The following is a 113,460-nucleotide window of genomic DNA, read 5'->3' as shown; positions in this document are numbered from 1 at the left end:
GGGCGGACAGTTCGGGTGTCTCCTCGGTGAGGGAGAGCAGGGCGAGCAGGCGCGGGGTGGCCGGCGTCTCGGCCTCGGCCTCCTCACCGGCGCGTGCGGCAGCGCCGGTGGCGGCGGACTCCTGCCCCCACGCCACCGGCGCCACGTCCCGGGCGCCCGCCGTCGCGACCTGCTCCGCGTGGACCTCGCCGAGGTGCCTGGAGGGGCCCCCGACCGGGGTGAAACCCTCGACCGGAACCAGATAGGGGCTCACGGGACGGGCCGTGAACTCCATCGCGCCCGCAGGGGACTTGCGCAGATCGAGGTGGTGGAACCAGGAGGCGTCGTCGCGCTGCGGATGGTCGATGCGGTCGTGGTAGAGACCCCAACGCGACTCCGTGCGGGCCAGCGAGGACCGCGCGGCCATCTCCGCGCAGTCCCGGATGAAGGTCACCTCGGCGCAGCGCATCAGCTCGTGCGGGGTGCGGGCACCCATCGCGGCGACGTCGGCGCGCATCCGCTCGAAGGCGTCCAGCGCCAGCGAGAGGCGGGCCCCGGACTTGGGCGGGGCCACGTAGTCGTTCACGAATCGCCGCAGCTTGTACTCGACCTGGGGCTGGGGCGGCCCGTCGGGGTTGCGCAGCGGGCGGTAGATCAGCTCGTGCGCCTCCTGGAGCTGGTCCGGGGGCAACTCGCCCTCGTAGGGCCGGTGCTGGGCGGCGTCGGCGCCCGCGAGGTCGCCGAAGACGAAGGCGCCGATCATGTAGTTGTGGGGGACGCAGGCCAGGTCCCCGGCGGCGTACAACCGCGGGACGGTCGTGCGGGCGTGGTCGTCGACGCGGACGCCGGAGGCCGAGTGGCCGCCGCACAGGCCGATCTCGGAAATGTGCATCTCGACGTCGTGGGTGCGGTAGTCGTGACCGCGGCCGGCGTGGAAGGTGCCGCGCGTCGGGCGCTCGGTGGAGTGCAGGATCGACTCCAGCGCCGAGATCGACTCCTCGGGAAGGTGGCTCAGTTTCAGGTAGACCGGTCCGCGGTCTCCGGCCACCTCCTCGGCGAACTCGGCCATCATCTGGCCCGACCAGTAGTCGGAGTCGACGAAGCGTTCGCCGTGCCGGTTGACCTGGTAGCCGCCGAAGGGGTTGGCGACGTACGCGCACGCCGGGCCGTTGTAGTCCTTGATCAGGGGGTTGATCTGGAAGCACTCGATGCCGGTGAGCTCGGCGCCCGCGTGGTACGCCATCGCATAGCCGTCACCGGCGTTGGTCGGGTTCTCGTACGTGCCGTACAGATAGCCGGAGGCGGGCAGGCCCAGGCGGCCGCAGGCGCCGGTCGCGAGGATCACCGCGCCCGCGCGGACCGTGACGAAGCCGCCCGTGCGGGTGTTGAAGCCGACCGCCCCCACGGCCCGGCCCTCGGCGGTGAGCACCCGTACCGGCATCACCCGGTTCTCGATCCGGATCAGCTCGCGCATCTCGCGGCGCCGCAACTGCCGGTACAGGACCTTCTTGACGTCCTTGCCCTCCGGCATCGGCAGCACATAGGAGCCGGAGCGGTGGACCTGGCGGACCGCGTACTCGCCGTGCTCGTCCTTCTCGAACTTCACGCCGTACGACTCCAGGCGCTGCACCATGGCGAAGCCGCGGGTGGCGGTCTGGCGGACGGTGGACTGGTCGACGATGCCGTCGTTGGCGCGGGTGATCTCCGCGACGTAGTCGTCGGGTTCGGCGCGGCCCGGGATGACGGCGTTGTTGACGCCGTCCATGCCCATGGCGAGCGCGCCGGAGTGGCGGACGTGGGCCTTCTCCAGCAGCAGCACCCGCGCGCCGTGCTCGGCGGCGGTCAGCGCCGCCATGGTGCCCGCGGTGCCGCCGCCGACGACGAGGACGTCGCAGGTCAGTTCCTCGGCGTCGGTGAGGGCGGGGATCTCCAGGGGGGTGTTCACGGGGCTGGTCACAGGGGGCCTTTCAGGTACCGAGCGAGGTGAGGATGTCGCGCCGCAGGGCCACGCGGGCCGGGTCGTCGCGCGCCGTGCGCTCCCGCGGGCGCGGCACGTCGCGTACGGCGATCAGCCGGCCGGAGCCGAGGAGGGCCACGCGGTCGCCGAGGAACAGGGCCTCGTCGACGTCGTGGGTGACGAAGACGACGGTCGCGCCCGTGCCGTGCAACACCTCCACCAGAAGGTCCTGCATCCCGGCGCGGGTCTGCGCGTCGAGCGCGCCGAAGGGTTCGTCCATCAGGACCGCGCGGGGCCGGCCGGCGAGGGCGCGGGCGAGCTGGGCGCGCTGGCGCTGCCCGCCGGAGACCCGGTGGGGCAACTGCCGTGCCCGGTCGGCGAGTCCGACCCGCTCCAGCCAGGCGTCGGCCTGCTCCCTGCGTCGCGCGCGGGGCAGTCGCTGGATGGCGAGGGGCAGCTCCACGTTGGCCCGCAGGGTGCGCCAGGGCAGCAGGGCGTCCTCCTGGAAGACCAGCGCGCGGTCCGCGCCGGGGCCGGTCACCGGCCGGCCGTCCTGCTCCACCGTCCCGTCCAGCGGGGGCAGCAGTCCCGCGAAGGTGCGCAGCACGGTGGACTTGCCGCAGCCGGAGGGACCGACGACGGTGAGGATCTCGCCGGCGGCGACATCGAGGTCCACGTCGGTCACGGCCGGGGCGTCCGGCCGGCCGAGCGTGGCCCCGCGGAAGGTGAGGCGGGTGCCGCGCGGGGACACCGGCGCGGTCCTCGCCGTGGTCGGCCTGGTCTCAGACGAGGTGCTCATCGCGTGCCTCCTCGGCCTTGGCGGGCGGGACGGTGGACGGCGCCACCCGGGTCCGGGCGGGGCGGGGCCGGGCGTCCGCGGCGTACGACGTGCGCGGCAGCCAGCGGGTCAGGCGGCGGCCGACCAGCTCCACCGCGGTGGACGTCAGCCAGCCGAGCAGGCCGATGGTGACCATGCCGACGAACACGCCCGGATAGTTGACGATCGTGTAGTCCTGCCAGGTGCGGTAGCCGACGCCGTACTGGCCGGAGATCATCTCGGCGGAGATCACACAGATCCACGACACGCCGATGCCGACCGACAGGCCGCCGAAGATGCCGGGCAGCGCGCCCGGCAGGACGACCGAGCCGAGCACCCGCCACCCTCCGCCGCCCATGGTGCGCACCGCCTCCTCCCACACCGGGGTCAGCGCGCGCACCGCGTGCCGGGTGGAGACCAGTACCGGGAAGAACGCGGCGGTGAAGGTGATGAAGACGATGCCCTGTTCGTTGGAGGGGAACAGCAGGATCGCGACGGGCACCATGGCGATGGCCGGGATGGGCCGTACGACCTCCAGGACCGGTCCGAGCAGGTCCTCGGCGAGCCGCGAGCGTGCCACGAGCACGCCGGTGGCCAAGCCCAGGACGGCGGCGAGCAGGAATCCGGTGACGATCCGGGTGAGGCTGTCGGTGAGGTCGGTCCAGTAGTCGGGCCCGGCGAGCCGGTCGGCGAAGGTCCGGGCGACGTCGGTGACCGTCGGGAACTGCCCGAAGCGCAGCCAGACGTTCACGTCGCAGGTGGTCAGCAGCTGCCACAGCCCGAGTGCGGCGGCGAGCGAGCCGGCCCGCAGCGCGAGCCGGCCGGTCCGCCGGGGATAGCGGCTCACGAGGCCCGTCCCAGGGCCTCCGCGTACGTGATCACCTGGGCGCCGTTGTGCGCGCTGACGTAGGCGCGGGCGGTCTCCGGGGCGACGAAGGGCAGCAGCTGTTCGCCGTCCGCCACCCAGACGGCCTTGTCGGCGAACCAGAGGGTGCCGGTGGTGGCGTCGGGGACGTACGCGGCGCGGAGGGTGTCCTTGTGCTCGGCGACGTAGGCGAGGAGCCGGGCGGGGGAGGGGAAACTCCGCGTCCTCGTCGCGCCCTTGGGCCAGACCTCGCTCGCGGCGGCGGGCGGGGCGGCGGCGAGCCGCTCGGCGTAGTCGGCGCCGAGGGCCTTCTTGACGTACTGGTCGTCGACGAAGGCGTCCACGTCGATGTCGCCGGTCAGCTTGGCCGCCTTCAGTACCGACACGTCCTGTTCGAGCGCGGCGACGAGCTGCGGTTTGACGGCCGGGTCGAAGGTGGAGATGCCGTGGGCGCCGTTGTAGAGGTAGACGACCTCGGCGGGCAGGCCGGTGGCCTTGGCGACCTTCTCGGCGGCCGCCACGGGATGGGCGGTGAGGTAGTCGGTCGCCTCTGCCTGGGCCTTCAGGAAGGCCTCCAGCACGGCGGGGCGTTCCTCGGCGAAGTCCTCGCGGGCGGTGACGCCGTGGAAGGTGGGCAGGTTCAGCTGGGCGCCGTCGTACAGCGCCTTGGCCTTGCCCTGGTAGGCGAGCAGGCCCGGCCAGGCCACGAACTGGGACAGGGCGTCGGCGCTGCCCGCCGTGAGGGCCGAGGCGCCCACCGCGGGCTGCTGGTTGAGCTTCTCGATGCCCCGGTTGGGGTCGATGCCGGCGCGCTGTAGGGCTCGTACGAGGGTGCCGTCGGCGGCGGAACCGACGCTGGTGGAGACCTTCTTGCCCTTGAGGTCCTTCAGCGACTCGAGCTTCGACGTCGGCGGGACGACGACGGTGTTCAGGCCGCCCTTGAGGTTGTAGCCGGTGACCGAGACCAGGTGGGTGGGCTTGCCCAGCTGCCTGCCGCGGGCCGCGTTGATGAGGAGCGGGAAGTCACCCATCGAACCGATGTCGATCTTCCCGGCGGTCATCTGTGCGGTGATGGGGGCGCCGGTCGCGTAGTCCTGCCAGTCGACCTTGTACGTCTTGCCGTCATCGAGGGCGTTGAGCTGTTTCTCGAAGGAGCCGAGGGAGCGCAGGAGGGTGCCGGCCGTGACCGTGTTGATGGTCTTGGACTGGTATCCGACGGTGACCGTGACCGTGGAGCCGCTGCCCGCCTCGGCGCTGCCCCCGCAGGCGGACAGCGGGAGCAGCAGGACGGGTGCGGTGAGTGCGACTGCGGTGCGTCTCATGGCGGTTGGGGCCTCTCAGCGGAGCAGATAGGGCATGTTGACCGTGACGGCTCCGGTGGGACAGCGGGCCGCGCACGGGCCGCAGTACCAGCACTCGTCGACGTGCATGTACGCCTTGCCGTTGGTCTCGTCGATGGCGAGGGAGTCCAGCGGGCACATGTCCACGCAGAGCGTGCATCCGTCGATGCACTTCGACTCGTCGATGGTCACGGGCACGTCGGCACGCTGGGGCACCAAGGGCATGGCTGTCTCCGGGAAGGTCGTGCTGAGGGGAACGGGTGGTGTCTACAGGGCGCGGTGCAGCAGACCGCTCATCGTGATGCGGTCGCCGCGGAAGCGGATGAACTCCAGGTCGACCGGGCGTCCGTCGGCGAGGTGGGTGAGCCGCTCCAGCATCAGGACGGCCGCGCCGCGTGGCGCCTCCAGGACGGTCGCGGAGTGGGCGTCGGCGTTCACCGCCTCCAGGGTGATCTCGGCGTGGCCGAGTCGCCGGCCGGTGAGGGACTCCAGGAGGCGGAAGACGTCGGTGTTCTCCAGATCGGCGCCGAGCAGGGCGGTGCCGATGTCGAGCGGGATGTAGGTGAGGTCGAGCGAGAGCGGGAGGCCGTTGAGGCGGCGCAGGCGTTCGATGTAGAGGACGTCGGCGCCGGGTGGGACGCGCAGGCGCTCGGCCACCGGGGCGGGTGCGGGCGCGGGGCCCATGGTGCGGACCTCGTTGGTGACCTGGCCGTGCTCGCGCAGGGTCTCCGCGAGGCCCATCAGGCGATCGAGCCCGTGCGGGTACTTCTGGGCGACGACCACCGTGCCGACGCCGGGGAGGCGCTCCACCAGGCCCTCGGCGCGCAGCAGGTCGAGGGCTTGGCGGACGGTGTTGCGGGAGGCCCGGTAGTCGGTGGCCAGGGTCGACTCGTGCGGCAGGGTACCGGCGGGGAAGCCTCCGGTGAGGATCTGGTGGCGCAGGAGGTCGGCCAGCTGGCGTGCCTGGTCCGCGCGCAGCCGGCGCCGCGTGCGCTGGGCGGCGACGGTGGGCGCGCCCTGGCCGGCGTGGTCCCGGATGCGGTCGGTGGATGGCATGGCCCGAACCATACTTATCCGGTAGGGATAGTGGTGTTGCTGGAGTGTTGCGCCACCTGACGCACCGGCGGATGCGGGCTTGACCTGGCGTTTTGCCGGGGTGAGGGGGAGATCTGCCAGCGGCACCCCCTTCCCGAGGGACTGCGGCGCCCTCGCGCGGGCCCGCGCGTCGGACGGGTACGCCGGGGCCCACGGACAACACACACGGCGGCGGACGGCACCCTCGCGCTGGGTGCCGTCCCCGTCGGGTCTCTTCGGCGCCGGCGGTCGCTGCTGCGGCCCGCAGTGGTCAGGCCACCGTGTTCAACAGATCCGCCAGCAGGTCGGGCCGTTCCAGGGCGATGAAGTGGCCGGCCTTCGGTACCTGCGTGAACTCGGCGGTGGGCAGCAGGTGCCTGTTGGCCTCCCGGTCCGAGGGGCGGGACCAGTCCTTCTCGCCGTAGACGAGGTGGACGGGGGCCTTGACCTCGGGGTAGCGGGAGCGGGCCGCGATGAGGCTGGGCAGGTTCTGGTAGACGCCCCGGGCCACGGTCGGGTACCCGGGACGGCCGCCCACCTGGAGGAGCTCGTCCACGTAGTCCTCGTGCAGCGCGGTCTTGTCGACCAGCCCGCCCTGAAGGATCCTGCGGAGGGCCGGCTTGGGCTCCACGCCGGCGATCACCGGGCCCACCCCGGGCGCGAGAACACCGCTGACCACCACACGGGCGAGGAGGCTGGAGCGGGCGATGCCGCCGCGGAAGTCGTAGGTGTTCACCGCGACGACGCGCCGGACGCGCTCCGGCAGGTCGGCCGCGGCGGTCAGGGCGAGCACCGCGCCCATGGACTCCCCGACCAACGTCACGTCGTGCAGGTCGAGTTCGGTGAACAGCCGCTCGACGCCCGCGCGCATCGCCGGCTCGTCGTAGGACGCCCCGGGGACGATCTCGGAATAGCCCATCCCCGGCAGGTCGAGGGCGTACACCGTGTACCGCTCGGCGATCAGGGGGATGAGGAGGCGGAAGTGCTCGGCCTGGGTGCGCACGGTGTGCAGCAGGACCAGCGGGGCGCCGGTGCCCGCCCTGAGGTAGCGCAGTGTTCCCTCGCGGCTGTCACGTCCGGTGCGCGGGGCGAGGGTGTGGGTGGTGGTCCCCGGGATGTGCATCGTGGGACGTGTCTCGTGGCTGGGCATCTCGCCGTCTTCCTGTTCTGTCGCCGCAGTCCTACTTGGCCAACTGCTCGTACAGCCCGGCGAGGTCGCCGGCGAGGCCCGCCTTGACCTGGCGTGAGATGTCGTCGGCGAGCACCTCGTAGGCACCGCTCTCGACGCCGTCGAGGGCGAGGGCGGCGACGTCACGGGGGCTGGACTTGGGTGCCTCGACGCCCGCCGCCAGGTCGGTGTCGACGTATCCGACGTGCAGTCCGGTGACGGAGATGCCGCGCGGCTTCAGCTCCAGGCGCAGGGAGTTGGTCTGCGACCACAGGGCGGCCTTGGAGGCGCTGTAGGAGCCGCCGAGGGCCAGCCAGGAGAGCACGGAGTGCACGTTGAGGATGTGGCCGCCGCCGTTGCGTTCGATGATCGGTACGAAGGCGCGGGTGAGCAGCAGCGGGCCGTAGAAGTTGGTCTCGAACTCCCTGCGCACGTCGTCGACGGGGGAGTCGAGGTAGGAGGCGCCGACCGAGGCACCGGCGTTGTTGATCAGCACGGTGACGTCCTGCGCCTGTGCGGCGGCCGCCGCCACGGCGGCCGGGTCGGTGACCTCCAGCGCCACCGGGACCGCGTCGGGGTGCGTCACGGTGCGCGGGTCGCGGGCCGTGGCGTAGACCTTGGCGGCGCCGCGGGCGTACAGCTCCTCCACCAGCGCCTTGCCGATGCCACGGCTGCCGCCGGTGACGAAGACGTTGGCGTTCTTCAGAGCGGTCATGACTGCCTCCACGAGAGATGGGAAACCGATCGGTGTCCAACACAGTAAACCGATCGGTTTCCGTGCGCAAGGTGGGTCGGCGGGGCGGAGGGGAGTCGCTGCTGGAGCCCCCCGGCCCCTTGGGGTGCCCCTGACCTCCTGGGGGCCGCCGACGCCGCCCCGTGGCTCGGGCTTGCATGGGAAAACCGATCAGTTTACGGTGGTGAAACTGATCGGTTTCCGGCCGTGCGGGCGGGCGCGTCTCGTCGCCGCGCAGGCGGCACGTCCCGTCGCTGTGCGGGCGGACGTCCGCACCCGAGTCTCTAGGAGCACGATGACTGTCGCGCACGACGCCGAGGGGCGCCTGCCCGGTCCCAGACTGCCGGCGAAACTGGCCGCCCATCCGTCGGTCCAGGCCGTCCTCGCCCGGCGCGGAGCCGGAGACGCGGTACGCCCGCCGGCGGTGATCGACGCCGGCTGGCTGCGCGAACTGTGCCTGGCGGCCGGCGCCGACGACGCCGCGGCGGTCAGCCTGGACCACCCCGACCTGGCCGGCGAGCGCGAGCACGCGCAGTCGGCGCTGCCCGGCACCCGCAGCCTCATCGCGATGGCGGTGCGGATGAACCGCGACAACTGCCGCTCCCCGGCTCGCAGCGTGGCCAACCAGGAGTTCCACCAGACCGACGAACAGGCCAACCACGCCGCCCGCACCGTCACCCAGGCGCTCCAGGACGCCGGTCACCGCGCGCTCAATCCGTCCGTGGGCTTCCCCCAGGAGATGGACCGCTTCCCCAGTGAACGGATCTGGGTGGTGGCGCACAAGACGGTCGCCGTGGCCGCCGGGCTCGGCGTGATGGGCCTGCACCGCAACGTCATCCACCCGAAGTTCGGCAGCTTCGTCCTGCTGGTCACCGTCCTGGTGGACGCGGAGGTGAGCGAGTACGGGCAAGCGCTCGACTACAACCCCTGCATCGACTGCAAGTTGTGCGTCGCGGCCTGCCCGGTCGGCGCGATCGCCAAGGACGGCGCCTTCGACGCGCTGGCCTGCACCACGCACAACTACCGCGAGTTCATGAGCGGGTTCACCGACTGGGCGCAGACCGTGGCCGACAGCGAGGACGCCGCCGACTACCGCTCGCGGGTCACCGACTCCGAGAGCGCCTCCATGTGGCAGAGCCTCAGCTCGCCCCCCGGCTACAAGTCCGGCTACTGCGTCGCCGTCTGTCCCGCCGGCGAGGACGTTTTGGGTCCGTACCTGGACGACCGCAAGTCGTTCATGGACACCGTGCTGCGCCCGCTCCAGGACAAGAAGGAAACCCTGTACGTGATGCCGGGTTCCGCCGCGCAGGAGTACGCCCGGCGCCGATTCCCCCACAAGCCCGTCAAGGAAGTCTCCGGCGGCTGGCAGCCCCCGGCGAGGCGTTCCGCGTCCACCGAGCGAGAGAAACGTACGTCATGAGTGGCAGTCACCCTTCCCGCGTCCTGCGCGCCAAGCCCCTGTGGATCGTTAATGGCGTCATCACGGGCGTGCTGGCGCTGCTGTTCGCCGTCTTCTATGTCGGCGCCAACATCGACCCCGTCGATCACATGACCAAGCTGCCCGTCGGGCTGGTCAATGCGGACGAAGGCGCGGGGCAGGTCAACCTGGGGACGCGCATCACCGAATCGATCGAGAGGTCCACCGCGAGCGGGGACAAGATCGACTGGAGGGTGATGGGTGAGAAGGAGATGAAGGAGGAACTCGGCGAGGGCAAGCTGTACGGCGCGCTCGTCGTCCCCGCCCACTTCACCTCGTCCGTCACCGCGCTGACGAGCACCACGACCACCGGGACCCCGACCCGCCCGACACTGACGGTGCTGACCAACCAGTCCGCCGGCAGCGTGGGCTCCAGCCTGGCCCGGGCGGCGACCACCCAGGCGGCCGAGAACGCCTCGGCGCAGGTGGGCAGGGAACTGACCGCGCGGACCGGCGCCCAGCGGCAGACGCTGCCCGCCGCGGCACGCGTCCTGCTCGCCGACCCGGCCGCCGTCCGGGTCGAGGACGGGCACCCGCTGGGCTCGCACAGTGGCCTGGGCCTGACGGCGTTCTACTACGCCCTCGCCCTGGTGGTGTGCGGCATGCTCTCCGCCAACGTCATCAGCGGCCAGGTGGACCACGCCCTCGGCTACACCCACAACGACATGGGCCCGGTGCGCCTGCACCGCCCCCTGATCCGGGCCACCCGGGTGCAGACCCTCGCCATCAGCGCCACCCTCATGACCGCCCTGTCCCTGCTGATGGGCACTCTGGTCATGGTCGGCGCGGTCGGCGTCATGGGCATGGACGCCTCCCACCTGCCGCTGCTGTGGCTGTTCTCGGTGTGCGCCATCGCGGTCAGCGGGATCGGCGCCCTGACCCTCCTCGCGGTCTTCGGCACCCCCGGCATGCTGGTGGTCACGCTGGTCTTCATCGGGATGGCGGTGCCGACGTCCGGGGCCACCACTCCCCTCGAGGCGCTGCCCGGCTTCTACCGCTTCCTCGCGGAGTTCGAGCCACTGCGGCAGATCACCGGTGGCGTGCGCTCGATCCTCTACTACGACGCCCAGGGCGACGCGGGTCTGACCCGCGCGTGGCTCATGATGGCCGCCGGCCTCGCCGCAGCCGTCCTGTTCGGCTTCGGCGTCCTCGGGTGGTACGACCGCAAGGGCCTGCACCGCGTCCCCGCCGAGGCGGCGCCCGAGAAGACGGCGGTGTCGGTCCAGCCGAGGTGAGGGCGGGCGTCCGCACGCAAACCATCCGGAAACCGATCGGTTTCACCTTGCCTCGCCATGGGTTAACCTCGCGGTATGACCACCGAAGTGAAGCAAAGCCCCAGGGACCGGCTGCTGGAGGCGGCGGCGACGCTCACCTATCGGGACGGCGTCGGCATCGGCGTCGAGGCGCTGTGCAAGGCGGCGGGAGTGTCGAAGCGCTCCATGTACCAGCTGTTCGAGAGCAAGGACGCACTGCTCGCGGCGAGCCTGGAGCGGCGCACGTCCGCCTATGTGGCGGCGCTCCTGCCCACGGCGGACGACGATCGTTCACCCCGGGAGCGGATCCTCCATGTCTTTCGGGAGGTGGAGACGCAGTCGGGCGCCCCCGAGTTCTACGGCTGCCCCTTCCTGGCGGCGCAGATCGAGCTCAAGGACCAGAACCACCCCGCGAGCCGGGTCGCCCACGCGGTGAAGGAGAACCTGACCGCCTTCTTCCGTGCCGAGGCCGAGCGGGGCGGGGCGAGCGACGCTGATCTGCTGGCCCGACAGCTCAGCCTGGTCTTCGACGGTGCCAGCGCCCGCGCGGGCATCGGGGCGGACAAGCTGACGGGTCTCGTCGCACCCACGGTGACCACCCTGCTGGACGCGGCAGGCATGCGCTGACGCTTCGCTCCTCGGGATCGGCCGCCTGCGCTGACGTCTCGCTCCTCGGGGTCACCCGCCTGAGCCCGGCGGCGTGACGGAACCCCAAGGCCGAGCGCGAGCCGCCATCCCGCAGGCGAAGGGGCTCCCGGTCCGTCCGACGTCGGCACCCGGTCCGTCGCCCGCATGCCGGCCGAGGCGATCAGGGACAGTGACGCCCCCGCAGACCCACCAACCCGACTGCCCGGGCCCTCACAGCAGACCGAGGTCCCGCGCGCGCAGAGCCGCCTGGGTGCGGTCGCGCAGGGCGAGGCGGGTCAGGATGCGGGAGATGTGGTTCTTGACGGTGCCTTCGCTGAGGTAGAGGCGGCTGGCGATCTCCCGGTTGGTGTGGCCCTGGGCGACGAGTCGCAGGATGTCCGTCTCGCGGGGGCTCAGCGGGACGGCCGGGGCTGCGGGTGCGGTGGGGGAGGGCAGGGCGGCGGTGAGGTGACGGGCGACGGACGAGTCGAGCTGGGTGACGCCCGCGTGGGCGAGGCGGACCGCGTGGGCGAGTTCCTCGGCCGGCAGGTCCTTGAGGAGATAGCCGTGGGCGCCGGCCCGCAGCGCCTGCACCACGTACTCCTCGTCGTCGAACGTCGTCAACATCACCACCCTGCACCGCGGGGCCCGGCTGCGCAGGACCGCCACCGCCTCGACGCCGTCCATCCGCGGCATGCGGACGTCCATGAGGACCACGTCCGGGCCCAGTTCCAGGGTCTTCGCCACGGCGTCCCGCCCGTCCACGGCGGTGCCGACGACCGTGAGACCCGGCCGGATGGACAGCAGCGAGGCGATGCCGTCCCGGATGAGCGTCTGGTCGTCCACCACGAGCACGCGTACGGCCGTCCTGGGCTGCGGGTCGTCCATGTCAGGCCTCCCGGGCCTTCCCGCGCGGAACGGTCACCGTCAGCCGGGTCCCACCGCCGGGATCACTGTCGATGGCGACGCTGCCCGCCACGAGGTGCACCCGCTCCCTCATCCCGAGCAGCCCGACCCCGCCGGTGGCCTCGACAGGTGTGAAGCCCCGGCCGTCGTCGCTGACCACGAGCCGCGCGGCGTCCCCGGCCAGACGGAGCGTCACCGACACCCGAGTGGCCTCGGCATGCCGGCGCGCGTTGGTCACGCCCTCCTGCGCGGCCCGGTACAGGGCGGTCAGCTCAGGCGTGCCGTAGCCGTCCTCGTCACCGCTGACCTCCACCGTCACCCGCGGCGGCGCCTCACCGCCGTGCGCGAGGTCGGCGAGCGCCGCCGCGAGGGCGGGCAGCGGTGGCGGGGTCCGCAGCGCACGAACCGACTGCCGTACGTCGCCCAGCGCGAGCCTGACCGACCGCCGCGCCTCCTCCAGTGCCCGCTGGGCGGCCTCCGGGTCCCGCGCGCGGAAGTCCGAGGCCATCTCCAACTGCACGGACATCGCCGTGAGATGGTGCCCGAGGCTGTCATGGATGTCCCGGGCCAGCCGGTTGCGTTCGGTGGCGGCGGACAGCTCCGCGACCTGGGCCGCCTGCCCCTCCAGGGCGAGCCGGGCGTGCTGTTCGCCGAGGGCCACGGCGGCCATGGACAGCGCCAGCACCAGGCCGACGCAGAGCATCAGCAGATCGGAGACGTGCTCGGGATCGCGGTACCAGCCCGGATCCGTCAGCACGTACGCCATGAGCGGCCCGACCAGACAGAGCGCGCCCAGCACGAGAGCCGGCGTGCGGCCGAAGGCGAAGTAGGCGGTGAACGGCACCAGCACCAGCAGTACGGGCGCAAGGCCCGAGGCGTCGAGGAGCACCACCACGCCGATCAGCGCGCAGCGCGCCAGCAGGATCGGCACCCGCGCCGCGGCACGGCGAAGGACACCGGCCTCCAGGGCGAACAGCGCCCCGATCGCGGCGACGAATCCGGCCGTACGCCAGAACGCCGGTCCGGGACGGCCGTCCGGAACGACCGCCGCGTAGTACACACCGCCGAGCAGCACCGCCCCGTACAACAGCGACGGCACCCATCGCACCGGCACATGGCTCGTCATGCACACCCCCCTCGCCCACTGCCGTCAGGCTAGGCCGAACACCGCGTCCGCGGGGACGCCGGCGCCCGACTCCGGCCGAACGGCACATGCCGAACGGCCGTCCGCCGCAACGACGACGGTGACCTGTGGCCCGCGATCTCCCCGTTGCGCACCTGCCCCCGCCGGGCGACGGCCTCCTACGGTGACGGCCCTGACCCACCGTCCGAGCAACCGGAGTGTCCTCATGTCCTCACCCGTCGCCTCGTCGGCGTTCCGCCTCGACGCCCTGTGCGGGATCCTGTCCGGCCTGCTGATCGCGCTGCCCGCGCTGGTGGAGACGTTCACCGGCGAGACCTCCGCGACCAGCGTCGCCTTCGCCCTCGCGCCCGCCTTCGCCGTGCCGCTCCTGACCGGACTGCACCGGCGCCAAGGGCCGGTCGGCGGCCGCTTCGGCGAGATCGCGCGCACCGTCAACCTGATCGGCCTCGGCCTGTTCGGCGGCGCCGCCTACGCCGCGAACCTCGTGCTGTTCCACTTCGACGACAAGGTCGTCGAGGAGACCCTGACCGGCCCCACCGTGCCCGTGCTCCTCGGCTCCGCGGCCGTCTTCGCCGTGGGATGCGCCCTGTTCGGGACGGCGATGATCCGCGCACGGGTGTTCCCGAGGGTGCCGTCGTGGGGGTACGCCGTCGTCCTGCCCCTGTTCGCGTTCCTGACCGGCCTCGCGGACTCCGTGTTCACCAGCGCCCTGCACCTCGTGGTCGGCGTCGTCCTGCTGTGGCTGTCCGGCGCGCTGTGGCGGACGACCCAGGACGCCGGCTCCCGTACGGTCCCGCGACGGGCTGCCGTCTGAGGCGGTCCTGGTCCGGCCCCTTGCTCCCGGGTGGCGTACGCCACCCGGGAGTTCGCCGTGTCGAGGTGGTCGCACCCCGTCACCCGGCCCGTGCAACCCGGGCCGGGTGCGCGTGGTGTTACTGACAGGAACTCATGTGCGCCACGACCAGCGCACGCAGGGAAAGGAAACGGGGTGATCCGGGGTGTGTGTGATGACCGGCCCGCTGTCCGTCGCCGCACGAAGAGACGCGGCAGGGCACCCGGCAGGAGAACCGGGCGCCGGCCGGAAGGGGGACGACGCCGAGACCGCACCGCACGGTCCACCCGTGCCGCCACGACGGCGTACGAACACGGGGGAGACGTGCCGCTCATGAGGACCGAGGCAGCGCCGCAGCAGCCACCCCCCGAACTCTGGCTGGTGCTGGAGGAGGCCGCACGGGACTGCGCCCCCACGGTGTTCCCGCGTGACCGGATCAGGCGCCGCGCCACGCTCGTCAAGCGGCGCCGCAGACTGCTGACCGGCACCCTGGCCGTCGCCCTGCTGGCCCCGCTGACCGGAAGACTGGTCCTGCCATCAGGACCGGACCACTCGCACACCGGTACCCAGCCGCCGACATCCGCCTCCCCCGAGTCCGCTCACGGCCGCTCACCGGTACGCGTCGTGCGCCCCGGGGAGCGAGTCGAGGCGGGACTGGGCGTCTGGTACACGCTGGAGGAGCGCGCGTACTGCGACGCGAACCCGGACGAACAGAAGCCCACCTGTGAACGGGAGTTGGACGTCGAGCAGTCGGCCGCCGCACCGATGACCTTCCACGCGCACCGCCGCCCGCGGGGGGTGGTGTACGTCCTCGCGTACACCGGCCGGACGCCCGCCGCCCGGATCACCAAGACGGAGCACGACCGCACCACCGATCTGCCCATCGTGCGGCTGGCCGGCCGGCCCACCTACGTGAGCACCCACGCCGTCGGCGCACCACGGCCCGACGACACCGACGAGAACCCGCTCGGCGACTGCGTCTTTCGCGTGTACGACGCCGACGGCAAGGAACTGGCCAGGACGGGGGGACGATGAGCGGCGTACTGATCCATCTGCCGCAGGAACCGGCAACGACGGTACGGCTGGGCGCGGGTGAGGCGGCCCGCTTCGGCCGGGGCTCCGACACGGTGCCCGTGGAACTGCGGCTGACCGACCCGGCGGTGTCCCGGCTGGCCGGGGAGATCCGGGTGAGCGGCGACCACTGGCTGCTCAGCAACTTCAGCTCCACGCAGAGCTATCTGGTGGAGAACCCGGAGGGCGCCGGGGAGTACCTGAGGGTGCCGCCCCGCCGGGTCGGGGTGCCCATCCCGTTCGAGTTCGCGCGGGTCGTGCTGCCCACACGGGGTTCCGGGGTGAGTTTCCAGGTCTTCGCCCCCGACCACGTCTACCTCGATCCGGAGGGCGCGGACGAGGGCCGGCGGGGCACGCGGACCCTGACCGCCTACTCGCTGGACGAGACCGCCACGTACTTCCTCGTGCTGGTCGCCCTGTGCGAGCCCCGGCTGCGCGACGAGTCGGCGCTCGCGGTGCCGACCACGCCCGAGATCGTCGAACGGCTCCGCGCGCACCCGCAGTGCGCGCAGCTGACGACGCGTGCGGTGAGCGCCCAGATCGACTACCTCGCCGAGGAGAAACTCCGCATCCAGGCGCCTGCCGCCGCGGGCGAGGCCGTCCGGGGCGGCCGCCGCAACGGCAAGCGGGAGGCGCTCGTCGCCGTCGCGCTGCGCTTCGGTCTGGTCGGCGAGGGGCATCTGCGGTACCTGCCGGCGCGCCCGGCGGCCGGGCCCGGCGGGGTACGGACAGGGGTGGTGTGCCGATGAGCGGGGCGGGGGAGCGGATCCCGCGCGGGTACCGGGTCGGTGACTGGGAGGTCGTCGAGCCCATCGCGGACGGCGGCTGGGGTTGGGTCTACGCGGGCCGGAGCATGCGCGAGGCGGACGCCGACACCGCCGTCGCGCTGAAGTTCCTGCCCACGGCGGGCCTTTCGCCCTGGCAGGCCCGGGGGCTGGTGGACAGCGCCCGACGAGAGCGCGAGTTCGGGCGTCGGACCAGCCATCCCCGGCTGATCCGGCTGATCGACTCCGTCGTGCTGGAGGACGCGGACCACCCCGAACTCGACGGTGCCGTGGTGCTCGTGATGGAGCGCGCCGAGCGCAACCTGCGGCAACTCCTGGAGGAGGAAGGAGAGGTGCCGACGGCTACGGGGGAGCGGATTCTGACGGAGATCTGCGAGGGGCTGGCGCATCTGCACAGCGAGGGGTGGGTGCACGGCGACCTCAAGCCCGACAACGTCCTGCTGATGGCGGACGGTTCGGTCCGTCTGTCGGACTTCGGCCTGTCCGGGCAACTGGACGACGCGCGCGGTACGCACGCGTGGATCCCGCCCCTGGGCACCCCGGACTACCTGCCGCCCGAACGCTGGAAGGCCCCGCTCGGCGAGCGAGGCGTCCAGGCCCGCCCGAGCGGTGACATCTGGGCCCTGGGCATCATGATCCACCAGGTGTTCACCGGCGGCGCCTCGCCCTTTCCGGGGGGCACGGCCGGGGGACGGGGCGCGGCGGCGCAGGAGTACGCCGCCGGACGGGCACCGCTGCGCCTGCATGTCTCCGTACCGGCGTCATGGCGCGACCTGGTCGGCGACTGCCTGGCGCCCACCCACGACCTGCGCGTCGCGCACACCGCCGACAGCCTGCTGACCCGCATGCGGGCGGCTGCCCAAGCCGGTGGCGGCGCGAGCGCGACCTCGGGCGTCCGGCGCTCCCTGCGGCGCCTGGGGCTCGTGGCGGCGGCCGCCGCGACCGTGGGCACGGCAGCCGCCCTGTGGTCCTACGTCGGGTCGGACGAGGAGGTGGACGGCGCGGTCGGCGGCACCACGGCACACTCGGAGAAGCTCCCCGACCCCACCCCGGCCGCCGCGCACGTCACGGTGTTCAACGTGGAGAAATTCTGCCGCGACCGGACGGCCGCACGCGACCCCATGTGCAGTCTGGGTCTGGCCGTCGATCCGCTCGAGCCGTACACCATCGGCAACGTGGTACCCACCCGCGTGTGGCACGGAGACGTGCTCCCCGTGGAGTGCCGACTGCGCCAGGGGGTCCCGGTCACCGACGAGGTGGGGACCCGGTCCGGCGAGTGGTACCGGGTCCGCCTGCCGGACGGTGCCACGCAGCCCACCGCGTGGCTTCCGGTCATCCGCACCAAGGACCGTCCCACGGTGCCCGAGTGCGGATGAACTCCCCTGATCCGGCCGGGAGTTGATCCTCCGGCCGGATCAGCAGAGGCGGATGTCCCGGCCGTCGTTGTCCCTGGCCTCGTCGTTGCCCCACCTCTCCAGGTAGTAGGCGGAGACCCAGGCCCGGGCCTTGCCGCCCGGTGCCACCACATCGAGGTCGGTCAGCAGCCACCAGTGGTTGTGCGAGGTGCTGTTGCCCACCGTGGAGCCCTTCTTCTTGCACAGGACGTAGTTGGTGCCCTTGAGCAGCGTGCCCTGGGGTGCGCACCGCGGGGTGGTGTCGCCCACGCAGTCCACGTCGGGATAGCCGGTGGCGTCGGCGAAGGTGTCCACCCAGAACCGCTCCGGCTCACCGCTCCCGCAGGCGTTGGTGCTGGTGACCTGGGGGAAGGGGCCGTTGGGGCTCAGCCGGTACTCGGTCCCCTGGATGACGGGGTGGACCATCTCGTCCGTCTCGCCGTCGTTGTCGCCGTTGGTGTCGTAGAGCTGCTCGTAGTGCAGATGGGCCGAGTCCGTGCCGACCAGGCCGAGCCGCCCGAGCCGGTCACCGGCGGCGACGCGCTGCCCGAGCTGGACGTCGATGCCCTCCATGTGCAGATACACGGTGAACCAGCCGTTGCCGTGGTTGATCTCGACACCGCCAGGCGCGAAGCGCTCGGTGACCGTGCCGGCGGCGGAGGCGACGACCGTCGAACCGAGGGTGGTGCCCCCGACCCGGTACATGTCGAGCTTCTTGTCGTCGGGCGCGTGGCCCAGATACGTCTGCAACTGCCAGGTCTGTCCGCACGCGAACGGCAGTCTGAAGTCCGGCCGTGCCGCGGGCGCCGCCGACGCGGCCGACGCGCTCACGCACAGTCCCGCCGTCATCAGCAGCGCCGCCAGCACTGCCATCCAGCCCGGTCTTCCGCCAAGCCACAACCTCACGGGCCCTCGCCCTCCTTGTCGACGGTGTTCCGGAGCGACACTGCCGCATCGGGGCCGGGAAGGGACCCCGGGACGTTACGGGGGCGGGGAGGTGTCAGACCACGCCGAGGTCGAGCGTGGTGTCGGCCACCTTGACGAATCCGGCGATGTTCGCGCCGACGACGTAGTTGCCCGGCACCCCGTAGGTCTCCGCGGTCTCGCGGCACGTGGTGTGGATGTCGGCCATGATGGCCGCGAGCCGCCGGTCGGTGTCCTCGAAGGTCCACGCGTCGCGGGTGGCGTTCTGCCGCATCTCCAGTGCCGAGGTGGCCACACCGCCCGCGTTGACCGCCTTGCCCGGGCCGAACGCGACCCCGGCCTCCTGTAACAGCCGTACGGCCTGCGGCGTGGTGGGCATGTTGGCTCCCTCGGCGACCGCGACGACGCCGCCCGCCACCAGGGTGCGTGCCGCGTTCTCGTCGAGCTCGTTCTGCGTGGCGCACGGCAGCGCGACCGAGCACGGAACGTCCCAGACGGACCCGCCCTCGACATACCGGGCCCGGGTCACGGTCCGGGCGTACTCCTTGATCCGGGCCCGGCGAACTCCCTTGATCTCCCTGACCAGTTCGACGTCGATGCCGGCCGTGTCGACCACGTAGCCGTCGGAGTCGGACATCGCGACGACCGTCGCGCCGAGTTCCCGCGCCTTCCGGGCGGCGTGAACGGCCACGTTGCCGGAGCCGGAGACGACGACCCGCCTGCCCTCCAGGTCCTGGCCACGCGCGGCGAGCATCTCGGCGACGAAGTACACCGTGCCGTACCCGGTGGCCTCGGTGCGGACGTGGGAGCCGCCCCAGTTCAGGCCCTTGCCGGTGAGGACGCCGGACTCGTAGCGGTTGGTGATGCGCTTGTACTGGCCGAACAGATAGCCGATCTCCCGGGTGCCCACGCCGATGTCACCGGCCGGGACGTCGGTGTGTTCGCCGAGGTGGCGGTGGAGTTCGGTCATGAACGACTGGCAGAACCGCATGATCTCGCCGTCGGAGCGGCCCTTGGGGTCGAAGTCGGCGCCGCCCTTGCCGCCGCCGAGGCCCAGTCCGGTGAGCGCGTTCTTGAAGATCTGCTCGAAGCCGAGGAACTTCACGATGCCCAGGTTCACCGACGGGTGGAAGCGCAGACCGCCCTTGTACGGTCCGAGCGCGGAGTTGAACTCCACCCGGAAGCCCCGGTTGACCTGCACGTGCCCGGCGTCGTCCACCCACGGCACGCGGAAGAGCAGCTGCCGCTCCGGCTCGCACAGTCGCTCAAGGACCCGGTGGCGCAGGTACTCCGGGCGCCGAGTGAGCACGGGTTCGAGGGACTCCAGGACCTCACGCGCCGCCTGATGGAACTCGGACTGCGCCGGATCCCGGGCCAGGACGTCCGCGTAGACGGCGGCGGTCAGACGCAGCTCGGTGGACGGCGTGCGCTGGACGGTCATGACGTACCTCCTTGTACGACGTTGCAGGCGGAGGTACGGAAGATCGCCGACCGGACACTCAGCGGGCCGTCGAGTCCCTGGGGGAAGGGACGAAGGTCACAGAAGCGTATCGGGCATATGACCCTTCAATCTTCACGGAAGGCACACAAGTTGGCTAAGTTGACTGTCACCTGCACGACTTCCTCCGATCAACAGGTTGTCTCGTGCGCTTTCGTACGGAAGGAGTCTGTTCCATGTCGCCGGAACCCCTGCTCTCGCAGTCCGCGGATGCCGCGCCGACACGTGAGGGCGAGGCGCCTAGCCGTGAAGAGGTCCTCCGGCGGATCAACAGCCTCTACGACCGGGCCGAGAGCGACACGGGAACCTTCAACGCGACCCGCGCGGCCTCCATCCCCCGCCGGCGGGGCACCTCCGGCGATGTCCGGGCCCAGAGTGTGGCCGACTCCGAGCTCTCGGCCCTGACCCGGCGCTGGTTCGACATGGCCCGCGCCAAGCTGGGCCCGACCGTGGCGGTGCCTCAGCCGTCCGGGCGGATGCCGTCCCGTGCGCCGCAGTTGGCGCGCCCCGCGCGGGCCGAGGTCCGTCCCGCACGCGTTGAGGAGCGCCCCGGGCAGGCCCTTGCCCTCGAAGCGTCCACGTCGGCGTCGGCTCCGGCAGCATGGGACACCGGCGCGTCAACTCCCGCGGTACCCACCGCATCTGCGCCTGAGCTGACCAGCTGGCCTGTCCCGGAGTCGGCCACCGGGACCCTGCCGCAGCAGGCCACCGGACCTGATTCGCCGCTCGCGGCACCCGACGCCGGGCTGGACGAGGGTGCTTGGCGCACTGGTGAGCAGCCGGTTGTCGGTGAGGGTGCGTGGCGTACCGGTGAACTGCCAGTCGTCGACGAGAGTGTGCGGCGTACCGGTGAACTGCCGGTGGTCGACCAGAACATGTGGCGTACCGGCGAACTGCCGGTCATCGCAGAGAACCCGGCCCCGTGGGAGCGACCCGAGACCGCCGCGACTCAGGCGCCGTCCGAGCCGTCGGCCGTGACACCGCGGACCGGCGGCTACGAGCCCGGGATCGCCGCGGACGGAGCGGCGACGTACGGCGTGGGGAGGGTGATGAGCCCGCCGGCCGCGTACGCCGCCGGCCAGTGGGCGGAGCCGATGCCTCCCCACGCCGCCGGCCTGCCCTCGGATGCGGCCACGACGACGTACGGAGCCGGCCTGCCCGCGATTCCCGCCCCCTCCGGCATCACCCCCGAGTTCACCGAATTCGTCCCGGCGGCCCCGGCGTTCACTAATCCGGCTCCCTCCGGCACCACCCCCGAGTTCACCGAATTCGTCCCCACGGCCCCGGCGTTCACCGCTCCGGCCCCCGCCTTCACCGCCCCGCCGGCCCTCCCTGAACCGGCCGTCGCGACGGCCTTCGCTCCCGCCGCGTCGACATGGGCTGCCGCTCCGGCGGCACCGGTCGCGGGGGCGGAGTCCCTCGGCGTCGTCCCGATGCCCGCCTCGTTCGTCGCGGGCGGGGCAGCGACGGACGCCGGTCGCAGCACCAAGGCCGAGCGGGTGATCGCCTTCGCCCGGGACCAGATCGGCCGACCGTGTGTGAAGGGAGCGGTCGGACCGGGTTCTTACGACGCCCCCGGTCTCGCCCAGGCCGCGTGGAGGACCGCCGGGGTCACCCTCCCGCGAACCGTCCAGGCCCAGGCGGAATGCGGGATGCCGGTCGCCCTCGCCGACGTCCAGATAGGTGACCTGGTCTTCTTCCACGACGATCTCGACCATGTGGGCATCTGGGCCGGGAACGGCATGATGATCCACGCCCCCGGCCCGGGAGCACAGATCCGCGAGGAGTCGGTGTTCTTCGCCGGGCAGGCGGCCATCAAGGGCGCGGTCCGCCCGGCCTGAACTCCGCTGCCGGGCGCACCCGTTGCCGGACGCGCCCGCTGCCATGCGCACCCGCAGCCGGGCGCACCCGTTGCCGGGCGCACCCGCAGCCGGGCGCACCCGTTGCCGGGCGCGCTCCCCTCGCACGGGCCGACGGCGCCGCCGGTACACCGGTCGGCCGCCCCCGGGGTCGCCTCAGACGAGCGCCGGAGTCGCGGCGGGCAGGTACGGGGAGATGTTGCGCCACGCCCGCTCGACGTACTCCTCCTTCTCGCCGACCGGCGCGACATAGTGCAGGGCGTCCTCGGCGGCGTCGTGGTCCTTGAGGCGGGCGATGATCCAGGCGGCGAGGTAGTGCGAGGCCAGGCAGCCGCCGGCGGTGGCGATGGTGCCCTTGGCGTGGAAGGGCTGGTTGAGCACCTCGACGCCGGCGGCGACGACCCAGGGCTTGGTGGTCAGGTCGGTGCAGGCGGGGATGCCGTCGAGCAGGCCGAGCCGCGCCAGTACGAGCGCGCCGGAGCACTGCGCGGCGATGAGCTGGCGCGAGGGGTCCAGACCGCGCAGCACATTCATGATCGCCGCGTCCTCGACGACCTCGCGTGTGGCGATGCCGCTGCCGACGACGACCGCGTCGGCGGCGCACGCCTCCTCCAGCGTCGACATCTGTTCGATGACCACCCCGTTCATCGAGGTCACCCTGGGGGTGGGGGTGGCGATGGTGACGCGCCAGTCGTCGGACCTGACGCGGTTGAGCACGCCGAGCGCGATCAGGGAGTCGAGCTCGTTGTAGCCCTCGAAGGTGAGGATCGCGATGTGCATGGCGGCTGTCCTTCCGGGTCGGTGGAGGGTGACGCTAGGGACCCGAGAACAGGACAGTCAAAGAATTGTCATGGATACAATCCGCGCATGGCTGCCCCACGGTACAAAGCCCTGGTCGACGCGCTCGCCTCCGACATCCGGACCGGCCGCCTGGCCGCGGGCGAGCGACTGCCGACCCACCGCGGCCTCGCGGCCCGTGAGGGCATCGCCGTGGTGACCGCGACCCGGGTGTACGCCGAGCTGGCGGCGATGGGCCTGGTGAGCCGGGAGCAGGGCCGCGGCACGTTCGTGCGTGACCTCGCGGTGCCCGCCGGCCACGGCATCGATCTCCAGGTCGTGGCCACGGACGCGGTCGACCTCAACTTCAACTACCCGTCGCTGCCCGGCCAGGCCGACCTGCTGCGCCAGGCGCTGCGTGAGGTGGCCACCTCCGGTGAGCTGGAGACACTGCTGCGCTACCAGCCGCATCGCGGGCGGGCCCAGGACAGAGCCACCGCCGCACGCCACCTGAGGCGCCGGGGGATCACCGCTGACCCGGACCAGGTCCTCATCGTCAACGGCGCGCAACACGGCCTGGCCGTCACCGTCATGGCGGCGCTCGACGCCGGCGACGTCGTCGCGGTCGACGCGCTCACCTATCCGGGTTTCAAGGTGCTCGCGCAGGCGTTCCACCTCGACCTACAGCCCTTGCCCAGCACCGCCGACGGACCGGATCTCGACGCCTTGGAGCGGCTGTGCGCGACCCGCCCGGTGCGCGCGATCTACGTCATGCCGACCTTGCACAACCCGCTGGGATGGGTCATGCCGTCATCCCACCGCGCGCGTCTGATCGAGATCGCCCGACGGCACGGCCCGCTCGTCATCGAGGACGGCGCCTACGCCTACCTGGTCGAGGACCCGCCCGCCCCACTGGCCGCGAGCGCGCCGGACGTCACCGTCCATGTCTCGGGGCTGTCCAAGAGCGTCGCCACCGGCCTGCGGGTGGGTTTCGTCGTCGCCCCGCCGTCCCTCGTGCCCGCGCTGGAACGCGCGATCAGGGCGACCACCTGGAACACCCCCGCGCTCACCACCGCGATCGCCTGCCGCTGGCTGGACGACGGCACGGTGGACCAACTGGAAGCGCGGAAACGGCAGGACGCCCGGGCCCGCCAGGCGGTGGCCAGGCAGGAGCTGGCGGGGCTGCCCCTGGTCGGTCACCCCTCCTCGTACTTCACCTGGCTGACGCTGCCCGAGGACGCCCGCGCCGACCGTCTGACCGCCACCCTCGCGCGCCGCCACATCTCGGTGAGCACGGCCGAGCCGTTCACCACGACCCCTCACACCCCTCAGGCGCTGCGCCTGGCCCTGGGCTCGACCGATCTGACCACTCTCCGGTCGACACTGCGCACCGTGCGGCAGGTCGCCGTCGAGGACGCCTACACCTGAGGCCCGGGCCCTGGGGGAGTCGTCCCGTCGCCGACGGGTTCGAGCCGGACCACGATCCCCTTCGACGTGGGCTGGTTGCTGATGTCGGCGACGCTGTGCAGGGGCACCAGGACGTTGGTCTCCGGGTAGTAGGCGGCGGCGGAGCCCCGGGCGGTCGGGTAGGGGACGACCGTGAAGCCCTCGGCCCGGCGTTCGGTGCCGTCCGCCCAGACGCTCACGAGGTCGACACGGTCGCCCTCGGCGAGGCCGAGGCCCGGGAGATCGGCGGGGTTGGCGAGGACTACGTGGCGGCTGCCGTGGATGCCGCGATAGCGGTCGTCGAGGGTGTAGGGGACGGTGTTCCACTGGTCGTGCGAGCGCAGCGTCTGCAACAACAGATGGCCTTCGGGTGCCGTGGGCACCACCGGCTCGTTGCAGGTGAACCGCGCCCTGCCGACCGCGGTGCGGAACACGCCCTCGTTGACGGGGTTCGGCAGCTGGAAGCCGCCGGGACGTGACACCCGCGCGGTGAAGTCGTGGAAGCCCGGCACGATACGGGAGATGCGCTCGCGAATGGTGTCGTAGTCGCCCTCGAAGTCGGCCCAGGGGATGTCCGCGCGGCCGTCTAGGGTGCGGCGCGCGAGCCGGCACAGGATGGCGACCTCGCTGAGCAGCAGCGGGGAGGCGGGTTCCAGGCGCCCTTGGGAGGTGTGGACCTCGCTCATGGAGTTCTCCACCGTGACGAACTGCTCGCCCGAGGACTGCACGTCCCGTTCGGTGCGGCCGAGGGTCGGCAGGATCAGTGCCGTGTCACCGCACACGGTGTGCGAGCGGTTGAGCTTGGTGGAGATGTGGGCGGTCAGCCGGCACGAGCGCATGGCCTCCTCGGTGACCGCGCTGTCGGGAGCGGCCCGTACGAAGTTGCCGGCCAGGGCGAGGAACACTTTGACGCGCCCTTCGCGCATCGCCTTGATCGAGTTCACCGAGTCGAGTCCGTGCGGGCGCGGCGGGTCGAAGCCGAACTCCTTCTGGAGCGCGTCCAGGAACGCGTCCGGCATCTGCTCCCAGATGCCCATGGTGCGGTCGCCCTGGACGTTGCTGTGCCCGCGCACGGGGCAGGCGCCTGCGCCGGCCCGCCCGAGGTTGCCGCGCAGCAGCAGGAAGTTGACGATCTCGCGGACGGTGGGCACGCCGTGCTTGTGCTGGGTGATGCCCATCGCCCAGCAGACGATGACCCGTTGACTGGCCAGGACGTCCTCGTGGACCTTCTCGATCTCCTCGCGGGTCAGGCCGGTCGCCGCGCGCACGTCGTCCCAGTCGACCGTGCGGGCGTGCTGGGCGAACTCCTCGAAGCCGGCCGTGTGGGCGTCGATGAAGTCGTGGTCCAGGACGGTGCCGGGGCGGGCGTCCTCGGCCTCCAGCAGCAGGAGGTTGAGGGCCTGGAACAGGGCGAGGTCGCCGCCGGGCTTGATGTGCAGGAAGCGGTCGGCGATCTGGGTGCCGCGTCCGAGGACACCTTGCGGCTTCTGCGGGTTCTTGAACCGCCGCAGCCCGGCCTCCGGCAGCGGGTTGACCGCGACGATCCGGGCGCCGTTGCGCTTGGCCTCCTCCAGCGCGGAGAGCTGGCGCGGGTGGTTCGACCCGGGGTTCTGCCCGACAAGGAAGATCAGGTCGGCGTGGTGGAGGTCGTCGAGGCTGACGGTGCCCTTGCCGGTGCCGAGCGTCTCGCTCAGCGCGAATCCGCTCGACTCGTGGCACATGTTGCTGCAGTCGGGCAGGTTGTTGGTGCCGAAGGCGCGGGCGAAGAGCTGGAGGACGAACGCGGCCTCGTTGCCGGCCCGGCCCGAGGTGTAGAAGACGGCCTCGTCGGGGGAGGCGAGCGTGGTGAGCTCGTCGGCGAGCACGCCCAGGGCGTCGTTCCAGCCGATGGGTTCGTAGTGGTCGGAGCCCGGCCGCTTGATCATCGGTTCGGTGAGCCGGCCCTGCTGGTTGAGCCACATGTCGGAGCGCCCGGCCAGGTCCGAGACGCTGTGCTCGCGGAAGAAGTCGGCGGTGATCCGGCGGGTCGTGGCCTCGTCGTTGATGTGCTTGGCGCCGTTCTCGCAGTACTCGTTGCGATGGCGCTGCCCGGGGGCCGGGTCCGCCCAGGCGCAGCCGGGGCAGTCGATCCCGCCCACCTGGTTCATGGTCAGCAGGTCCACCCCGGCCCTGCGCGGCGAGGTCTGCTGGAGGGAGTACTCCAGGGCGTGCGCGACCGCGGGGAGTCCCGCTGCCCACTTCTTCGGCGGTGTCACGGAGAGGGCCGTCTCCGGCTCCTCGCCGGGCGGGTTCTGCATCGCTTCGCCTTTCTCTCGCCGTGCCGGTACGCGGGTCAGCCGACGGGCCACTGGGCCACGCGGCTCCGGGGCGGTTCCGGATGGTCGTGCTGCACTCGCCCGTTGCGGATGGTGCCGCGCCAGGCCCCGCTCTCCCGCCCCAGTCCCTCGATGAAGATCTTGAAGTTCGTCAGCTCCCGGTGCACCAGCCGCGCGGTCACGCGGGTGACCTTGGAGGAGCGGGCGAGTGCCTTCGCCGCACCGTGCGGTTCGAGCAGCATCCGGACCGTGAGGGCGGTGCCACCCGTCCCGGTCGGCCGGAACTCCACCTCGCCCTGGTGGGAGGGGTGCCGTTCCAGGGCGCGCCAGGCCAGGTAGGCGTCGGGGTCCTGCTCCACGATCTCCATCTCGAAGCGGTGCCGCAGCGGCCCGTAGCCGAGGGTCCAGGCGACCACGGTGGGCCTGACCTGTTCGACGCGGCGCACCGCGCTCATGAACCGGGGAAAGCTCTGGAACTGCGTCCACTGGTTGTACGCCGTACGGACCGGCACCGCGATCTCGACGGTCTCCTCGACGTGCTGCTCGCGCAGGGGCCGCCGGCGCGTGACGCCGCCGCTGCCGGGACGCGTCCCCGGTGCGTCGGGGGCGGCCTGCCGCAAGTCGTCTTCGCGCGCCATGGTGGCCTCTCCTCCGGTGGGGGAACCGGGCGGCCCGGGCTTCGGGGGCCGGGCTGCCCACGTCCGTCAGGGCTTCCTTCCCGGTTCCCCCGATCGCGCGCTTCGAGTCACCCGGTGGACGGCTCATCGTCAGCGGTGCCGGTTGGACCCGTCCCGTGCGGGCACTCGGGGCGCGGTCGACGGGCCGCCCGGGCCGGACCACTCCTTGGAGGCATCGTGGCCGTACGTCATCGTCTGATCCGAGTCGCCCCGAGCGCCGTCTGGGATGTCCTCGCCGACGGCCACCGCTACGCCGAATGGGTGGTCGGGACCGCGCGATCCGAGCCGGTCCGCGGGAAGTGGCCGCAGACGGACGCGGCGATCCGCTTCGAGGTCCGCCTGGGCCCGGCCCGGCTAGTCAACGAGACGGTCGTGCGTCGCTGCGAGGAGGGCGCCGCCCTGGAGCTGGAGGCCCATGCCGGCGCCCTGGGCACGGCACGCATCGCGATCGAACTGCGCCCCTGGGGCGAGCAGTGCCTGGTGATCGTGGACGAGCACCCGCTCCAGGGCGCGGGCGGACGCCTGCACAACGTCGGCTTCGAGGCACTGATCCAGCTGCGGCACCGCACCATGCTCGCCAGGCTGGCCCGGCTGTGCGAGACCGAGGCGGGGGTCACCGACCAGAAGCCGCGCCCCACCGGGGTGGCGACCGGTGCGGAGGCGCCCGGCCATGCCTGACGCCGTGGTCATCGGAGCGGGCCCCAACGGCCTGGTGGCCGCCAACATGCTCGCCGACGCCGGCTGGAGCGTGGAGGTGCTGGAGGAACAGCCGGAGCCGGGCGGCGCGGTGCGCCACGACCGCGGCGTCGATCCCGCCTTCGTCAGCGACCTCTTCAGCGCCTTCTACCCGCTCGCCGCGGCCTCCCCGGCCCTGACCGCACTCGGCCTCGACGCGTACGGGCTGCGGTGGACCCACGCCCCCAGCGTGCTCGCCCACCCCCTCAGCGACGGCAGCTGCGCCGTCCTCGACCGCGACATCGACACCACCGCCGCCTCCCTGGACGCCTTCGCGCCGGGGGACGGGGACGCCTGGCGACGGCTGCACGACATGTGGGAGCACCTGCGGCCGGATCTGCTGGACGCGCTGTTCACCCCCTTCCCGCCCGTCAGAGCGGCGGCCCGGATGGCCTTGCGGCTGCGGGCGGCGGGCGGGCTGCGCACCGCCCGCACCCTGGTGCTGCCGGTACGCCGGCTGGGGCAGGAGGAGTTCCGCGGCCAGGGCGGCGGGCTGCTGCTGGCCGGAAACGCCCTGCACGCCGACCTCGCCCCCGAGGCGGCGGGCAGCGGCGGCTTCGGCTGGCTGATGTCCATGCTGGGACAGACGTACGGCTTTCCCGTCCCCGTCGGTGGCTCCGGCGCCCTGACCGAGGCTCTGACCCGCCGCCTGGAGGCCCACGGCGGGCGAGTGCGCTGCGGGCAGCGCGTCACGGAGGTCGTCGTCCGGGGCGGGCGTGCCGTCGGGGTGCGCACGGCAGGCGGCGACGCGGTGCGGGCGCGCCGCGCGGTGCTGGCCGACGTGTCGGTACCCGCCCTGTACGGCGGCCTCGTCGACCCCGAGCATCTGCCCGCCCAGCTCCAGGACGACCTGCGCAGGTTCCAGTGGGACTTCGCCACCGTCAAGGTCGACTGGGCCCTCGACGGGCCGGTGCCCTGGCAGGCGGAACAAGCGTCCCGCGCCGGTACCGTGCACCTCGCCGACGGGATCGACGAACTCACTCGGTTCGCGGCGCAGATCTCCATGCGGCAGATCCCGGACCGGCCCTTCCTGCTGTTCGGCCAGATGACCACCGCCGACGCCACGCGCTCCCCGGACGGCACCGAATCCGCCTGGGCCTACACCCACGTCCCCCATGAGGTCGTCGCCGACGCGGGGGACGAGGGCATCACCGGGAGCTGGGACACCAAGGACCAGGAACGCATGGCCGACCGGGTGGAACAGCAGGTGGAACGTTTCGCGCCCGGGTTCCGCTCCCTGATCCGGGCGCGGCGCGTCCTGGCACCCCCGACCTTGCAGTCCCTCGACGCCAACCTGCACGGAGGCGCGATCAACGGCGGTACGACCGCCCTGCACCAGCAGCTCGTCTTCCGTCCCCTGCCGGGCACCGGACGCCCGGAGACGCCCGTCCCCGGGCTCTTCCTGGCCTCGTCCGGCGCTCACCCCGGTGGCGGCGTGCACGGCGCGCCCGGGGCCAACGCCGCACGGGCCGCCCTGCACCGCCATCGGCCACCCGGTCTGGCCCGCGCCCAGCGCGCGCTGACCCGCCGCGACCGCACGGGCACCCGACGTTGAACGGCACCACCGCGACGAGGCCCGGGCGGGCGTCCCCGCGAAGGAGGAGACATGGATGACCACCAGGAGACCCCCGACGGACCCGACCCGCGCCACCAGCGCCCGGCCGACGTCGACGGCAGGCTGGTGGAAGCCCTCGGCGCACTGTCCAAGGCGCTGGAGACGACCGAACGTGCCAGAGGCCGGTTGTACGACTTCCATCAGCTGACCGGGACCGCGGACCTGGAGCTGGACCGCGCTGTCCGGCTGCTGCACGACGCCGGCCACCCCGAGTGGGCCGAGAAGGTCCGCTCGGAGATCCTCGGGCGCAACGTCATCCCCGGCCACTGGACGTTCCAGATCATCGAGGCCTACAACGCCACCTACTACGAACCCTTCCACCACCTGGAGGCCAGCGCGGTGCGGGAGCTCGCCCAGGGCCGCGACCACCTGTACGAGGCGGAGATGAAGGAGGCGCGCCGCACCCGCGGCCACCCCGACCACTCCGCGCGCCCGCCGTCCCGCGGGACGTAAGACGCATCCGAGCGCCACTTCCGCGCCGAAGTGGTGGTCAGGACGCGCAGCCCACGGAAGGGAGGTCATCCCGTGCACAGCAGCCCGCTCGCCGGCCGCACGGTCGCCGTCACCGGGGCCGCTCGCGGTCTCGGGGCGGCGATGGCCCGGGACCTCGCCCGTCGCGGCGCCCGGGTCGCGTTGCTCGGCCACGAGAAGACCGCCCTGGAGGAACTGGCCGCCGGCCTGCCGTCACCGGCCCTGGCCATCGAGGTCGACGTCACGGATCCCGCCGCGCTCGCGGCGGCCGCCCGCACGGTACGGACCGGTCTCGGCCGGCCCTCGGCGGTGGTGGCCAACGCGGGCATCGCGGAGGGCGGCCCGTTCCTCGACTCGGATCCGGCCACCTGGCGCCGCGTCATCGACGTCAACCTCACCGGCAGCGCCCAGACGGCCCGCGCCTTCCTGCCCGACCTCATCGACACGGCGGGCTACTTCCTCCAGGTCGCCTCCCTGGCGTCCATCGGAGCAGCCCCCTTGATGAGCGCCTACTGCGCCTCCAAAGCCGGAGCGGAGGCCTTCGCGCACTCCCTGCGGGCGGAGGTGGCACACCGGGGCGTCGCCGTGGGCATCGCCTATCTCAACTGGACCGACACCGACATGATCCGCGACGCCGACCGGTACGCCGTCCTGCGCGAACTACGCACCCACATGCCCGCCCCGGCCCGCACGGTGTACCCGGTGCACACGGTCGCCGCCCGCCTGGTCGACGGCATGGAGCGGCGCCGCACGACCGTGTACGCGCCGGGTTGGCTGCGGCTGACCCAGCCGGTGCGCGCGGCCCTGCCGCCCGTCGTGCTGCGGGTGGCGCGTCGGGCACTGCCCCGCATGGAGGCCGAGCAGTCCCTCGAGCACACCGGACCGCTGGGCGCGGGTGGCCTGGCCGACCGCGCGGTGGGCGAGCCGTACGCCTGACGCCCCACACGAGAAGGACACAGGTACCGCGATGACGAACAAGGCGAGGAACACGACCGTCGACGCCCTGCCCGGTGATCGGCAGCACGAGGTGCGCGGCGCGCGGTCCGGCGGCACGGCCGTCCACAGACCGTCCGCGCCGCGCGGGAAGTGAGCCGGCCACCCATGCAGACCTTCCTGCCCCACCCCGACTTCCGGCAGACGGCCCTGCTGCTGGACCGGCGACGGCTCGGCAAGCAGCGGGTCGAGGCACTCCAGGTCCTGCGCGGCCTGACGGTGCCCGGCTACGGCTGGCGTCGGCATCCGGCGGTACGGATGTGGGCGGGGTACGAGGAGGCACTCGTCCGGTACGGCCTGGAGATCTGCCGGGTCTGGCGCGAACAGGGGCACCAGGACAGCTGCGCGGCCTCGCTGGTCGCCGGGTGGGCCGAGTCGCGGCCCGGCGCCCACATCCGCGACCAGGCGGAACTGACCGCCGCCGGCGAACTGCCGCCCTGGCACGGCGACGACGCCTTCCACGAAAGCCACCGCTCGGCGCTGGTCCGCAAGGCCCCCGAGGTGTACGCCGAGCTGTTCCCCGGTGTACCCGACGACCTGCCTTACGTGTGGCCCGCGTCCGACAGGGAGGGGCTGCCGTGCTGACGACGGTGCGCGAACAGCTGGGCCAGGCCCTGTTCCGGCGGGTCGCGGGACCCGACGGACCGGCGAACCGCGCGCGCATCCACGGCACCCCCGGGCCCCGCTGGTTCGCGCAGGACCGCCCCATCCGCACGGTCCACGGCGACGCCTCGATGTTCATCGGCGGCCTCAGCGCACTGCTCCTGCAGTCCCTGCATCCGCTCGCCATGGCGGCGGTGGCCGGACACTCCGGGTTCCGCGGCGACCCCTGGGGCCGCCTCCAGCGCACCAGCACCTTCCTGGCCGTGACGACGTACGGCCCCGCCGCCGACGCCCAGCGCGCCGTGGACCATGTCCGCGACATCCACGACCACATCCGCGGGACGACCGCCGAGGGCGTGCCGTACCACGCGGCCGACCCGCACCTGCTGACCTGGGTGCACATCGCCGAGACGGACAGCTTCCTGCGCGCCCACGAACGCTACGGGGCCCACCGGCTGGAGCCGGCCGCCTACGACGCCTATGTGGCCGACACCGCGCGCGTCGCCGAGGCCCTGGGCGTCACCGACCCGCCACGCGACCGCCGTGAACTGTCCGAGCGGCTGGCCGCCTACCGCCCCGAACTGCGCGCCACCCCGGAGGCCCGCTCCACGGCCCGGTACCTCCTCCTACGGCCCCCCATCCCGCTCGCGGTACGCCCCTTCTACGGCGGCCTGGCCGCCAACGCCGTCGCGCTGCTGCCGCCTTGGGCGCGCGGCATGCTCTGGCTGCCCCGACTGCCCCTGGTGGAGAGCGTCGCCGTACGCCCCACCGGCCAGGTGCTGACGCGGACCATCCGCTGGGCCATGAACCCACCGACGAGGGCACCGCACCCGAGCGACTGAGGTGGCTCAGCGGGCCGCGGAGAGCAGCGGGGAGAGGGCCCTCGCGTGCAGGGCGTCCAGGGTCTTGATCTGCTGCTCGGCCCTCGCCAGCAGCTGTTCGAGCCGGTCGGCGTCCAGACGTGAGTCCTGGGCGGACGCGGAGAGCAGGGTGTGCCACAGCGAGGCCTTGGCCTGCACCCCCAGCCGCAGGGTCTCGACCTCGAGCAGCAGGGAGAGGCCGGAACGGCGCAGCAGCCGCCCGTTGGGCTTCAGTCGGCCCACCTTCTCGACCAGCCACGCGCCGTACTGCTTGTACCGCCTGGCGGGCACGTCCAGGTCCGCCAGGAGACGCAACAGGGCGCGACGGTCCCGGGCGATCTCCGCCGCCAGGTTCTCCAGGTCGGCGCGGTACGCCGACGACCGGTGCTCCTGGGCCATGCGCTCGGCGAGCGCGGCTCCGGCCGTCGCACCGGCCAGGTGATCGTTGAGATAGATGCCGAGTTTCCGTTGCCGCGACTGGCCGTCGCGCGGGTCCCGCCCCTGCTCGCTCATGGTCGGCCTCACTGGTGTGTGGTCAGGTGTTGACGATCGTCATGCCGACCGGTTCCACGGTCATCGGGGCAGGACCGTGCGCTGTCACAAGCGGCGCGCTGCCGGTGCCCGGCGTGCGTGCCCTGCCCGTACGTCACCTCTTCGTCCGGCGTCCGAGTACCCCCGGCCGCCTCCTCTCACTCCGGGCCCTCCGTCTGGGGAAGCCGCCCTGGTCAGCTGTCCCGGCTGACCAGTTGGTCGGCCAGGCGGCGTGCCTGGGTGAGCAGGGTGCCGTACGTCTCCAGCGCCTCGGGATCGGCGGGGACCGCCCCGGGCAGCCGCTGCCGCAGGTCCTCCAGCGTGCCGAGCAGGTCCTCGACGGTCTCGCGCAGCTCGTGCTCCGCGCGCTCGTCGTGTCCGTCCGGGGCGAACCGGGTCCGGGTGTAGAGGCAGATGGCGCGGGCGGTGGTGTGCAGGAACTCCGCGTAGGGCTTGGTGAGTCGGGGGCCCGGGCGGGGTTTCTTGCGGTCGTCGTGACAGGCTTCGAGCATCAGGCGGGTGACGCCGGTGATGTGCACGGCCACGTAGTCCAGGACGGTGACGGCGTCGTCGTAGTCCTGGCCGGGCGGGGACACCATGCGGCTGCGGCGCCGGGGGTTGGCGCGCAGGCTCTCCCGGCCCCAGTCGACGGCGGCCCGGGCCTGGTGGACCAGCCGGTACAGCCGTAGTGCCTGTTCGTGCAGCTCGTCCGCCCCGTGGGGGTCCCAGTCGTCGGAGGTCAGCCGGTCGGCCGTGCGGTCGAGGATCTCGCGTGCCTCCTCGGCCGCGTCCTCCAGTGCGGCGCGGGTGCTGCGCAGATACACCGGGGGCCGGATCAGCGCGTTGACCGCGATGCCCACGAGCGCGCCGAAGACGGCCTCCGCGACGCGCGCCGTCGACGAGGCGATCGTGACGGGTCCGCCGGTGAGGACGAACAGGGCGCCCGTGGCCGCGTAGATCCCCTGGCTGCCCAGACGGCGCCAGTTGCCCAGCAGCACCACGGTCGGCAGTACCAGTGCCATGGCCGTGATCGAGGAGTTGAGCAGCAGCGCGACGCAGGTGGCCACCACCGTGCCGGTGGCGATGGCCGCGAGCTGCTGGAGGCCGTGTGCGATGGACCGGTACACGGTCGACTCCACCAGCAGGATCGCCACCCAGGGCGCGACGAACGCCATGGGGGCCTGCAACCACCAGCCCGCCACCAGCCATGCCACCCACGCGGCCAGGGCCGCCTTGAGCGCCTGCACCACCAGATCCCGTTCGCGACCCGGCTCGGTCCACGCCCGACGGACGGCCGTCCGGGCCGCCCCGACCTGTCGCCGGACGTACTGGACCGCGCCTCGTATCCCTTGCATGCCAGGTCAAGTGCCACACCTGCCGCAATCAATGCGGCCCTGCCCGCTCGACCTTGATCCCGGCGCGGGATCGCGGGGGAGGGGGCGTGTGCGTGCGGGGGTGGTCGGGACCTCAGGCGGCCCCGGGCGGCAGCGGGAAGAGCAGGCACGAGCTGGTCGCGTGGGCCAGCAGCCGGTCCTCGGCATCGACCAGGGTGGCCTCGGCGAGGGCTGTGGTGCGGCCGCGGTGGACTACGGTGCCGATGGCGCGGACGGGGCCGGTGTCCACCGTGACGCGCTTGAGGAACTTCACGTTCAGGTCGAGCGAGGTGTAGCCCATCCCGGCCGGGAGCGTGGACTGCACGGCGCATCCGGCCGCCGAGTCCAGGAGGGTGGCGTAGACGCCGCCGTGGACGCTGCCGATCGGGTTGTAGTGCTCCTCGCCCGGGACGAGGGAGAAGACGGCACGGCCCTCCTCGACCTCGTCGAGCGTGAAGTCGAGGGTGGCGCCGATGGGCGGGGCCGGGAGCCGGGCTCCTTGGACATCGCGCAGGAAGTCCAGGCCGGAGGAGCGGCCCACCGCGGCGGCCGTGACCGCGGGGTCGTCCCAGGTGTACGTCCGTGTGCGTCCCATGTCCCCGCGTCCTCCCTGCTGACTTCGTCGACCGAAGCTAGCCCGGCGTGCAGCTGACTGTCAATGACGAAGCCAGGTCGCTACCATGACCGGATGGAGTGGGTCGAGCTCAGCACCGACAACTGCCCCGTCCAGCGCACGCTCGACGTGGTGGGGGAGAAGTGGAGCCTGCTGATCGTGCGGGACGCGGCCAACGGCGTCCGCCGGTTCGACGAGTTCCGCCGCCACATCGGCCTGTCGGAGGCGGTCCTGAGCGACCGGCTCCGCAAGCTGACCGATGCGGGCATCCTGCGGACCGTGCCGTACCAGGAGCCCGGCAGTCGGTCCCGCAAGGAGTACCGGCTGACCCGCAAGGGGTGGGACCTGTGGCCGGTGCTCGTCGCACTGCGCCAGTGGGGCGAGACGCACGACCCCGACCCCGACGGCTCGGTCCTGGACCTCCGCCACGCCGAGTGCGGATCACCGGTCCGCGCCGTCGTCGCGTGCGAGCGCGAGGGCGTGGCCCTGACGCCCCGGGATGTGACCGTCCGGCCCGGCCCGGCGGCCCGGCCGCGGGTCTGAGGGGGCGCGGAGCGACGGCGGTGGCCGACCGCCAGGAGGGTGCGGGTTGCCGCGGATCACGGCACCGGCCGGACTGCGCCACAACGCCTGGGGCGTGCACAGCGTGCCCGCCGTGGTGAGCGTCACCCAGGCCACCGAGAGCGACGCCGTCCACAGTCCTGAGGGCGCTCACCGAGGAAGCCGACCCGCCCCTGCACATGGACGGCGCCCGCCGGTGCCCCTCCCACGGCGTCCAACGGGCGCCTGCCCAGGGCCGCGCAGCTCAGTTCCCTTCGTCGAGCGCCGCCAGTTCCAGTGCTCTGGTCATGGCGGGCCGGTCCAGGACCCGCCAGTCGGGATCCTTGACCAGGGACAGCAGGAGGTCGGGCGTCAGCTGGTAGGTCTCGGCGTGGTTCAGCAGTGTCTCGGCGTCATGGGCGGGCATGGTCCCGTGGTCCTCGTCGGCGATCGTTCTGAGGACGTCCGCGGTGTCGACGAAACGGCTCATACCGCAGTCGAGCCCGTCGTCGTGAAGGGTCGCCGGGTAGGGGGCGCGTGCCCAGGAACCGTTCTCGTACCAGTAGACGCAGCCCAGTTCGGCGCCGCTGAGCAGGTCCTCCAGCCGTTCGCGGGGCAGCCAGTCGGGGGCGCCGGCGAGCATGTCGACCGGGGGCTGGTGCCACTTCACGCCGCTCGACTCGTCCTCGCCGTAGAGCACCCAGCGTCCTTCGCCCCGGCGCTCGAAGCCCCACCACGTGCAGCCGGAGTCGTCCAGGTGGAGCCCGTGGTCGTCCACCCAGGTCCCCGTGCGGTGACGGCCTGCCTGCTCGCCCGCCGTGGTGGCCTCCAGCACGGCGATGAGCGCCCATCGCGCCCACAGCACCCGCGCCGACGGCAAGTCGCCGGGCAGCCCCGGCCGGTTGATGGTCATGCCCTGCCTCCGGGCTCCGCGTCGATCATGTTCAGGGCCCAGGCTCTCATGGACCGGATCGAACGCTTCAGCCGAAGTCGGGGGACGGGTTGGCGCGGGGCCGGGGCGGCGCCGGATGCCGTGAACCACGCAGGGCCGCAAGGGTGGATTCCTCGTGGCCGCTGCGGCCATCGGGTGAAGGAGGAGTCAGGTGCCGCGTCGCGGACACCCGCATGGGGGGCGCCGAACCACGGCCGGGTGTGGCAAGCCGGTCGGGCGCGGGTCGCGCCGCTCACCCTGACGAGGAAAGGGAAGTCGAGACTGATGGGCACGTTGACGGCATGGGAACGGACTCTGGAGCGGGTCGAAGAGGCGCTGTTGGCGCAGATCTTTCCGAAGGAACCGGTCGAACTGGTCGACGCGCTGCGGCGCGAGTGCGACAGCCAGGCCGTGGTGTGCAGTCGCAGCCGGGTCGTGGTGCCGAACGCCTACGACGTGGAACTCGCCGAACACGTCCACGACGAGCTGAGCCGGAACGGGGCCGGGGTGGGGCAGGTCCTGACCGACAGGCTGGCGCGGCACGGCGAGAAGAACGGCTACGAGTGGGCGGGGCCGTTGGTGGTGCACGTCGCCAAGTCCTGTGACCTCCCCAACCAGCGTTACCGCGTGACGAGCAGGGTCATGCCGCACGTCCGGGCCGACGGCTTCCAAGGGGGTTGAGCGCCGCCATCGTCATCCCGCCACCGGCGCCCTGCGCGCCAGCCGGACAGAGCCGCTCACGGGTGCCGGCGGTGAGCCGCAAGGCGCCTGCTACGCACGGCAGTTGCAGCCGTGCGTGTGTGACGGCAGGGGGGGCCGGGCGCGCGTAACGGCAGGTGTAGCCGTGCCGCCTGACCGTAGTCGCAGCATGTCGACGACAAGACCCGGTGTGCCGACCGGGGCCGAAGGAGGCTGACGTGTTCGAGGGGTTCGAGGAGGCGCAGGTCGACGTCGGGGAGGCGTCCGTGTTCGTGCGCCACGGTGGTGAGGGCCCGCCGGTGGTACTGCTGCACGGTCATCCCCGCACGTCCGCCACCTGGCACCGGGTCGCTCCGCGGCTGGTGGCGGCCGGGCACACGGTGGTCTGCCCGGACCTGCGCGGGTACGGGCGCTCCCGAGGCCCGGAGTTCACGGCGGATCACGAGGGCTATGCCAAGCGTGCCGTCGCCGCGGACGTGGTGGCCGTCATGCGGCACCTGGGACACCCCCGGTTCGCGCTCGTCGGGCACGACCGCGGGGGCTATGTGGCACTGCGCCTGGCGCTGGACCACCCCGAGGCCGTCTCCCGGGTGGCCCTTCTGGACTGTGTGCCCCTGACGGAGCATCTGTCCCGGATCACGGCCGAGTTCGCCACGCAGTGGTGGCACTGGTTCTTCTTCGCGCAGCCGGACATTCCCGAACGGGTCATCACCGCCGATCCCGACAGCTGGTACCGCGGCGACCCGGAGGTCATGGGGCGCGAGAACTACGACGAGTGGCGCCGGGCCACCCGGAATCCCGACGTGGTGCGGGCCATGCTGGAGGACTACCGGGCCGGCCTCACCGTCGACCGCAGGCACGAGGAGGCCGACCGGGCCGCCGGCAGGCGCGTCACCTGCCCGGCGCTGATCCTCTGGTCGCTCAAGGACGACTTGGAGGACCTCTACGGCGATCCGCTCGCGATCTGGCGCGACTGGGCCACCGACGTCCGCGGCCACGGCATCGACTCCGGGCACCATGTCGCCGAGCAGGCGCCCGAGGAACTGACCCGCGCACTCACGGACTTCCTGTCACCCGCGTCGACCCATTGAGTCAAGTTCCGTCCCCTGCGCACGAGTCCGGGTCGGCGGCGCCCGGCGGGCGGAGCCTCACGACGACCGAACGCGGCGGATCACAGCGCGGCCCCAGGCCTGGCTCGGCACCTCGACCCACCGGTAGGTCAGCACGCACAGAGGCAACAAGCCGACGAGGAACGCCACTTCGAGCTGCCCGACCCTACGCGTGCCCTCCGCACGATCTGCCAGGCCGTCGACACCCCGCTCACGCCCGCGCAACGGTCCCGCTACCTCCCGGACCGCTCCACCGCAACCGGCTGTCCTCCGGCTGGATGAGGACGCCCCGGCCGGCGGGGCGCTTTCACCGGTGCGTGACGGAGAGCGATTTCGAGGCCATGTCCGACGGCCCTACGCCGACGGCCGGCGGGTGGCGAGCCGGTCCAGGAGGGCGACGCTACGGGCCAGCAACGCCCGTTCCTCGTCGGTCAGTTCGGCCTCGATGGCCTGGGCGAGCCAACCGGCCCTGCGGCCGCGTTCCGCGTCGAGCGCGGCGCGGCCCGCGTCCGTCAGCTCGATCAGTGACTTGCGGCCGTCGGTGGGGTGCGCCCGGCGCGTGATCAGGTCCTGTTCCATCAGCAGTCCCACCGCCCGCGCCATCGACTGGGGGCGTACGCGCTGATCGGCGGCGAGGTCGCTGGTGGTCATGGCGCCGTTGCGGTCGAGCGCGCCTAGCACGGCGACCTGGCCCAGCGGGATGCGGTCCTCGTGCTTGACGCGTCGGGTGAGCTTGCCCATCGCCGTACGCAGTTCGGCGGCGATGGCGGCGGCTTCCGGGATGGGCATACGGCACTTTACCCCGCTGGTCAGCACGGCTGAGCAGCTGACCTGCGCAGCAAGACTGTACAGCACAACTGAGCAGCAGAACTGTTCAGCATTGCTGTAGGGTTTGGGTTCGTCGGGCCCAGCGCCAGCGTTGTCGCAGCCGGGGCCACGGCACACGACAACGGGAAGGACCTCCCATGTCCGCACCGGCAGCCAGGACCGTCGACACCGCCATCGAGACCGTCACCGCCCGCCGGATCATCGACAGCCGGGGCAACCCCACGGTCGAGGTCGACGTCGTCCTCGCGGACGGATCCCTGGGGCGCGCCGCCGTCCCCTCGGGCGCCTCCACCGGCGCCCGGGAGGCCGTGGAACTGCGCGACGGAGACGCGGCGCGCTGGCACGGCAAGGGCGTCGACCGCGCGGTCGCCCACGTCAACGGAGAGATCGCGGTGTCCGTGCGCGGCCGGGACGCAGCGGACCAGGCGGGACTCGACGCGGCGCTGGTCGCCCTGGACGGCACCGCCACGAAGTCCCGGCTCGGCGCCAACGCGATCCTCGGCGTCTCCCTCGCCGCGGCCAAGGCCACCGCGGCCGCCCACCGCCAGCCCCTCTACCGCTACCTCGGCGGCGCCGACGCCCACCTCCTGCCGCTGCCGATGATGAACATCGTCAACGGCGGCGCCCACGCCGACAATCCGCTGGACTTCCAGGAGTTCATGATCGCGCCCGTGGGTGCGGACACCTTCGCCGAAGCCGTTCGTATGGGCAGCGAGGTCTTCCACACCCTGCGCCGCGACCTGCTGGCCGCCGGGCACTCCACGGGCGTCGGGGACGAGGGCGGCTTCGCACCCGCGCTGCGCACCGCCGAGGAGGCGCTCGACTTCGTCATGCGTGCCATCGAGCGCACCGGCTACCGCCCCGGCACCGACATCGGCCTCGTCATGGACCCGGCGTCGTCGGAGTTCTTCCGCGACGGGGTGTACGACTACACGGGCGAGGGAGTGCGCCGTACGCCCTCCGAGCACGCCGACCACCTGGTCAAGCTCATCGACGCGTACCCCGTCGTCTCGATCGAGGACCCGATGGCGGAGAACGACCTGGAAGGCTGGCGCGAGCTGACCGCCCGCGTCGGCGACCGTTGCCAGCTCACCGGCGACGACGTCTTCTGCACCAACGAGACGCTGCTGCGGGAGGGCATCCGCACCGGCGTCGGCAACTCCGTGCTGGTCAAGGTCAACCAGATCGGGACCCTGACCGAGGCGCTGGCGGCGGTGGCCACGGCCCACCAGGCGGGCTGGACCGCCGTCATGTCACACCGCTCGGGCGAGACGGAGGACACCACCATCGCGGACTTGGCGGTGGCCACCGGCTGCGGTCAGATCAAGACCGGTTCGCTCTCCCGCTCCGACCGCACGGCGAAGTACAACCAACTGATCCGCATCGAGGAGGAGTTGGGCGACGCGGCGCGCTTCGCGGGCCGAGCTGCGCTGCGCCGGGCGTGAACCCGGGGCAGCGATAGGCGCCGAGCGGGCCCCCGGAACCGATCGGGGCCCGCTCGGATGCGTCCTGCTGGGACGAGTCGGCCGCCGCCTACGGCTTGCGGGCCAGACCGCCGTGCTCGGCGATGACCTTCGGAGCCTCCGAACCGGGCTCCGGACGCCACTGGGTCACCGGGACCACGCCCGGCTCGACCAGCTCCAGACCGTCGAAGTACGCGGTGATCTCGTCGACGGTACGCAGGTTGTACGGCACCGCGCCGCTGTTGTTGTAGGCGTCTTGCGCCTCCTCGAAGACCGGGTCGATGCCGCGGGAGCCGTCGTTGACGGAGAGGTAACTCCCCGACGGGAGCGCCGCCATGAGCCGGGTGACGATGGAGCGGGCCTGCTCGTGGTCGGCGACATGCCCGAGGATGTTGCTGAGGATGAGCGCGGTGGGCTTCTGGAAGTCCAGCGTCTTCGCGGCGGCGGCGAGGATGCGGTCCGGGTCCGTGACATCGGCGTCGATGTAGGCGGTCGCGCCCTCGCGGGTGGAGTAGAGCAGGGCGCGGGCGTGGGCCAGGACCATGGGGTCGTTGTCGACGTAGACGATCCGGGCCTCGGGGGCGATCTGCTGGGCGACCTCATGGGTGTTCTGGGCCGTCGGAAGACCGGTTCCGACGTCGAGGAACTGCCGGATCCCCGCCTCGGACACCAGATACGTGATGTTGCGGCGCAGGAAGGCGCGGCTGCTGCGGGCGATGGTGACGATGCCGGGGAAGACGGCGGTGTACGCGTCACCGGCCCCCTCGTCGACGGGGTAGTTGTCCTTGCCGCCGAGCCAGTAGTTCCAGATGCGGGCGGAGTGCGGCACCGACGTGTCGATCTTCTGGTGCTCCGCTGGTTCGGGCGTCGTCACAGGGTCAGTCATGGGTCGCGTCAGTCTCTCAGCCGAAGTGTGGATCATCCATGGCACAACTTACGTCCGAACACCCGTTTAGCACCCGCCCGTTCCGGGTTTTGCCCACCCGGAAATTGGGGAAGAGGCTTCCCCTTGACGTCGGACCTCTGATGACCTCTGACGTCTGACCTCTGATCCCTGATCGCGTTCAGCCGTTCCACTCCCAGGTCCGTACGAGGCCGGTGCCGCTGACGGCCGCCAGCAGGTTGCCGTCGGGATGAAGGGCGAAGTCCTGGTAGCGGCCTGCCTGTTCGAGATGGCGGATCTCGGGACGGTGGGTCACCTCGGACAGCAGGCCCCGCCGAAGCCACAGCACCTTCCCCTCGTCGGTGCAGATCAGGCGCATGCCCTGAGCCCCCAGGGCGTCGACGCTCTCGCTTCTGCTGAACTGCCGGTGCAGGACGATGGAACGATCGGCCGTCCGCCAGACCCGCAGTTCACGGAAGGTGGCGCACGCGACGTACTTCCCGGACGGTGCGACGCTCAGCGCACAGCCCGGTTTGAGGATCTCCAGCCGGTTGCGGATGTCGAGGGGGACGGGATCGGCGCCGAGCCGGTGGACGTGGACCTTGTTCGAGGTGGCCAGGGCGACGACACCGCCGTCGGCGCTCATCGCGGATGCCGCGAGGCCCCGGGCACAGGGCACTTCGCGCAGGACCCGGCCGTCGCCGAAGTCCCGTACGGCCAGGCGGTGGCCGTCATGGGTCGCCAGAACGGTGCCGCCGCTGGTGACCAGGAACTCGTCGCGGCCCAGGGGTACGGAACGCCGTCGGTGTTCCCCGGTCATGCCCTCGAAGTGGACGAGTTCCAGGCTCGACGGGCGGGCGATGGCGACGCTGTGGCGGGACGGGGAGGCGATGGCCTGGTGGCCCAGGCGCAGCTCGGCTCCGCCCGGGGCGCCGGGCACCGCCTCGCCCGACTTCAGATCCCACCGCTCGATCGAGCCGTCCCCGCCGATGACGACCGCCGTGTGCTCCGGCCCGAAACCGATGGTCGCCTGACCGCCGGTGTGCCGCGTCCGACGTAACTCGCCCACCGAGCCGCCCAGTCCCTGCCGGCGGCCCGGGGGAGCGGACAGCTTGGACAGCACCTCGAAGGTGAAGGCCGCGGCGCACCGGGAGGCGGCGGGCTGCCAGACGTCGTCGTTGTCCTCGCCCTTGTCGGACAGCAGGTCGGAGATCCCGCGGACGACCAGCGCACCGACGCCCGCGTTGACGTACGCGGCCTGAAGGAAGCCGTGTCCCTCCATCTCCACCGCGAGCGCGTCCCCGCAGTGGCGGGCGAGCAGCCGGGCGGTCGCGGAGCGCTCACTGGCGACCACCTTCGAACCGGCGGCGAGGGGTTTGACGTAGGCCCGCGGGGTGCGGTCGGGCAGGGGGGCCCTGATGCGGTCGCGCCAGGTCTCCGCGCGGGCGACCGACTGGGCGCGCTGGACGAGGGCGAAGGTCGACAGGTGGGTGGTGAAACGGGCCTGGAAACCCTCCTCCTCGTCCTTGCCCCGTTCGTAGTCGTAGATGTGCCGGGCCGCGACGACGTCGCACAGCTTCACGTCCTTGAGGCCTCCGGCGATGCCCACGAAGAAGATGTGGTGGGGCTCGAACTCCGCCACGGCCCGTTCGACCAGGGCTGCCGCGGCGGCGCTTCCCTCTCCCGTTTCATGGCAGGCCACCCGCCACGTGGCGTGGTCGCCGGTGAACGTGCCGAGTTCGAACAGGGCGCCGCGGACCTCGTGTTCGGTGAGCGGTCCTTCGAGGTGGTCCAGCACCGCGGCCGACTCCTTGCCGAGGGCGGTGAAGATCACGACGTCCGCTCCGGGCGTCTTGGGCCTCATGGGATCTGCCTCCTTCGGCTGTTCAGGACAGCGTGGCATCACCCAGACCGCCGTAGAAGTACCAGCCGTCCTCGTCGCCCGACTTCGTCATCACGCAGGCGATCTCGACCTGGTCCTGGTCGGTGACGTCGACCGATAGCTCGGTGACCTTGCTGGACTTGATGGTGGCGTCCTCGCCGATCTGGCTTCCGGCCGCGTCGGTGACCTTGATCGTCCCCACCGAGCCGATCGCGTTGGGAGAGTCGGCCACGATGGCGGCGTGCGCCTGGAGTCGGGTGTATCCGCTGGTGCTGTAGACGACGCTGGTGCCGCTGCTGCTGCAGGTGAGCGTGATGCTCTTGGCGTAGTGCTCCCCGTGGACGGTGATGGGCTGGACGCTCCGGTCCCCCTCCACGGGTTCGAGGTCCGCCAGGTAGACCTTGGAGGCGTTCTCGGGTGAGCTCGGGTCGGGCGTCGTCGGATCGTCGCTCGGCGGCTCCGTCTCGTCCTTCTCGTTCTTGGGGTCCACGACGGTTTCGGGTGTCGCGGTGATCGTCGCCGTGACGGTGGCGCTCGGCGTGGGGGCGTCGGACTGCACCACCGTGACCCTGCCGCCGAAGAACCCGGCCGCGACGGTGGCCAGGCAGACCGCCAGGACCTCCACCCAGCGGGGGATGACACCCCAGCGGAGCCGACGACGCCGTTCTCCCTTGTCGTTGTCCGTCTTCTTGGTGAGATCCATGTCGGCCCCCCGAATGTCCGTGCTCTCCGGGCCGGGGACCGGTCGTCCGCCGTCGGCCGCCGACGCACGGCCGAGCGGCCGTGCCGGCACTCGAGCGATGAGATGACTGATGACTGAAGAGATGGCTGATGAGCGATGAGATGACTGATGGGCGATGCCGTGCCGATGCCACGCCAGGTCGTCTGGGAGCGACGCCTGTTCTTCCCCCTCACGGCTGCCACAACAGTAGGGACCCTGCACAGCGACAACAGCGAAGTTGCCGACTCGCCTACGAGCGCTCGGGACATTCAAGGGGCGTGCGCTCACAGCGCACGCCCCGACGTGCACCCTTGGGTTCGGGGAAAACGGATGGACGGGGTGCGGCTCGGGCTTGTAGCTTGCACGGGACCGAGACACCGCCCGAGGAGGTGAGACCCATGAACGCTGTATCGATGTGGGTGCTCCCCCTTTCCGTCGCGGTCGGGCGACTGACGTAGGTGTCGCCGGGAGCGCCTCACCCACAAGGCACTCCCGAAAGGCAACACCTCATGGACTCTTCGCAGTTCACCACCGAGCCGCTGTCGGACGACACCGCGGTGTTCGACGTGATCATCGCCGGCTGCGGGCCGACCGGCGCGGTGCTGGCCGCCGAACTACGGCTGCACGGCGTGCGGGTACTCGTGGTGGAGAAGGAGACCGAACCCGCCTCCTTCGTCCGGATCGTCGCTCTGCACATCCGCAGCATCGAGTTGATGGCGATGCGCGGGCTGCTGGACCGAATCCGCGCCCACGCACGGCAGCGTCCGGCCGCCGGATTCTTCGCCGCCATCACCAAGCCCGTGCCCCCGGGCCTGGATTCCGCCCATGCCTATCTGCTGGGCATCCCGCAGCCGGTCGTCGTGCGCCTGCTCGAAGAGCACGCGGTCCACCTCGGCGCCCAGGTGCGGCGAGGCTGCGCGGTGACCGAGGTCGAGCAGGACGACGAGGGGGTGACCGTCGGGCTGGCCGACGGACAACGGCTGCGTGCGCGCTATCTCGTCGGCTGCGACGGCGCGCGCAGCACGGTCCGCAAGGCGCTCGGCGTCGCCTTCCCCGGCGTGCCCTCGCAGACCGAGACGCTGATGGGCGAGATGGAAGTGGGCGTGCCGCAGCAGGAGATCGCCGCCAAGGTGGCCGAGATCCAGGAGACCCACAAGCGCTTCTGGCTGAGGCCCTTCGGCGAAGGGGTCTACAGCGTCGTGGTCCCGACGGCGGGGGTCAGCGATCGCAAGGAGCCGCCCACGATCGAGGAGTTCAAGCAGCAGTTGTACGCCGTCGCCGGAACCGATTTCGGGGTCCACTCCCCGCGCTGGCTGTCCCGTTTCGGGGACGCCACCCGGCTGGCCGAGCACTACCGGGTCGGGAGGGTGCTGCTGGCGGGCGACGCGGCGCACATCCACCCGCCCATCGGCGGCCAGGGCCTGAACCTGGGCGTCCAGGACGCGTTCAACCTCGGCTGGAAGCTGGCCGCGCAGGTCCGTGGCTGGGCTCCGGAAGCCCTTCTGGACACCTACCAGGGCGAACGCCGGCCCGTCGCCGCGGACGTACTGGACAACACCCGCGCCCAGATGGCACTGCTGTCCCCGGAACCGGGCCCGCAGGCCGTGCGCCGGCTGCTCAGCGAGCTGATGGACCTCGACGAGGTGAACCGCCGTCTCACCGAGAAGATCACCGCGACCGCCATCCGCTACGACCTCGGTGAGGGCCCCGACCTGCTCGGCCGCCGCCTGCCCGACCTCGAGGTGAAACAGGGCCGCCTCTACGATCTGCTGCACGGCGGGCGCGGCCTGCTGCTGGACCGCACCGAACGCCTGAGCGTCGGCGGCTGGGCGGACCGCGTCGATCACCTCGCGGATCCCACGGCAGCACTCGACGCGCCGTGCGTCCTGCTCCGGCCCGACGGGCATGTCGCCTGGGTCGGCGAGGACCAGCGGGACCTGAACGACCACCTCGCCCGCTGGTTCGGCCGACCCGCCCACTGACACCGCTGAGCGGGTCGCGATACGGGCGTCCGCGCGTTCGACCGACGACCACCGTTGGTCGAACGCGCGGACACCCGCGGCACCTCGGTGCCTCACGACTCTCCGGAGGGCGGGCTCAGAGGTAGTCGAACAGCGGGGGAAAGACCAGGGCCACGATCCAGGCCCAGGCGGCGTACACCGGCAGATAGCCGGTCTGCCACTGTTCGAGCCGCGCGAACGGCGTGCGTCGGCGGACGAAGTCCAGCAACAGCCGTGCGGACCAGGCGAGGTTGGCCAGCAGGATGACGTTCTCGCCCAGTGCCGCCGCCTTGTTGGGCGTGGTGCCGTACTCGCTGATGCGCCCGGTGATCTCCACCAGCACCAGGACGTCGATGGCCAGGGCGCATACGACCAGGACGAGTTGCAGCTTGTCGAAGACGCTCGGCGGCGCGAGCGGATCGCGGGCGGAGATCGAGTAGAGCAGCAGTCCCAGGACCACGGCCAGGAGGACGTCGAAGAGGATCAGCGCCTCGCGTTCCAGGTCGATGCCGGCGCTGGTCCAGCCGACGGTGACGAGGAAGGCCAGCAGTACCGCGGCGATGAGGGGCGTGAACAGCCGTGCCAGTACCGGCGCCATGTTCTCGACGACGCTCTGCTTGGCCTCCACGAGCCAGCCTGCCACCACGACCGCGGCCACCCCGCCGCAGGGCAGCAGCCAGTGCACGACGAAGGCCTCCGGCACGATCCCGATGGCCTTGAAGATCCCGAACACGAACGGGATCAGGAGGCCGCCGCCGATGCCGATGAGCGCCATGTAGACGACCCACTCACCGGTGAAGCGGACGAAGTCCATACGCCGTCGGGCGGCGCGCACCTCGTCGGCCACATAGGCGAGGCCGACCACGAACCACAGGGCGATGGGCAGATGGATGCCGGTCAGGACGATCGACTGGGAATCCTCGGCGAGGGGGTACACGTTGGCCGCCACGGCACCGAGCGCGAACAGGGCCACCAGCGCGCCGACGACCGGCGGTGCGGCGCGTCGACGCCAGGCCAGGAGGGCGGCCAGCCAGGGCAGGGCGAACAGGGCGAGGTTGCGTGCGTAGAACGCGGCGTCGTGCTCGAGGTCGAGGCCGAACAGCGCGGGCACCTTGATCGACACGGCGGCGCCCGCCGCGCAGAGGGCGACGGGGAGGAGGTCGTGCCGCCGTCCGCGGGCGGTGCCCGTCTCCGGGCCGTCGGTGTCGGCGCTGAGCACCAGTTGCTTCCACAGCCGTTCGGAGTGCTCGCGGGCGAACTCCCGGGACAGCTCGTCCAGTCCGCCCATGCGTTTGACGGCGACCAGGAAGGCCTCGTCGGCGCGCAGACCGACCCCGAGGAGCTCGTCGACCGAGTCCCGCAGATGGTCCTCCAACTCCTCGGCGTCGGACTGCCGTAGCTCCGGGCGGTGCCGCACATAGGAACGCCACTGCGCGAACTGCGTCTCCAGACCCTGCTGTTCGTCCGTGGGGCTCATGCCGGGCCCTCCAGCGGATTCGCCGCCCACGTCCGCAGATCGCCCGGACCGAGCCAGACCTTTCTGAGTGCGTCCACGACGGTGTCCCACTGGCGGCGCTGCTCGGCGAGCTCGGCCAGACCGCTGTCGGTGACGCGGTAGTACTTGCGCCGGCGCTCGCCGGTCACCGACTGCCAGCTCGACTCCACGTGCCCGAGCCGCTCCAGCCGGTGCAGCAGCGGGTAGAGCAGGCCCTCGGTCCAGTCCAGCTCACCGCCGGACAGTTGGTTGATCCGCCTGAGGATGGCGTAGCCGTAGCTCTCGCCCTCGGCCAGGATGCCCAGCACCATCGGTGTCGCCGACGCGGCGACGAGGTCTTTGGTGACCTTCATCTATCGCCCCTATACCTAGAACTGCGATGCATTCTAGCTCTAGGTATCACATCAGGACAGACTCAAGGGCCGTTTCGGCCGTGCGGCGCGGGTGGTGCGGCGTTAGTGTCTGCGCCATGACAGATGAGTCCCTGCGCTCCGTCACCGTCGAGCGAACCGCCACCGGCCACTTCACCGCGACGAACGCGCGCGGCGGCACGATCAGCTTCGGCACCGGCGGGGACACCGCCTTCACCCCCGTGGAACTGCTGCTCGCCGCACTCGGCGGCTGCACCGCGGTCGACGTCGACATCGCGACGAGCCGACACGCGGAGCCCTCGACCTTCTCCATCGCGGTGACCGGCCACAAAATCGAGGACGACCTCGGCAACCGGCTGACCGACCTCGCGCTCGTCTTCTCCGTCACCTTCCCGGACGGCGAGGGCGCGGAGCGCGCGCGAGCCATCCTCCCCAGGGCGGTCAAGACCTCCCACGACCGGCTCTGCACGGTCAGCCGCACCGTCGAGATCGGCACACCGGTCACCGCGACCGTCGAGGAGGCCTGACCTGCCGGCCACCGAGCCGGCCGCGTCAGGCGGGGGTACGCCGCACGCGTTCCGCGATGCGCCGGGTCAGCTCCACATGATCGTCCTCGAGGTTCCACTTCCCTTTCCGGGAGGCGTGATTGCTCGCCCAGAACACCAGGGTCGCGTCGCGGCGGAACCGCGCGAGCGTCGCCAGCGACCAGTCGTTGCCGCCGTCGTGCCAGACGAACCGGTCGTCCCCTGCGCCCACGACGACCCAGCCGTAGCCGTAGGCACCGTCCAGTTCGGGTATCCGCACATGCGGCGCGAACAACTTGCGCTGCGCGGCGTCGGACAGGACGGTCCCGCCGGTGAGGGCGCGGTGCCAGTGGAACATGTCGCGGGCGGTGGAGAGCATCCCGCCGTTGCCGCGCAGATTCCAGTACGGTCCGTCGGGAGCCCACGGGTGGTCCATCGGCCGCCCCTGTGCGCGCCCGTCCTCGTCGTACTCGACGGCGACCTGCGCCCGCTTCCAGTCGGGCAGCACATAGCCGGTACGGGTCATCCCGGCGGGCCGGAACAGGTGCTGGGCGAGAAAGCGCTCGTAGCTCTGCCCGGAGACCTTCTCGACGATCACGGCGAGCAGGCTGTAGCCGAGGTTGGAGTAGTGGAACTCCTTGCCGGCGCCCGGCCGTAGCGGGACCCTCATCGCCTGGGCCAGCAACTCCGCGCGGGACAGCGGCTCGTAGTCGTCGCCGAGCGACTGGGGCAGGCCGGAGGTGTGGGTGAGGAGCTGATGCAGGGTGAGGGACCTCTTGTCCTCGGGGACGCGCCCGAGGTACCTGCCGATCGGGTCGCCGACCCGGAGCCGGCCGTCCATCTCCAGCTTCAGGATCGCCGCGGCCGTGAACTGCTTCGTGATCGACATGACGTCGTACACCGTGTCGCAGGCCGCGGGCGTCCTCGCCGCCTGGTCGGACAGTCCGCGTCCCGCGCAGTGCGTGAGCTCGCCCCCTCGGGCCGTGACGACGGTGATGCCAGGCCCCTTGGGAAGTGCCTCGTCGAGGTAGCGGTCGACGGCCGGGTCGACCGGGTCCGGCCGCGCCGAGACCACCGGCTCCTTCTCACCTCCGGTCACGGGAGGGACGTCCGAGCACCCGACGAGGACGAGCACGAGCAACAGCACGAGGGAACCGAGGCGCGCCACGTAGGCCTCCCACACAACGACGACAGATGTGAGGCCGAGGCTGACCGCCCCGTGCGAGCCCCTTCAACACGGGAGCTGTGCGAGGTTGTGCGAGTTCTTGAACACGCAGGTCAGCGACGCACACCGAACCGGAGGGACGCCCCTGTGACGCCACCGCCCGAGCCGAACCCCACCGCCGGGGAGGCCGCGTTCATGGCCGAGTTGCGCCGCCTCAAGGCCTGGTCGGGCCTCAGTTACCGGGAGTTGGAGCGCGCGGCGGCCGCGGCGGGGGAGGTGCTGCCGTACTCGACCGCTGCGACGATGCTGCGGCGCGATCGCCTGCCCCGCGAAACCGTTCTCGTCGCCTTCGTCGTCGCGTGCGGCCTCGGCGCCGAGGCCGTCCGGCCATGGGTGGCCGTCCGCCGGGAACTCGTGATGGGGCCCGTACCCGCACCGGCCCCTCAACCGACCGTCCCGGTACGCCGATCGCCTCTGCGGCTCGCCCTGGTCACAGCGGCGGCGGCCGTCGCGGTCCTGGCCGGTGCGGGCGCGTCGGCGATCGGCGCGGTGTCCGTGCAGGAGGAGCAGACGGTGGAGGACGTACGGCACCCCTGAAGATCCATCCCCGCCGCGCCCCTGCCGCTCCACCGGGTTGGGGCGGGTGGCCTTCCGGCCAACTTCCGCTGACGTACTGCCGTACTCCCCGTGGCTGATGGACAGTTGACGGCCTTCTGTGCGCAAACTTCCGCCCGCAGGATCTGCATGTCCTTCGCACCCTCGACGGTAAGGAAGCGCCCTGTGACAACGACGTATCGCAGCGCACGAAGAGCGGCGGCCCTCGCCGCGCTGGCCACCCTGCTCGCCGTGTCCCCGGTCTCGGCGGCGGACCTGCCCACGGTGACCGCGCGAAGCGAGACCGCCCCGCTCCACGACGACGAGGCCGGCGGAAACTCCGACGCCGACGACCCGGCGATCTGGCGCGATGCCGCACACCCCGGACGCAGCCTCGTCGTGGCCACGGCGAAGGAAGGCGGGCTGCGCGTCTACGACTTGGACGCCCGCCTCGTGCAGTCGCTGCCCGCCCCGAAGCCGCCCGCCGAGGACGACGCCCCGGGCCGCTTCAACAACGTCGACGTCGTCTCCGGACTGCGCACCTCGACCGGACGCGCCGACATCGCCGTGGTGAGTGACCGGGGCAACGACCGTCTGCGGATCTACCGCATCGACCCCACCCGCCCCGGCGGCCCGCTCACCGACGTCACCGACCCGGCCGCCGCGCCCGTCTTCTCCGCCGACCAGGCCGAGATCAACGACCAGCGCACCGCATACGGCCTGACCACCTGGAAGGACGCGACCACGGGACGCTCGTACGCCCTGGTCAGCCGCCGCGAACGCACCCGGCTCGCCCTGCTCGAACTCGTCCCCGCCACCGGCGGGACCATCGGCTACCGCCCGGTGCGCACCCTCGACCTGCCGTCCTCCTTCCGCCTGCCGAACGGCACCTCCTGGACCCCCTGCCTGGAGCCCGGCGAACTTCCGCAGGTCGAGGGCATGGTCGTCGACCCGGCCACCGGCACGCTCTACGCCGGTCAGGAGGACGTGGGCATCTGGCGGCTGCGCGCCGACCTCACCGGAAAGCCGGTCCTGGTGGACAAGGTCAAGGAGTACGGCGTTCCGGGGACCTACGACGAGGAGAGCGAGGAGTGCTCGCCGGGCGCGGACCCCGGCTACGGCGGCAGCCATCTCTCGGCCGACGTCGAGGGACTGACGCTCTATCAGGAGCGCGACGGAGACGGCTACTTGCTTGCCTCCAGTCAGGGCGACAACACCTTCGCCCTGTACGACCGCGAGGTGAGCGAGGACAACGAGTACGAGGGCGGCTTCCGGATCGGCGCGGCCTCGTCGACCCTCGACAGCGTGGAGGAGTGCGACGGAGCGGCCGTCCTCAACGCCCCTCTGGGCGACCGCTATCCGCGCGGCCTGCTCGTGGTCCAGGACGGCCGGGACACACCCGAGGTGCCCGACGGTGAGGGCGGCACGCGCACGGCGACCGGCTTCAAGTTCGTCGACCTCGGCACGGTCGTGGACGCCACCGACATGTGATTTCCCACGGCCGCCGGGTGGCAGTCCCCGGCGGCTCGTGCTGACGTGACCGCCGCTGCGTGGGCAGCGCCGGTCACGTCGTGCCCCGTCGATCTGCCAGGGCTGAATCCGAGCAGGTGCGAGCCGCTACGCGGGGATCACGTGCAGGGCCAGGTTCGCGCCGGACTCGCCGGTCAGGGCGAACAGCCGGGTGCCGTCCGGGGACCAGATCAGGCCGTGCGGACGCAGGCCCCGGCCGGTGCCGGGCTCCAGGTCGATGACCCGGGACGGTGTGTCGGCACCGGGCTGGAAGAGGTAGATGTCCTGGCCGTAGGAGTTGTCGATACCCGCGGCGATCTCACCCGTGACGGACACGGCGGCCGCGTTCGGATAGAAGGTCGTGGGATACGTGTGCGTCACGGTGAGGTCGCTCGGCCGGAACGCCAGGTGTGTGTACGGATAGCCCCCGACGATGAAGAGAGTGGCGGCGTCGGGGGAGAAGGCGAGGTCGTTGATGGTGCCGATCCCGCCGGGGTTGTCCTGGGTAGTGCGGACGACGGGCTTGCCCGTGCTGACGTCGTAGACCGTCACGGTCGACGATGTCACGTACTGCTCGCCGGCGATCACCACTCCGGGCGCGGACGGTGAGGACAGCAACATGGGTGGGCCCGCCCAGGTGCCCGAGGGCACCAGACCGAGCCGGACGGTCGGACGCGTACCGCTCAGGCGGAGGGAGCCGATGTTGCTGTCCCAGTCGGCTCCGTAGCTGAACCACAGGGTGTCGCCCGAGAGGGCCAGGCGCATCGGGGCGCTCCCGGCTCCGGTGGCGTAGCGGGCCTTCTCCCGGTAGGTGCCGGTGTCGATCGCGGCGATCGCGTCACCGCCGCGGAGCGCCACGTACAGGGTGCGTGAGTCGGGCGACAGCACGAGATCCGCCGCGCCCGGCTTGTTCTTGAGGGTCTTGACGAGTGTGCCGTCGAAGTCCGTCACCAGTATGGAACTCGTGACGATGTCGGCGATGTACAGCCTGCGATGCACGGCGTCCACGGCCATGTCGGCGTGGTACGAGATCGGAAGCGCGGTGGACGTCGGGCTGGTCAGTGGCTTGGCCGCGGCAGGGGCGCTCGTGCCGAACAGCGGCAGCAAGAGCAGGACCAGTACACCGACGGCGGCACGCAGGCCGGGTCTTCTCATCAGGTCGTCGTTCCTCGTCGATCGGGTGCCTGCAGAGGCAGGTGGGCAGGAGTGGGGCACGTGCGACGCCTGCCCCTCCTCGGGGAGTCCATGCGGATCAAGTCGAACAACTTTGCGACTGGCGGGCGCAGTTGACACCTGATGAGGGTGGGGCCGGTCCGGCCGGCGAACTGCCGCACGCTCGGCCGAAATTCGTTTGACCGGGCCGCGTGGCCAGGCTGCACTGTGGCCAGACACCACGGGTCGTGGTGCCGGTAGCCCAAGGAGGCAGCGCCAGCGATGGAGATCCGTTCCACGACCGACAAGGATCTCGACGTCTTCGTCGACACGCTTTACGCCGCCTTCGGGCACTTCCCGGAAACCCCGGTCGACGGCGGCGGGTTGTGGTGGTCGGCACTCGAGACGGACCGCTGCCTGCTCGCCCTGATGTCGGACGGGCGGCCCGTGGGCACTGCAGCCACGCACTCCTTCGAGCTGACGTTGCCCGGTGAGATCCTCGTCCCGGCCCCCGGTGTGACCGCCGTCGGAGTCCTGCCCTCGCATCGGCGCCAGGGCGTGCTGAGCGCGATGATGCGGCATCAGCTCGCCGAACTGCGGGCTGAGGGGGAGTTCCTCTCCGTGCTGCTGGCCTCCGAGGCCTCGATCTACGGCCGGTTCGGCTACGGACCGGCGACCTACACGCAGCGGCTCACGGTGCAGCGCCACCGGGGCGCGCTCGCCGTCCCCCGGGCGCGCAGAGCGGCAGGCCCGGACAGCGGCTCGGTCGAGGTACTGCGCCGAGCCGAGTGCGGCGAGATCCTGGAAGAGGTCTACGACCGGTATCGCCGCGCCCAGCCCGGCGCACTGTCGCGGCCGCACCGCTGGTGGGCCCTGCGCGCGGGGCAGCCGCCGATCTCACCGGCACCGCGTTACATCGCCGTCCACCGTGATGCCGACGGCGCCCCGGACGGCTATGCCAGCTACTCGCTCGAGTCCGGCACGCTGACGGTCGACGAGATCATCACCAGCGACGACGGTGTCTTCACGGCCCTGGCCCGATTCGTGCTCGGCCACGACCTGGTCGACAAGGTCGCGTTCCGGCACGTCCCGCCCCAGCACCCGCTGCGCTGGCAGCTGGCGGACTTCCGCGCCGGTGAGGTGAGCGATGACATGGACTGGCTCTGGGTGCGACTGCTGGACGTCCCCCGCGCGCTGACCGCGCGCGGCTGGTTCGCGGACGGGGAGATCGTCCTCGACGTCGAGGACCCCTTCCTAGGCGAGCACGGCCGCTACCTGCTGACAGTCCGGGACGGCAAGGCACAGTGCGTTGCGACGGACCGGGAGCCGGACCTGTCTCTCGACGTGTGCGACCTGGGCTCTGTCTATCTCGGCGGCACGGCCCCGAGCACACTCGTACGCGCCGGACATGTCCGCGCCCACCACCTGGACGCGGCCACCCTCGCCGACACCCTCTTCCGCACCGACCGGTCCCCGCACTGCCTGCACTGGTTCTGACTGCGGGCTCCCCGATCTGGAGGGGCTGACGACGAGCGGGTTGACACCGCTCCGGCGAAGGCGCTCACCATCAGACGCCGCCGACGAGTTGGCGTTGTCACCCGGGCACGAGGGGGACGGTGAGGGTGAGGTGGTCGTCCTGGGCCTCCTGGGGCGCGTCCAGAGCCTTCATGCGGGCGGCCAGGTGGCCGATGACTCGTCTGGTCAATGCTTCGTCCCAGCTGGCCACGCCCTCGGGGGAAAGGCGCTTCTCGTCCTCCGTCGGCGGGGTGCTGCCGAAGAAGCGAGCCGTGTCCATGTTGACGACCCAGCATGCCAGCGCGACCTCGGCCTGCCCAGGTGCCGTCAGCTGTACGCGGACATGGGCGCACATGGTGAACCCGTCTCCGCCCAACTCGACCGTCGTGGACGGTTTCCCGCCGTCGGAGGCCTGCTGCATCAGCTCTCGTACGGCCGGTTCCACCACGGCTCGCGCCATGGGTTCCGCGTAGACCATCTGTCTCCCTGTCGAGATCGAGCTTGTACGCCTCGGGAACGACTGCGTCGAACGGCTCTTGACCCGCCGACGAGTTGATCCTGTGCGAGGTGCGAGGTGCGAAGCTCTGGCGTTCGTCCGGTGGCATGGATCGACAACTGACGGCTCGTCGCGGGTACTTCAGCCTAAGGAAGCTGGTCGAGCCGCGCCAGACGGCCGCGTCAGGGTGGTCGAGGGGGAGAATCAGCGTCATGGTCTTGGTGAAGGACGTCGATACCCGCGGTGGACAGCACTGCGAGACAACCGCGCTGGGCGTGCTCCTGCGTCACGAGGGGCTCGACCTCTCCGAACCCATGCTGTTCGGGCTCGGCTCCGGGCTGTCCTTCGTCTACTGGGACAGCAAGGCCATGGACTTCCCGTTCCTCGGCGGCAGGGTCAAACCGTTCGAGCTCACCAGGAACCTGGCCGCCTGTCTCGGGCTGGATCTCCTGGTCGAGGAGACCACCTCCGCGCGCAAGGCATGGCGGAACGTGGCGGCACCCCTCGACACCGGTCGGCCCGTCGGTCTGCAACTCGACAGCTTCCACCTGGGCTACTTCAGCACCAAGGCGCACTTCGGCGGGCACGTCGTGGCCATGTACGGCTATGACGAGCACGACGCCTACCTGGTGGACACCGAGGCGCAGGGCGGCGCCGTCTCGACCAGCCTGGAGTCCCTGGCCCGCGCCAGGGCCGAACGCGGCCCCATGACCGCCAGGCACCGCTCCTTCACCGTCACGGCACCCCGCGGCCGGCCGGAGCCGCAGGAGCGGATCATCCCCGCGATCAAGGCCTGCGCGCACGCCTTCCTGAACCCGCCCATCGCGAACCTGGGCCATCGAGGCATCGAGAAAGCCGCCGGGCAGGTGCCGAAGTGGCTGCGGCGGAGCGGCAGTCCGAGGGAGGACCTGCCCAGGGTGGCCCTGCTCATGGAGAGGGCCGGTACCGGCGGCGCCCTGTTCCGCAATCTCTACCGGGACTTCCTCGCGGAGTGCGTCCAACTGATCGACAGCAGCAACCTGCGCACCGGTCACACGCTGTACGACGAGGCCGCCGCCCTGTGGACACAGGTGGCCGCACTCCTCACGGCGGCAGGGGAGTCCGGGGATCCCCAGGACCTCACGCGGGCCGGAGACATGCTCCAGGAACTCGCGCGCATCGAACGGGACGCGATGCGGGCGCTCAGCATGCTCTGACCGGGCCTCTCACGTCCTGGCGCCGACCCGGGTGGCGGATACCGCTCCCGCCAACCGTCCACGCCGCCATACCCCCGCGGCGAGAGCGCGCAGGCGAGGCCACCACGGGGCGGACGGTCTCGTCCGGGCCGTCCATGAGTCGGGCTGCGACGCCCGTTCTGCCGGGCGCGGTCAACAGGGCCGCGGGTATGCGCAGTCGGGGCTGATCGAGGACCACCCCCGTTGACGGGCGCGGCCCGGTCAGGCCATGTCGTCAACCTGTCAAGGGATACGACAGAAGCGGGTCCGGAAAGATTTCAACTTCCGAAGGCTTGCCGAGACTTGGAACTCATCAGTTAAATCAAGACGTGAACTAAGCGTCGCAACAGTGACCTTGGCGTACAGCCGTGTCCGTTGTCGACGCGTTCGTGCCCTTTCCCGACGCACCCGCAGGGACCTCCATGAGACTCAGAGCCCTGGGTGTCGCGCTCGCCTCCACGGCGGCGCTGATCACCCTGCCCATGATCCCACCAACGGTGGCCGCGGCCGCCGACGCCAACCTGTCCCAGGGCAGAACGGTGACGGCGTCCTCGAACGAGAACGCGGGCACGGCCGCGGCCTACGCCGTGGACGGCGACACCGGCACCCGCTGGTCCTCGGCGGCCACCGACGACCAGTGGCTCCAGGTCGACCTCGGAACCAACGCCACCCTCAGCCAGGTCGTCATCAACTGGGAGACGGCCTACGGCAAGGACTACAAGATCCAGACCTCGGCCGACGCCGGCACCTGGACCGACCTGCGCACGGTCACCGGGGGAGACGGCGGCACCGACACGCTGACCGTCTCCGGCCAGGGGCGGTACGTACGACTGCAGGGCCTGCACCGGGCGACCCAATGGGGTTACTCCGTCTGGGAGTTCCAGGTCTTCGGCAGCACCGGCACCTCACAGCCCGGCACCTGCTCGACCGCCAACTCGGCCCGCGGCAAGACGGCTACGGCGTCCTCGACGGAGAACGCCGGCACCCCGGCCTCCGCCGCCGTCGACGGAAACGACTCCACCCGCTGGTCCAGCCAGGCCTCCGACCCGCAGTGGCTGCGCGTCGACCTCGGCTCGTCCCAGGACATCTGCAAGGTCGACCTGAACTGGGAGGCCGCCTACGGCAAGGACTTCCAGATCCAGGCCTCCGCCGACGGCCAGAGCTGGAACACCCTCAAGACCGTCACCGGCGCCACCGGTGGCCGTGCCTCCTACGACGTCAACGGCACGGGCCGCTATGTCCGCGTCCTCGGGACGGCTCGCGGCACCGTGTACGGCTACTCGCTCTGGGAGTTCGCCGTCCACACCACCTCCGGTGACACCAGCGGCCCGATCCAGGGTGGCGGTGACCTCGGCCCCAACGTGATCGTCGTCGACCCCTCCACGCCCAACCTCCAGCAGAAGTTCGACCAGGTCTTCGCCCAGCAGGAGTCCGCGCAGTTCGGCTCCGGGCGCTACCAGTTCCTGCTCAAGCCGGGCACCTACAACGGGATCAACGCCCAACTCGGCTTCTACACCTCGATCTCCGGGCTCGGCCTGAACCCAGACGACACCCAGATCAACGGTGACATCACCGTCGACGCGGGCTGGTTCAACGGCAACGCCACGCAGAACTTCTGGCGCTCGGCGGAGAACCTGGCCATCACGCCGTCCAGCGGCACCGACCGCTGGGCCGTCGCGCAGGCCGCGCCGTTCCGCCGCATCCACGTCAAGGGCGGCCTCAACCTCGCCCCCAACGGCTACGGATGGGCCTCCGGCGGGTACATCGCCGACTCCAAGATCGACGGCACGGTCGGTCCGTACTCGCAGCAGCAGTGGTACACCCGCGACAGCTCCGTGGGCGGGTGGACCAACGGTGTGTGGAACATGACGTTCACCGGAGTGCAGGGCGCCCCGGCGACCAACTTCGACACCGGGCCGTACACCACGCTGGACACCACCCCCGTCTCCCGCGAGAAGCCGTTCCTCTACCTCGACGGCAACGACTACAAGGTGTTCGTCCCCGCCAAGCGCACCAACGCCCGCGGGGTGTCGTGGCCGGCCAACGCCGGAACCTCGCTCCCGCTCAGCCAGTTCTACGTCGTCAAGCCCGGCGCGACGGCCGCCACCATCAACGCGGCACTGGCCCAGGGCCTGAACCTGCTGTTCACACCCGGCGTGTACCACCTGAACCAGACGATCAACGTCACCCGCGCCGACACCGTGGTGCTCGGTCTCGGCCTCGCGACCATCGTGCCCGACGGGGGGATCGACGCCCTGCACGTGGCGGACGTCGACGGCGTCAAGCTCGCCGGCTTCCTCATCGACGCCGGTGCCGCCCGCTCCGACACCCTGCTCCAGATCGGCCCCGCCGGGGCGTCCGCGGACCACTCCGCCAACCCCACCACGATGCAGGACGTGTTCATCCGCATCGGCGGCGCCGGACCCGGCCTGGCGACGGACTCCGTCGTGGTCAACAGCGACGACGTCGTCATCGACCACACCTGGATCTGGCGCGCCGACCACGGCGAAGGTGTCGGCTGGGAGACCAACCGGGCCGACTACGGGCTGCGCGTCAACGGCGACGACGTCCTGGCCACCGGACTGTTCGTGGAGCACTTCAACAAGTACGACGTCGTCTGGAACGGTGAGCGCGGGCGCACGATCTTCTTCCAGAACGAGAAGGCCTACGACGCCCCGAACGCCGCCGCCATCACCCACGACGGCATCGTCGGCTGGGCTGCCTACAAGGTCGCCGACACCGTCGCCGTCCACGAGGCGTGGGGACTCGGCAGCTACTGCAACTACACCTCCGACCCCTCGATCGTGCAGCACCACGGTTTCCAGGTCCCGGTGAAGGCGGGCGTCAAGATGCACAACCTCCAGGTCATCTCCCTGGGAGGCAAGGGTCAGTACGCCCATGTCATCAACGACACCGGCGCCCCGACCTCGGGGACGGACACCGTGCCGTCGAAGGTGACCTCGTTCCCGTGATCCCCGGGAAAGACGGCGCCTGAACCGCCGAACCGGCTGCCGGGGCCGGCCTGAACCAACGGCCCCGGAGTCGGCAGGGCGCCCGCGGGCGGTGAGATGCACGTCCGGGCATCTCACCGCCCGCTGCTGGACCGGGCAGCGTGGCCGGAAGAACGGCCCGGGCCCAGGTTAGGTGGCTCTAGGATGACGTGCCCGGCGTGCCGATGTGACGCGTCGCGGGAGCAGTGGGGGAGACGGTGGAGCCCGGAAGACATGAGTTCGGCGGCGTCGGGCGGGTCCGGTGACCAGCGACCGTGAGCTCGCACGGCAATGGGAGGAGACGCGCCGTCGCCTGCGCTTCGGGCAGCGCTTCACCGGCACGGTGGTCCTGGTGCCCAGACCGGGCAACATCGGGGTCTTCGTCGACATCGGACTCGCCGTCAGCGGCTTCGTCGACGTGATCCTGCTCCCTGAACACGGCGAGTCGTGGCCGACCGTGGGCACTGTGTCCGAGTTCGAGGTCTGGTGGGCCGATGAGCGGCCCCAGGTCCGGTTGAAGCCGGTGGATCCGCGGTTCCTGAGGGAGGACTTCGCCGACTACCTCAGCCGCTGGCGCCCGGGATGGCCGCAGGAGCAGGGACTACCGATCCTGGCCGCCGACGTGCCACCCGCGGAAACCGGAGCCGTCGGCTGAGGTGGTGCAAAGCCGCCCGCTCTGGCCCGAGCGGACCCCACATCCGGCCGGCCTCCGGCACGAGGGCGCGAGCCCCCGGAACATGCCTCGGCCGCCTTCGGGTGTCGCTGGGACTCCCGTAAGGCGGCCGGCGGCGTTCGGGCGCCGCCGTCAGCAGGGCTGAGGGATGCCGTTGCCGATGCGGGTGGGGACCGGGTCGGTCTCGCTGTAGATGTCCGTGTCCCTCATCCAGCCCCACTTGCCGTTGTCCGCCATGGTGAACAGCCAGCGGTACGGGTGCGGGCCGCCTACATAGGCGCCGGTGTCCCTACGGCACTCGAACCAGCTCGGGTTGGAGTACATGACGCCGACCGGAGTGCTGGTGTCGGGGGTGGCGTAGACCGTGGCGCCCGAGACGTTGTTGCAGTACATGCGCATACCGCCGTCGCCCCACCAGCACGGGTTGGCCGCCTCGGCGGTCCCGGTGAAGACGGTGCCCAGAGCGGCGAGCGACATCCCGGCGACGAGGGCCGAGAGCTTGCGCGTGGACGATTTCACTGCGTTCCCCCTGGAATTGGTGGTGATGGTGGTCAGCACGGACGTACCGAGTCGGTCTCGCTGTAGATGTCCGTGTCCTTCATCCACCCGTACGCGCCGTTGTCCGCCTTGGTGAACAGCCAGCGGTTCGGGTGCGGGCCGCCCACGTACGGTCCGTTGTCGCGACGGCAGACGAACCAGCTGTGGGTGCTGTACATCGGGCCGACGATCCGGTCCGGGATGGGGTAGCCGTCGATCTCCCGTGCGTCGTAGACCGGTGCGCCGCCGACGTTGTAGCACCAGTAGTAGCCGTTGCCGTCGGGACCGGTGCAGGCGCTGGCCGCCGCGGCGGTTCCCGCGCCCGCCAGGCCCGTGCCGGTGGTGACGGCGGCCAGCAGCAGGGCGGTGAGAGTTCCTCTTACGCGCATCGCGCGCTCCTTCATGATGGATCGTCCCGGCGAGGCGCGTACTCACGCGTCCTCCGGGAGTTGTCAGCCTTACGCGTCGAAGACCTTGAAGTAGGCGATGTCGTCGTTCGCCCGGTCGCCCACGTACGACGTGGCGTAACCGTAGTAATAGAAGGTGGTCCGGCCGTCGTTGAGGACGGCCTGCTGCCCGTCGCAGTTGTTGTAGGTCCGGAACGACGAGATCATGTAGCGCGAAAGCCCGGTGTCCAGCAGGTAACCGTCGCTGTCACAGGGGCCGTAGTCCCCGTAGACGTGGGTCACGTCGCCGCCGAACCCGGCGTGCTGGTACCAGCTCATGAGCAGCGTCCCGGCGCTGCTCCGAGTCGCCGCCGTCCTGTCGTCGGAACAGGTGCGGCTCTTCACACGGGAGGCCTTTTCGCCGGGCTTCACCCGTTCCACCACCACCGTGCAGTACCTGCCCTGCGCCGTGTCCGAGGCCTCGGCCGAGGCCGACACCGGCGAGGCGAGTCCGACGAGACCCATCAGCGAGGCGGCCAGCGTGAGCGTGGCCGCCGTTCGGGTGCGTAGATGCATGGAGTTCCTTGCGGCTGGGACGGCAGAGGGCTTTCGAGATCGAGAGGCTAGGGGAACGCGGGCCGCGACGGTCCTGACAGATGTCAGGGGGCGCGGGGCCGGGTCGACGGTCGGTAGGCGGCGGCGCGTGCTGTCGCCCCGAACCCGCGGGACAGCCGCCCCTGTCGGCGAACCGACTGAACGGCAATGCCGCGGTTCGATCGCCTGACCGGCGCTTTTCCCGCGGCAACGAGCGGTGCCGCTGTCCCTTGCCTGGGCGGGCGTTTTTCCGCCCCGGATAAAGGTGTTGAGGCTTTCTGGAGGGCTGCTAGATATGGAGCCCAGCCGAATTCGACAGGCAGGGACATGCGTTGTGATCTCGCTTAGTGTGACTCCCGCGTTTACTGATCCGCTTTCCTGAATGCTGCGGAGCGCGCGACGGAAAAGGGAGCGATGGGGAATGTCGAATTCACGTAAGGGCCGTACGAGATGGGCGCTCGCACTGTCGGCGGGCGTCGTTGCCGCGCCCCTGGCGACCGCCGGGCCTGCCGGTGCCGCGACGGCCGGGACCGATGACGTCTCGCAGGTGACGGTCAAGGTGGTGGCGTCGGGGTTGAAGAACCCCCGGGACGTCACCGCGCTGAGCGACGGCAGCCTGCTCGTGGCGGAGTCCGGTGAGGGACTGCCGGGCTGCCCCGTGGGCCAGGTGTGCGTGGGCAAGACGGGTGCGATCTACAAGGTCAAGGGGTCGTGGCAGGGCCGTGTCGTGACGGGCCTGACGTCCTTCGGCCCGGGTGCCGCGCCGGGGGCCGCGGTACAGGCCCTGGGTCCGGCGAGCGTCCTGCCCGACCCGTACGGCGGGTACCTCGTGCTGAACTCCGGCGGCTTCGACAGCAACGGCCGCGCCGCGCTGGGGCCGGAGGCCAAGACGCTGGGCACGCTGATGCGCACCCGTGACGGTTCCATCGTCGCGGACTACGTCGACCACGAGACGCGGCTGAACCCCGATGGCCGCGAGCCGTACGCCAACCCGTGGAAGGTGCTGCGCAGCGGCGGCAGCTACCTGACCACCGACGCGGGCGCCAACACCGTGCTGCGCACCACGGGCGGCACCACGACCACCGAGTTCGTGATGCCGACGAACGAGAACGACCGCGACGGCGTGCCCACCGGCATCGCGCGCGGCATCGACGGCACGACCTACGTCGCGGGCCTGGGCGTCTACGAGGGCCAGTCGCGGATCTACAAGGTCGGCCCCAACGGCCTTGAGCTGTGGGTCGACGGTCTGACCAACGTGGTGGACCTCGCGGTCGCCCCGAACGGTGATCTGATCGCTCTGACGTACACCCCGGGCTACCTCGAGGACCCGCCGCAGCCGAGCAAGGTCCTCAAGATCAACCCCGCCACCAAGGCGGTCACCGAGATACCGACCGGCGACCGGCTCATCATGGGCACGGGTCTCGACGTCAACCGGGACGGGAAGATCTTCATCGTCAACAACGCCCGTGGCACGAACGGCGAACTGCTGAGCCTGACGTACTGACCCACTCCGGCGGCGTCGCCGGTACGTGTCTCCTCCGTCACCCCGACGTGCCAACGCCCGTCATGAGCGGCCCCGCCGGTGGCACCCCCACCGGCGGGGCCGCTCACGCATCCGTGCGACGGCGCCTGATCACGCCACCGCGGTCCCCTCCAACTCGACCATCTGACCAGGGACCGCCAGCCGTACCACCCCGAGCATCGTCATGGTCGGGGCCACCGCGGCAGCGCCCAACCGAGCCGCCAGCTCGCCGTAGTGCTGGAAGAGCAGATCGACGTCGGTCGTGTAGACGTTCAGCCGCACCAGGTGGGCGAGCGTCATCCCCGCCTCGGCGAGCACGGCCTCCAGGTTGTCGACGCTCAGCCTCAACTGCGCCGCCATGTCTTCCTCGTGCTGTGGCTTGCCGTCCTCGCTCATCGCGGTCTGGCCCGAGACGTACAGGGTTCGTGTGTGCCCGGAGACGACCTCACCCTGGTTGAAGCCCAACTCCACCGACCACCGCACCGGGTTGACGGCCGTTCGCTCCATCACCGCATCAGCTCCATTCGATTCATCGGGAGTACGTACGTCCTTGGGCTCACGCTGGGCGCCCGCCTCGACGTCGCGCTGACGAGCCTGCCAACAAATGACGACACCCTTGGTCACGTATTCCGTTAGTGTTTTTCGCATGCGCGCCGACCGGCTGGTTTCTTTGGTGTTGCTGCTGCGTCAGCGCGGCCGGCTGACCGCGGACACGCTCGCCCGGGAGCTGGAGGTGTCCACACGCACCGTGCTGCGCGACATCGAGGCGCTGTCCGCGGCCGGGGTCCCGGTCTACGCCGAACGCGGTCGACACGGCGGGTTCGTGTTGTCGCCCGGTTTCCGCACCGAGCTCACCGGGCTCAACCACGACGAGGCCCTTGCCCTGTTGACCGCCGGAACGGGGCGTGGCCAGCAGGTGTTCGGCCTCGGCTCGGCGCTCGCCTCGGCCATGCGGAAGGTGGTCGACGCGCTGCCCGAGCCCCACCGGGCCACCGCGAGCGACGCGGCCCAGCGATTCCTCGTCGACCCGGACACCGACCTGCTCTCCCGCCGGCTGGTCACCAAGGAGGTACCCGACAGCACCATGGTGGAGGTCCGGCGCGCGGTGCTCGCCGGACACAGACTGCGCATCCACTACGCGGCCACGGACCAGGCACCGCAGTGGCGCACGGTGGAGCCGATCGGTCTGGTCACCGTCCGCGGCCGGAGCTATCTGCTGGCCACGAGATCCGGCGCGGACCGCACCTACCGGCTGTCGCGGATGCTGGCCGCGGAGGAACTCCCCGAGCCGGCGCAGCGGCCGAGCCGGGTCGACCTGGACCGGATCTGGCGGGAACGCTCCGCGCAGTTCCTCGGCGGCGATCACATCACCGTGCAGGTACGGGTCGATCCGGCCCGACGGGAGGACCTCCTGGACACCGCGCTCGCCGTCCGAGCCGAAGAGCCCGACGCCGACGGCCGGTTGCGTCTTGAGCTGAGTTTCCAGGACGCGCGACACGCCGAATGGGCCCTGTGGCAACTCGGTACGGACGCCGAAGCCCTCACCCCGCCGTCGCTGCGCGCCGCCCTGCGCGACCGCGCCGCCGCGATCGTCGCCCGCTACGCGGACTCGGGCCGCGACGACCGCTGACCGGCGAGAGCGCCAGGGTACGGGCAGGACCGAGGCCTGACCTGGGACGGGGTGCGGCCGTCCCGAGGCCTACGGCGTCGAGAACAGGCCGGGCCCCGAGGGTGCGGGCCCGTCGGCGCGGACGCCGTGAGTGACCCGTAGGAACTCCAGCTTCTCGGCATCGGCCGTACCGGCGGCCACCGTATAGACGACGAGCCGGATGTCACTGCCCGGGACGGTGAGGACGTCGCAGTCGCAGATGACCTCACCGACCTGCGGATGCTGGATGGTCTTGCGGGACGAGACGTGCGGGCCGACCGCGCCCTCCTCCCACAGCCGCGCGAACTCCTCGCTCGTGGCCCGCAGTTCCTCGACGAGGTCGTTCAGTGCGCGGTCGTGGGGATAGGTGAGCAGGGCCGTGCGCAGATCGGCGACGAGGGCGGAATTCAGGGCGTAGCCCTCCTGAAGCACCGGCCAGGCCGCGAGCCCCGAGGGTCCCGTGGTGAAGACCGCTCGCACGAGGTTGCGCTCCAGGTGCGTCCGCCCGCTGGGGTCGCCCAGCAGTGCCGCCCATGCGGGAGTCCAGGAGAGCAGTGTCCAGTCGGCACTGAACACACCCACGGGGTATTCGCCGAGACGAGCGAGCATCCGTTGGACCCCCGCCGGAACATGTGTGGAGATCGTCCCCTCCTGCGGAGGCAGGAGACCGGCCAGGCGGTAGGCGTAATCGCGTTCGAGGGGCTGCAGCTGAAGCGCCCTGGCCAGGCTCGCGACGACCTGTGCCGAAGGGCTCGTGGCGCGCCCCTGCTCCAGTCGCACCACGTAGTCGACGGACAGTCCCGCCAGCTCGGCCAGTTCCTCGCGCCGCAATCCCACCGCACGCCGTCCGGGCCCCGCGGTCCGTCCGACGTCGAGGGGTGAGAGCCGGTCACGCCAGCGGCGCAGCGCCGTGCCAAGGGTTTCGTCCACCCGCCCATTGTGTCCGCCGGGCAGCCGCTGTGCCTGGTACTGGCGGTCCTACCGTCGCAGGGGGCACTGGTTGCCGTCCGGCCGGGGGCCGAGAGTGAGACGCATGACGACGACATTCATCACAGGAGCCAACAAGTCCCTCGGGTATGAGACCGCCCGTCGCCTGATCGAGGCCGGGCACACCGTCCTCGTCGGTGCTCGTGATCCGGAGCGAGGCAGGGCGGCCGCCGACGCACTCGGTGCCCGTTTCGTGCAGATCGACGTGACGGACGACGCGTCCGTGGCCGCGGCCGCCGCCGATGTACGGGCACGAGAGGGCGGCATCGACGTCCTGATCAACAACGCCGGAGTGCCCGGGCCACACCATCCCGCCGACCAGATCACGGCCACTGACGCCGTCGAGGTGTTCGACGTCAACGTCGTGGGGATCGTGCGGGTGACCCACGCGTTCTTGCCGTTGCTGCGCACGTCCGCGAACCCGGTGATCGTCAACGTGTCCAGCGGCTTGGGGTCCTTCGCAGCCACCCATGACGCCGGGCGCGTCGAAGGGCGGGTGCTGGCGCCGCTCTACACTGCGTCGAAGGCAGCCGTGACCATGCTGACCACGCAGTACGCGAAGGCGTGGCCGGACGTGAAGGTGAACGCGGCCGACCCGGGCTACACCGCGACCGACTTCAACGGGCACAGCGGCCCGCAGACGGTGACCGAGGGGACCGACGCGATCGTCGCGCTGGCCACCATCGGGCCGGACGGCCCGACCGGAGCCTTCCGCGACCGTCACGGTGACATGCCCTGGTGAGCCGTCCCGGACCGGTGCCCCGCCCGAACTGTGGGAGCCGCCAGTACCCGTTTCCATGGTCCCTTCGACGCGCCCCCATCACGGGTGGCGCCCGAAGACCCCATGCCGCCGCCTCCCTGTCACCGTTTCGGCGGCGCGGTCCGCGCCGGGCGCAGGTCGTCCAGCCGAGTTAGCTGGTCAGCCGCGGCATCGGCGATGTCCGCGGCGAGTTCCTTCGCCTTGCCCGCCCGGCCCTGGGCCCGCTCGCCGGTGCAGAGGGTCCGGGACTGGGTGAGGTGGGCACGCAGCGCCTCGGTGAGGATCTGCTCGAACCCCGCGCCGGTCATGTCCCGGGCCCGCTCGATCGTGTCGAGAGGGACCATGCCGGGCATGGTGTGCCCCTCGTGAGGGCGGGTGTCGGGAGCGCCCGAGAGCTTCAGCAGTTCGCGCAGGTCTCGTAGCTCTGCGCGCAGTCGCGATCCGGTGCCGGCCGCCAGTGCCGTCACCGCTGTGTCCGCGGCGCGCGAGGGAGCCAGGTCGGTCAGAAGCAGCGCACGCTCGTCCATGGGAATCATCAACTGGATCCATGCGATGTCGGTGTCGTTGAAGGACGCGGTCGGCGATGCGCCGGGCGTCGGTGACGTGCTGGTTGCCGGCTGGGTACCGCAGCCGGCAACCAGCAGCATCATCGCCGTGGCGCACGCCAGACGCAGCGTCAGAAGGTGCCGGCGGAGTTGCACTTGGCCTTCTGGGTGATGCAGTCCTTCACACGCTGTCCTTGAGCGGCGTTGTCCCACGCGTTGAAGAAGTCACCGTGGATGGACGACGCCATGCCGGACGCCAGCCGGAAGCCTGCGGTGCTGCCGCTGGTCGGATAGCTGACCACGAAGGAGAGGTTGGGTATGGCCACGGGATAGGCGCCGCTGCACTTTCCGTCGTAGGTGTAGGCAACGTGCGACTTGTGGTCCGGGCTGTCGAGGTTCTTGCCGTCCCAGCAGTCGGGGAAGACGAGTTGGTGGGTGAGATGGGCCTTGGGCGCGCAGACGGGCCAGTTGCCGTCGGCGCTGCGTCCGATCTCACCGCCTTCGCCGGCGCACCAGTACTGACCGGGCGACCCGGCCGGGGTGGGCGCCTGCGCCTTGGCGTCGCCGGCGATCATGCGGAACCCCTGCGGGAAGGGCACGGTCACCGAGGGGTCGGGGAGCCGGGAACCGTAGTAGACGATCATGCCCTCCGCCTCGACCGCCCTGTCACCCTCGTACAGGGTGGGGATCCAGTACGCCGAGAGGTCCTTGGCGGGGGTGCAGCTGGTCGGCGTGTTGGCGAGCAGCGACTGGGTCGTGGAGAAGGCGTCGGTGCTCTTGTTGCCGAAGAAGCTGTGCATGTGGGACCCGCCGGGAAGGCCCGGCAGGACGATGGGGTCGTCCGGCTTCGAGTGGCTGTAGGAGCAGGTGGCGTTGAACTCCGGGACCCGGACCACGCCCGCGGGCACGGGGGCCGGCGTCATCGCTCGGAACTGCGCCAGCTGCGCGTCCCACTTGGCTTGGTCGACGGGGACCCAACCGGGCGCCGTGCCGTCTCCCGCGCCCACGAAGGAGAACCAGTTGATGTTGACGAAGTCACCCGGTGCCGCGCCGCGCAACACCGCGAACACCGTCTGCGCACCCGTGGGGTGGGTGGTGACGTCGGTGGTCCGCGTGACCCAGTTCTGCCAACCGCCGGTCGGGGAGGTCTGGATGACGGCGAGCAGTGGTCCGTTCAGGCTGGTGGTGCGCAGCTCCACCGTGCCCGAACCCACGGCGGACGCGATCCGCGCGGAGACGGTGAGCCGGCCGGCCGGACCGAGGTCGACGTTGTCGAAGCGCATCCAGTCGCCGTCCGCGAGGAACGCGGCGTTCTGACCGCCGCCGGAGTCCGCGGTCGCCTCCAACACGACGCCTGACTGGGCGGCGTAGGACTCGGCCTGGACGGTGACGGCGGCGGCTCGCGCCTGTGGGGCCGAGACGGTCAGGCCCAGAGCGGCGGCCAGGACGACCACCAGGGCGCCTGCCAGCAGCGTGTACAGATGGACGGGATGTCTGCGCATCTCACTCCTCAGGAGGATCGGGGGTGCGGGGACGAGCCATCGGGATCTCACGCGCGGGGGAGGGGCGAAGATCCGGCGGACGAACGGTTGCGGGTGTCCCGGGCCGCTTCGGGGGGCGGGCGGAGCGGCCCGGGAGTCTCGCGGAGGACTCGGCGACTACTGGTAGACCCGCACGTAGTCGACGAGCATCTTGGCGGGGAAGGGTGTGCTCGCGTCGGTCGGGCCCGGCCAGTCCCCTCCGACCGCCAGGTTGAGGATCATGTAGTGCGGGTGGTCGAAGATCCACGGCCCGCGGGTCTGCTCGACCTGCTCCTTGTCCAGGGTGAACACGGTCCGGCCGTCCAGGCGGTAGGTGATGCCCCGGCTGTTCCAGTCGGCGGTCCAGGTGTGGAAGTCGTCGGAGAAGTCGGCGTCACCGGGCAGCCGGTACGGGGCCCCGATGCCGCCTCCGCCGTTGTACGCAGGAGCGTGGACGGTCGAGTACGCGGTCTTCACGTCCTTGCCCAGGACCTCCATGATGTCGACCTCGCCGTTGTACGGCCACGGCCGGCCGGTCAGGAAGTCGGCGCCCATCATCCAGAACGCGGGCCACAGTCCGTTGCCCTCGGGCACCTTGATGCGGGCTTCGACGCGCCCGTAGGTGAACTGGAACGTCGCGCCGGTGTTCATCCGCGCCGAGGTGTACTGACAGGTGGTGCTGCCGCTCAACGGGTCGCGCGGGCAGGATGTCCCGGCGGTGGCTTCCTTGCGCGCCTCCATCACCAGGTGACCGGCTCCGTCCAGTGCGGCGTTGCGGTGGTCGGTGTAGTACTCCAGTTCGTTGTTCGGCCCGGTGCCGGGATCGGCCCTCCACTTGGAGGCGTCGGGCCTGGTGCCCGCCGTGCCGTCGAACTCGTCGCTCCACACCAGCCGGGGCGGGTCCGCGGGATCGCTCGGCAGGGGAGGAGCGGGTATCGGGGCGCCGCCGGTGCCGTACACCTGGAACTCCCACAGCGAGTAGCCGTAAGGGGTGCCACGCTCGGTGCCGTACATACGCACATGACGGCCGGTCCCGGAGACGGCCAGGCTCTGCTTGAAGCCCGTGCCGGACGTCGTCGAGTAGATGGGCGTCCAGTCGGATCCGTTGGACGAGACCTGGATCTGGAAGGACTTGGCGTAGGCGGGATCCCATTGCAAAACGACCTTGTCGATCTGTGCCGTCGCCCCGAGGTCGACGGAGATCCAGCCCGGATCGGTCCACCCCGTGGTGGAGCTCGTGGCCCAGCGGGAGGCCGGATCGCGGTCGAAGGCCCTGGCCGGTGTGCACTCCCAGCAGTTCTGGTCGCTCTGGGAGGAAGAGGCCGCGCCCGGCCTGCCGTAGGAGAGAAGTCTGCTGGTGTCACCGGTGCCGGCCGTGCCGTAGACCTGGAACTCCCACAGGGAGTAGCCGTACGCGGTGGCTCGCTGGGTGCCGTACATGCGTACATAGCGGCCGGTGCCGGCCACTGCGAGGCTCTGGGTGCCTCCTGTGCCGGTGGTGGTCTCGTGGACGGTGGTCCACCTCTGGGCGTCGGTGGAGACCTCGATCCGGAACGCCTTGGCGTACGCGGCTTCCCAGTTGAGGGCGACCCGGGTGATCTGGGAGCTCGCGCCGAGGTCGATCTGGATCCACTGCGGATCGGCGAACGAGCTGGACCATCGCGTCCCGGGATCGCCATCGACGGCACCCCGAGCGCTGAAGACGGCCTCGGTGCTCGATGCGGTGGCGGACTTCCCCTGGGAGAGCAGGACTTCAGCCGCCTGGGCGGAAGGAGTGGGCAGAGCGACGAAAGCGAGCAGGGAGGCGGCGACGGCCAGGAATAAGCCGAAGCGACGCAACATCGTGTGCACGGGCGACTCCTCAGACGGGGGTGGAGGTGAGGGAGCGCTCCCTGAGGGGAGAATGGTGGTGCCGGTGGAGACTGTCAAGGCTCCTGTTCACCTTGAAAAACGGGGGTGAAACATGCATGGCACATTCAGGGAGCGGTTTCTCACGACCCGGTGGCAGCCATACGGCCGCAAGTTGTCGCATAGGGGAATCGGAGCCCTGGGCAAGTGAGTTGCGCCCCCGCCTGCGGATACGCTGCTGGCATCGCAACGCCGACGCGGAACTGCACGCCGACGTGGAACTGCACGCCGACGCAGGGCAGTAGACGCAGCGCCGCGCGATGACGCAGCGCAGTAGGCGCAGCGCTGCACGACGACGCAGAGCCGCATGACGACGCAGAGCCGGAGGTCGCCTCGATGAGAAAACCCTCCCCGTACAGGGATCTGGGCGACAGCGCAGGGGAGGGACAGCGATGAAACGCCCCACTCTCGAAGTGGTCGCCGCCCGTGCGGGGGTGTCGAAGTCGAGCGTCTCGCGCGTCATCAACGGCGAGACGACGGTCGCCCCGCAGATCCGGGACGTCGTCATGCGCGCTGTGCAGGAGCTGGGTTACGTGCCCAACGGGGCGGCGCGCAACCTCGTCAACGGCCGTACGGACACCCTCGCCGTGGTCGTCTCCGACCCGCCTCAGGGTGTCGTTTCCGACGACCCGCTCTTCTCCGCCGTGGTCCGCGCCGTCAGCAGGCAGCTCGAGGCCGCGGGCAAACGCCTTGTGCTCATGCTCGCCGAATCGGACCAGAGCCGGACCAGAGTGGAGCAGTACATCGCCGGCGGGCACGTGGACGGCGTGCTGCTCGTCGCGCTGCACGGCACGGACCCGCTGCCGGCCGCACTGGCCAGGCAGGGCCTGCCGGTCGTCTCCTTCAACCGCACGTCCGCACAGGGGGTGCCGTACGTGGCCCTCGACAACGCCGGCGGCGCCACACTGGCGGTACGGCACCTCCTGGAGCGCGGGCGGCGCCGGATCGCCACCATCACCGGGCCACTTGAGCTCTACGAGGCGCGCGAACGCCTCGAGGGCTACCGCCGGACGCTGCGCGACACCGGACGCCGCTCGATCGTGGCGCTGGGCGACTTCACCAGGGCCTCCGGCGCCGAAGCCATGCGTGAGCTCCTGGCGGACGACCCCGAGCTCGACGCGGTGTTCGCGGCCAACGACCTGATGGCGATCGGAGCCCTGCGCACCCTCCATCAGGCAGGGCGACGCGTCCCCGAGGACGTGGCCGTCGTCGGCTTCGACGACATCGAAGCAGCGGCCTACACCACCCCCGCGCTCACCTCGGTACGCAGCCCCATGGCAGACCAGGCGACCGCCGCCGTCGACCTCCTCCTCGGCCTCATAGAGGGCGGACCGACGGATCCGGTGATCATGCCGAACGAACTCGTGGTGCGTGAATCGAGCTGAGGGCAGGGGCCGTTGGGGCGCCTCCCTGAGCCGCCGTGCCGGTCGACCGATGACCGGGTGACGCACTCCGGGTGTCATGAGCACGCCTTGACGGCTTTGGCCTAGACCTTTAGCTTCGGAGGGTCACATTCCGTACCTGTGCGCCCACTTCGCGATCTCGGCGGCGCAAACTCCACTACCGGGTACGGAAACGGCCCCCATTCCGAGCCGCAGAGGCAGCCGGTCAGGCGGCTCGGTCGACCGGCCGTTCGCCACCTCACGAGGAGACCACGAACACGATGACCCCCCACGTCACCGCACACGCCACACACAGATCGAGGTACGCCTTCCGCCTCGCCCTCGGCGGTCTGATCACGGCCGTACTGTCCGCGCTGCTCACCGCGACACCCGCGCAGGCCGCCACCGGCACCATCACGGGCCTGGCCGGCAAGTGCGTCGACGTGGCAGGCGCGAACAGCGCCAACGGAACGGCCGTGCAGCTGTACGACTGCAACGGCACCGGCGCCCAGGCGTGGTCCAACCCCGGTGACGGCACGCTGCGGGCGCTGGGCAAGTGCCTGGACATCGTCGACCGCTCCACCGCCGACGGTGCCGCCGTACAGCTCTGGGACTGCTCCGGCAGCGCCAACCAGCAGTGGGTGGTCAGCGGCGCCCGCGACATCGTCAACCCCGCCGCGAACAAGTGCCTCGACGTACGCGACAACAACAGCGCCAACGGCACGCGGCTGCAGATCTGGACCTGCACCGGCGCTGCCAACCAGAAGTGGAACGCGCCCGCTGCGGGCGGCGGCACCGGCAACCCATCAGGGTTCGTGGTGAGCGAGACCCAGTTCAACCAGATGTTCCCGAACCGGAACTCGTTCTACACCTACAGCGGTCTGACCGCGGCCCTGTCCGCCTACCCCGGCTTCGCCAACACCGGCTCCGACACCGTCAGGAAGCAGGAGGCGGCGGCGTTCCTGGCCAACGTCAACCACGAGACCGGCGGCCTGGTGCACATCGTCGAGCAGAACACCGCCAACTACCCGCACTACTGCGACTGGGGCCAGCCCTACGGCTGTCCGGCGGGCCAGGCCGCCTACTACGGACGCGGTCCGATCCAGCTGTCGTGGAACTTCAACTACAAGGCGGCGGGTGACGCGTTGGGCATCGACCTGCTCAACAACCCCTGGCTGGTGCAGAACGACGCGTCCGTGGCCTGGAAGACCGGGCTGTGGTACTGGAACACCCAGTCCGGTCCCGGCACCATGACCCCGCACAACGCCATGGTGAACAGCGCCGGCTTCGGCCAGACCATCCGCTCCATCAACGGCTCCCTGGAATGCGACGGCCGCAACCCGGCCCAGGTCCAAAGCCGCGTGGACGCCTACCAGCGCTTCACCCAGATCCTCGGCGTGAGCCCCGGCGGCAACCTCTACTGCTGATACGCCGACCCAGGCGGGCCGGCGCTGCTTCCGCCGGCCCGCCCCTGCCCGGTGCCTTCCCCGGCGGGACAGTCCCGCCGCGTTGCGTGATCCGGGCCAAACCGCCCTGCCTGACGCGCTATTGTTCCGCCAGGCCTCTTCTCAAGCTTCCGGTCCGGGCCCTTGGGCCACGGACCGAGAAACTGAGAGGGGAACTCTCTTGGAAAACAAGCACACCCTGTGGCCCCGCGTTCGTCGCTTGGCCGCGAAGGTCGTTCCAGGCGTCGTGTCGAACGTACTCGTCCAACTCATCCTCGCCTTGCTCGGCCTCAACTGAGAAGGGGCCAGGGGGAACCACCCGGGGAGTACACCGGGCCCCCGCCTTTCCCTGCTGCCCCTCTCCGGATGCCGCGCACCGCCCGAGAATGTTCGGCGGGCTCGCCGTGACCGGTTGCGAGGTGCCTTCGACTACGTCCTCGGCCCGCTGGAGCCCGACCTGTCCTCCACAGACGCCGTCGCCGCGGACCAGGCCCTCGGGTGGGGCCCCGATGCCACCGCCGACATCGTGGGGTGAGACGTCCGGCCGAAGGTCATGATCCTCGCGAGCGAGCTGCTGGGCGCCGACCTGTGCGGCGCGGGTGGGCGCTGCACCGGCAGCTCCGCGCTCACGCCGTTGCCTGTCCACGCCGAACTGTGAGGACACTGTCACCGTCGGTAGCCCCGGTTCCTGTGGCAGGGCGAAGTCGATCTCTGTGGAATTTAATCGGCAACAGTTTCCTGATTGCGTGGGTGACAGCGCTGCTTCGGGGCATTCGGGAGATGAAAGATCGGGTCACCCAGGAGGTAGGTCATGATCGCGCTCGGCATCATTCTGCTCATCGTCGGTTTCCTCACCGGCATATCCATCTTGTGGACCCTCGGCATCATTCTGGCCGTGGTCGGAGTCGCCTTCTGGATCATGGGATCCATGGGCCACGCGGTCGCCGGCCGACGCCACTATTGGTGACCGTAGACCTTCAAGAACGCCGACAGTTGCCCCCGCACCGAAAACCTTCGGTGCTGGGGGCATCGGGCGGTACGGGGGCAGGTCCCGCCTGTTCCCCCGACGCGGCGACCGCGTCGTACTCGGTCACGTGGCCCCGTGCGACGCGGCCGGGGACGGAGCTGCCCGGTCCGTCCGACCGCCATAGCCAGCGGAGAGCGTCGGGAAGCAGGACACCGCCGTGGTTGGGGCTGTGGCCGCCGTCGCCCAGGACGAGGCGGAAGTCGTATCCGGCTTCCGCGAGCGCGGCCGCGACGCGGAGGTTGGCGGCGAGCCAGTTCCCCTCGGGCTGGTTCCACCGCAGGTCGCGATGGCCCGCTTGCAGGAAGACGCGCAGCGGCTCGCGCGGGACCCGGGGGATGTCTTCGGGGTAGGGGTTGCCGCCGGGCATCTGCGTGAAGCTGGGCAAGTATCCGATGACTCGCCGGAATTTGTCCGGGCGCAGCCAGGCCGCGGTAAAGGAACAATTACCGCCGCTGCTGCCACCACACAGGCCCCATCGATCGGGTTCCTCGGTGATCGAGTAACGCCTCGTGACCTCAGGAATGATCTCCGTAAGGAGAAAAGTGACGTACCGGTCGTCGTAGGCGTCGTACTCGGTGTTTCGGTTCTTCGGATTCTCGGCGCCCGGAAAGACGCCAGGGTCGACGAAGACTCCGATGGTGACCGGGATGTCGCCGCGGTGGACGAGGTTGTCGAGAACGATGGCGCCGCGCACCTCCCCTTCGGGGTCGAGGTACCACCAACCGTCCTGGAACACCATCAGCGACGCCGGCTCCGAGGGGTCGTACCGCGCGGGCACATGCACCCAGAACTTCCGTGAGGTCGCCGGATAGACCGCGCTGTCGTTCCAGTCGAACTCGATCGTCTCACCGGCCGGTACGCCCGGCTGAGCGGCGGAGTCGGGGCCATGGGCGTAGCGCACGTCCGACTGCTGGATCGGCAGCGACTGGTAGGGCACCTCGATCGTCACGCGGGCCAACCTAGGAGAGATCACGAACGTCCTCAAAGGGTTTGTGACCGCCTCACATGGCCTGGCCTCTCCAGCCGTGCTCAACAGCGATAGGCGGCTGTCGCGGCCTCGGTGAAGGATCAGATCAATGGGTGGGTGTCGCCCGTGTTCCACACCGCTACCACTCGACTCGGCGCCATGTCGGTCAGCGGCGATGAACCGCTACGCCACCGAACCCGCTTGAAGCCGGGGCGAATCGCACGATCGGAAGAATCCCCACTGTGTCGGCGCGAAGCCCGTTCCTCTCCGCCGGTGCCCGATGAGCGGAAGCGCTCGACACTCGGTGGGCCGATCACGCACCGGAGAAGGCGGGTTGAGGCGCACGGCCGCCGTCTCGTCAGCAACCGGGAGAAGGGATCGCGGGGTTGCGGGACGCCGCCGATGCTCGTCGGCGGAGGAAGGTCGATGCGTATCGGCGTTCATTGCCCGGACGCCGGGTGTTTGCCTTCGGCGCTAGCGGCAACGCGGAGTACATGAGTCAATCGAACAGCGGCACGAGTCAGAATTCCAACGCCAAGCAGAGTGCTTCTGCCAAGGCCCGTCAGGCCACGGCGAAGGCAACTGCCCCGGCGTCGCAGGCGGCAGACAAGGCAGCCGCCAAGTCCGGTGACGCGGCCTCGGCGGCCGTGGACACGGCCGAGCGTACGGCCGGAACGGGCACGGCCATCGTGAACAGCACGGCCGAGCGCGTCCAAGCCGGCCGCCAGGCCGTCATCGACGCCTCGGGGCAGGCCGCGGCCTTCGCCAAGACGACCTGGACGGTGATCGCGAACCGAAAGGCCGTGGCCGCCGGTGTGGGTGCGGGCCTGTCGGTGCTGGGTGCCACGTCGTACCTGGCGGGGCGCCGCGCGGGTCGCCGTACGTACGGTCCGATCACGCGTCTGACCGGCGGACGGATCTGAGGTCAGAGGTCACCGGAGCGGCCCCGCCACCAGGCGGGGCCGCTCCGGTGTTTGCTGCTTCGCGGAACGGCCGCCCGCGGGTGGCGGTTGGGCCGGCGCGACAGGCGGATCCCAAGCCTGCCCGTCTCCGCGAGGAGGATGCCCGGCGCGCGTTTCGTGGTGACACGCGCGCGAGTCCACCGACGGGATCATCAGTCGGTGGCGCGCCCCTCGGCCGACGGACGCGCTTCCCGCGGAAGTGCCGGGTGCTAGCTCGACGTGGGCGCGTGCGGGGAGCGGAGCACGAGCAGAGTGATCTCGCTGGGGGCGAACACGCGGAACGGCGGGCCCCAGAAGCCCGTGCCTCGGCTCGTGTAGAGCAGGGTGCGGGAGCCGTGCCGGGTGAGGCCGGCGAGGGCGGGCTGGTCGAGGCGTACGAGGTGATGGAAGGGCCAGATCTGGCCGCCGTGGGTGTGGCCGGAGAGCTGGAGGTCGACACCGGCGGCCGCTGCCCGGTCGATGAACTTGGGCTGGTGCGCCAGGAGCAGCACGGGCAGGTCGGGATCGGCGCCGTCCAGGGCTCCGGTGAGGTGGGCGCGGTGGCCCGGCAGTCCGGAGGACTCGGCGGTGACGTCGTCCACGCCGGCGACGACGAGGGTGTCACCTCCGCGTTCGAGCAGCAGATGGCGGTTGCGCAGCGGCTCCCAGCCCAGCTCGTTCATCAGGTCGACCCAGCCCTGGGCCTCGCTGTAGTACTCGTGGTTGCCGGTGACGTACACCCGGGCCCGGGTGGCTCGTACGGTTCTCAGCGGGGCGGCCTGGGCGCGGCGGCGTTCGGCCGTACCGTCCGCGATGTCGCCGGTGTGGCAGACCAGGTCGGCCTCCAGGGCGTTCACTGTTTCGCACACCCGCACGGACCAGCGGGCGCGATCGAGCGGGCCGTAGTGGGTGTCGGTGATGAGGGCGACGCGAAGACCGTCCAACCCGGCGCCCAGCCGGGGGAGTTGCACATCGAGTCGACGCACGCGCGGCACCCGGCGGGCCTCCGCGTACCCCCAGACGAGCAGCACCGCGGCGACGCCGAGGACGGCCCAGGCGACGACGCGGGCCCGGCCCTGACCCTCGCCGACGTCGGCCACGGTCAGGGCGAGCCGCAGGAACACGCCGAGCAGGACGGACCAGGTGAACAGGATCCAGCTCGAACCCAGCAGGGTGTCGCCGACGATCGCTGCCCGGTCCTGCTGCCGCCGACCGTGGCCGCGCATCATCGCGACCGGCATGCCGACGAGTCCGAGGACGAACAGGGCGGTGCCGATCAGCGTGACGGGCAGGGGCCAGTGCTGGCCGGTGTACAGCAGCACCCAGCAGGGCACCGTCCAGAGCAGTACGGGGGCGACCAGAGGGAGGTAGCGCATCAGGCGGAGCAGTCGGCTCTGCTGCCGCGGGGCGCGCGCCTCGTTGTCGGCGGGTCGGGTGTCGCTGGTGTCGGTCACGCTTGCCCTCTCTGACCGGTCTACCGTCCCGCGCACTGTATCCGGTCGCCCTCGGACCGGCCCCCCCGGCATTCCTGGGCGGCGGGCCCCGACTGGCGCCGTCCTCCGCGACCGTCGGCATCTTCGAACCGTCCGCCGACGCGGTCCCGGGGGCGACGCGGTCGGGGCCCGCCCTTCACCCGCCCGCCCTTCACCCCCCGGCGCTCACCTGGTCGCGCTGATGCGGAGCCTGAGCGTGTGGGCCTCGGGGCGCAGGGCGAAGTCCGGCCAGACGTCCGGGCCGCAGGCACGCGAGCCCAGGCCGTGCTGGGCGGCGTCGATGTGCAGGTGGGTGGTGGTGGAGTCGGGGAGTTCGAAGGGGTGGTCGGCCGCGGCTATCTGCTGCGGGGTGTGGCGGCTGAGGACGAACCCGGGACGGCGACCGCGGGTGTCGGGGAGGGCCACGACACGCAGCACCTCGGTGCCGCCGCTGGTCAGGGACAACTCGCGCAGTCGGGAGCGGTGTCCCGTCTCCTGGGGGCGCGCGTAGTCGACCGAGAGACCGCGCACGGAGGAGGAGAAGCGGCCCGTCAGCGCCGCGTGGAGACTGTCGGGGTAGGACTCCAGCGGGCCGAGGCCGAACCACTCGGCGCCGTCGACGGGCGCGGTGCCGTCGGGCAGGTCGAGACGGATGCCGACCCGCGGCCACACGGTCCGCCAGCCGCGGGAGGGCTGGATCTCCACGCGCAGCTCCAGTTCACCCGCGTCGAGTGTCCAGGTCGACTCCACCGTCACGAACAGGGCGGAGTTCGCCGCGGACACCTTGTCGACGGTGCGCAGGGCGTCCTCGGCACGTTCGGTGCTGACGCGGCGTGTGGTCAGCCGGTGCAGGCCGTCCCGCCGCCACAGTTCGGCGTTGGAGATGCCCGGGACGGCCGCGTCGGTGTGGTCGACCTCGTCGGAGGCGGCCTCGTCGTTGTCGGTCGGCGCACGGAACAGCTCCAGCCGGGGGCCCGACACGGCCCGGTCGGCGAGCCGGACCAGGGAACCGTCGGCGAACTCGGCGATCCCCAGGTCGAGGGTCCCGGTGCAAGGCCGCCAGTCCGGCTCTGGGCGTACGGCGGGAACGGGACGGTGGACCGAGCGGTCCAGCTGCGCGGTCGCGACGACGTGACCCTCCGACGCCCAGGCGGTCCCCGTGGCCAGCACCGCGTCGATGGTGAGCCACGTCTCGGCGTCCGGGGCGACGGCGACCGGCGGCAACGGCACCCACCCCGAGGCGCCCGCGGCGACCACAGGGGCGTCCAACTCGCCCTCCTCCACGAGGATTCCGTCGTGCTCGACGCGCCAGCGGAACCGCAGATCCGAGGTGTCCGCCGAGTGCCGCAGGTTCGTGACGGCGACCTTGTGACCGTCGAAGGAGAAGGCGAGGGGCTGCACGACCGCCTTGAACTCGTACAGACTCGGCGTCGGGACGTCGTCGCTGAGCACCATGCCGTCCATCACGAAGTTGCCGTCGTGCACGACCTCCCCGAAGTCGCCTCCGTAGGCGTAGTACGGCGTGCCGTCCGCCGCCTCGGCCAGGATGCCGTGGTCGCGCCACTCCCACACGAAACCGCCGTGCAGGCGGGGGTGTTCGCGGACCAGCGCCTCGTACTGGTCGAACCCGCCCGGGCCGTTGCCCATCGCGTGGGCGTACTCGCACAGCAGGAACGGCTTGGTGCGCTGCCGTGTGCCCTGCGCGGGCGTGCAGTTGAACAGTGGCGCGCGGGAACCGTCGGTGCCGATCTCCTTGGTCTCCGGCACGGAGGAGTACATGCGGGAGTAGACGTCGGTGTACTCGCCGGTGTGGTCGCCCTCGTAGTGCACGGGGCGTCCGGCGTCGCGGGCGTGGACCCAGGAGGACATGGCGGCGAGGTTGCTGCCGGTGCCCGCCTCGTTGCCGAGCGACCAGATGACGATGCTGGGATGGTTCTTGTCCCGCTCCACCGTGCGGCGGATGCGGTCCAGGTACGCCTCTCGCCACGCGGGGTCGTCGCTGGGGTTGCCCGCCCAGTCGACCTTCTCGAAGCCGTGCGTCTCCAGGTCGCATTCGAGGATGACCCAGAAGCCGAGCTCGTCGGCGAGGTCGAGGAGCCGCGGGTGCGGCGGGTAGTGGCTGGTGCGGATGGCGTTGACGTTGAACCGCTTCATCAGGGCGAGATCCGCGCGCGCGTGCTCCTCGTCGAAGACACGGCCGCGCTCGGGATGCGTCTCGTGGCGGTTCACCCCGTGGAAGACCACGCGGCGGCCGTTGACCAGGAACTGATCGCCCCGGATCTCGACCGTACGGAAGCCCACGCGCAGGGCGATGCTCTCCGCCGCGTTGGACACCGTCGCCTCGTACAGGCGGGGAAGCTCCGCCGACCAGGGTTCGACCTCGGCGACGTCGAAGCCGGTGACGTCGGCGGGCGTCGCCCACACCCGCTCGACGCCGAGTTCGGGGATGCGCAGCGTCACGGGGAACGCCGCGGGGTCGGCGACGATCTCGGGGTCGATGTGCCCACGGCCGGTGTCGTAGCCGGTCCGCAGCCACACGTCCTCGATGCCCGCGGCCGGGCGGGCCAGGAGGGTGACGTCCCGGAAGATGCCCGGCAACCACCACTGGTCCTGGTCCTCGACGTAGCTGGCCGCCGACCACTGGTGCACTCGTACGGCGACGACGTTGCCGCCCGGACGCACCGCGGAGGTCACGTCGAACTCGTGGGCGAGCCGGCTGCCGCTGGCGCTGCCGATCTCGATCCCGTTCACCCACACCCGGAACAGCGACTCGACCCCGTCGAAGCGCAGCACGACCCGTCCGGCGCCGGACCAGTCGGCGGGCAGCTCGAAAGAGCGGCGGTAGTCGCCGGTGGGGTTCTCGTCCGGGACGTGGGGCGGGTCGATCGGGAACGGGAACTGGACGTTGGTGTAGATCGGCCGTCCGTAGGCACCGTCGCCCTGGAGCACCCAGTGCGAGGGGACGGGCATGTCGTCCCACCCGCGATCGTCGAAGTCCGAGGCGGCGAAGTCCTCCGCGACGGCCGCCGTGGGGGAGAGGCGGAACCGCCAGGAACCGTTCAGCGACAGGGAGGGGGCGTCGGAGTGCAGCCAGGAGCGTGCCGGGCGGAGCGCGCCACGCGCCGGGGTGATGTCAGAAACGTGAGCGGAGAGCTGGGAAGGCAACAGTCACATCTTTCTGCTGGTCACGGTGTTCTGCGCGGGGGAAGCGGCCGGTCAGGCGGTCGTCTGAGGCGGGTCGGTCCGGATCCTTCGAGAACTACGGCGGCGGCTGGCGGGGCGGTTGGAAGCGGGGTCCGTGAGCGGTAACGTGAGCGCTCACGGGAGCTGGCCGATGTGGAGTCTGCGCCCATGTCCGGACAAGTGTCAAGGCGCCGGAGTCGCAGTGAGGGACAGAGGTGGGACATGACGTCGTCGGCGCACGGTCCACGCAGAGTGACCATCGACGACGTGGCCCGGGCCGCCGGAGTGTCGCGGCAGACCGTGTCACGGGCGCTGAACGACAAGGGCGAGATCGACGCCACCACCAAGCAGCGCGTCCTCGACCTCGCCCGGGAGCTGGGCTACCGGCCGAGCCGCTTCGCCCGAGGCCTCGTACGGCAGGACTCCACCAGCGTCGGCCTGGTGATCCCCGACCTGCTCAACCCCTTCTTCACCGAGGTCGCCGCCTCCGCGCTGGAAGCCGCACGCAAGCGCGGCTGGCACGTGGTCATCTACGACACCGGCGACAACGCGGACGAGGAGCGCGGCACCCTCGAAGCCATGGCCGCGCAGGTCGACGCCGTCGTGGGCTACCTGACCCTGCCCGAGGACGAGATCGACCAGCTGACCCGCGGGCTCCCCGTCGTCCTCATCGACCGTGAACACCGCGGCGAGCGGTTCAACGCGATCAGGATCGACGGCGAGGCGGGCGTCCACGCCGCGATCCGGCATCTGGCCGGCAAGGGACACCGGCGCGTCGGCATGCTCGACCACGGGGCCCCCTCCGAGCCGAGCATCCGACACCGCTGGTTCGCCGACGCCATGACCGCCTGTGGCCTCGCCCCCACCGCGGTCAGCCACGCCGAGCAGACCATCGAGGGCGGACAGAACGCACTGCGCGAGCTGCTCGCCGCCCACCCCGACGTCACGGCCGTGTTCACGTTCAACGACGTCATCGCCATCGGCGCGCTGCGCGCCGCGCGGCAGCTCGGTCGCAGGGTCCCGCAGGACCTGGCCGTGATCGGCTTCGACGGCCTCCAACTCGGCACGCTGGTGGAGCCCGCGCTGACCACGGTCGCCCTGGACACCCGCGAACTCGGCGTGCTCATCGTCGAACAGGCCGGCCGCCTGCTGGCCCGCAGCGGACCACTCAGCCACGAGGCGGCGACCGTCCGGGCCGAACTGCGACTGGGCCAGTCCACCTGACCGAGGCGCGTGCGGCCCGGCGAACTCAACAGCCGTGCGTTCGGGGGCCGGTGGTTCAGGCCGTGGGGGTGTCGTCCGTGCCGTCGACCGGTTCGACGCCTGCGTCCCGCGCCATGGCGAGGAAACGCCGGACCACCTCCACCGCCATGTCCAGCCCCTCGGACGCGGACTGCTCGTCACCGAAGACGCGGACCGCCTCGGTCACGGCCACGGCCAGTTCGGACTCGGCCTTGCGGACCTTGACCTCGGCCTTGTCCACCAGGTCGACCGCCAGCAACTGGCGGCGCTGCTTCTCCTGAAGCCTCTGCTTGCGGGAAGGGGCCTTCTCGGGGTTCTGCACTGTCATGACCAAGATCATAGTGAGTCGCGGCACGCCTTCCGTCCCGGCAAGACGCGGCCGACTGAGCGCCGTTGGAGCGGTCTGGCTCTGGACGTACACGGCTTCGACTGACCTGACCGCGCCCTCGGTCTGCCGGGCGGACCGAAGCACGCGGCTCGAGTTTGAACGGGGCACGGGCGGTCCTGTTGCCGTCGGTCACGGAGTGCGCGTCGGTGCGGCGGTCAGCAGGCTGTTGGCGACGTCCTGAAGGGCTTGGCTCAGTTCGTCCTCGGGCAGGTCGCCGCAGATCTTGCGGCCCTCGGTGAAGTCGACGCCGCCCCCGGTTCTGCGCAGTTCGGCCGTGAGCCAGGCCCGGCATTCGGATGTGACGCCCGTGGTGGCGGTGGCTTGCGGCAGGGGGCCGTCGAGGGCATCGCTGACCTGGTCGGCCATGAGTTCACCCGAGTACTTCTGGAGCGTTCCGGCGTCGACACCGTCGCACTGCGAGGGCGGGGCGGTGGGGGTGGCCGTCGCACCTGCCGCGATGGCGTCCCGGAGTTGCTCGCGCATGGCGATCTTGCAGGCGCCCGGATCGGCGTGGGTCTCGCTCTGTCCATCACCGGCGCACGCGGAGAGCGCGGCGGTCAGCACGACAGTGAGAACGAGGAGGGCGGGGTGAGCGGCGCGGGCGGTGGTGCGGGCCTTCATGATCCCCCCGGGGCAGTGATGTCGAGGGGCATCATGCGGCATGAGTGGTCGCCACGTACTGGTTCGACGACAACTCGAAGACCCGAGTGCGTCGACCGTGGCCGCGGCCGACGAACTCACGGACCGGCTGCATCCCCAGTTTGGTGACGACCCGTTCGGAGGCGCCGTTGCCCACCTGCACGATGCTCACGATCCGCTCAAGACCCCGCTCCTCGAACCCGAACCGCACGGCGGCCGCAGCGGCTTCGGTGGCCAGTCCCTGCCCCCAGTGGGAACGCCCCAGCCGCCAGCCCACCTCGACCGCCGGCAGCACCTCAGGAAGGAAGTGGGGCACCGCGAGCCCGGTGAACCCGGCCAGTTCACCGGTGGCCCGGATCTCCACGGCGAACAGCCCGAAGCCCTCCGCCTCCCACTCGCGCTCCCACGCCTGGATCCCCTCCCGGGTCTCCTGCTCGTCCCGCACGCTGCCGTCCCGAATCCAGCGCATGACCTCGGGATCGGCGTTGACGGCAGCCATCGGCACGATGTCTTCCTCGCGCCAGCGACGCAGGATCAGCCGGGGAGTCTCAAGGGTGACCATCGAATCATTCTGGATCAACGACGGTTTCGGCACCACGGTCGCGGTCGGGCAGTGAGCTGGGGAACTCGGGCGCCTGTGTGCCGCGTCAACCCGGTGACGGACTTACCGGCCCGCTCGGAGTCCGCGAGGCCCAAGTCGGCGGCCGGCGCCGCTGGTTCGCACGACTCAAGCTCCCGCCGCTGCAAGGCGCTTCACTCGTTCGGGGCCACTACAGAGCCACACGCCCACACCGTGACGTCACGCTGCGCATGATGCCCCCCTCATCACGCACGACCCTGGGGGGGACCATGCGCACTCGCGCCATTGCAGCCGCCGTACTCACCGCAGGCCTGTTGCTCACCGCGTGCACCAGCAGTGACAGCGACGAGGCCACCAGGACCAAAGCCTCTCCGGACGCGACCAACACCCCTACCGCCGGGGCTCCCAGCACCTCCACCGCCTCCCCCGAAGACGCGGCGAAGGACGCGGAAGAGGAGTTCGAGAAGAGCGTGGACGACGTGGAGAAGGCGCTCGGCGAGACGATCGGGGTCCAGGACGGGACCTATGAAGTCACGAAATCGGCGCCGGAGTACGACGACCCGTCGAAGGCGCTCGACGACGAGTACATCGCACCAGGCACCTACACCACCAAGGGACTGGCTGACCGGGGGCCGAGCTGTTACTGGGCACGCATGCGAGACGCGTCCGGCAAGACGGAATCCATCATCGCCAACGACCTCACCACCGGGCGGGCGACCGTCACGGTCTCCGAAGGCGAGTTCTTCAAGACGTCCGACTGCAAACCGTGGACGAGGTCGGGGAGTTGAGCCGGGAAGGCGCGACAACTCGAGGGGATAGCGGAGGAGTGCTCCAGGAGGGGCACTCCTCCAGGCCCCGGCGCGGGGCGGGGGGGGGGCGTTGTCCGGTGCCGGTGTCCTCGGCCGGGAGGCCGTCCTGCACGCCGGAACGGCCCCGCCAGCGGTGCTCGACGCCCAACCGGGCAGTCTTGGGAGCGTCATTGCCAGGTGTCGGCCACGGGCACCTAGGCTCCCCGCATGCAGCAATCCGAAATCATGCGACGCGTCATCGGGATCCTGACCGAGGCCATGGAGATAAGGCGACAGGCAACCGAGAACCCGGACGTCGACGTCGCACTCACCGGCGCCATCTCCAGTCTCCTCGCCGAGACCCTCCCGGAGATCAGCCTCCCGGCGGACGCGACCCCGCAAGAGGCCGCGGACATCATCGTGAGGGCCCTGGGGCCTGCCATCGTGGCGCTCTCCACATGCTTCTCCTACGCCTTCGTCCACCTGGGCGAGGTGCACGACGAGGGACACCCCGAGACGTCGACGACCGACGTCCTGCGGTCCCTCTCCCTGCGGTTCTCGCAGGGAGACAGCGCCTGACCCGACGGTCCCCGACCGCCGAGCGTGAGACACCCGCGGGCATCTGGGCGAGCCCGCCACGATCACGATCACCGGTCCTGTCAACCCCTTGCGCTCAGAACACCGGAGTTTGCGGTCGTAGACCGGTCGGCTGATCGCCCTCGCGGCAAGTCCGCGGTGTACGGCGGCGGGGCGCGGGCCTGCCCGGCCCGCGCTGCCCGGAAGTCGTGAAGCGGCGTCTCCTCGCGTTCGAGGCGCCCCATCGGCGCGGGCCCCCAGGCGCCCCACACTCGCTGGCCGCTCCGTATCCAAATCCCCTGGACCCGCAGCTGTCTGTGCTGCTCCTTCCGTCGCCGCGCCCTGCCCGACGGCCCCCTTCCGGTTTGCCGCAGTTATCGAAAGGCACCCCGCTGCGGGCCCTCGGTGCGAGCGGACGCGAGGCGTCGTAGGGGCCCTCCCGGCGGACTCGGTAGGGGAGGGCGGCAAGTCTCCCTTGCATCGTTGACGACCAAGCGACACCACATTGTCGAGCAATTACGAATTTGGCGCGCAATCTTGCGTGCGGTTGTCGACGGTGGTTGAGTGTGGCCCGCCCCACAACGCACCCGTACCGACGGTGGGGCCTCCTCCACGTCATGCCCGAAGGGGACCCACCCATGAGAGTTGCCCGGTTCCGTCGTACGCGCCGCGCCAGCGCGGTCGCCCTCGTCTCCGCTCTGACGCTGACCGCGCTGGCCGCCTGCGGTACCAGCAGCAGTGACAACGGGGACGACTCCGAGGGGAGCGGATCGAGCGACCCGTCCGCCCCGCTGGACCCCAAGACGAAGGTGACCCTCACCATCGACTGCATGCCCCCGACGGCGAAGGCGGCCGAGCTCAAGGAGTGGAAGGAGGACGTCGCCGAGTTCAACAAGACGTACCCGAACGTCACCATCGAGGGACGCTCCACGCCCGGTCAGTGCCTGGAGCCCGCACGGTTCACGGCCATGCTCAAGGCCAAGTCGCAACCGGACGTCTTCTACACCTACTTCACCGACCTCGGCCAGGTCCTCTCCGAGGACGGCGCCGCCGACATCAGCGCGTATGTCAACGACAAGACGGTGCCGCTGCTCAAGGACATCGACCCCAACGTCCTCGGCCAGCTCAAGAAGGACGGCAAGCTCTACGGCCTGCCCACCAGCAACTACACGATGGGCCTGCTCATCAACCGCAAGCTGTTCAAGCAGGCCGGGCTCGACCCCGACAACCCCCCGCGCACCTGGGACGAGGTCCGTGCGGCGGCCAAGAAGATCGCCGGTCTCGGCGACGGTGTCGCGGGCTTCGGCGAGTACAGCGCCGGCAACACCGGCGGCTGGCACTTCACCGCGCAGATGTACAGCCGTGGTGGCGAGATCGTCGACGCCAGTGGCAAGAAGGCCGCCTTCAACGACGACATCGGCAAGCAGGTGGCCGAGAACCTCCACGCCATGCGCTGGGAGGACGACAGCACGGGCAAGACCCAGCTGCTGAAGTGGGGAGACCTGCAGAAGCAGATCGCCACCGACAAGCTCGGCATGTTCCTCGCCGCGCCCGACGACATCGCGTACATGGTCCAGCAACTGGGCGCCCAGTACGAGAACTTCGGCATGGGCCCGATCCCCGGAGAGCAGAGCACGCTCGCCGGCGGCAACAACTACATGATCAAGAAGGGCATCTCCGGCGACAAGATCAAGGCCGCGGTCGCCTGGCTGAACTTCAAGAACCTCACCGTCGGCAAGGGCCAGTTCGACTGGGAGCGGGCCAAGGCCGACAAGCTCCCCGTCGGTGTCCCGCAGCCCAACTTCTGGCTGAACGAGTCCAAGACCAAGGACGACGCGGCCCGCCAGGCCAACGCGACCATGCCGGTCGCCAACTTCAAGGCGTTCATGGACAACCCGGTCCCGGGCAAGGCCGAGCCGCCGAAGGCCCAGGAGGTCTACAAGGTCCTCGACAACGTCATGTCCGGCATCCTCACCAACAAGAACGCCGACATCGACAAGCTCCTGTCCACCGCCGAGTCGCAGGTCAACCAGGTCCTCGCCAACCAGTGACCGCCCGGGGCGGGGCGACCCTTCCGTGGTGGCCCCGCCCGGCAGCAGCAACGGCAGCACGTACGACAGGACGTACGACAGGACGTACGGCAGCCCAGTACCGAGGAGCGACGATGTCGGCCCCGAGCCTGACCCCGAGCAAGGCGGGACCTCCCCGCCCTCCCGAGCCGCGCACCGCGGGCCCGTCGGCCCCCGGCGGCTCCTTCGCCAGAAGCCTCAGGCGAAACCTGACGGCCCACGGCTTCCTCATCGGAGCCGTCCTCTGCTTCCTGGTGTTCTCCTGGTATCCGATGATCCGGGAGTTCTTCCTCGCCTTCCAGAAGACCGAGAGCGGGAAGACGACCTGGGTCGGCTTCGACAACCTCGTCACCGTCTTCAACGACCCGGCCTTCTGGCAGGCCTGGCGCAACACACTGCTGTTCACCGTGCTCGCGCTGGTCTTCGGCTTCGCCGTGCCGTTCGTCGTCGCGGTGGTCATCAACGAGTTCCGGCACGGCCAGGGTTATCTGCGGCTGCTCGTCTATCTGCCCGTCATGCTGCCGCCCGTCGCCTCGGTCCTGCTCTTCAAGTACCTGTACGACCCCGGGTACGGGCTCCTCAACGAGCTGTTCGCGATCCTGCACCTGCCCGAGCAGCAGTGGCTCCAGGACCCCGAACTGTCCATGCTGTCCGTCGTCATCGCGTCCACCTGGATGAACATGGGCGGCGCCACCCTGATCTACCTCGCCGCGCTCCAGGGCGTGCCCGGCGAGCTGTACGAGGCGGCGGAGCTCGACGGCGCCGGTCTGCTGCGCAAGATCTGGCACGTCACGATCCCGCAGACCCGTCTCATCCTGTCCCTGATGCTGCTGATGCAGATCATCGCGACGATGCAGGTCTTCGTCGAACCCTTCCTCCTGACCGGCGGCGCCGGCCCCGAAGGCTCCACGACCACCGTCGTCTACCTCATCTACCAGTACGCCTTCAACTTCAACAACTACGGTGCCGCGGCGGCGCTCGGCCTGCTGCTTCTCGTACTGCTCGCCGGATTCTCGGTGCTGTACGTCAAGCTCAGCCGCGCCGAGGACAAGTAGGCCAGGGGAGTCCACCATGTCCACACGCACACTCATCGCGCCGGCCGTCCTCGCCAAACGCAAGGGCAAGGCGTTGTACTGGACCGTCTTCGCCGTGGTCGTCGGCGGGTTCAGCCTGGTGTTCCTCGGGCCGCTCTACTGGCTGGTCTCCAGCGGCTTCAAGGACACCCAGGAGGTGGTCCGGACCCCGCCCAGCCTGGTGCCCGGCAGCTTCACGCCGGAGAACTACAGCAGGGCCTGGGACGTCATGGATCTGTCCTCCCTTCTGTTCAACACGCTGTACTACGCGTTCGGCGCCCTCGCCTTCCAGCTCGTCCTCGACGTGGCGGCCGCCTACTCGCTGTCCAAGCTGCGTCCCGTCCTGGGCAAGGCGATCCTGGGCATGATGCTGGCCACGCTGATGATCCCGGCGACCGTGCTCGTCGTACCGCAGTACCTGACCGTGCTCGACGTGCCGATCGTGGAGCGCAACCTGCTCAACTCGCCCTGGGTGATCTGGCTGCCGTCCGTCACCAACGCGTTCAACATCTTCCTGCTGAAGCGCTTCTTCGACTCCGTTCCGCAGGAACTCCTGGACGCCGCCTCCATGGACGGGGCCGGCCCGATGCGGACGCTGCGCTCCATCGTGCTGCCGATCTCGCGGCCCATCCTCGGCGTGGTGTCGATCTTCGCGGTCGTCGGAGTCTGGAAGGACTTCCTGTGGCCGATGCTCACGCTGCCCGACCCCGCCAAGCAGACCCTCAACGTCGGCATCTACTCGCTGTCCAACGGCGTCCCCGTCAACGTGCTGATCGCGGCGCTGACCATCGCCTCGATACCGACGCTGCTCATCTTCCTGGTCTTCCAGCGCAACATCATGAGCGGCCTGACCGCCGGCGGCCTCAAAGGCTGACGCCCACCGCACGGAACACCCCCCGATGAACTTCGCCGCCGCCCTGTCCATCCGCCCCGCAGCAACCGGGGCGGCGGCGAGGAACCTTCCTGCCCGAAAGGAACCTCTGTGGCAGCCCCTCATGCGCCCCGCACCGACGACTGGTGGCGCGACGCCGTCATCTACCAGGTGTACCCACGCAGTTTCGCCGACGGCGACGGCGACGGCACCGGTGACCTCGCGGGCGTCCGGGCGAGACTGCCCTACCTCGCCGAACTGGGCGTCGACGCCGTCTGGTTCACCCCGTGGTACGCCTCGCCGCTGGTCGACGGCGGCTACGACGTCGCCGACTACCGCACCATCGACCCCGCCTTCGGCACCCTCGCCGAAGCCGAGAAGCTGATCGCCGAGGCCGCGGCCCTCGGTATCCGCGTCATCGTCGACATCGTCCCCAACCACGTCTCCGACCAACACCCCTGGTTCCAGGCAGCGTTGGCAGCAGGGCCCGGCAGCGCCGAGCGGGAGCGGTTCCACTTCCGGCCCGGACGCGGTGAGCACGGTGAACTGCCCCCGAACAACTGGCCCTCCCAGTTCTCCGGACCCACCTGGACGCGCGTCCCGGACGGCGAGTGGTACCTGCATCTGTTCACCCCCGAACAGCCCGACCTCAACTGGGCCCATCCCGAGGTCCGCCAGGAGCACGAGGACGTCCTGCGCTTCTGGTTCGAGCGCGGTGTCGCCGGCGTGCGGATCGACTCCGCCGCGCTCCTCGCCAAGGACCCCGCGCTCGCCGACTTCGAGGAGGGCGTCGACCCCCACCCGTACATCGACCAGGACGAACTCCACGATGTCTACCGGTCCTGGCGCGCCGTGGCAGACGAGTACGGCGGGGTCTTCGTCGGCGAGGTGTGGCTGCCCGACGCCGAACGCTTCGCGCGCTACCTGCGCCCCGACGAACTGCACACCGCCTTCAACTTCAACTTCCTTTCCTGCCCCTGGGAACCCGGCCGGCTGCGCCGCACGATCGACGACACCCTCGCCGAGCACGCCCCGGTCGGCGCACCCGCCACATGGGTGCTGTGCAACCACGACGTCACCCGCACCGTCACCCGTTACGGCCGCGAGGACACCGGCTTCGACTTCGCCACCAAGCGTTTCGGCACGCCCACCGACCTCGCTCTCGGGACCCGCCGCGCCCGGGCCGCCGCCCTGCTGACCCTCGCGCTGCCCGGCTCGGTCTACCTCTACCAGGGCGAGGAACTGGGCCTGCCCGAGGCGGCCATCCCCCTCGACCGGATCCAGGACCCGATGCACTTCCGCTCCGGCGGTGTCGACCCAGGCCGCGACGGCTGCCGAGTGCCCCTGCCCTGGGAGGGGGCGGCCCCGGCGTACGGGTTCGGCGCGGGGGAGGCCCCCTGGCTGCCGCAGCCCGAGAACTGGGCGCACTACGCCGTGGACCACCAGAGCGTCGACGCCGACTCGATGCTCTCGCTCTACCGGCAGGCGCTGCGCATCCGCCGTGCCGAGCCGGGTCTCGGCGACGGGCCCATGCGGTGGCTGCCCGCCGAGGAGGGCGTGCTGGCCTTCGCCCGCCCCGGGGAAGTGGTCTGCGTCGTCAATCTCTCGGCCACGCCCGCCGGCCTTCCCCCGCACCGCGAGGTCCTGTTGGCCAGCGGGCCGCTCCGGGCCGACGGGACGCTGCCCTCGGACACGGCGGTGTGGCTGCGGGCCGCCGACGGCGCCTGACCCGCGTTCCCTGCGCGCCCCGCCGTCCGCAGCAGGTCGGCCGGGCGCGCAGGTTCCATCCGGCGGCTACCGCGGGGGGCATCGCGGCGCCCCCCGAGCCCCGTGCCAGCACGTTCCATCCGCCGGCTACCGCCAGGCGCGCCCCCGCGCGTACGTCCCTGCCCCCGCCACCCGACCCCACCCACAACCCCCGTACGACGTCCCTCGCCTTTCCCTCCGACAGAAGCGAGCCCCGATGTCTCCCAGACGCGTCCGCGCACACACCGGCGCCAGAGCCACCTCCTTGTTCTGCGTGCTCCTCGCTCTCGGACTGGCGGCCGACGGCATCGCCGCCGCGGCACCGGGCCGCACCTCCGACACCGCCGGTGTCCGTCCGGTCGTCACCCGGGCCGCATTGGATCCCGCACTGGTCGCCGGGCGCGGCGCGGACGTGGACTTCGACGAGCAGGAGGCCGAGAACGTCACCACCGACGGAACCGTCATAGGGCCCGACCGCACGCCGTACACCCTGGCCTCGGAGGCGTCCGGACGGAAGGCGGTCCGGCTCACGCACGGTCAGTACGTCGAGTTCGTCCTGCCGCGTGCCGCCAACGCCCTCACCGTGCGTTACAGCATCCCCGACGCCCCCGAAGGCGGCGGGATCACCGCGCCTCTCGACGTGAGCGTCGCGGGTCGGCACCGCGCCACGATGACCCTCACGTCCCAGTACTCCTGGCTCTACAACCAGTACCCGTTCACCAACGACCCCCGCGCCGACCTGCTGCACCCCGACTGGTGGATCACCGAGTGCTCCTGCGTGCCCTCGGCCACCACACCCGCCCCGCGGATCGACAAGCCGTTCCGCCCCACCCACTTCTACGACGAGCAGCGCCTGCTCCTTGACCGCACCTACCGCGCGGGCGACCGGGTGCGCCTGACGGTGCCCGCGGGCAGCCGCGCGGCCTGGACCGTGGTGGACCTGCTCGACTCCCAGCTCGTCGCCCCGCCGAAAGCCGTACGCGGGGGAGTCGACGTGCGGGCCTTCGGCGCGGACCCCACCGGCCGGAGGGACGCCGCGCCCGCCATCGAGCGGGCCATCGCCTTCGCCCGCCGCGCGCACCAGCCCGTCCATCTGCCGCCGGGCACCTTCCAGGTCAACCGGCACATCGAGGTCGACGACGTCACCCTCATCGGTGCGGGCAGCTGGCACACGATCCTGAAGGGGCGCCAGGTCACCCTCGACACCCCCGCGCCCGACGGGTCCCGGCACACCGGCGTGGGCCTGTACGGCAAGAGCGCCGCGGACGGCGGCAGCCACGACGTGCACCTGTCCGGCTTCGCCGTCGAGGGTGACGTCCGTGAGCGCGTCGACACCGACCAGGTCAACGCGATCGGCGGCGCCATGAGCGACTCCACCGTCAGCGGCCTGTATCTGCACCACACCAAGGTCGGGTTGTGGTTCGACGGGCCCATGGAGAACCTGCGTGTGCGCGACAACGTCATCGCCGACCAGATCGCCGACGCCCTCAACTTCCACACCGGCGTGACCCGTTCGCTCGTGCACGGCAACTTCATCCGCAACACTGGCGACGACGGCCTGGCGATGTGGTCGCAGACGACGGCCGACTCCGGCAACACCTTCTCCCGCAACACGGTGCAGTCCCCGACCCTCGCCAACGGCATCGCGATCTACGGCGGACGCGACAACACCGTCAGCGGCAACCTGGTCGTGGACCCGGTGCGCGAAGGCAGCGCGCTGCACGCGGGCGCGCGCTTCGGGGCCACACCGTTCGGCGGGTTCCTGCACTTCACCGACAACACCACGGTCCGCGCCGGCACCCTCGACCTCAACTGGCGGATAGGGCTGGGCGCCCTGTGGTTCTACGCCCTCGACCGGTCCATCGACGCCGACATCAGGGTCACGGGCGACCACTACCTCGACAGCACCCACAACGCGATCATGCTGGTCAGCGAGTACGGGGTGAAGGACCTCTACGACATCCCGTCGGTCCACTTCAAGGACATCCGTGTCGACGGCACCGGCAACTCGGTGCTCAGCGCCCGCACGAAGGGGGCCGCCACCTTCGAGAACGTGGACGCCCGCAACGTCGGCGCGGTCGGGGTGAACAACTGCGGTTCCTTCAACTTCCCGGCGTCCGGATCGGAGTTCTCGCTGACCGACCTCGGGGGCAACGACGGAGGCTGGCTCGCGGACTGGCTGCTGCCGAACACGATCACCTGTGACGACCGCCCGCCGGTGGTGGAGCCCCCGACACCCTCACCCTGGTGACGCGGTTACGTGCATCCCGCAGACCGGTGTGCTCCCTTCCCGGTGGCCCGGGCGGTCGCCGGGGGAGGGGGTGCCCAGCCGGTGGGTTCCGGTGTGCAAGCGCGGTCCCGAAGCGAGCTCGGGGCGGTGCAAGCGGCGCGTCTCGGAGACGGCGAGAAACCGGAATTTTCCGCAACTGGCTTGCGTATCTTGCGCTAGGCTTGCGTTCATGACGCGACGACTTGCTCAGGTGGCGAAGAAGGTTGGGGTCAGCGAGGCGACGGTCAGTCGTGTCCTCAACGGAAAGCCCGGGGTGTCCGAGGGGACCCGGCAGTCGGTCCTGACCGCCCTGGACGTGCTCGGGTACGAGCGGCCTACCCAGCTGCGCGGTGAGCGGGCCCGGCTCGTCGGCCTGGTCCTGCCCGAGCTGCAGAACCCGATCTTCCCCGCGTTCGCCGAGGTCATCGGCGGGGCGCTGGCCCAGCAGGGACTGACCCCGGTGCTGTGCACCCAGACCCGGGGCGGCGTGTCCGAGGCGGACTACGTGGAGCTTCTGCTGCAGCAGCAGGTCTCCGGCGTCATCTTCGCCGGCGGTCTGTTCGCGCAGGCCGACGCCCCGCACGAGCACTACCACCAGCTCGCGGAGCGGAAGATCCCGGTGGTGCTGGTCAACGCCTCCATCGACGGACTGGACTTCCCGTGCGTCGCGTGCGACGACGCCGTCGCGGTGGAACAGGCCTGGCGGCATCTGGCCTCCCTGGGGCACGAGAGGATCGGCCTGGTCCTCGGCCCGGAGGACCACATGCCGTCGCGCCGCAAGCTGGCGGCCGCCCGGCTGGCCGCCGACGCGGCGGGCACGGTCTGGGACGACGCCCTGGTCCAGCGGTCGATCTTCTCCCTGGAGGGCGGGCAGGCGGCCACCACCCGGCTGCTCGAGGCGGGGGTCACCGGCATCGTCTGCGCCAGCGACCCGCTCGCCCTGGGCGCCATCCGGGCAGCGCGTCGGCGAGGACTGACCGTGCCTTCGCAGGTGTCGGTCGTGGGCTTCGACGACTCGGCGTTCATGACGTGCACGGAACCGCCGCTGACCACGGTGCGCCAGCCCATCGAGGCGATGGGACGCGCGGCGGTGGACCTGCTGTGCTCGCAGATCCAGGGGAGCACCGCGCACCCGGGCGAGCTTCTCTTCGAGCCCGAGCTGGTGGTGCGCGGCTCCACCGCGCCGCCGCCCGTCGAGTGACCGACTGATCCCGCGCCGCCTCACGGCACCGGTGTCACCGCCTTTCCGGCGGTCCTGACACCGGTGCCGTTGTCGTTTCCACGGCATTCGACTGTCGTGAACCTGACGGAAGCGTTGACAAAGTCGTCACACTGGAGAAACCTGTCACCTCAGCGTTGCAAGTGAGTCACATAACTACTCAATAAATCGACTCAACGGCGCCATCCCTCATTGAAGTCCTGCTGGGCTCCAGGCGCGCGACCTCGGCACCCCCACTCCGGCCCCGGCGTGCGTCCCGCGCCCGCAGGCCCGATCCGAGAGGCGGCGCCGGGGTTCCCGCACCCTGCCCGGATCGCGGAGAGGCCACCATGAGACGCATCAACCTGAGCAGACGGCTGGGGGTCGGCCTGCTGCTCGCGGGTCTGACAGCCACCGGGCTGCTCCCCGCCCCGGCACACGCCGCGGCCCAGCCCAACCTCGCCCTGGGCAGAACGGCCACCGCCGGCGGAGCCCTCGGCGGCTACCCGGCCGCCCACGTCACCGACGGAAGCCAGCAGACGTACTGGGAAGGGCCCACCGGCTCCTTCCCCCAGTGGGTACAGGTCGACCTCGGCGCGCAAGTCCCCCTGGACCGCGTCGCGTTGAAGCTGCCCACCGGCTGGGAGGCGCGCACCCAGTCGCTGTCCGTCCTCGGCAGCACCGACGGCGGCTCCTTCAGCACCCTCGCCGCCGGGCAGGGCCGCGCCTTCAACCCGTCCGCGGCGAACACCGTGAACATCGACCTGCCGGCAGCGACAGCCCGCTACGTACGGGTGCAGGTCGCCTCCAACACCGGCTGGAACGCAGCCCAGTTGTCGGAACTGGAAGTCTTCGGCGAGGGCGGCCAGGAACCCGAGGAGCCGCCGGTCGAGGCGGGCGACCTCGCCCGGGGCAAGCCCGTCGAGGCCTCCTCGACGACCCAGAACTACGTCGCCGCCAACGCCAACGACGGCAACCTCGGCACCTACTGGGAGTCGGCGGGCTTCCCGGCGAACCTCACGGTGAAGCTCGGCTCCGACGCGGACGTCCAGGCCGTGCGCGTCAAGCTCAATCCCGAAGCGGCCTGGGGACCGCGGACCCAGTCCATCGAAGTCCTCGGCCGCGCCACAGGCGTGTCCGCCTTCACCACCCTCAAAGCCCGCGGCGACTACTCCTTCAGCCCCTCTTCGGGCGGCAACAGCGTCCTCGTCCCGGTCAGCGGCCGGGTGGCCGACGTACGCCTCGCCTTCTCCTCCAACACCGGCGCGCCCGGCGCCCAGATCGCCGAGATCGAGGTGCTCGGCACCGCCACCCCGCAGCCCGACCTCGTCGTCACCGACCTGACCTGGTCCCCGGCCGCGCCGTCCGAGACGGACGCGGTGACGGTCAAGGCCACCGTCCGCAACGCCGGCACCGCCACCGCGCCCGCGAGCGCGCTCGACGTCAGCGTCGAGGGCACCGTCGCCGGTTCGGCTTCCGTCGGGTCCCTCGCCGCGGGGCAGTCCGCCACGGTCGACGTGCCCGTGGGGAAGCGTCCGACCGGTTCCTACACCGTCTCCGCGGTCGTCGACCCGAGTGACACCGTCACCGAGTTCGACAACGGCAACAACAGCCGTACCGCGGCGACCAAGTTGACCGTCTCCCAGGCGCCGGGCCCGGACCTGTACGTCACCGGTATCACCACCAATCCGTCCTCGCCCGCGGTCGGCGCCGACGTCTCCTTCACCGTCGCGGTCCGGAACCGCGGCACCAGCGGCGTTCCGGCGGGCAGCGTCACCCAGCTGACCGTCGGCGGCCAGACCCTCAAGGGCACGGCCGGCGCGATCGCCGCCGGCGCCACGGCCGACGTGGCGATCAGCGGTACCTGGAAGGCCACCAGCGGCGGCGCGACCCTCACGGCCACCGCGGACGCCACCGGCACGGTCACGGAGACCAACGAGAACAACAACGTCTTCGCCCGCTCCATCGTGGTCGGGCGCGGAGCCGCCGTGCCGTACACCGAGTACGAGGCGGAGTCCGGCCGGTACCGGGGCACCCTGCTGACCGCCGACAGCAAGCGGACCTTCGGCCACACCAACTTCGCCACCGAGTCCTCGGGCCGCGAGTCCGTACGCCTCGACACCACCGGCGACTACGTCGAGTTCACCTCCACCAACGCCGCCAACTCCCTCGTCGTGCGCAACTCCATCCCCGACGCGGCGGGCGGCGGCGGCCGGGAGGCGACCATCAGCCTCTACGCCGACGGGACGTTCGTCCGCAAGCTGACACTGTCCTCCAAGCACAGCTGGCTCTACGGCAGCACGGACGAACCCGAAGGGCTGACGAACCGTCCCGGTGGCGACGCCCGCCGACTGTTCGACGAGGCGCAGGCGCTGCTGACCACGAGCTACCCCGCCGGCACCACCTTCCGTCTCCAGCGCGACGCGGGGGACAGCGCCGCCTACTACGTCCTGGACCTGATCGACCTGGAACAGGTGGCGCCGCCCGCGTCCAAGCCGGCCGAGTGCACCTCCATCACCGCCTACGGCGCCGTGCCCAACGACGGCATCGACGACACCGACGCCCTCCAGCGGGCCGTCACCGCCGACCAGAAGGGAGACATCGCCTGCGTGTGGATACCCGCCGGGCAGTGGCGCCAGGAGCAGAAGATCCTCACCGACGACCCCCTCAACCGCGGGCAGTACAACCAGGTCGGCATCCGTGACGTGACCATCCGCGGCGCCGGCATGTGGCACTCGCAGCTGTACACACTGACCGCGCCGCAGGACGCCGGCGGCATCAACCACCCGCACGAGGGCAACTTCGGCTTCGACATCGACGACAACACCAAGATCTCCGACCTCGCGATCTTCGGCTCCGGCACCATCCGGGGCGGCGACGGCAACGCCGAGGGCGGCGTCGGCCTCAACGGCCGCTTCGGGAAGAACACGAAGATCAGCAACGTGTGGATCGAGCACGCCAACGTCGGCGTCTGGGTCGGCCGCGACTACTCCAACATCCCCGAGCTGTGGAACCCCGGCGACGGGCTGGAGTTCACCGGCATGCGCGTACGCGACACCTACGCCGACGGCATCAACTTCGCCAACGGCACCCGCAACTCGACCGTCTACAACTCCTCCTTCCGCAACACCGGGGACGACGCGCTCGCCGTCTGGGCCAGCAAGTACGTCAAGGACACCTCGGTCGACGTCGGGCACGACAACCACTTCCGCAACAACACCGTCCAACTGCCCTGGCGCGCCAACGGCATCGCCGTGTACGGCGGTCACGGCAACACGATCGAGAACAACGTCGTGGCCGACACGATGAACTACCCCGGCATCATGCTGGCCACCGACCACGACCCGATCCCGTTCTCCGGACAGACCCTCATCGCCAACAACGCGCTGCACCGCACCGGCGGGGCGTTCTGGAACGAGGACCAGGAGTTCGGCGCGATCACGCTGTTCGCGCAGGGTCCGGACATCCCCGGCGTGACGATCCGCGACACCGACATCCACGATTCGACCTACGACGGCATCCAGTTCAAGACCGGCGGCGGCGCGATGCCGGGCGTGAAGGTGAGCAACGTCCGCATCGACAGGTCACTCAACGGCTGCGGCGTCCTGGCCATGGGCGGGGCCCGCGGCAGCGCGACCCTGACCGGCGTGACCATCACGGGTTCGGCGGAGGGCGACGTCTGTGTCGAGCCGGGCTCCCAGTTCGTGATCAGCCGCAACTGACCGACCGAGGTGACCGGTTCGGCGGCCCGCTCCAGGCGGGTCGCCGAACCGGAACGGCGTCCTGCGTGGACGCCCCTCCAGAACCCCGAGCCACACCCCCGACCCCCCGCCCCGACGTGCGATCCCGAAATGCGAGGAACGATGAGAACCCCCACCTGGAGATCACGGTGGCTCAGCGCCGCGATCGTGACGAGCCTGCTGGCCCTCGGCGGCCCCCTGATGACCGCCCAAGCCGCCGGCGGACCCAACATCGCGCTCGGCGACACCGCATCGGCCAGCAACACCAACAACGGCTACGCCGCTTCGAACATCACCGACGGCAACCAGGGCACGTACTGGGAGAGCGCGGGCAGCAGCCTGCCCCAGTGGGTCCAGGCCGACCTCGGCAGCAGCCAGCGCATCGACGAGGTCGTCCTGAAGCTGCCCTCCGGCTGGGAGAGCCGCACCCAGACCCTCTCCGTCCAGGGCAGCGCCGACGGCACCAGCTTCGCCACCCTCAAGAGCTCCGCCGCCCACACCTTCAGCCCCGCCGCCGCCAACACCGTCACCATCGGCTTCCCCGCCGCACAGGCCCGTTACGTCCGCATCGCCATCAGCGCCAACACCGGCTGGCAGGCCGCCCAGCTCTCCGAACTCGAGGTCCACGCCGCGGGTGAGTCCTCCACCAACCTCGCCTCCGGCAAGACCCTCAAGGCCAGCAGCCACACCGAGGTCTACGCCGCCCCGAACGCCAACGACGGCAACCGCGCCAGCTACTGGGAGAGCACCAACAACGCACTCCCGCAATGGCTGGAGGCCGACCTCGGCGCCTCCCTCGCCGTCAACCGCGTCGTCCTCAAACTCCCCGCGAACTGGGAGACGCGCAGCCAGACCCTGAAGATCCAGGGCAGCACCAACGGCAGCACCTACACCGACCTCTCGGCCTCCCGGGCCTACACCTTCGACGCGGCGAACGACAACACGGCGACCCTCACGTTCGATTCCGCCACCACCCGGTTCGTCCGCGTCCTGGTGACCGCCAACTCCGTGCAGCCCGCCGCCCAGATATCCGAGCTGGAGGTCTACGGCCCCAGCGGCGGCGACACCCAGGCCCCCAGCGCCCCGGCCAACCTGGCCTACACCGAACCCGCCGGCGGCCAGATCAAGCTCACCTGGAGCGCGGCGACCGACAACACCGGCGTCACCGGCTACGACATCTACGCCAACGGCTCCCTCCTCACCTCCGTCGCGGGCAACGTCACCACCTTCACCGACACCCGCCCGGCCAACCAGACCGTCTCCTACCGCGTCCGGGCCCGCGACGCCGCCGGCAACCAGTCCGCCGACAGCAACACCGTCACCCGCATCGGCGACGCCGGCGACACCCAGGCGCCCACCGCCCCCGCGAACCTGACGTACACCGAACCGGGCAGCGGCCAGATCAAGCTCGCCTGGACGGCCTCCACCGACAACACCGGTGTCAGCGGCTACGACGTCTACGCCAACAACGTCCTCAGGGACAGCGTCGCGGGCAACGTCACCACCTTCACCGACACCCAGCCCGTGACCAGCACCGTCACCTACTACGTCCGCGCCAAGGACGCCGCCGGCAACCAGTCCGGCAACAGCAACACCGTCACCCGCAACGGCAGCGGCGGCAACGGCTCCAACCTCGCCGTCGGCAAGCCGATCGACGCCTCCTCCACCGTCCACACCTATGTCGCCGCGAACGCCAACGACAACAACACCGCCACCTACTGGGAAGGCGCGGGCGGCAGTTACCCCAACACCCTCACCGTCAAGCTCGGCGCCAACGCCGACCTCGAACGCCTCGCCCTCAAGCTGAACCCCGACAGCGCCTGGTCCGCCCGCACCCAGACCATCGAGGTCCTCGGCCGGGAGCAGAACGCCTCGACCTTCACCAGCCTTGTCGCCGCCAAGAGTTACGCCTTCGACCCGGCGAACGCCAACACGGTCACGATCCCCGTCACCGCCCGCACCGCCGATGTCAGACTGAGGTTCACCGCCAACTCCGGCGCCCCGGCCGGCCAACTCGCCGAGTTCCAGGTCATCGGCGTCCCCGCCCCCAACCCAGACCTGCTGGTGACGAACCTGACCACCACACCGGCCGCGCCCGTCGAGTCGGACTCCCTCACCGTCGCCGCCACCGTCCGCAACGACGGTCCCGCCGCCGCGCCCGCCAGCAAGCTCGCGGTGCGCCTGGGCGGCACCAAGGTCGCCACCGCCGACGTCGGCGCCCTCGCGGCCGGCGCGCAGACAACCGTCAACGCCTCCCTCGGCCAGCGGGAGGCCGGCTCCTACGAACTCAGCGCCGTCGCCGACGACACCGACACGGTGATCGAACAGAACGAGACCAACAACACCTACACCCGGCCCACCGCCCTCGTGGTCAAGCCCGTCGCCAGCTCCGACCTGGTCACCGCCTCGGTGACCACCACCCCGTCCAGCCCCTCGGCGGGCGACACGGTCTCCTTCAAGGCGACCGTCAAGAACCAGGGCACCGAACCCACCGCCGCGGGCAGCCACGGCGTCACCCTCACCCTCCTCGACAAGCAGGGCGCCACGGTCAAGACCCTGACCGGCGCCCACACCGGCACCCTCGCCCCCGGCGACTCCGCCGTCGTGACGCTCGGCCCCTGGACCGCGGCCAACGGCACCTACACCGTCAGGACCGTCCTCGCCGCCGACACCAACGAACTGCCGGTCAAGCGGGACAACAACACCGCCACCCAGTCCCTGTTCGTCGGCCGCGGCGCCAACATGCCCTACGACATGTACGAGGCGGAGGACGGCACCACCGGCGGCGGTGCCAGCGTCCTCGGACCCAACCGCACCGTCGGTGACCCCGCCGGCGAGGCCTCCGGGCGCAAGGCCGTCCGCCTCGACGCCACCGGCGAGTACGTCGAGTTCACCACCCGCGCCGCCACCAACACCCTGGTGACCCGCTTCTCCATCCCCGACGCGGCAGGCGGCGGCGGCATCGACAGCACCCTCAACCTCTACGTCGACGGCACCTTCAAGAAGGCCGTCCCGCTCACGTCCAAGTACGCCTGGCTGTACGGCGCCGAAGCCTCGCCGGGCAACTCGCCGGGCTCCGGCGCCCCGCGGCACATCTACGACGAGGCGCACGTCCTGCTCGGTGAGACCGTGCCGGCCGGCAGCAAGATCCGCCTGCAGAAGGACACCGCCAACACCTCCACCTACACGGTCGACTTCGTGAACCTGGAGCAGGTCGCCCCGGTCGCCAACCCCGACCCCGCGACGTACGCCGTACCCGCCGGGTTCACGCACCAGGACGTCCAGAACGCCCTCGACAAGGTCCGCATGGACACCACCAACACCCTCGTCGGCGTCTACCTGCCGCCGGGCGACTACCAGACCGCGAGCAAGTTCCAGGTCTACGGCAAGGCCGTCAAGGTCGTCGGCGCCGGCCCCTGGTACACCCGGTTCCAGGCCCCCACCACCCAGGACAACACCGACATCGGTTTCCGTGCCGACGCCACCGCCAAGGGCTCGCTCTTCAAGGGCTTCGCCTACTTCGGCAACTACACCTCGCGCATCGACGGCCCCGGCAAGGTCTTCGACTTCGCCAACGTCTCCGACATCACCATCGACGACATCTGGAACGAGCACATGGTGTGCCTCTACTGGGGCGCCAACACCGACCGCATCACCATCAAGAACTCCCGGATCCGCAACATGTTCGCCGACGGCGTCAACATGACCAACGGATCCACCGACAACCTCGTCACCAACAACGACGCCCGCGCCACCGGTGATGACAGCTTCGCGCTGTTCTCCGCCATCGACGCCGGCGGCGCCGACATGAAGAACAACCTGTACGAGAACCTCACCACCACCCTGACCTGGCGAGCGGCGGGTGTCGCCGTGTACGGCGGCTACCACAACACCTTCCGCAACATCCACATCGCGGACACGCTCGTCTACTCCGGCATCACCATCTCCTCGCTCGACTTCGGCTACCCCATGAACGGCTTCGGCACCGATCCGACGACCTTCGAGAACATCTCGATCGTCCGCGCCGGCGGCCACTTCTGGGGCGACCAGACCTTCCCCGGCATCTGGCTCTTCTCCGCCTCCAAGGTCTTCCAGGGCATCCGCGTCAACCACGTGGACATCGTCGACCCCACCTACAGCGGCATCATGTTCCAGACCAAGTACAACGGCAGCCAGCCCGAGAACCCGGTGAAGGACACCGTCTTCAACGACATCTCCATCACCGGCGCCCGCAAGAGCGGCGACGCCTGGGACGCCAAGTCCGGCTTCGGCATCTGGGTCAACGAGATGCCCGAGCCCGGCCAGGGCCCCGCCGTGGGCGAGGCCACCGTCAACTGCCTGCGTACGAGCAACAACGCCCAGGACATCCGCAACACGACCAACTTCAAACTGACCATCAACCCCTGCTGAGGCCCCGACACGCCTCACACCACAGCGAGAACCCCGTGCCCGCCGCACTCAGCGGCGGGCGCGGCAGCGTGGTCCGCGGCGCGGGACGCGCGCCGGAACCCTTACTCGCCCAAGCCCGGCTCACGAGCCGCCGCGCTCGCGGGGGATCTTCTGACCCGCCTCGATCGCGACCGGCAGCCGGTTCTCGGCCGGGGGCAGCGGGCAGGTCGCCAGGTCCGTGTAGGCGCACGGCAGGTTCGTGGCCCGGTTGAAGTCCAGGACGATCGTGCCGTCGGCGGCGGGCGGATCCAGGGCCAGGGACCGGTTGGCGGCGTAGGTGGTGACCCCGGAGGTCGCGTCGGTGAACAGCACCATGAGCCGGCCCGCACCGGAGCCGGGGAACGCGGTCAGCGACAGCGGACGTCCGTCGAGCTCGAACTCGACCCTGCCGGGAGCCTCGTAGACATGTTCCAGGCCCTCGACGGCGGCGCCCACAGTGGTCGGCCGCGGTGTGTCGAAGGGGACGTAGCGGCCCGTCACGGCCCAGCGCGGGTCGGGGGCGTAGGCGGGTGTTCCCTTGAAGGAGGTGCGCAGCGGTGCGTCCGGGTGCCGGGGGCGCACGATGTCGTGCCCGCCGCGCTTGGCGACCTCGATGACGGCGTCCCTCCAGACGGCCTCGACGCCGCCGCGTTCGGGAAGCACGCCGAAACGGTGCTCACCGGTCACGGTCGTTCCGTCGACGACCAGTTCCTCGCCCTCGTCGAGGGTTACGACGACCCCCTCCGGGCCGGTGTGCCACGCACCGGGCGCGTCCGGGAAGCGCTGGGGCCGGTCGTCGAGCCAGTGCAGTCCGGTGATGGCCAGGAAGCCGTGCGGGGCGGCGAGGCGTGCCTCCTGGGCGCGGTGCCACTCCTGCCAGGTCTCGGTGAAGGCGGCGAGGTCGGTGATGGTCTCGGCGGTCATGTGATCTCCTTCGTCACGGGGGTCGGGGGAGCGCGGCGGTCGGGCAGCCGGGCTCGACGGTGTGCTCAGCGGGCCAGTTCGCCCAGGAGCCGCCAGGTGCGCCGGCGGTCCCTCTCTCCCGCGATCTCGGTGCCCGAGAACACGACCTCGGTGGCGCCGGCGTCGCGGTAGCGCCGGATCTCGGCCTCGACGGTCTTCTCGTCGCCGATCACGGCGAGGTCGGCGGCACGTCGGCCGCCGGAGAGTTCGATGACCCGCGCGTAGGACGGGATCTGCTCGTAGAACGCCAGGTTCTCGGTGGCCTTGGCCCGTACCGCGTCGACGTCGTCCGTGACCACGCCGGGCACCAGGGCCACGATCCTGGGCGCCGGGCGGCCGGCGGCCTCGGCCGCGGCGGTCACGGCGGGCACGATGTGGTCGGCCAGGGCGCGTGGGCCCGCCAGGTAAGGGAGGATGCCGTCCGCCAACTCGCCGCTGACTCGCAGTGCCTGTGGTCCCATCGCGGCGACCAGCAGGGGGACACCGTCCTCCGCGCCCGGCACCCGGGCGGGGATCGGTGTGGTGGCGGTGAGCAGCTCGCCGTGGAAGTCGGCCGTGCCGGACTCCGTCAACTGCCGCAGCGCGGTGAGGAATTCACGCAGCCGGGCGATGGGGCGTTCGAAGGGCAGGCCGAAGCCGGTCTCCGTGAGGAGTCTGGTGCCCAGGGCCAGACCGAGGTGGTAGCGGCCGTTGGTCGCCGCCTGGGCGGTCTGGGCCTGGCTGGAGACGAGCAGGGGGTGCCGGCCGAAGACGGGGATCGCGGAGGTGCCGACCTGTAGTCCGGGCACCTCGCGTCCGACGATCGCGGCGAGCTGAGGCGAGTCCGCGCCGAAGGTCTGCCCGAACCATGCCGACGTGACACCGAACTCGGCGGCTTCCGCCGCGAGTTGAACGGTCGCGTCGACCTGGTTCGATGCCTCGGACGCGTTGAGTGCTACTCCGACAGTCATGTCAGTTCAGAACGAGCGCCGGCCGAACGCGCATTCCGGTCCGCGTGTGACAGCTTCTTGTCAGTCATGTGTACAGCGGGCCGTGCATCCAGGCGCCGTTCACGTCGTAGAAGTGCGCCCGTCCACCAGGCGGCCCTCTGTCTCGGTGCTCAGCGCCAGCCCAGTGCCGGAGCGACGTGGGTCAGGATGCTCTCGATCACGTGGGCGTTGTAGGCGACGCCGAGCTGGTTCGGCACGGTGAGGAGCAGTGTGTCGGCGGCGGCGACCGCTTCGTCCTCGGCGAGTTGCTTGACCAGGACGTCGGGTTCGGCAGCGTAGGACCGGCCGAAGATGGCCCGGGTGTCGGCGTCGATATAGCCGATCTGATCCTGGGAGTTGCCCTCCCGGCCGAAGTAGGCGCGGTCCCGGTCGTCGACCAGCGCGAAGATGCTGCGGCTGACCGAGACGCGCGGCTCGCGGGTGTGTCCCGCCTCCCGCCAGGCCTCGCGGTAGGCCTCGATCTGCTTGCGCTGCTGGACGTGCAGCGGTTCGCCGCTCTCGTCGTCCTTGAGGGTCGAACTCTGCAGGTTCATCCCGAGCGTGGCCGCCCACGCCGCGGTGGCGTTCGAACCGGACCCCCACCAGATTCGGTCCCTCAAACCCTCCGAGTGCGGCTCGACGCGCAGGAGCCCGGGTGGGTTGGAGAACATGGGATTGGGGTGGGGCTGCGCGAATCCCTCACCCTTCAGTACCTCCAGGAGCCGCTCGGTGCGGGCGCGGGCCATGTCGCTGTCGGTGGTGCCCTCGGCGGGCAGATGCCCGAAGTGGCGCCAGCCGTCGATGACCTGCTCCGGGGATCCCCGGCTGAGGCCGAGTTGCAGCCGACCGCCGGAGATCAGGTCCGCGGCGCCCGCGTCCTCGGCCATGTACAGCGGGTTCTCGTAGCGCATGTCGATCACACCGGTGCCGATCTCGATCCGGCTGGTTCGCGCGCCGATGGCCGCGAGCAGCGGGAACGGTGAGGCGTACTGTCGCGCGAAGTGATGGACCCGGAAGTACGCGCCGTCGGCGCCCAGCTCCTCCGCGGCGACCGCGAGGTCGATCCCCTGGAGCAGGGCGTCCGCCGCGGAGCGCGTCCGGGAGTGCGGTGACGGTGTCCAGTGACCGAAGGACAGGAACCCGATCTTTTTCATACCGCTTTCAACAATCAAGCGGGACGTTCATTCCCTGCCGTCCTGCAGCCGGTCGTGCGGGGCTGCGACCATGTCGGTCTGCTCGCTCACCTCGCACACTTAGGCGTTGGCGTAGTCGGACAGGGCCGGTTCCAGGAGATCGAAGGCCTGAGCGGCTTCGGCGGTGATGGTTTCCGCGATCCGGTCGTTGGGATGTCCGGCGAGAGTGAGTTCCTGGATGCGGTGGAACAGCATGCGGTGAACGGAGCCCAGCAGTTCGGCGACGGTCCGGACGGTGATGTCGTCTGGACGGGCACCGGTGGCCCCGGCGAGCGCGTGAGCGAGGTGCTGGGCGCGTCGGTCGTGGAGGCCGCGTACGCAGTTGCTCAAGGTGGGGCTGTCAGCAATCATGCGGGCGAACTCCTGGCCGGAGAAGCCGGCGACCGGGTCCTGGGACGCCACGGAGTCGGCGAAGGCGCGGCGCAGCGCGGCCAGGGCTGATTCTCCCGGGTGTCGCCCGTCCACGGTGCGTGCCAGCGAGGCGGTGAACTGCTCCTGGTGGTCCAGCGCCAGGTCTTCCTTGCGGGGGAAGTAGTTGGTGACCGTCTTCTTGGCGACGCGGGCTGCGGTGGCGATCTCGGCGATGGTCGTCTGCTCGAAGCCCTGCTCGATGAACAGCCGTGTCGCGTGGTCGGAGATGAGCTGCCGGGTCTCCTGCTTCTTCGTCTCGCGAAGTCCGGCCTTCGGGGGCGGCGTCTGAGTAGCCATGACGCAATCTTACCCCCGTAGCATTTTTATGTTGACACTATGGATGGGCATGGCTAAGTTTACGTCCGTCGTAAATTTACGTCGATCAGACGGTGGCAGGGCGCCGCCCGAGTGTCGCCGTAATCGCTGAGCCCGTCCACCGCATCCAGGGAGCCTTGTGCAGTTCACCGCCTCCACCGTCTCGCTGACCGTCGACGACGTCATCCGTTCGCAGGAGTTCTTCACCACCCATCTGGGCTACGTCGTCCGGCAGTCGGCCGACGGGTTCGTGGCCATGGCCCACGACGACGCGGTCGACGTCGTCCTGCTCGCCCGCGGTATCGAGGTGCTGCCGCCCGAGCAGCGTGAGCAGCGGGTCAGCGGGCTGATCCTGGCCTTCACCGTCGCCTCCGGCCTGCAAGAGCACGAAGAGCGCCTGCGTGCGGCCGGAGTCCGCATCACCATGCCGTTGCGCCAGGAGCCGTGGGGCGAGCGCCTGTTCCAGGTCACCGATCCCAACGGCGTGATCGTCCAGTTCGTCGAGTGGGCTGCTCCCGAGCACGGCTGACCCCGCCCGCCCCAACGGGCCTCGGGCCTGTCGCCCGGTCCGCACCGATCGCCACCTGCCACCCGCCAGCCGATCCACCAGGAGCCCCCTTGCGCAAGCTCGTCTACTACATCGCCACCACCCTCGACGGCTTCATCGCCGGGCCCGACGGCGCCGACCCCACCGGTCCTGACGGTTTCTGGCCGGTGCCCATGGACTATGTGCAGTACCTGGCCTCGCAGTACCCCGAGACGCTGCCCGCCCCGGCCAGGCAGGCGTTGTCCATCACCGCGGAGGGCACCCACTTCGACACGGTCATCGAGGGACGCAAGACGTACGAGATCGGCCTCGACGCCGGTTTGACCAACGCCTACCCGCACCTGCGGCACCTCGTGTTCTCCACCACGATGACCGAGAGCCCCGACCCGGCCGTGGAACTGGTCGCGAGCGACCCGGTGGCGAAGGTGCGGGAGTTGAAGCAGGAGAGCGGCAAGGACCTCTGGCTGATCGGCGGCGGCGAACTCGCGGGCGCCCTGTATGCCGAGATCGACCAACTGATCCTCAAACTCGGCCCGTTGACCATCGGTACCGGCATCCCCCTCTTCGGGCGCCGGGGCGCGTTCGACCCGCAGACCTGGAATCTGACGGGCCACACCGTCCTGGAGAGCGGGGCAGCCTTCCTCACCTACACCCGCGGCTGAGGGAGAGACCGCCGTGCCTGGTGCCGTGGGCCGGACCTGCGGCCCCACGGCACCAGGCACGGCTCTCCGGCCACCGTCCCGGAATCGTCACCGGAGCGCACCTGCGGCCGGTGAGGTGATCGCGGCCCTTTCCGGAGCCCTCGGGACTTCCTGAAGGCCTCGTGACTTCCTGAGGCACCCTCCCGGTCAGACGGAGCCGGTCCCGGCAGGCGACGGCAGCGTGTGGTCGCCTGTCGGCGCCGGGCCGGCCGCCGGGTCCTGATGGCCGGAGTCCTGCCGGGCGCTGTCGCCGAGGAAGCCACCCGACTGGTGCCTCCACAACCTGGCGTACATGCCCTGCCCCGCGAGCAACTCCTCGTGGGTTCCCTGTTCGACGACGCTCCCACGGTCCAGCACGACGAGACGGTCCATGCCCGCGACCGTGCTCAGCCGGTGCGCGACCACAAGGGCTGTGCGCCCCTTCATCAGCCGCCACAACGCGTCCTGGATGAGGATCTCGCTCTCGGAGTCCAGCGCGCTGGTCGCTTCGTCGAGCAGCAGCACCGGCGCGTCCCGCAGGATGGCCCGGGCCAGGGCGACGCGCTGACGCTGGCCGCCCGAGAGCTTCACCCCTCGCTCGCCCACCAGCGTGCCGAAACCGTCGGGGAGTTGCTCGGCGAACTCCGTGACATGGGCGGCCTCGGCCGCCGCGAGGATCTCCGCGTCCGTCGCGCCGGGCCGGGCGAAGGCGATGTTGTCCCGCAGCGGCCGGTGGAACATGGCGGGTTCCTGAGGGACGTAGGCGATCAGTGACCGCAGGTCGCTCTGCCGCAGCCGGCTGATGTCCTGGCCGCCGATGAGGATGCGTCCACCGTCGATGTCCGCCATCCGCAGCAGCAGGCGGGTGAGGGTGGTCTTGCCGCCGCCGGACCGGCCGACCAGCCCGATCCGCGCACCCGCCGGCACGTCCAGGTCGAGTCCCTCGAAGATCGGCGCCGCGCCCGCGTGGGCGAACGTGACCTTCTCGAAGCGGACACTGGAGTCACGGGGCGCGAGCGGCTCCGGCTTCGGCGGGTCGACCACGGTGGGCGGGTCAAGGAGCAACTCCGTGAACTGCGCTGCCTCGGTCATCGAACTCTCGAGGCGCCGGTAGATCTGATTGAACTCGAACATGATCTCGGTGGCCTGGGAGTAGTAGGTGAAGGCGACGACCACCCCCTCCACCCCCAGCCCCGGTCCGCCGAAGGCGATCGCCACGATCAGCCCCAGCACGTTGGTGGCGACGGACATCGGCGCGATCACGGTGTCGACGCGCAGGTTGCCGTAGTCCCACGACCGAAGCGTCAGCCGCCGGGACTCCGCCACACGGCTGCGGTGCTCGGCTCCTTCGCGCTCCTCGGCCGCGAACGCCCGGATGGTCTCCATGTTCATGAGGCTGTCGGCGACATGGCCGGAGACGCGGGCGATCGCCGCCTCCCGCTCGTTGACCAGCCGTTGCCGACGCCGGATCAGCGGGGTCGCGGCCACCAGGGTCAGCGCCATCATCACCAGCAGACCGGCGACCAGCATCGGCGAGTAGGTCCACAGCACCGCGGCACCGAAGAGCAACGGCACCAGACTGCCCACGATCCGGTACGTCATCGTGTCGATGTAGTCCTCGAAACGCTTGCCGTAACTCAGTACCCGCTTGGTGAGGGAGCCCGCGAAGTTGTCGTGGAAGAACGCCGCGTCCTTCGCCAGCAGTTCGTCCATGCCGTCGACGTAGAGGTGCTCCATGCCGAGCGCGGCCACCCGGTTCAGACAGTGTTGCCCGACCCGCCACACGGCCTCGGAGAGCAGCAGGGTCACCCCGAAGCCGAGCAGGTAGGGCGACGCGGAGCCGAGGGTGAGGCCGTCGCCGGTGGCGGCCTGCCCCGCGAGCTTGGCGATCAGCAGGGGGGCGACGTAACGGATGCCGATGTTGCCGAGGGCCGGAAGCAGCAGCGCCGGCAGCGTCAGCCACCGGAGCCGCAGGAGTTCGAGGTTGTAGTGGCGCAGCGCCAGGAGGACCGCACTCCTGCCCGGAGCGGAACCGTAGGTCTCAGAGGTGCCCATCACACTCCCGGAGGTGAGGAAGCGGGCAGTGTCCCGTCGAACAAGGTTCTCAGTCCATGCATTTACGGCGGAGCGGTGATAATCGGACACCTTTGCCGAGGCCGTCAAGGACGGTTACTGGCGTGGGACTTCACCTCAACGAGCCAGAGGCACACGCAACCTGCGCCGCTCGCGTTCCGGGCTAGGGTGGAGCCCATGTCTGTGAACATCCATCTCTACCTGGACATTCTCAACCTCGCCTCCGCCGAGGAAGCCGACGCGGTAGCGGTGTCGGTGGAAGAAGTCCTCAAGGACCACGGAATCGAATCGTGGATGCAGGTGGGTGTTTACCACCAACCGCCGAAGGTTCTGGCGAGCAGCGAGCACGGACCGATCATCATCAGCGGATTCGGCAAGTGGTCCGAGCGCTTCGAGGCCGACGCGACCGAGGCGATCCGCGCCACGGCGCCGGACGCCCGGATCGAGTTGGAGTGGGGCTACCCGGACGAGAGTTGACAGGGCGCCGGCGGGCACCGGCACGCGAGACAGGCGCCCGCCGACAGGTCACCTCCCGGCAGCCGCCCATTGCTCTGCTCAGCACCGTGCGCGGCCGTCAACTCGTCCCTGTTACCGGGGATGGATGCCCGGGCCCTGGTCTCGGCCGGCCAGTGGGGTGGGGGAGAGGTCGGCGGGTTCCTCGCCGGCTTCCAGAAGGGTGTCGGCCGCGCCTACGACCAAGGGGTCGGGTTTGCCGACGGCTTCGGGGTCCTTGTCCGGGTAGTCGCAGCGCTGGAGCAGACTGCGCATCGCCTCCAGGCGGCCCCGCCGTTTGTCGTTGTTCTTCACGACGGTCCATGGCGCGAACTCGGTGTCGGTGGCGCGGAACATCTCGACCTTGGCGGCGGTGTAGTCGTCCCAACGATCGAGGGAGGCCACGTCGGTGGGGGAGAGTTTCCAGCGCCGTACGGGATCGACCTGGCGGATGGCGAAGCGGGTCCGCTGCTCGGCCTGGCTGACGGAGAACCAGAACTTCACCAACAGGATGCCGTCCCGGGTGAGCATCTGCTCGAACTGCGGGGCCTGTTCGAGGAACCTCTCGTGCTCGTCGTCGGTGCAGAAGCCCATGACCCGTTCCACACCGGCCCGGTTGTACCAGGAGCGGTCGAAGAAGACCATCTCGCCGCGGGCGGGCAGGTGGGCGACGTAACGCTGGAAGTACCACTGGCCCGCCTCGCGTTCGGTGGGCTTCTCCAGAGCGACCACCCGAGCACCGCGCGGGTTGAGCCGCTCGGTGAAGCGCTGGATGGTGCCTCCCTTGCCGGCGGCGTCGCGCCCCTCGAAGAGGATCACGACCCGTTGGCCGGTCTCCTTCACCCAGCGCTGCATCTTCAGCAGTTCGATCTGGAGGATGCGCTTGGTGCGCTCGTACTCCTGACGGCCTATCTTGCGGTCGTAGGGATAGTTCTCCCGCCAGGTCTCCACCGGGCTGCCGTCCGCGTCCAGCAGGACCGGGCGCTCCGGTCGGCGCCGGTCCACACTGAGGCCGTCCAGGAGCGTCGCCTCCACGGGCGCGTCCTCCGCGTCGTCGCCGGTCAGGGCCATGTGCTCGTCATCCGACACCGCTGCTCTCCCGAACTGCTCGTTGCTTGCCCTTACGGGCCCGGCGACGACTGCCGCCGGACCGTCCCGCTCCGGGGGCCACCGCCCTCACTTCTCGGCGCCGAGGCTCAGAACGGCATACGCCCGCGGGCCCGCCGACCGGCCGCACCACTGCGTCCCATGGCCCGCGAGCTGGAACTGAACGGCTTGCTCAGCAGTCGGCCGAAGACGCCCGGTGCCTTCGATCCGGCGCGCGATCCGGCTCCCAGGCCGCGCTGGGCACCGTTCTGCGGGTGCCGGGACAGCCGCGGCAGCAGGAAGGCCAGCACGGCCAGGACGACGCAGCCGGCAATGACAAAGCCGATGACCATCGTTGTCTCCAAGATTCGGTGGCAGGCAGGTCCTGTGCTCTTCTGTTCCACCGACTGCCCCGTCCGCCTGAACCAACACTGCCCGCACCGCCCTCCGGCCGCATTCGCTCCAGACGAGCGCGAGCAGATGTCAGGCAAGGCACGCCCCGGCCGCGCTGGCCGGACGCAGGTACGGGGCGGGTGCGAGGTCACGGCCGGCGCAGCACACCATGCGGCTCAGCCGTGCGGCGTGCAGGGTGGGGGCATGGCCACCGATCACCCCGTAGTCGTGTACCCGCCCACGGCGGACGGTGGCCGACGCGTACGGATCGACGGGCACTTCGTCGGCATCGCCTACGGCGTTCTCGACATCGCCGCATTCGTTCAGGAGGCCGGGCTCCAGGACTGGGACGAGATGGACGTCGTCCGGTCCTCGCTGATCGAGTGGCGCAGCGGCGGGCCCGACGTCTGGACGCCTGAGTGATCGCGATCCGTGTGGTGTCGTGCGACTCGGGGAGGACTTCTGCGGCAGCGCAACCGCATGGTTGACGCGCGTAGCCACCCGGCCTCACCCTGAGCGGTGGATGGTCACGCAGTGACAGTCGATCCGTCTCATGGGGCTCTTCGAAACGTACGGTCGGGAGGCCGAATGTTCGTACGTGTGGCACGGTTGATCGCCTCGTTTGTCATGGTCGCGACAGGAGTGGTGGTGGGAGTGGGCGTCAGCGCGGGTACCGCCGCGGCTGACGAGTGCTACACCTGGGGACGCACCCTCTCCCAGGGGACGTCCGGCGCTGATGTGACCCAGCTGCAAATACGTGTCGCCGGGTGGGTGACCTCCGGCGAGCGCCTGTCCTACGACGGTCAGTACGGGGCGCGTACCGCGGCAGCGGTCAAGAAGTTCCAGTCGGCGTACGGTCTGACCGCGGACGGCGTGGCGGGACCTGCGACCTTCGCCAAGATCTACTCCCTCCAGGACGCGGACTGCACGCCGGTCCACTTCAGCTACGCGGAGCTCAACAAGTGCAACTCCGACTGGTCGGGCGGTGCGGTCTCCGCGGCCACGGCGAAGGCCAACGCCCTGAAGACCATGTGGAAACTGGAGGCGATGCGCCACGCACTGGGTGACGTGCCGATCACGATATCGAGCGGCTTCCGTTCCTACGCCTGCAACAACACGGTCGGTGGATCGTCCACGAGCCGCCATCTCTACGGCGACGCCGCCGACCTCACCGGCTCGCTGAGCCTGTGCCGGCTCGCCCAGCAGGCCAGGACGCACGGCTTCTCGGAGATCCTCGGCCCGGGCTACCCGGATCACAACGACCACACGCATCTGGCGTTCGACCCGTCGCCCTACTGGTCCGCGCCCACCTGCGGGATCTGAGAGAGGGCAGGCGTCCCGAGTGTGCCGAAGCACTCCTGACCGCGGCCGGCGGGCTGTGCGACCACGCCTCAGCCCGCCGACCAGGCGCGCCTTCGGTGCGCGGTGCAGCCCCAGCTCCACCAGACCCTCCTGCGCCACCGGAGAGCGGCCGGGTGTGTACCGGGTTCCGAAAGGGAACCTGTGCAACCTGATCGTGGCACGGCGGAAGGGAACCCGGTGGCGGTGTCGGACTCGGCGGCGAACGGACCGCGCGCGGGCGGTGGCAAGGACGGGTACGTCCCGGATCCCAACCGGTGGCACGCGCTGTGGGTCACCCTCGTCGCGGGGTTCATGAGCCTGCTCGACGTGACGATCGTGGCGGTGGCTCTGCCCACCGTCCAGCGCCAGCTGGGCGCCACCCCCGCCCAGGTGCAGTGGGTGGTCTCCGGGTACGCCCTGACGTTCGCCCTGGCCCTGGTCACCGCCGGGCGGCTCGGGGACGCCCTCGACCGGCGCCGCATCTTCCTGATGGCCCTGAGCGGGTTCACCCTCTTCAGCGCCGCGTGCGGCGCGGCCCCGAACATCGGCCTGCTGGTGGCGGCCCGGCTCGCCCAGGGGCTGGCCGCCGGCTTCATGGCCCCGCAGAACTCCGCCCTCATCCAACAGATGTTCCGCGGCGCCGAACGCGGCCGCGCCTTCGGCTTCTTCGGCGCCACGGTGGGCATCTCCTCCGCCGCCGGACCCCTCACCGGCGGCGCCATCCTCGCCCTCGCCGACGGCTCCGACGGCTGGCGCTGGATCTTCCTCGTCAACGTGCCGATCGGTGTCCTCGCCGTGCTGCTCGGTCTGCGCCTGCTGCCACGCGTCGAGCGCTCCGGCCGTGGCTCGGTGGACGTCCCCGGCATCGTGCTGCTGGGGACGGGCGTGCTGGCGGTCATGTATCCGCTGGTACAGGCGGAGGCCGGCGGCATCGAACGACTGTGGTGGCTCTTCCCCGTGGGCGCGGCGCTCCTCGCCCTCTTCACCCGGCGTCAGTTCCGCCTGGTCGCGCGCGACGCCCAGCCGTTGCTGGATCCGCGCCTGTTCACCACCGTGCGGGGCTACGCGGTCGGCGCGGGAGTCGGCACGCTGTACTTCATC

Annotated in this window: 102 protein-coding genes (2 of these 102 cut by a window edge); 53 read left to right on the top strand and 49 right to left on the bottom strand. The window is 70.7% G+C overall.

Annotated features, from left to right (window positions below):
- From ACH41F_RS06310 to ACH41F_RS06275, 8 genes are all read right to left on the bottom strand, one after another.
- On the bottom strand, positions 1–1,936 hold the 5' portion of the coding sequence (locus ACH41F_RS06310) for a fumarate reductase/succinate dehydrogenase flavoprotein subunit (protein ID WP_391232094.1). 815 nt of this gene lie to the left of the window's left edge; the window shows 1,936 of its 2,751 coding nt (coding positions 1–1,936); it begins with the start codon at positions 1,934–1,936; its stop codon lies off the left edge, out of view.
- A 10-nt stretch (positions 1,937–1,946) separates the two neighbouring features.
- Positions 1,947–2,735, bottom strand: a complete 789-nt coding sequence (locus ACH41F_RS06305) for an ATP-binding cassette domain-containing protein (protein WP_391232095.1) — start codon at positions 2,733–2,735, stop codon at positions 1,947–1,949.
- Entirely contained in the window at positions 2,719–3,600 is an 882-nt protein-coding gene (locus ACH41F_RS06300) for an ABC transporter permease subunit (protein WP_391232096.1), read from the bottom strand. Before ACH41F_RS06300 ends, ACH41F_RS06305 begins: the two co-directional genes overlap by 17 nt.
- Positions 3,597–4,940: an ABC transporter substrate-binding protein gene (locus ACH41F_RS06295; RefSeq protein ID WP_398833416.1), complete on the bottom strand. Its 1,344-nt coding sequence runs from the start codon at positions 4,938–4,940 to the stop codon at positions 3,597–3,599. The genes ACH41F_RS06300 and ACH41F_RS06295 overlap by 4 nt, the downstream gene beginning before the upstream one ends.
- Before the next feature lie 15 nt (positions 4,941–4,955).
- On the bottom strand, positions 4,956–5,183 hold the full coding sequence (locus ACH41F_RS06290) for a ferredoxin family protein (protein ID WP_351802318.1): 228 nt from the start codon (positions 5,181–5,183) through the stop codon (positions 4,956–4,958).
- 42 nt (positions 5,184–5,225) lie between these two features.
- Positions 5,226–6,014 carry a UTRA domain-containing protein gene (locus ACH41F_RS06285; protein ID WP_391232098.1) on the bottom strand — a complete coding sequence of 263 codons (789 nt, stop codon included), beginning with the start codon at positions 6,012–6,014 and terminating at the stop codon, positions 5,226–5,228.
- 289 nt (positions 6,015–6,303) lie between these two features.
- On the bottom strand, positions 6,304–7,182 hold the full coding sequence (locus tag ACH41F_RS06280; protein WP_398833414.1) for an alpha/beta fold hydrolase: 879 nt from the start codon (positions 7,180–7,182) through the stop codon (positions 6,304–6,306).
- A 31-nt stretch (positions 7,183–7,213) separates the two neighbouring features.
- Positions 7,214–7,915 (bottom strand): SDR family oxidoreductase, encoded by a 702-nt coding sequence (locus ACH41F_RS06275; RefSeq protein WP_398833412.1) that lies wholly within the window; start codon positions 7,913–7,915, stop codon positions 7,214–7,216.
- Positions 7,916–8,228: 313 nt separating this feature from the next.
- On the opposite strand from ACH41F_RS06275, the gene ACH41F_RS06270 reads away from it, so the two are divergent.
- The 3 genes from ACH41F_RS06270 to ACH41F_RS06260 all read left to right on the top strand — a co-directional run bounded on the left by ACH41F_RS06270 (position 8,229) and on the right by ACH41F_RS06260 (position 11,290).
- Positions 8,229–9,353 (top strand): 4Fe-4S binding protein, encoded by a 1,125-nt coding sequence (locus ACH41F_RS06270; protein WP_398833410.1) that lies wholly within the window; start codon positions 8,229–8,231, stop codon positions 9,351–9,353.
- On the top strand, positions 9,350–10,645 hold the full coding sequence (locus ACH41F_RS06265) for a DUF3533 domain-containing protein (RefSeq protein ID WP_398833408.1): 1,296 nt from the start codon (positions 9,350–9,352) through the stop codon (positions 10,643–10,645). The genes ACH41F_RS06270 and ACH41F_RS06265 overlap by 4 nt, the downstream gene beginning before the upstream one ends.
- Before the next feature lie 75 nt (positions 10,646–10,720).
- Complete coding sequence (locus ACH41F_RS06260; RefSeq protein WP_391232104.1) at positions 10,721–11,290, top strand: TetR family transcriptional regulator; 570 nt, start codon at positions 10,721–10,723, stop codon at positions 11,288–11,290.
- Positions 11,291–11,521: 231 nt separating this feature from the next.
- On the opposite strand, the gene ACH41F_RS06255 is transcribed toward ACH41F_RS06260, so the two are convergent.
- Positions 11,522–12,178, bottom strand: a complete 657-nt coding sequence (locus tag ACH41F_RS06255) for a response regulator (protein ID WP_398833406.1) — start codon at positions 12,176–12,178, stop codon at positions 11,522–11,524.
- Position 12,179: 1 nt separating this feature from the next.
- Complete coding sequence (locus ACH41F_RS06250) at positions 12,180–13,322, bottom strand: sensor histidine kinase (protein WP_398833404.1); 1,143 nt, start codon at positions 13,320–13,322, stop codon at positions 12,180–12,182.
- 223 nt (positions 13,323–13,545) lie between these two features.
- Between ACH41F_RS06250 and ACH41F_RS06245 the strand changes: the two genes are divergently transcribed.
- From ACH41F_RS06245 to ACH41F_RS06230, 4 genes are all read left to right on the top strand, one after another.
- Positions 13,546–14,154, top strand: coding sequence for a hypothetical protein (locus ACH41F_RS06245; RefSeq protein WP_398833402.1), 609 nt, complete (start codon positions 13,546–13,548; stop codon positions 14,152–14,154).
- Between the two features lie 351 nt (positions 14,155–14,505).
- On the top strand, positions 14,506–15,207 hold the full coding sequence (locus ACH41F_RS06240; protein WP_398833400.1) for a hypothetical protein: 702 nt from the start codon (positions 14,506–14,508) through the stop codon (positions 15,205–15,207).
- On the top strand, positions 15,204–15,992 hold the full coding sequence (locus ACH41F_RS06235) for a serine/threonine protein kinase (protein WP_391232109.1): 789 nt from the start codon (positions 15,204–15,206) through the stop codon (positions 15,990–15,992). Before ACH41F_RS06240 ends, ACH41F_RS06235 begins: the two co-directional genes overlap by 4 nt.
- Positions 15,989–17,404 carry a protein kinase gene (locus ACH41F_RS06230; RefSeq protein WP_391232110.1) on the top strand — a complete coding sequence of 472 codons (1,416 nt, stop codon included), beginning with the start codon at positions 15,989–15,991 and terminating at the stop codon, positions 17,402–17,404. Before ACH41F_RS06235 ends, ACH41F_RS06230 begins: the two co-directional genes overlap by 4 nt.
- A gap of 39 nt (positions 17,405–17,443) precedes the next feature.
- Here ACH41F_RS06230 and ACH41F_RS06225 read toward each other — a convergent pair whose 3' ends face one another.
- Together ACH41F_RS06225 and gdhA are read right to left on the bottom strand one after the other, a co-directional pair.
- Positions 17,444–18,295 (bottom strand): peptidoglycan DD-metalloendopeptidase family protein, encoded by an 852-nt coding sequence (locus ACH41F_RS06225; RefSeq protein WP_391232111.1) that lies wholly within the window; start codon positions 18,293–18,295, stop codon positions 17,444–17,446.
- A 127-nt stretch (positions 18,296–18,422) separates the two neighbouring features.
- Complete coding sequence (gdhA, locus tag ACH41F_RS06220; protein ID WP_398833397.1) at positions 18,423–19,787, bottom strand: NADP-specific glutamate dehydrogenase; 1,365 nt, start codon at positions 19,785–19,787, stop codon at positions 18,423–18,425.
- A gap of 233 nt (positions 19,788–20,020) precedes the next feature.
- Here gdhA and ACH41F_RS06215 point away from each other — a divergent pair, with 233 nt between their 5' ends.
- Complete coding sequence (locus tag ACH41F_RS06215; protein WP_398833395.1) at positions 20,021–21,685, top strand: NlpC/P60 family protein; 1,665 nt, start codon at positions 20,021–20,023, stop codon at positions 21,683–21,685.
- A 174-nt stretch (positions 21,686–21,859) separates the two neighbouring features.
- Here ACH41F_RS06215 and ACH41F_RS06210 read toward each other — a convergent pair whose 3' ends face one another.
- Positions 21,860–22,483, bottom strand: coding sequence for a DJ-1/PfpI family protein (locus tag ACH41F_RS06210; RefSeq protein ID WP_391232115.1), 624 nt, complete (start codon positions 22,481–22,483; stop codon positions 21,860–21,862).
- An 87-nt stretch (positions 22,484–22,570) separates the two neighbouring features.
- Here ACH41F_RS06210 and ACH41F_RS06205 point away from each other — a divergent pair, with 87 nt between their 5' ends.
- Positions 22,571–23,908, top strand: a complete 1,338-nt coding sequence (locus ACH41F_RS06205; RefSeq protein WP_391232116.1) for an aminotransferase class I/II-fold pyridoxal phosphate-dependent enzyme — start codon at positions 22,571–22,573, stop codon at positions 23,906–23,908.
- Here the strand turns inward: ACH41F_RS06205 and ACH41F_RS06200 are convergent.
- On the bottom strand, positions 23,899–26,223 hold the full coding sequence (locus ACH41F_RS06200) for an FdhF/YdeP family oxidoreductase (RefSeq protein ID WP_398833392.1): 2,325 nt from the start codon (positions 26,221–26,223) through the stop codon (positions 23,899–23,901). The genes ACH41F_RS06205 and ACH41F_RS06200 overlap by 10 nt on opposite strands.
- A gap of 35 nt (positions 26,224–26,258) precedes the next feature.
- Positions 26,259–26,879, bottom strand: a complete 621-nt coding sequence (locus ACH41F_RS06195; protein ID WP_398833390.1) for an SRPBCC family protein — start codon at positions 26,877–26,879, stop codon at positions 26,259–26,261.
- A 216-nt stretch (positions 26,880–27,095) separates the two neighbouring features.
- Here ACH41F_RS06195 and ACH41F_RS06190 point away from each other — a divergent pair, with 216 nt between their 5' ends.
- The 7 genes from ACH41F_RS06190 (at position 27,096) to ACH41F_RS06160 (ending at position 32,177) form a co-directional block, all read left to right on the top strand.
- Positions 27,096–27,596, top strand: a complete 501-nt coding sequence (locus tag ACH41F_RS06190; protein WP_391232119.1) for an SRPBCC family protein — start codon at positions 27,096–27,098, stop codon at positions 27,594–27,596.
- Positions 27,589–29,208: a phytoene desaturase family protein gene (locus tag ACH41F_RS06185; protein WP_398833387.1), complete on the top strand. Its 1,620-nt coding sequence runs from the start codon at positions 27,589–27,591 to the stop codon at positions 29,206–29,208. Before ACH41F_RS06190 ends, ACH41F_RS06185 begins: the two co-directional genes overlap by 8 nt.
- Before the next feature lie 51 nt (positions 29,209–29,259).
- Positions 29,260–29,721: a hypothetical protein gene (locus ACH41F_RS06180; RefSeq protein WP_391232121.1), complete on the top strand. Its 462-nt coding sequence runs from the start codon at positions 29,260–29,262 to the stop codon at positions 29,719–29,721.
- Positions 29,722–29,793: 72 nt separating this feature from the next.
- Positions 29,794–30,675 (top strand): short-chain dehydrogenase/reductase, encoded by an 882-nt coding sequence (locus ACH41F_RS06175; protein ID WP_391232122.1) that lies wholly within the window; start codon positions 29,794–29,796, stop codon positions 30,673–30,675.
- Between the two features lie 31 nt (positions 30,676–30,706).
- On the top strand, positions 30,707–30,829 hold the full coding sequence (locus ACH41F_RS06170) for a hypothetical protein (protein WP_391232123.1): 123 nt from the start codon (positions 30,707–30,709) through the stop codon (positions 30,827–30,829).
- Positions 30,830–30,840: 11 nt separating this feature from the next.
- Complete coding sequence (locus ACH41F_RS06165) at positions 30,841–31,317, top strand: MSMEG_6728 family protein (protein ID WP_391232124.1); 477 nt, start codon at positions 30,841–30,843, stop codon at positions 31,315–31,317.
- A complete protein-coding gene (locus tag ACH41F_RS06160; protein WP_398833382.1) occupies positions 31,311–32,177 on the top strand; it encodes an oxygenase MpaB family protein in 867 nt (288 codons plus the stop codon). Before ACH41F_RS06165 ends, ACH41F_RS06160 begins: the two co-directional genes overlap by 7 nt.
- Before the next feature lie 6 nt (positions 32,178–32,183).
- Here the strand turns inward: ACH41F_RS06160 and ACH41F_RS06155 are convergent, their stop codons facing one another.
- From ACH41F_RS06155 to ACH41F_RS06145, 3 genes are all read right to left on the bottom strand, one after another.
- Positions 32,184–32,708, bottom strand: coding sequence for a hypothetical protein (locus ACH41F_RS06155; protein ID WP_398833379.1), 525 nt, complete (start codon positions 32,706–32,708; stop codon positions 32,184–32,186).
- A gap of 212 nt (positions 32,709–32,920) precedes the next feature.
- On the bottom strand, positions 32,921–34,081 hold the full coding sequence (locus tag ACH41F_RS06150; RefSeq protein ID WP_398833377.1) for an aromatic acid exporter family protein: 1,161 nt from the start codon (positions 34,079–34,081) through the stop codon (positions 32,921–32,923).
- Positions 34,082–34,193: 112 nt separating this feature from the next.
- On the bottom strand, positions 34,194–34,694 hold the full coding sequence (locus ACH41F_RS06145) for a PaaI family thioesterase (RefSeq protein ID WP_398833374.1): 501 nt from the start codon (positions 34,692–34,694) through the stop codon (positions 34,194–34,196).
- Positions 34,695–34,787: 93 nt separating this feature from the next.
- On the opposite strand from ACH41F_RS06145, the gene ACH41F_RS06140 reads away from it, so the two are divergent.
- On the top strand, positions 34,788–35,255 hold the full coding sequence (locus ACH41F_RS06140; protein ID WP_391232130.1) for a winged helix-turn-helix transcriptional regulator: 468 nt from the start codon (positions 34,788–34,790) through the stop codon (positions 35,253–35,255).
- A gap of 262 nt (positions 35,256–35,517) precedes the next feature.
- Here the strand turns inward: ACH41F_RS06140 and ACH41F_RS06135 are convergent, their stop codons facing one another.
- A complete protein-coding gene (locus ACH41F_RS06135; RefSeq protein WP_391232131.1) occupies positions 35,518–36,165 on the bottom strand; it encodes a hypothetical protein in 648 nt (215 codons plus the stop codon).
- 303 nt (positions 36,166–36,468) lie between these two features.
- Here ACH41F_RS06135 and ACH41F_RS06130 point away from each other — a divergent pair, with 303 nt between their 5' ends.
- Complete coding sequence (locus tag ACH41F_RS06130; protein ID WP_391232132.1) at positions 36,469–36,864, top strand: FhaA domain-containing protein; 396 nt, start codon at positions 36,469–36,471, stop codon at positions 36,862–36,864.
- A 236-nt stretch (positions 36,865–37,100) separates the two neighbouring features.
- Complete coding sequence (locus tag ACH41F_RS06125; protein ID WP_398833370.1) at positions 37,101–37,973, top strand: alpha/beta fold hydrolase; 873 nt, start codon at positions 37,101–37,103, stop codon at positions 37,971–37,973.
- A 372-nt stretch (positions 37,974–38,345) separates the two neighbouring features.
- Here ACH41F_RS06125 and ACH41F_RS06120 read toward each other — a convergent pair whose 3' ends face one another.
- On the bottom strand, positions 38,346–38,780 hold the full coding sequence (locus tag ACH41F_RS06120; protein ID WP_391232135.1) for a MarR family transcriptional regulator: 435 nt from the start codon (positions 38,778–38,780) through the stop codon (positions 38,346–38,348).
- Between the two features lie 176 nt (positions 38,781–38,956).
- On the opposite strand from ACH41F_RS06120, the gene eno reads away from it, so the two are divergent.
- Complete coding sequence (gene eno, locus ACH41F_RS06115; protein WP_391232136.1) at positions 38,957–40,264, top strand: phosphopyruvate hydratase; 1,308 nt, start codon at positions 38,957–38,959, stop codon at positions 40,262–40,264.
- A gap of 88 nt (positions 40,265–40,352) precedes the next feature.
- Here eno and ACH41F_RS06110 read toward each other — a convergent pair whose 3' ends face one another.
- The 3 genes from ACH41F_RS06110 to ACH41F_RS06100 all read right to left on the bottom strand — a co-directional run bounded on the left by ACH41F_RS06110 (position 40,353) and on the right by ACH41F_RS06100 (position 43,750).
- Positions 40,353–41,168: an SAM-dependent methyltransferase gene (locus ACH41F_RS06110; protein ID WP_391232137.1), complete on the bottom strand. Its 816-nt coding sequence runs from the start codon at positions 41,166–41,168 to the stop codon at positions 40,353–40,355.
- A 178-nt stretch (positions 41,169–41,346) separates the two neighbouring features.
- Positions 41,347–43,029 (bottom strand): hypothetical protein, encoded by a 1,683-nt coding sequence (locus tag ACH41F_RS06105; protein ID WP_398833367.1) that lies wholly within the window; start codon positions 43,027–43,029, stop codon positions 41,347–41,349.
- A gap of 22 nt (positions 43,030–43,051) precedes the next feature.
- Entirely contained in the window at positions 43,052–43,750 is a 699-nt protein-coding gene (locus ACH41F_RS06100) for an NPCBM/NEW2 domain-containing protein (RefSeq protein WP_398833364.1), read from the bottom strand.
- A 527-nt stretch (positions 43,751–44,277) separates the two neighbouring features.
- On the opposite strand from ACH41F_RS06100, the gene rox reads away from it, so the two are divergent.
- Positions 44,278–45,750 carry a rifampin monooxygenase gene (gene rox / locus ACH41F_RS06095; RefSeq protein WP_398833362.1) on the top strand — a complete coding sequence of 491 codons (1,473 nt, stop codon included), beginning with the start codon at positions 44,278–44,280 and terminating at the stop codon, positions 45,748–45,750.
- A gap of 115 nt (positions 45,751–45,865) precedes the next feature.
- Here rox and ACH41F_RS06090 read toward each other — a convergent pair whose 3' ends face one another.
- Both ACH41F_RS06090 and ACH41F_RS06085 read right to left on the bottom strand, forming a co-directional pair.
- On the bottom strand, positions 45,866–47,245 hold the full coding sequence (locus ACH41F_RS06090; protein ID WP_398833359.1) for a permease prefix domain 1-containing protein: 1,380 nt from the start codon (positions 47,243–47,245) through the stop codon (positions 45,866–45,868).
- Complete coding sequence (locus ACH41F_RS06085; RefSeq protein WP_391232142.1) at positions 47,242–47,616, bottom strand: helix-turn-helix transcriptional regulator; 375 nt, start codon at positions 47,614–47,616, stop codon at positions 47,242–47,244. The genes ACH41F_RS06090 and ACH41F_RS06085 overlap by 4 nt, the downstream gene beginning before the upstream one ends.
- 116 nt (positions 47,617–47,732) lie before the next feature.
- On the opposite strand from ACH41F_RS06085, the gene ACH41F_RS06080 reads away from it, so the two are divergent.
- Positions 47,733–48,161 carry an OsmC family protein gene (locus tag ACH41F_RS06080; RefSeq protein ID WP_391232143.1) on the top strand — a complete coding sequence of 143 codons (429 nt, stop codon included), beginning with the start codon at positions 47,733–47,735 and terminating at the stop codon, positions 48,159–48,161.
- 25 nt (positions 48,162–48,186) lie between these two features.
- On the opposite strand, the gene ACH41F_RS06075 is transcribed toward ACH41F_RS06080, so the two are convergent.
- Positions 48,187–49,326: a serine hydrolase domain-containing protein gene (locus tag ACH41F_RS06075; protein WP_398833355.1), complete on the bottom strand. Its 1,140-nt coding sequence runs from the start codon at positions 49,324–49,326 to the stop codon at positions 48,187–48,189.
- Between the two features lie 144 nt (positions 49,327–49,470).
- On the opposite strand from ACH41F_RS06075, the gene ACH41F_RS06070 reads away from it, so the two are divergent.
- The gene (locus tag ACH41F_RS06070) at positions 49,471–49,920 is read left to right on the top strand and encodes a hypothetical protein (protein ID WP_398833353.1); all 450 of its coding nucleotides are present in this window, start codon (positions 49,471–49,473) and stop codon (positions 49,918–49,920) included.
- Positions 49,921–50,103: 183 nt separating this feature from the next.
- Entirely contained in the window at positions 50,104–51,408 is a 1,305-nt protein-coding gene (locus ACH41F_RS06065; protein WP_398833350.1) for a phytase, read from the top strand.
- Positions 51,409–51,534: 126 nt separating this feature from the next.
- Here the strand turns inward: ACH41F_RS06065 and ACH41F_RS06060 are convergent, their stop codons facing one another.
- Positions 51,535–52,581, bottom strand: a complete 1,047-nt coding sequence (locus ACH41F_RS06060; RefSeq protein ID WP_398833348.1) for a YncE family protein — start codon at positions 52,579–52,581, stop codon at positions 51,535–51,537.
- A 279-nt stretch (positions 52,582–52,860) separates the two neighbouring features.
- On the opposite strand from ACH41F_RS06060, the gene ACH41F_RS06055 reads away from it, so the two are divergent.
- On the top strand, positions 52,861–54,075 hold the full coding sequence (locus tag ACH41F_RS06055; protein WP_398833346.1) for a GNAT family N-acetyltransferase: 1,215 nt from the start codon (positions 52,861–52,863) through the stop codon (positions 54,073–54,075).
- A 97-nt stretch (positions 54,076–54,172) separates the two neighbouring features.
- Here ACH41F_RS06055 and ACH41F_RS06050 read toward each other — a convergent pair whose 3' ends face one another.
- Complete coding sequence (locus tag ACH41F_RS06050) at positions 54,173–54,571, bottom strand: hypothetical protein (protein WP_391232148.1); 399 nt, start codon at positions 54,569–54,571, stop codon at positions 54,173–54,175.
- A 230-nt stretch (positions 54,572–54,801) separates the two neighbouring features.
- Between ACH41F_RS06050 and ACH41F_RS06045 the strand changes: the two genes are divergently transcribed.
- The 3 genes from ACH41F_RS06045 (at position 54,802) to ACH41F_RS06035 (ending at position 59,448) form a co-directional block, all read left to right on the top strand.
- Positions 54,802–55,785 carry a BtrH N-terminal domain-containing protein gene (locus ACH41F_RS06045; protein WP_398833342.1) on the top strand — a complete coding sequence of 328 codons (984 nt, stop codon included), beginning with the start codon at positions 54,802–54,804 and terminating at the stop codon, positions 55,783–55,785.
- 440 nt (positions 55,786–56,225) lie between these two features.
- Complete coding sequence (locus tag ACH41F_RS06040; protein ID WP_398833340.1) at positions 56,226–58,775, top strand: discoidin domain-containing protein; 2,550 nt, start codon at positions 56,226–56,228, stop codon at positions 58,773–58,775.
- A 280-nt stretch (positions 58,776–59,055) separates the two neighbouring features.
- Complete coding sequence (locus tag ACH41F_RS06035; RefSeq protein WP_391232153.1) at positions 59,056–59,448, top strand: hypothetical protein; 393 nt, start codon at positions 59,056–59,058, stop codon at positions 59,446–59,448.
- A gap of 150 nt (positions 59,449–59,598) precedes the next feature.
- On the opposite strand, the gene ACH41F_RS06030 is transcribed toward ACH41F_RS06035, so the two are convergent.
- The 3 genes from ACH41F_RS06030 to ACH41F_RS06020 all read right to left on the bottom strand — a co-directional run bounded on the left by ACH41F_RS06030 (position 59,599) and on the right by ACH41F_RS06020 (position 60,965).
- Positions 59,599–59,985: a hypothetical protein gene (locus ACH41F_RS06030; RefSeq protein WP_391232154.1), complete on the bottom strand. Its 387-nt coding sequence runs from the start codon at positions 59,983–59,985 to the stop codon at positions 59,599–59,601.
- A 32-nt stretch (positions 59,986–60,017) separates the two neighbouring features.
- Positions 60,018–60,392, bottom strand: coding sequence for a hypothetical protein (locus ACH41F_RS06025; protein ID WP_391232155.1), 375 nt, complete (start codon positions 60,390–60,392; stop codon positions 60,018–60,020).
- Between the two features lie 69 nt (positions 60,393–60,461).
- Complete coding sequence (locus tag ACH41F_RS06020) at positions 60,462–60,965, bottom strand: hypothetical protein (RefSeq protein WP_398833336.1); 504 nt, start codon at positions 60,963–60,965, stop codon at positions 60,462–60,464.
- A gap of 439 nt (positions 60,966–61,404) precedes the next feature.
- Here ACH41F_RS06020 and ACH41F_RS06015 point away from each other — a divergent pair, with 439 nt between their 5' ends.
- Positions 61,405–62,487 carry a ScyD/ScyE family protein gene (locus tag ACH41F_RS06015; protein WP_391232157.1) on the top strand — a complete coding sequence of 361 codons (1,083 nt, stop codon included), beginning with the start codon at positions 61,405–61,407 and terminating at the stop codon, positions 62,485–62,487.
- A 129-nt stretch (positions 62,488–62,616) separates the two neighbouring features.
- Here ACH41F_RS06015 and ACH41F_RS06010 read toward each other — a convergent pair whose 3' ends face one another.
- A complete protein-coding gene (locus ACH41F_RS06010) occupies positions 62,617–63,012 on the bottom strand; it encodes a Rid family hydrolase (protein ID WP_391232158.1) in 396 nt (131 codons plus the stop codon).
- 139 nt (positions 63,013–63,151) lie between these two features.
- Here ACH41F_RS06010 and ACH41F_RS06005 point away from each other — a divergent pair, with 139 nt between their 5' ends.
- Entirely contained in the window at positions 63,152–64,135 is a 984-nt protein-coding gene (locus ACH41F_RS06005; protein WP_398833334.1) for a helix-turn-helix transcriptional regulator, read from the top strand.
- 69 nt (positions 64,136–64,204) lie between these two features.
- Here the strand turns inward: ACH41F_RS06005 and ACH41F_RS06000 are convergent, their stop codons facing one another.
- The gene (locus tag ACH41F_RS06000; RefSeq protein ID WP_398833331.1) at positions 64,205–65,083 is read right to left on the bottom strand and encodes a helix-turn-helix transcriptional regulator; all 879 of its coding nucleotides are present in this window, start codon (positions 65,081–65,083) and stop codon (positions 64,205–64,207) included.
- A gap of 103 nt (positions 65,084–65,186) precedes the next feature.
- Here ACH41F_RS06000 and ACH41F_RS05995 point away from each other — a divergent pair, with 103 nt between their 5' ends.
- On the top strand, positions 65,187–65,882 hold the full coding sequence (locus ACH41F_RS05995) for an SDR family NAD(P)-dependent oxidoreductase (protein ID WP_391232161.1): 696 nt from the start codon (positions 65,187–65,189) through the stop codon (positions 65,880–65,882).
- A 119-nt stretch (positions 65,883–66,001) separates the two neighbouring features.
- Here the strand turns inward: ACH41F_RS05995 and ACH41F_RS05990 are convergent, their stop codons facing one another.
- The 3 genes from ACH41F_RS05990 to ACH41F_RS05980 form a co-directional block, all read right to left on the bottom strand.
- Positions 66,002–66,601 (bottom strand): DUF305 domain-containing protein, encoded by a 600-nt coding sequence (locus ACH41F_RS05990; RefSeq protein ID WP_391232162.1) that lies wholly within the window; start codon positions 66,599–66,601, stop codon positions 66,002–66,004.
- Positions 66,577–67,947, bottom strand: coding sequence for a DUF1996 domain-containing protein (locus tag ACH41F_RS05985; protein WP_398833328.1), 1,371 nt, complete (start codon positions 67,945–67,947; stop codon positions 66,577–66,579). Before ACH41F_RS05985 ends, ACH41F_RS05990 begins: the two co-directional genes overlap by 25 nt.
- A 156-nt stretch (positions 67,948–68,103) precedes the next feature.
- A complete protein-coding gene (locus tag ACH41F_RS05980) occupies positions 68,104–69,807 on the bottom strand; it encodes a discoidin domain-containing protein (protein WP_398833658.1) in 1,704 nt (567 codons plus the stop codon).
- 458 nt (positions 69,808–70,265) lie between these two features.
- Here ACH41F_RS05980 and ACH41F_RS05975 point away from each other — a divergent pair, with 458 nt between their 5' ends.
- The 4 genes from ACH41F_RS05975 (at position 70,266) to ACH41F_RS05960 (ending at position 73,667) form a co-directional block, all read left to right on the top strand.
- Positions 70,266–71,258, top strand: coding sequence for a substrate-binding domain-containing protein (locus ACH41F_RS05975; protein ID WP_391232165.1), 993 nt, complete (start codon positions 70,266–70,268; stop codon positions 71,256–71,258).
- A 278-nt stretch (positions 71,259–71,536) separates the two neighbouring features.
- The gene (locus ACH41F_RS05970) at positions 71,537–72,682 is read left to right on the top strand and encodes a glycoside hydrolase family 19 protein (protein ID WP_391232166.1); all 1,146 of its coding nucleotides are present in this window, start codon (positions 71,537–71,539) and stop codon (positions 72,680–72,682) included.
- Positions 72,683–73,112: 430 nt separating this feature from the next.
- Positions 73,113–73,235: a hypothetical protein gene (locus ACH41F_RS05965; RefSeq protein ID WP_398833324.1), complete on the top strand. Its 123-nt coding sequence runs from the start codon at positions 73,113–73,115 to the stop codon at positions 73,233–73,235.
- Positions 73,236–73,511: 276 nt separating this feature from the next.
- A complete protein-coding gene (locus tag ACH41F_RS05960) occupies positions 73,512–73,667 on the top strand; it encodes a DUF6131 family protein (RefSeq protein WP_391232167.1) in 156 nt (51 codons plus the stop codon).
- A 10-nt stretch (positions 73,668–73,677) separates the two neighbouring features.
- Here the strand turns inward: ACH41F_RS05960 and ACH41F_RS05955 are convergent, their stop codons facing one another.
- On the bottom strand, positions 73,678–74,676 hold the full coding sequence (locus ACH41F_RS05955; RefSeq protein ID WP_398833321.1) for an alpha/beta hydrolase: 999 nt from the start codon (positions 74,674–74,676) through the stop codon (positions 73,678–73,680).
- A gap of 512 nt (positions 74,677–75,188) precedes the next feature.
- Here ACH41F_RS05955 and ACH41F_RS05950 point away from each other — a divergent pair.
- Positions 75,189–75,617: a hypothetical protein gene (locus tag ACH41F_RS05950; protein ID WP_398833318.1), complete on the top strand. Its 429-nt coding sequence runs from the start codon at positions 75,189–75,191 to the stop codon at positions 75,615–75,617.
- A 248-nt stretch (positions 75,618–75,865) separates the two neighbouring features.
- On the opposite strand, the gene ACH41F_RS05945 is transcribed toward ACH41F_RS05950, so the two are convergent.
- Together ACH41F_RS05945 and ACH41F_RS05940 are read right to left on the bottom strand one after the other, a co-directional pair.
- A complete protein-coding gene (locus tag ACH41F_RS05945) occupies positions 75,866–77,089 on the bottom strand; it encodes a metallophosphoesterase (RefSeq protein ID WP_398833316.1) in 1,224 nt (407 codons plus the stop codon).
- Positions 77,090–77,293: 204 nt separating this feature from the next.
- Positions 77,294–80,275, bottom strand: a complete 2,982-nt coding sequence (locus ACH41F_RS05940; RefSeq protein ID WP_398833656.1) for a glycoside hydrolase family 2 TIM barrel-domain containing protein — start codon at positions 80,273–80,275, stop codon at positions 77,294–77,296.
- 237 nt (positions 80,276–80,512) lie between these two features.
- Between ACH41F_RS05940 and ACH41F_RS05935 the strand changes: the two genes are divergently transcribed.
- Complete coding sequence (locus ACH41F_RS05935) at positions 80,513–81,514, top strand: substrate-binding domain-containing protein (RefSeq protein WP_391232171.1); 1,002 nt, start codon at positions 80,513–80,515, stop codon at positions 81,512–81,514.
- 55 nt (positions 81,515–81,569) lie between these two features.
- Here the strand turns inward: ACH41F_RS05935 and ACH41F_RS05930 are convergent, their stop codons facing one another.
- The 3 genes from ACH41F_RS05930 to ACH41F_RS05920 all read right to left on the bottom strand — a co-directional run bounded on the left by ACH41F_RS05930 (position 81,570) and on the right by ACH41F_RS05920 (position 83,121).
- On the bottom strand, positions 81,570–81,860 hold the full coding sequence (locus tag ACH41F_RS05930; RefSeq protein ID WP_398833314.1) for a hypothetical protein: 291 nt from the start codon (positions 81,858–81,860) through the stop codon (positions 81,570–81,572).
- A gap of 189 nt (positions 81,861–82,049) precedes the next feature.
- Positions 82,050–82,541: a hypothetical protein gene (locus ACH41F_RS05925; protein ID WP_398833311.1), complete on the bottom strand. Its 492-nt coding sequence runs from the start codon at positions 82,539–82,541 to the stop codon at positions 82,050–82,052.
- A 31-nt stretch (positions 82,542–82,572) separates the two neighbouring features.
- A complete protein-coding gene (locus ACH41F_RS05920) occupies positions 82,573–83,121 on the bottom strand; it encodes a GNAT family N-acetyltransferase (protein WP_391232175.1) in 549 nt (182 codons plus the stop codon).
- Positions 83,122–83,408: 287 nt separating this feature from the next.
- Here ACH41F_RS05920 and ACH41F_RS05915 point away from each other — a divergent pair, with 287 nt between their 5' ends.
- The 10 genes from ACH41F_RS05915 to ACH41F_RS05870 all read left to right on the top strand — a co-directional run bounded on the left by ACH41F_RS05915 (position 83,409) and on the right by ACH41F_RS05870 (position 101,879).
- Positions 83,409–83,927: a hypothetical protein gene (locus ACH41F_RS05915; protein ID WP_398833309.1), complete on the top strand. Its 519-nt coding sequence runs from the start codon at positions 83,409–83,411 to the stop codon at positions 83,925–83,927.
- Positions 83,928–84,155: 228 nt separating this feature from the next.
- Positions 84,156–84,506, top strand: a complete 351-nt coding sequence (locus ACH41F_RS05910) for a hypothetical protein (protein ID WP_398833305.1) — start codon at positions 84,156–84,158, stop codon at positions 84,504–84,506.
- Positions 84,507–85,141: 635 nt separating this feature from the next.
- Positions 85,142–86,554, top strand: coding sequence for an ABC transporter substrate-binding protein (locus ACH41F_RS05905; protein ID WP_398833303.1), 1,413 nt, complete (start codon positions 85,142–85,144; stop codon positions 86,552–86,554).
- 113 nt (positions 86,555–86,667) lie between these two features.
- Positions 86,668–87,627 carry a carbohydrate ABC transporter permease gene (locus tag ACH41F_RS05900; RefSeq protein WP_398833300.1) on the top strand — a complete coding sequence of 320 codons (960 nt, stop codon included), beginning with the start codon at positions 86,668–86,670 and terminating at the stop codon, positions 87,625–87,627.
- A gap of 16 nt (positions 87,628–87,643) precedes the next feature.
- Positions 87,644–88,519 (top strand): carbohydrate ABC transporter permease, encoded by an 876-nt coding sequence (locus ACH41F_RS05895; RefSeq protein ID WP_398833298.1) that lies wholly within the window; start codon positions 87,644–87,646, stop codon positions 88,517–88,519.
- A 108-nt stretch (positions 88,520–88,627) separates the two neighbouring features.
- Complete coding sequence (locus ACH41F_RS05890; protein WP_398833296.1) at positions 88,628–90,244, top strand: glycoside hydrolase family 13 protein; 1,617 nt, start codon at positions 88,628–88,630, stop codon at positions 90,242–90,244.
- Positions 90,245–90,479: 235 nt separating this feature from the next.
- Entirely contained in the window at positions 90,480–92,513 is a 2,034-nt protein-coding gene (locus ACH41F_RS05885; protein ID WP_398833294.1) for a glycosyl hydrolase family 28-related protein, read from the top strand.
- A 208-nt stretch (positions 92,514–92,721) separates the two neighbouring features.
- On the top strand, positions 92,722–93,732 hold the full coding sequence (locus ACH41F_RS05880; protein WP_391232183.1) for a substrate-binding domain-containing protein: 1,011 nt from the start codon (positions 92,722–92,724) through the stop codon (positions 93,730–93,732).
- 347 nt (positions 93,733–94,079) lie between these two features.
- Entirely contained in the window at positions 94,080–97,451 is a 3,372-nt protein-coding gene (locus tag ACH41F_RS05875; RefSeq protein WP_398833292.1) for a CARDB domain-containing protein, read from the top strand.
- A 141-nt stretch (positions 97,452–97,592) separates the two neighbouring features.
- On the top strand, positions 97,593–101,879 hold the full coding sequence (locus ACH41F_RS05870) for a discoidin domain-containing protein (RefSeq protein WP_398833290.1): 4,287 nt from the start codon (positions 97,593–97,595) through the stop codon (positions 101,877–101,879).
- A gap of 120 nt (positions 101,880–101,999) precedes the next feature.
- On the opposite strand, the gene ACH41F_RS05865 is transcribed toward ACH41F_RS05870, so the two are convergent.
- From ACH41F_RS05865 to ACH41F_RS05850, 4 genes are all read right to left on the bottom strand, one after another.
- Entirely contained in the window at positions 102,000–102,821 is an 822-nt protein-coding gene (locus ACH41F_RS05865) for a DUF1684 domain-containing protein (protein ID WP_398833288.1), read from the bottom strand.
- A gap of 65 nt (positions 102,822–102,886) precedes the next feature.
- Positions 102,887–103,810 (bottom strand): TIGR03564 family F420-dependent LLM class oxidoreductase, encoded by a 924-nt coding sequence (locus ACH41F_RS05860; RefSeq protein WP_391232187.1) that lies wholly within the window; start codon positions 103,808–103,810, stop codon positions 102,887–102,889.
- A gap of 149 nt (positions 103,811–103,959) precedes the next feature.
- On the bottom strand, positions 103,960–104,982 hold the full coding sequence (locus ACH41F_RS05855) for an LLM class flavin-dependent oxidoreductase (RefSeq protein ID WP_391232188.1): 1,023 nt from the start codon (positions 104,980–104,982) through the stop codon (positions 103,960–103,962).
- A gap of 99 nt (positions 104,983–105,081) precedes the next feature.
- Positions 105,082–105,729, bottom strand: a complete 648-nt coding sequence (locus tag ACH41F_RS05850; protein ID WP_391232189.1) for a TetR family transcriptional regulator — start codon at positions 105,727–105,729, stop codon at positions 105,082–105,084.
- 157 nt (positions 105,730–105,886) lie between these two features.
- Between ACH41F_RS05850 and ACH41F_RS05845 the strand changes: the two genes are divergently transcribed.
- Both ACH41F_RS05845 and ACH41F_RS05840 read left to right on the top strand, forming a co-directional pair.
- On the top strand, positions 105,887–106,276 hold the full coding sequence (locus ACH41F_RS05845) for a VOC family protein (RefSeq protein ID WP_391232190.1): 390 nt from the start codon (positions 105,887–105,889) through the stop codon (positions 106,274–106,276).
- Between the two features lie 89 nt (positions 106,277–106,365).
- On the top strand, positions 106,366–106,956 hold the full coding sequence (locus ACH41F_RS05840; RefSeq protein WP_398833284.1) for a dihydrofolate reductase family protein: 591 nt from the start codon (positions 106,366–106,368) through the stop codon (positions 106,954–106,956).
- 186 nt (positions 106,957–107,142) lie between these two features.
- Here ACH41F_RS05840 and ACH41F_RS05835 read toward each other — a convergent pair whose 3' ends face one another.
- Positions 107,143–109,029: an ABC transporter ATP-binding protein gene (locus ACH41F_RS05835; protein WP_398833282.1), complete on the bottom strand. Its 1,887-nt coding sequence runs from the start codon at positions 109,027–109,029 to the stop codon at positions 107,143–107,145.
- A gap of 195 nt (positions 109,030–109,224) precedes the next feature.
- On the opposite strand from ACH41F_RS05835, the gene ACH41F_RS05830 reads away from it, so the two are divergent.
- A complete protein-coding gene (locus ACH41F_RS05830) occupies positions 109,225–109,524 on the top strand; it encodes a hypothetical protein (RefSeq protein ID WP_391232193.1) in 300 nt (99 codons plus the stop codon).
- Positions 109,525–109,635: 111 nt separating this feature from the next.
- On the opposite strand, the gene ppk2 is transcribed toward ACH41F_RS05830, so the two are convergent.
- Complete coding sequence (gene ppk2 / locus ACH41F_RS05825; RefSeq protein WP_398833654.1) at positions 109,636–110,610, bottom strand: polyphosphate kinase 2; 975 nt, start codon at positions 110,608–110,610, stop codon at positions 109,636–109,638.
- 125 nt (positions 110,611–110,735) lie between these two features.
- A complete protein-coding gene (locus tag ACH41F_RS05820) occupies positions 110,736–110,978 on the bottom strand; it encodes a DUF6411 family protein (protein WP_391232194.1) in 243 nt (80 codons plus the stop codon).
- A gap of 244 nt (positions 110,979–111,222) precedes the next feature.
- On the opposite strand from ACH41F_RS05820, the gene ACH41F_RS05815 reads away from it, so the two are divergent.
- The 3 genes from ACH41F_RS05815 to ACH41F_RS05805 all read left to right on the top strand — a co-directional run.
- Positions 111,223–111,441, top strand: coding sequence for a hypothetical protein (locus ACH41F_RS05815; RefSeq protein WP_391232195.1), 219 nt, complete (start codon positions 111,223–111,225; stop codon positions 111,439–111,441).
- Between the two features lie 204 nt (positions 111,442–111,645).
- Entirely contained in the window at positions 111,646–112,341 is a 696-nt protein-coding gene (locus ACH41F_RS05810) for a D-Ala-D-Ala carboxypeptidase family metallohydrolase (protein WP_398833278.1), read from the top strand.
- Positions 112,342–112,563: 222 nt separating this feature from the next.
- On the top strand, positions 112,564–113,460 hold the 5' portion of the coding sequence (locus ACH41F_RS05805; protein ID WP_398833652.1) for an MFS transporter. The gene runs 615 nt beyond the window's last position; only the first 897 of its 1,512 coding nucleotides appear in the window; its start codon is at positions 112,564–112,566; the stop codon falls past the right edge of the window.

Origin of the sequence: Streptomyces sp. NPDC020489 (genome assembly GCF_044386545.1) — a bacterium.
GTDB lineage: Bacteria > Actinomycetota > Actinomycetes > Streptomycetales > Streptomycetaceae > Streptomyces.
The sequence above is the reverse complement of the archived record's forward strand: the minus strand, read 5'-3'. Positions and strand labels throughout refer to the sequence as shown.

Coding starts and splice junctions, on each gene's coding strand:
- ACH41F_RS05810 (WP_398833278.1), top strand. CDS start 111,646: ATGGTCGCGACAGGAGTGGTGGTGGGAGTGGGCGTCAGCGCGGGTACC.
- ACH41F_RS05980 (WP_398833658.1), bottom strand. CDS start 69,807: ATGTTGCGTCGCTTCGGCTTATTCCTGGCCGTCGCCGCCTCCCTGCTC.
- ACH41F_RS06275 (WP_398833412.1), bottom strand. CDS start 7,915: ATGACCGCTCTGAAGAACGCCAACGTCTTCGTCACCGGCGGCAGCCGT.
- ACH41F_RS06060 (WP_398833348.1), bottom strand. CDS start 52,581: ATGAGAAGACCCGGCCTGCGTGCCGCCGTCGGTGTACTGGTCCTGCTC.
- ACH41F_RS06215 (WP_398833395.1), top strand. CDS start 20,021: ATGTCGCCGGAACCCCTGCTCTCGCAGTCCGCGGATGCCGCGCCGACA.
- ACH41F_RS06050 (WP_391232148.1), bottom strand. CDS start 54,571: ATGGTCTACGCGGAACCCATGGCGCGAGCCGTGGTGGAACCGGCCGTA.
- ACH41F_RS05820 (WP_391232194.1), bottom strand. CDS start 110,978: ATGGTCATCGGCTTTGTCATTGCCGGCTGCGTCGTCCTGGCCGTGCTG.
- ACH41F_RS05985 (WP_398833328.1), bottom strand. CDS start 67,947: ATGCGCAGACATCCCGTCCATCTGTACACGCTGCTGGCAGGCGCCCTG.
- ACH41F_RS06235 (WP_391232109.1), top strand. CDS start 15,204: ATGAGCGGCGTACTGATCCATCTGCCGCAGGAACCGGCAACGACGGTA.
- ACH41F_RS05850 (WP_391232189.1), bottom strand. CDS start 105,729: ATGGCTACTCAGACGCCGCCCCCGAAGGCCGGACTTCGCGAGACGAAG.
- ACH41F_RS05905 (WP_398833303.1), top strand. CDS start 85,142: ATGAGAGTTGCCCGGTTCCGTCGTACGCGCCGCGCCAGCGCGGTCGCC.
- ACH41F_RS06225 (WP_391232111.1), bottom strand. CDS start 18,295: ATGGCAGTGCTGGCGGCGCTGCTGATGACGGCGGGACTGTGCGTGAGC.
- ACH41F_RS06045 (WP_398833342.1), top strand. CDS start 54,802: ATGGTCTTGGTGAAGGACGTCGATACCCGCGGTGGACAGCACTGCGAG.
- ACH41F_RS06210 (WP_391232115.1), bottom strand. CDS start 22,483: ATGCACATCGCGATCCTCACCTTCGAGGGCTACAACGAGCTCGACTCC.
- eno (WP_391232136.1), top strand. CDS start 38,957: ATGTCCGCACCGGCAGCCAGGACCGTCGACACCGCCATCGAGACCGTC.
- ACH41F_RS06260 (WP_391232104.1), top strand. CDS start 10,721: ATGACCACCGAAGTGAAGCAAAGCCCCAGGGACCGGCTGCTGGAGGCG.
- ACH41F_RS06295 (WP_398833416.1), bottom strand. CDS start 4,940: ATGAGACGCACCGCAGTCGCACTCACCGCACCCGTCCTGCTGCTCCCG.
- ACH41F_RS06165 (WP_391232124.1), top strand. CDS start 30,841: ATGCAGACCTTCCTGCCCCACCCCGACTTCCGGCAGACGGCCCTGCTG.
- ACH41F_RS05860 (WP_391232187.1), bottom strand. CDS start 103,810: ATGACTGTCGGAGTAGCACTCAACGCGTCCGAGGCATCGAACCAGGTC.
- ACH41F_RS06205 (WP_391232116.1), top strand. CDS start 22,571: ATGGCTGCCCCACGGTACAAAGCCCTGGTCGACGCGCTCGCCTCCGAC.
- ACH41F_RS06280 (WP_398833414.1), bottom strand. CDS start 7,182: ATGCCCAGCCACGAGACACGTCCCACGATGCACATCCCGGGGACCACC.
- ACH41F_RS05920 (WP_391232175.1), bottom strand. CDS start 83,121: ATGGTCACCCTTGAGACTCCCCGGCTGATCCTGCGTCGCTGGCGCGAG.
- ACH41F_RS06150 (WP_398833377.1), bottom strand. CDS start 34,081: ATGCAAGGGATACGAGGCGCGGTCCAGTACGTCCGGCGACAGGTCGGG.
- ACH41F_RS05865 (WP_398833288.1), bottom strand. CDS start 102,821: ATGACCGCCGAGACCATCACCGACCTCGCCGCCTTCACCGAGACCTGG.
- ACH41F_RS06170 (WP_391232123.1), top strand. CDS start 30,707: ATGACGAACAAGGCGAGGAACACGACCGTCGACGCCCTGCCCGGTGAT.
- ACH41F_RS06200 (WP_398833392.1), bottom strand. CDS start 26,223: ATGCAGAACCCGCCCGGCGAGGAGCCGGAGACGGCCCTCTCCGTGACA.
- ACH41F_RS06130 (WP_391232132.1), top strand. CDS start 36,469: ATGGGCACGTTGACGGCATGGGAACGGACTCTGGAGCGGGTCGAAGAG.
- ACH41F_RS05900 (WP_398833300.1), top strand. CDS start 86,668: ATGTCGGCCCCGAGCCTGACCCCGAGCAAGGCGGGACCTCCCCGCCCT.
- ACH41F_RS06180 (WP_391232121.1), top strand. CDS start 29,260: ATGGATGACCACCAGGAGACCCCCGACGGACCCGACCCGCGCCACCAG.
- ACH41F_RS05915 (WP_398833309.1), top strand. CDS start 83,409: ATGCGCACTCGCGCCATTGCAGCCGCCGTACTCACCGCAGGCCTGTTG.
- ACH41F_RS06010 (WP_391232158.1), bottom strand. CDS start 63,012: ATGGAGCGAACGGCCGTCAACCCGGTGCGGTGGTCGGTGGAGTTGGGC.
- ACH41F_RS06270 (WP_398833410.1), top strand. CDS start 8,229: ATGACTGTCGCGCACGACGCCGAGGGGCGCCTGCCCGGTCCCAGACTG.
- ACH41F_RS05885 (WP_398833294.1), top strand. CDS start 90,480: ATGTCTCCCAGACGCGTCCGCGCACACACCGGCGCCAGAGCCACCTCC.
- ACH41F_RS05970 (WP_391232166.1), top strand. CDS start 71,537: ATGACCCCCCACGTCACCGCACACGCCACACACAGATCGAGGTACGCC.
- ACH41F_RS05835 (WP_398833282.1), bottom strand. CDS start 109,029: ATGGGCACCTCTGAGACCTACGGTTCCGCTCCGGGCAGGAGTGCGGTC.
- ACH41F_RS05995 (WP_391232161.1), top strand. CDS start 65,187: ATGACGACGACATTCATCACAGGAGCCAACAAGTCCCTCGGGTATGAG.
- ACH41F_RS06105 (WP_398833367.1), bottom strand. CDS start 43,029: ATGAGGCCCAAGACGCCCGGAGCGGACGTCGTGATCTTCACCGCCCTC.
- ACH41F_RS06055 (WP_398833346.1), top strand. CDS start 52,861: ATGGAGATCCGTTCCACGACCGACAAGGATCTCGACGTCTTCGTCGAC.
- ACH41F_RS05975 (WP_391232165.1), top strand. CDS start 70,266: ATGAAACGCCCCACTCTCGAAGTGGTCGCCGCCCGTGCGGGGGTGTCG.
- ACH41F_RS05815 (WP_391232195.1), top strand. CDS start 111,223: ATGGCCACCGATCACCCCGTAGTCGTGTACCCGCCCACGGCGGACGGT.
- ACH41F_RS05930 (WP_398833314.1), bottom strand. CDS start 81,860: ATGACAGTGCAGAACCCCGAGAAGGCCCCTTCCCGCAAGCAGAGGCTT.
- ACH41F_RS06285 (WP_391232098.1), bottom strand. CDS start 6,014: ATGCCATCCACCGACCGCATCCGGGACCACGCCGGCCAGGGCGCGCCC.
- ACH41F_RS06100 (WP_398833364.1), bottom strand. CDS start 43,750: ATGGATCTCACCAAGAAGACGGACAACGACAAGGGAGAACGGCGTCGT.
- ACH41F_RS06085 (WP_391232142.1), bottom strand. CDS start 47,616: ATGAAGGTCACCAAAGACCTCGTCGCCGCGTCGGCGACACCGATGGTG.
- ACH41F_RS06025 (WP_391232155.1), bottom strand. CDS start 60,392: ATGCGCGTAAGAGGAACTCTCACCGCCCTGCTGCTGGCCGCCGTCACC.
- ACH41F_RS05875 (WP_398833292.1), top strand. CDS start 94,080: ATGAGACGCATCAACCTGAGCAGACGGCTGGGGGTCGGCCTGCTGCTC.
- ACH41F_RS06255 (WP_398833406.1), bottom strand. CDS start 12,178: ATGGACGACCCGCAGCCCAGGACGGCCGTACGCGTGCTCGTGGTGGAC.
- ACH41F_RS05855 (WP_391232188.1), bottom strand. CDS start 104,982: ATGAAAAAGATCGGGTTCCTGTCCTTCGGTCACTGGACACCGTCACCG.
- ACH41F_RS06080 (WP_391232143.1), top strand. CDS start 47,733: ATGACAGATGAGTCCCTGCGCTCCGTCACCGTCGAGCGAACCGCCACC.
- ACH41F_RS06005 (WP_398833334.1), top strand. CDS start 63,152: ATGCGCGCCGACCGGCTGGTTTCTTTGGTGTTGCTGCTGCGTCAGCGC.
- ACH41F_RS06090 (WP_398833359.1), bottom strand. CDS start 47,245: ATGAGCCCCACGGACGAACAGCAGGGTCTGGAGACGCAGTTCGCGCAG.
- ACH41F_RS06020 (WP_398833336.1), bottom strand. CDS start 60,965: ATGCATCTACGCACCCGAACGGCGGCCACGCTCACGCTGGCCGCCTCG.
- ACH41F_RS05925 (WP_398833311.1), bottom strand. CDS start 82,541: ATGAAGGCCCGCACCACCGCCCGCGCCGCTCACCCCGCCCTCCTCGTT.
- ACH41F_RS06245 (WP_398833402.1), top strand. CDS start 13,546: ATGTCCTCACCCGTCGCCTCGTCGGCGTTCCGCCTCGACGCCCTGTGC.
- ACH41F_RS06305 (WP_391232095.1), bottom strand. CDS start 2,735: ATGAGCACCTCGTCTGAGACCAGGCCGACCACGGCGAGGACCGCGCCG.
- ACH41F_RS06265 (WP_398833408.1), top strand. CDS start 9,350: ATGAGTGGCAGTCACCCTTCCCGCGTCCTGCGCGCCAAGCCCCTGTGG.
- ACH41F_RS06110 (WP_391232137.1), bottom strand. CDS start 41,168: ATGACTGACCCTGTGACGACGCCCGAACCAGCGGAGCACCAGAAGATC.
- ACH41F_RS06015 (WP_391232157.1), top strand. CDS start 61,405: ATGTCGAATTCACGTAAGGGCCGTACGAGATGGGCGCTCGCACTGTCG.
- ACH41F_RS05830 (WP_391232193.1), top strand. CDS start 109,225: ATGTCTGTGAACATCCATCTCTACCTGGACATTCTCAACCTCGCCTCC.
- ACH41F_RS05895 (WP_398833298.1), top strand. CDS start 87,644: ATGTCCACACGCACACTCATCGCGCCGGCCGTCCTCGCCAAACGCAAG.
- ACH41F_RS06240 (WP_398833400.1), top strand. CDS start 14,506: ATGAGGACCGAGGCAGCGCCGCAGCAGCCACCCCCCGAACTCTGGCTG.
- ACH41F_RS06040 (WP_398833340.1), top strand. CDS start 56,226: ATGAGACTCAGAGCCCTGGGTGTCGCGCTCGCCTCCACGGCGGCGCTG.
- ACH41F_RS06195 (WP_398833390.1), bottom strand. CDS start 26,879: ATGGCGCGCGAAGACGACTTGCGGCAGGCCGCCCCCGACGCACCGGGG.
- ACH41F_RS06185 (WP_398833387.1), top strand. CDS start 27,589: ATGCCTGACGCCGTGGTCATCGGAGCGGGCCCCAACGGCCTGGTGGCC.
- gdhA (WP_398833397.1), bottom strand. CDS start 19,787: ATGACCGTCCAGCGCACGCCGTCCACCGAGCTGCGTCTGACCGCCGCC.
- ACH41F_RS06140 (WP_391232130.1), top strand. CDS start 34,788: ATGGAGTGGGTCGAGCTCAGCACCGACAACTGCCCCGTCCAGCGCACG.
- ACH41F_RS05960 (WP_391232167.1), top strand. CDS start 73,512: ATGATCGCGCTCGGCATCATTCTGCTCATCGTCGGTTTCCTCACCGGC.
- ACH41F_RS06120 (WP_391232135.1), bottom strand. CDS start 38,780: ATGCCCATCCCGGAAGCCGCCGCCATCGCCGCCGAACTGCGTACGGCG.
- rox (WP_398833362.1), top strand. CDS start 44,278: ATGGACTCTTCGCAGTTCACCACCGAGCCGCTGTCGGACGACACCGCG.
- ACH41F_RS05950 (WP_398833318.1), top strand. CDS start 75,189: ATGAGTCAATCGAACAGCGGCACGAGTCAGAATTCCAACGCCAAGCAG.
- ACH41F_RS06290 (WP_351802318.1), bottom strand. CDS start 5,183: ATGCCCTTGGTGCCCCAGCGTGCCGACGTGCCCGTGACCATCGACGAG.
- ACH41F_RS06230 (WP_391232110.1), top strand. CDS start 15,989: ATGAGCGGGGCGGGGGAGCGGATCCCGCGCGGGTACCGGGTCGGTGAC.
- ACH41F_RS05910 (WP_398833305.1), top strand. CDS start 84,156: ATGCAGCAATCCGAAATCATGCGACGCGTCATCGGGATCCTGACCGAG.
- ACH41F_RS05880 (WP_391232183.1), top strand. CDS start 92,722: ATGACGCGACGACTTGCTCAGGTGGCGAAGAAGGTTGGGGTCAGCGAG.
- ACH41F_RS06155 (WP_398833379.1), bottom strand. CDS start 32,708: ATGAGCGAGCAGGGGCGGGACCCGCGCGACGGCCAGTCGCGGCAACGG.
- ACH41F_RS06250 (WP_398833404.1), bottom strand. CDS start 13,322: ATGACGAGCCATGTGCCGGTGCGATGGGTGCCGTCGCTGTTGTACGGG.
- ACH41F_RS06145 (WP_398833374.1), bottom strand. CDS start 34,694: ATGGGACGCACACGGACGTACACCTGGGACGACCCCGCGGTCACGGCC.
- ACH41F_RS06135 (WP_391232131.1), bottom strand. CDS start 36,165: ATGACCATCAACCGGCCGGGGCTGCCCGGCGACTTGCCGTCGGCGCGG.
- ACH41F_RS05935 (WP_391232171.1), top strand. CDS start 80,513: ATGACGTCGTCGGCGCACGGTCCACGCAGAGTGACCATCGACGACGTG.
- ppk2 (WP_398833654.1), bottom strand. CDS start 110,610: ATGGCCCTGACCGGCGACGACGCGGAGGACGCGCCCGTGGAGGCGACG.
- ACH41F_RS05870 (WP_398833290.1), top strand. CDS start 97,593: ATGAGAACCCCCACCTGGAGATCACGGTGGCTCAGCGCCGCGATCGTG.